General features: G+C 48.0%; 60 protein-coding genes and 3 tRNA genes. 19 read left to right on the top strand and 44 right to left on the bottom strand.

Annotation, left to right across the window (positions count from 1 at the left end):
* The first annotated feature begins 108 nt into the window (after window positions 1–108).
* Window positions 109–540, top strand: a complete 432-nt coding sequence (mscL, locus tag CIL02_RS05195; protein ID WP_094399644.1) for a large-conductance mechanosensitive channel protein MscL — start codon at window positions 109–111, stop codon at window positions 538–540.
* A 198-nt stretch (window positions 541–738) separates the two neighbouring features.
* Here the strand turns inward: mscL and CIL02_RS16280 are convergent, their stop codons facing one another.
* Window positions 739–891 (bottom strand): hypothetical protein, encoded by a 153-nt coding sequence (locus tag CIL02_RS16280; protein WP_170935020.1) that lies wholly within the window; start codon window positions 889–891, stop codon window positions 739–741.
* Between the two features lie 47 nt (window positions 892–938).
* A complete protein-coding gene (locus CIL02_RS05200; protein WP_240513532.1) occupies window positions 939–1,706 on the bottom strand; it encodes a TIGR02757 family protein in 768 nt (255 codons plus the stop codon).
* Window positions 1,707–1,924: 218 nt separating this feature from the next.
* Between CIL02_RS05200 and CIL02_RS05205 the strand changes: the two genes are divergently transcribed.
* Complete coding sequence (locus CIL02_RS05205) at window positions 1,925–2,869, top strand: nitronate monooxygenase family protein (RefSeq protein ID WP_094399646.1); 945 nt, start codon at window positions 1,925–1,927, stop codon at window positions 2,867–2,869.
* Window positions 2,866–3,498, top strand: a complete 633-nt coding sequence (locus tag CIL02_RS05210) for a flavodoxin family protein (protein WP_094399648.1) — start codon at window positions 2,866–2,868, stop codon at window positions 3,496–3,498. The genes CIL02_RS05205 and CIL02_RS05210 overlap by 4 nt, the downstream gene beginning before the upstream one ends.
* Window positions 3,499–3,567: 69 nt before the next feature.
* On the opposite strand, the gene tatC is transcribed toward CIL02_RS05210, so the two are convergent.
* The 7 genes from tatC to CIL02_RS05245 form a co-directional block, all read right to left on the bottom strand.
* Complete coding sequence (tatC, locus tag CIL02_RS05215) at window positions 3,568–4,356, bottom strand: twin-arginine translocase subunit TatC (protein WP_240513534.1); 789 nt, start codon at window positions 4,354–4,356, stop codon at window positions 3,568–3,570.
* Complete coding sequence (locus CIL02_RS05220; RefSeq protein WP_094399650.1) at window positions 4,337–4,567, bottom strand: twin-arginine translocase TatA/TatE family subunit; 231 nt, start codon at window positions 4,565–4,567, stop codon at window positions 4,337–4,339. Before CIL02_RS05220 ends, tatC begins: the two co-directional genes overlap by 20 nt.
* A 5-nt stretch (window positions 4,568–4,572) precedes the next feature.
* A complete protein-coding gene (locus tag CIL02_RS05225) occupies window positions 4,573–5,970 on the bottom strand; it encodes an aldo/keto reductase (protein ID WP_094399652.1) in 1,398 nt (465 codons plus the stop codon).
* A 48-nt stretch (window positions 5,971–6,018) separates the two neighbouring features.
* Window positions 6,019–7,506, bottom strand: a complete 1,488-nt coding sequence (locus CIL02_RS05230) for a 4Fe-4S binding protein (RefSeq protein WP_094399654.1) — start codon at window positions 7,504–7,506, stop codon at window positions 6,019–6,021.
* 297 nt (window positions 7,507–7,803) lie between these two features.
* Entirely contained in the window at window positions 7,804–9,420 is a 1,617-nt protein-coding gene (gene guaA / locus CIL02_RS05235; protein WP_094399656.1) for a glutamine-hydrolyzing GMP synthase, read from the bottom strand.
* 17 nt (window positions 9,421–9,437) lie between these two features.
* A complete protein-coding gene (locus CIL02_RS05240) occupies window positions 9,438–10,187 on the bottom strand; it encodes a nucleotidyltransferase family protein (RefSeq protein ID WP_094399658.1) in 750 nt (249 codons plus the stop codon).
* 123 nt (window positions 10,188–10,310) lie between these two features.
* Window positions 10,311–11,861, bottom strand: coding sequence for a phosphotransferase (locus CIL02_RS05245; RefSeq protein ID WP_094399660.1), 1,551 nt, complete (start codon window positions 11,859–11,861; stop codon window positions 10,311–10,313).
* A 148-nt stretch (window positions 11,862–12,009) separates the two neighbouring features.
* On the opposite strand from CIL02_RS05245, the gene CIL02_RS05250 reads away from it, so the two are divergent.
* Window positions 12,010–16,242 carry a hybrid sensor histidine kinase/response regulator transcription factor gene (locus tag CIL02_RS05250; protein WP_094399662.1) on the top strand — a complete coding sequence of 1,411 codons (4,233 nt, stop codon included), beginning with the start codon at window positions 12,010–12,012 and terminating at the stop codon, window positions 16,240–16,242.
* Window positions 16,243–16,332: 90 nt separating this feature from the next.
* Entirely contained in the window at window positions 16,333–20,883 is a 4,551-nt protein-coding gene (locus CIL02_RS05255) for an autotransporter-associated beta strand repeat-containing protein (RefSeq protein ID WP_094399664.1), read from the top strand.
* A 785-nt stretch (window positions 20,884–21,668) separates the two neighbouring features.
* Here the strand turns inward: CIL02_RS05255 and CIL02_RS05260 are convergent.
* Genes CIL02_RS05260 through CIL02_RS05270 form a run of 3 tightly spaced genes read right to left on the bottom strand, consistent with a single transcriptional unit; the run spans window position 21,669 to window position 22,510 of the window.
* The gene (locus CIL02_RS05260) at window positions 21,669–21,914 is read right to left on the bottom strand and encodes a hypothetical protein (protein WP_094399666.1); all 246 of its coding nucleotides are present in this window, start codon (window positions 21,912–21,914) and stop codon (window positions 21,669–21,671) included.
* Between the two features lie 20 nt (window positions 21,915–21,934).
* Window positions 21,935–22,285 carry a phage holin family protein gene (locus tag CIL02_RS05265; RefSeq protein ID WP_094399668.1) on the bottom strand — a complete coding sequence of 117 codons (351 nt, stop codon included), beginning with the start codon at window positions 22,283–22,285 and terminating at the stop codon, window positions 21,935–21,937.
* Between the two features lie 15 nt (window positions 22,286–22,300).
* Window positions 22,301–22,510, bottom strand: coding sequence for a YtxH domain-containing protein (locus CIL02_RS05270; protein ID WP_094399670.1), 210 nt, complete (start codon window positions 22,508–22,510; stop codon window positions 22,301–22,303).
* Window positions 22,511–22,738: 228 nt separating this feature from the next.
* On the opposite strand from CIL02_RS05270, the gene CIL02_RS05275 reads away from it, so the two are divergent.
* Genes CIL02_RS05275 through CIL02_RS05295 form a run of 5 tightly spaced genes read left to right on the top strand, consistent with a single transcriptional unit; the run spans window position 22,739 to window position 26,990 of the window.
* On the top strand, window positions 22,739–23,242 hold the full coding sequence (locus CIL02_RS05275) for an SPOR domain-containing protein (RefSeq protein WP_094399673.1): 504 nt from the start codon (window positions 22,739–22,741) through the stop codon (window positions 23,240–23,242).
* The gene (gene ruvX, locus CIL02_RS05280; RefSeq protein WP_094399675.1) at window positions 23,243–23,662 is read left to right on the top strand and encodes a Holliday junction resolvase RuvX; all 420 of its coding nucleotides are present in this window, start codon (window positions 23,243–23,245) and stop codon (window positions 23,660–23,662) included.
* Between the two features lie 52 nt (window positions 23,663–23,714).
* Window positions 23,715–24,275, top strand: a complete 561-nt coding sequence (gene def / locus CIL02_RS05285) for a peptide deformylase (RefSeq protein ID WP_094399677.1) — start codon at window positions 23,715–23,717, stop codon at window positions 24,273–24,275.
* Between the two features lie 11 nt (window positions 24,276–24,286).
* Complete coding sequence (locus tag CIL02_RS05290; RefSeq protein WP_094399679.1) at window positions 24,287–26,263, top strand: tetratricopeptide repeat protein; 1,977 nt, start codon at window positions 24,287–24,289, stop codon at window positions 26,261–26,263.
* A gap of 34 nt (window positions 26,264–26,297) precedes the next feature.
* Window positions 26,298–26,990, top strand: coding sequence for a tRNA1(Val) (adenine(37)-N6)-methyltransferase (locus tag CIL02_RS05295; protein ID WP_094399681.1), 693 nt, complete (start codon window positions 26,298–26,300; stop codon window positions 26,988–26,990).
* A 23-nt stretch (window positions 26,991–27,013) separates the two neighbouring features.
* On the opposite strand, the gene CIL02_RS05300 is transcribed toward CIL02_RS05295, so the two are convergent.
* Window positions 27,014–28,042 (bottom strand): diacylglycerol kinase family protein, encoded by a 1,029-nt coding sequence (locus tag CIL02_RS05300; protein WP_094399683.1) that lies wholly within the window; start codon window positions 28,040–28,042, stop codon window positions 27,014–27,016.
* A gap of 156 nt (window positions 28,043–28,198) precedes the next feature.
* Here CIL02_RS05300 and CIL02_RS05305 point away from each other — a divergent pair, with 156 nt between their 5' ends.
* Together CIL02_RS05305 and CIL02_RS05310 are read left to right on the top strand one after the other, a co-directional pair.
* Complete coding sequence (locus CIL02_RS05305) at window positions 28,199–29,386, top strand: aminotransferase class I/II-fold pyridoxal phosphate-dependent enzyme (RefSeq protein WP_094399685.1); 1,188 nt, start codon at window positions 28,199–28,201, stop codon at window positions 29,384–29,386.
* A 194-nt stretch (window positions 29,387–29,580) separates the two neighbouring features.
* A tRNA-Pro gene (locus CIL02_RS05310) sits at window positions 29,581–29,654 on the top strand.
* Between the two features lie 290 nt (window positions 29,655–29,944).
* Here the strand turns inward: CIL02_RS05310 and CIL02_RS05315 are convergent.
* The 20 genes from CIL02_RS05315 to CIL02_RS05410 form a co-directional block, all read right to left on the bottom strand.
* Complete coding sequence (locus tag CIL02_RS05315; RefSeq protein WP_094399687.1) at window positions 29,945–31,774, bottom strand: RagB/SusD family nutrient uptake outer membrane protein; 1,830 nt, start codon at window positions 31,772–31,774, stop codon at window positions 29,945–29,947.
* Between the two features lie 18 nt (window positions 31,775–31,792).
* The gene (locus tag CIL02_RS05320; protein WP_094399689.1) at window positions 31,793–35,095 is read right to left on the bottom strand and encodes a SusC/RagA family TonB-linked outer membrane protein; all 3,303 of its coding nucleotides are present in this window, start codon (window positions 35,093–35,095) and stop codon (window positions 31,793–31,795) included.
* Window positions 35,096–35,100: 5 nt separating this feature from the next.
* Window positions 35,101–36,789 carry a fasciclin domain-containing protein gene (locus CIL02_RS05325; RefSeq protein ID WP_094399691.1) on the bottom strand — a complete coding sequence of 563 codons (1,689 nt, stop codon included), beginning with the start codon at window positions 36,787–36,789 and terminating at the stop codon, window positions 35,101–35,103.
* Between the two features lie 108 nt (window positions 36,790–36,897).
* Entirely contained in the window at window positions 36,898–38,985 is a 2,088-nt protein-coding gene (locus CIL02_RS05330; protein WP_094399693.1) for a fasciclin domain-containing protein, read from the bottom strand.
* A gap of 19 nt (window positions 38,986–39,004) precedes the next feature.
* Window positions 39,005–40,732, bottom strand: a complete 1,728-nt coding sequence (locus tag CIL02_RS05335; protein ID WP_094399695.1) for a RagB/SusD family nutrient uptake outer membrane protein — start codon at window positions 40,730–40,732, stop codon at window positions 39,005–39,007.
* A gap of 34 nt (window positions 40,733–40,766) precedes the next feature.
* Window positions 40,767–44,168 carry a SusC/RagA family TonB-linked outer membrane protein gene (locus tag CIL02_RS05340; protein WP_094399746.1) on the bottom strand — a complete coding sequence of 1,134 codons (3,402 nt, stop codon included), beginning with the start codon at window positions 44,166–44,168 and terminating at the stop codon, window positions 40,767–40,769.
* 27 nt (window positions 44,169–44,195) lie between these two features.
* Window positions 44,196–47,015 carry a fasciclin domain-containing protein gene (locus CIL02_RS05345; protein ID WP_094399697.1) on the bottom strand — a complete coding sequence of 940 codons (2,820 nt, stop codon included), beginning with the start codon at window positions 47,013–47,015 and terminating at the stop codon, window positions 44,196–44,198.
* A 572-nt stretch (window positions 47,016–47,587) separates the two neighbouring features.
* Entirely contained in the window at window positions 47,588–50,377 is a 2,790-nt protein-coding gene (locus tag CIL02_RS16285; RefSeq protein ID WP_094399699.1) for a carbohydrate binding domain-containing protein, read from the bottom strand.
* Window positions 50,378–50,567: 190 nt separating this feature from the next.
* On the bottom strand, window positions 50,568–52,019 hold the full coding sequence (gene axeA1 / locus CIL02_RS05355; protein WP_094399701.1) for an acetylxylan esterase AxeA1: 1,452 nt from the start codon (window positions 52,017–52,019) through the stop codon (window positions 50,568–50,570).
* Between the two features lie 347 nt (window positions 52,020–52,366).
* Window positions 52,367–55,417 carry a DUF4982 domain-containing protein gene (locus CIL02_RS05360; RefSeq protein ID WP_094399703.1) on the bottom strand — a complete coding sequence of 1,017 codons (3,051 nt, stop codon included), beginning with the start codon at window positions 55,415–55,417 and terminating at the stop codon, window positions 52,367–52,369.
* Window positions 55,418–55,520: 103 nt separating this feature from the next.
* Window positions 55,521–60,020, bottom strand: a complete 4,500-nt coding sequence (locus tag CIL02_RS05365; protein ID WP_094399705.1) for an autotransporter-associated beta strand repeat-containing protein — start codon at window positions 60,018–60,020, stop codon at window positions 55,521–55,523.
* Between the two features lie 128 nt (window positions 60,021–60,148).
* On the bottom strand, window positions 60,149–61,393 hold the full coding sequence (locus CIL02_RS05370; RefSeq protein WP_094399707.1) for a rhamnogalacturonan acetylesterase: 1,245 nt from the start codon (window positions 61,391–61,393) through the stop codon (window positions 60,149–60,151).
* A gap of 40 nt (window positions 61,394–61,433) precedes the next feature.
* Window positions 61,434–62,735 (bottom strand): glycoside hydrolase family 28 protein, encoded by a 1,302-nt coding sequence (locus tag CIL02_RS05375; RefSeq protein WP_371589021.1) that lies wholly within the window; start codon window positions 62,733–62,735, stop codon window positions 61,434–61,436.
* A 167-nt stretch (window positions 62,736–62,902) separates the two neighbouring features.
* A complete protein-coding gene (locus tag CIL02_RS05380) occupies window positions 62,903–64,555 on the bottom strand; it encodes a DUF6377 domain-containing protein (protein WP_141210136.1) in 1,653 nt (550 codons plus the stop codon).
* A 6-nt stretch (window positions 64,556–64,561) separates the two neighbouring features.
* Window positions 64,562–66,856 carry a beta-glucosidase BglX gene (bglX, locus tag CIL02_RS05385; RefSeq protein WP_094399713.1) on the bottom strand — a complete coding sequence of 765 codons (2,295 nt, stop codon included), beginning with the start codon at window positions 66,854–66,856 and terminating at the stop codon, window positions 64,562–64,564.
* Between the two features lie 94 nt (window positions 66,857–66,950).
* A complete protein-coding gene (locus tag CIL02_RS05390) occupies window positions 66,951–69,230 on the bottom strand; it encodes a glycoside hydrolase family 3 C-terminal domain-containing protein (RefSeq protein ID WP_094399715.1) in 2,280 nt (759 codons plus the stop codon).
* A gap of 19 nt (window positions 69,231–69,249) precedes the next feature.
* Window positions 69,250–70,374: a family 16 glycosylhydrolase gene (locus CIL02_RS05395; protein ID WP_094399717.1), complete on the bottom strand. Its 1,125-nt coding sequence runs from the start codon at window positions 70,372–70,374 to the stop codon at window positions 69,250–69,252.
* A gap of 5 nt (window positions 70,375–70,379) precedes the next feature.
* Window positions 70,380–72,281: a hypothetical protein gene (locus CIL02_RS05400; RefSeq protein WP_094399719.1), complete on the bottom strand. Its 1,902-nt coding sequence runs from the start codon at window positions 72,279–72,281 to the stop codon at window positions 70,380–70,382.
* A gap of 22 nt (window positions 72,282–72,303) precedes the next feature.
* A complete protein-coding gene (locus CIL02_RS05405; RefSeq protein WP_094399721.1) occupies window positions 72,304–73,812 on the bottom strand; it encodes a RagB/SusD family nutrient uptake outer membrane protein in 1,509 nt (502 codons plus the stop codon).
* 32 nt (window positions 73,813–73,844) lie between these two features.
* Window positions 73,845–77,081, bottom strand: a complete 3,237-nt coding sequence (locus CIL02_RS05410) for a TonB-dependent receptor (protein WP_094399723.1) — start codon at window positions 77,079–77,081, stop codon at window positions 73,845–73,847.
* 480 nt (window positions 77,082–77,561) lie between these two features.
* Between CIL02_RS05410 and CIL02_RS05415 the strand changes: the two genes are divergently transcribed.
* Window positions 77,562–77,634, top strand: a tRNA-Phe gene (locus tag CIL02_RS05415).
* A 286-nt stretch (window positions 77,635–77,920) separates the two neighbouring features.
* On the opposite strand, the gene tsaA is transcribed toward CIL02_RS05415, so the two are convergent.
* The 3 genes from tsaA to CIL02_RS05430 all read right to left on the bottom strand — a co-directional run bounded on the left by tsaA (window position 77,921) and on the right by CIL02_RS05430 (window position 81,164).
* On the bottom strand, window positions 77,921–78,589 hold the full coding sequence (gene tsaA / locus CIL02_RS05420) for a tRNA (N6-threonylcarbamoyladenosine(37)-N6)-methyltransferase TrmO (protein WP_094399725.1): 669 nt from the start codon (window positions 78,587–78,589) through the stop codon (window positions 77,921–77,923).
* A 55-nt stretch (window positions 78,590–78,644) separates the two neighbouring features.
* Window positions 78,645–80,396 carry an LTA synthase family protein gene (locus tag CIL02_RS05425; RefSeq protein WP_371589010.1) on the bottom strand — a complete coding sequence of 584 codons (1,752 nt, stop codon included), beginning with the start codon at window positions 80,394–80,396 and terminating at the stop codon, window positions 78,645–78,647.
* A gap of 117 nt (window positions 80,397–80,513) precedes the next feature.
* The gene (locus CIL02_RS05430) at window positions 80,514–81,164 is read right to left on the bottom strand and encodes a hypothetical protein (RefSeq protein ID WP_094399729.1); all 651 of its coding nucleotides are present in this window, start codon (window positions 81,162–81,164) and stop codon (window positions 80,514–80,516) included.
* 344 nt (window positions 81,165–81,508) lie between these two features.
* Between CIL02_RS05430 and CIL02_RS05435 the strand changes: the two genes are divergently transcribed.
* The 3 genes from CIL02_RS05435 to lnu(AN2) all read left to right on the top strand — a co-directional run bounded on the left by CIL02_RS05435 (window position 81,509) and on the right by lnu(AN2) (window position 83,663).
* A tRNA-Ser gene (locus CIL02_RS05435) sits at window positions 81,509–81,593 on the top strand.
* 327 nt (window positions 81,594–81,920) lie between these two features.
* Complete coding sequence (gene mef(En2), locus CIL02_RS05445; RefSeq protein ID WP_005786079.1) at window positions 81,921–83,126, top strand: macrolide efflux MFS transporter Mef(En2); 1,206 nt, start codon at window positions 81,921–81,923, stop codon at window positions 83,124–83,126.
* Between the two features lie 24 nt (window positions 83,127–83,150).
* Window positions 83,151–83,663, top strand: a complete 513-nt coding sequence (gene lnu(AN2) / locus CIL02_RS05450; protein WP_004308783.1) for a lincosamide nucleotidyltransferase Lnu(AN2) — start codon at window positions 83,151–83,153, stop codon at window positions 83,661–83,663.
* A gap of 446 nt (window positions 83,664–84,109) precedes the next feature.
* Here lnu(AN2) and CIL02_RS05460 read toward each other — a convergent pair whose 3' ends face one another.
* From CIL02_RS05460 to CIL02_RS05495, 8 genes are all read right to left on the bottom strand, one after another.
* Window positions 84,110–84,463 (bottom strand): nuclear transport factor 2 family protein, encoded by a 354-nt coding sequence (locus CIL02_RS05460; RefSeq protein WP_004308780.1) that lies wholly within the window; start codon window positions 84,461–84,463, stop codon window positions 84,110–84,112.
* Window positions 84,464–84,551: 88 nt separating this feature from the next.
* Window positions 84,552–85,955, bottom strand: a complete 1,404-nt coding sequence (locus tag CIL02_RS05465) for a hypothetical protein (protein ID WP_004308779.1) — start codon at window positions 85,953–85,955, stop codon at window positions 84,552–84,554.
* Between the two features lie 211 nt (window positions 85,956–86,166).
* Window positions 86,167–87,126: a toprim domain-containing protein gene (locus tag CIL02_RS05470; RefSeq protein ID WP_005795604.1), complete on the bottom strand. Its 960-nt coding sequence runs from the start codon at window positions 87,124–87,126 to the stop codon at window positions 86,167–86,169.
* 216 nt (window positions 87,127–87,342) lie between these two features.
* Window positions 87,343–88,419: an AAA family ATPase gene (locus CIL02_RS05475; protein WP_094399733.1), complete on the bottom strand. Its 1,077-nt coding sequence runs from the start codon at window positions 88,417–88,419 to the stop codon at window positions 87,343–87,345.
* A 14-nt stretch (window positions 88,420–88,433) separates the two neighbouring features.
* Window positions 88,434–88,742: a DUF3853 family protein gene (locus CIL02_RS05480; RefSeq protein ID WP_004292949.1), complete on the bottom strand. Its 309-nt coding sequence runs from the start codon at window positions 88,740–88,742 to the stop codon at window positions 88,434–88,436.
* A gap of 223 nt (window positions 88,743–88,965) precedes the next feature.
* Complete coding sequence (locus CIL02_RS05485) at window positions 88,966–90,003, bottom strand: hypothetical protein (protein ID WP_004292950.1); 1,038 nt, start codon at window positions 90,001–90,003, stop codon at window positions 88,966–88,968.
* A 5-nt stretch (window positions 90,004–90,008) separates the two neighbouring features.
* On the bottom strand, window positions 90,009–91,307 hold the full coding sequence (locus tag CIL02_RS05490) for a YhcG family protein (RefSeq protein WP_004292951.1): 1,299 nt from the start codon (window positions 91,305–91,307) through the stop codon (window positions 90,009–90,011).
* A 67-nt stretch (window positions 91,308–91,374) separates the two neighbouring features.
* Window positions 91,375–92,658 carry a site-specific integrase gene (locus CIL02_RS05495; RefSeq protein ID WP_004292952.1) on the bottom strand — a complete coding sequence of 428 codons (1,284 nt, stop codon included), beginning with the start codon at window positions 92,656–92,658 and terminating at the stop codon, window positions 91,375–91,377.
* Between the two features lie 252 nt (window positions 92,659–92,910).
* Between CIL02_RS05495 and CIL02_RS05500 the strand changes: the two genes are divergently transcribed.
* From CIL02_RS05500 to CIL02_RS05515, 3 genes are all read left to right on the top strand, one after another.
* The gene (locus tag CIL02_RS05500; RefSeq protein WP_094399735.1) at window positions 92,911–93,297 is read left to right on the top strand and encodes a hypothetical protein; all 387 of its coding nucleotides are present in this window, start codon (window positions 92,911–92,913) and stop codon (window positions 93,295–93,297) included.
* A gap of 646 nt (window positions 93,298–93,943) precedes the next feature.
* The gene (locus tag CIL02_RS05505) at window positions 93,944–95,362 is read left to right on the top strand and encodes an ATP-binding protein (protein ID WP_094399737.1); all 1,419 of its coding nucleotides are present in this window, start codon (window positions 93,944–93,946) and stop codon (window positions 95,360–95,362) included.
* 600 nt (window positions 95,363–95,962) lie between these two features.
* Window positions 95,963–96,799, top strand: a complete 837-nt coding sequence (locus CIL02_RS05515) for an IS982 family transposase (protein ID WP_141210137.1) — start codon at window positions 95,963–95,965, stop codon at window positions 96,797–96,799.
* The last annotated feature ends 283 nt before the right edge of the window (window positions 96,800–97,082 follow it).

Genomic DNA, 97,082 nt, shown 5'->3' on the forward strand with positions numbered 1-97,082 from the left:
AAATTATATAAAATAGTTGAAGCAGGAGGAAGATATCATGCCCACCAAAAAGAAAATCGACCAATGTGACAACTCTATATTACAATAATAAACATAAAAACAAAGAACATGGGAAAATTAATCAAGGAATTCAAGGAATTTGCAGTTAAAGGTAATGCTGTCGACATGGCTGTCGGTGTAATCATCGGCGGTGCATTCGGAAAAATCGTTTCTTCTATAGTAGACGACATCATCATGCCTCCGATAGGCTGGCTGATTGGTGGTGTCAACTTCAGCGACCTTAAGGTCACCCTGCCATCGGTAGAGATACCGGGAGTAGAGACGATGCAAGCAGCCACCATCAACTACGGCAATTTCCTGCAGACGCTTATCGATTTCATCATCATTGCATTCTGTGTCTTCATGCTTGTTAAATTCATAAACAAACTGGCACGCAAGCAGAAGAAGGAGGAAGACAATAAGCCTGCCCCCGCACCACAGCCTTCGGCAGAAGAGAAACTCCTTACCGAAATTCGTGACTTGCTTAAGGACAAGCAGTAACTTTACTTCTGATGGGAGTTATAAGGGGGAGTTATGAGGGGGAGTTATGAGGGGGAGTTATGATGAGGAGTTATAAGGGGCCAAATGTCCATAGGCAACAAAGGTAATGGCTTATCATAACTCCTCCTTATAACTCCCCAAGAATAACTCCCCTTCATAACTCCCCTTCATAACTCCCCAAGAATAACTCCTTAAAGATCATTTTATATACCCTTTGGTAAGCATATCATAATACAGAGCTTCAAGTTCTGGAAGCGTGAGTTGTTCTGCCGAATGTGTGATTATCCTTATCAGCTCATCCTTGCGATTGTCGTCGGACTTTATTCCGAAATTCGTAAACACCTTATTCATAGTCTTTTATAATTGCAAGTTCTGTGAGACAACAAAACTATAAATCTCTAATCATTCTCACCCTTTCTGTCATCAGAGACATCATAGCCAAACAGGGCAAAGTCACCACGTGAGGGGTCGTCAGGAAACACCTCAAGCATCTGGTTCCTGAGCAGCTCCACCGATTTCCAGCTTGCAGAATTCTGCTGTAGAAGTCCGAGTCTTTGAGACATCTGAAAGACATGGGTATCCATTGGTATATACAGGTTTCGCTTGTCAACGAACTCAGTCCACAGTCCGAGGTCTACCGGCGACCCATCCCTTACCATCCATCTGAGAAACATCACCGGGCGTTTGCAGAGTGAAGTACGTGGTTTGGGTACTATTCCGGTAAGTCCGCGGCTCCAGAAATAATCGCTTACGGCATCAAGAATTGCGAGCACGTCGGAACTACCGTCGTGGCAATGTTCAACAGAGTGTGCTGCATAATCGCCCAATGAGTCATAATCGTTCAACAGCTGTCTGAGCATCCGTAGGAAGGCGTTCATCTTCTCGTACGAATACAGTCTATAGAAACATTGGCCTGTAGCAGGTATATCCCTCTCGAACTCGCCTTTGCTTACCCATTCATGGAAATCGCCTCCCGAGCAGTCGAGCAGTTGCTGTATCTTGGGCAAGAACTGCTTACGGGAGCCATAGCTCAGACACGAGGCCACAAAAGCCAAAGTTTCCCTATTGTATCGTCCTTGAACCTGATGCATGAACCACGAAGGGTCACCAGAGATAAAGCCGGCAGTCTCATATCTGTCGGCATATTGTCGTAAGAGTGTTTTCAAATCCTCATCCATATATGATACATTATATATATTAATAGGTGGCAGGGTATCACTTCCTGCTGTTTTGTCGCCTACAAATTTAAGGTATAATGTCGATATAGCCAAACAAAGGTAGGCCAAATGCTAATCTTTGTTGCAAATAGTTGCACGGAAAAGATTTTATTCATACATTTGCATTAAGAATACAAACAGTATTACCATCAACAGGAACTAAGGATATGGACAACAACAGAATATGCAGGCTCTTCGGCATAGAGCATCCAATAATAGCTGGAGGCATGGTATGGTGCAGCGGATGGCGATTGGCATCAGCTGTCAGCAACGCTGGCGGTCTCGGACTTCTCGGTGCAGGCTCGATGCACCCGGAGACACTACGTGAGCACATCCGAAAGACAAAGGGAGCCACAGACAAGCCCTGGGGTGTGAACATTCCATTGATGTACCCCGAGATGGACTCCGTTCTGGGTATAATAGAAGAGGAGCGGGTGCCCATAGTATTCACCTCAGCAGGCAGTCCGAAGAAATACACCCGATGGTTACACGACCGAGGCATAAAAGTAGCGCACGTAGTATCGAGCAGTAAGTTTGCCATTAAATGCGAGGAAGCAGGTGTCGATGCCATCGTAGCCGAAGGTTTTGAGGCAGGAGGACATAATGGGAGAGAGGAGTCTACCACTATGACTCTCATACCGCAAGTAAGGAAAGCAACTACCCTACCCCTTATCGCAGCAGGTGGAATAGCATCGGGACAGGCAATGCTCGCCTCAATGGCTCTTGGTGCAGAAGGCGTGCAGATGGGAACGGTGTTCGCTCTAAGCAAGGAGAGCAGTGCGTCGGACGCTTACAAACAGGCGTGTACGGCAATAGACGAAGGTGGCACCATGCTATGTCTTAAGAAGATTGCCCCTACACGACTGCTGCGCAACGGTCTTTTCAACCGTATCAGCGAGGCAGAGGCGAGGGGAGCCAATGCAGACGAACTGCGACAGCTGTTGGGGGCAAAGGCATCGAAGCGCGGTATTTTCGAGGGCGATACCGAGAATGGAGAAATGGAGATAGGCCAGATAGCTTCTGACATAAAGACTATTGACAGCGTCGAGGATATAATGAACAGAATAACAACAGAATACAAGGAAACAAAACAAAGAATTATCACATTATGAAAGTATTACTGGTAAACGGCAGCCAGCATCAGCACGGCTGCACACACACCGCCTTGCAGGAAATAGCAACCGAACTTCAGAAACAAGGCGTAGAGACGGAAGAGTTCTGGTGCGGCAACAAGGCCATAATGGGCTGTCAGGGTTGCGGCCATTGCGCAGAGAGCAAACGGTGCTGGAAAGGCGACGACACGGTAAATGCCTTTCTTGAGAAAGTTGCCGAGACCGACGGTTTCATCTTCGGCACACCCGTACACTTTGCCGGCACATCAGGGTTCATAAAACCGTTCATGGACCGCGCGTTCTGCTCTAAGCTTTCTATATTCTTCAACAAGCCGGCTGCGGCAATAGTTAGTTGCCGTCGTGGCGGGGCGCAAGGTGCGTTCGAGGACATGAACAGGTATTTCACCATAGCCTGCATGCCAGTGGTATCATCGCAATACTGGAACGAGGTACACGGCAACACACCCGACGAGGTAGTACAAGACCTGGAAGGCATGCAAACCATGCGCCAGCTTGGCAGGAACATGGCTTGGATGCTGAAGTGCATTGAGGCAGGCAAAGCAGCAGGAGTAGAGCTGCCCGAACACGAAAAGCAGATAAGGACAAATTTCATACAGGCTCGCCCATAGTCCCTAATAACCTTACCACTATCGCGCTCCCCTCTCCCTATGGAGAGGAGAGCATGTGGTGAGGCTTCTTTACCTTACTATCACAATGCTGAATTCATACAGCAGATACATAGGCAGCGCGACGACGAGCAGTGTGAAGATATCGGATGTGGGGGTTATTATTGCCGCAACAATAAGAATTGCCACCACAGCATGCTTCCTGTATTTTGCAAGAATAGCGGAATTAATGATACCGAGCTTTGCCAACAGCCATGACATAACAGGTATTTCGAATACTATGCCCATTGACAGCGACATAGTGAACAGAGTACTTATATAGGATTCGAGTGTAATCATGTTGGCAACATCGGTGCTTACCTGATAGGTCCCGAGAAAACGGAACGTCAACGGGAATATGAGGAAATAGCAGACAGCCATTCCCAGCAGAAACATCAGATACCCAGCCCCAAAGACCCTTGTAGCATAGTGTCGTTCCACATCATACAAGGCAGGGGCGATGAACAGAAAAAGCTGATATATAATATAAGGTGAAGCACAGATGGCACCAAAGCACAGAGCTGTCTTTACATGTATGACAAACTGCTGAGCCAGTCCTGTACTTATAAGCTCTACATTGAATCTGCTACCGGTAATATCTGCGCCAAGCAGTTCCGACAACTGGAACAGCCAACGGTAGGTGACAAAGTCATCGTACTTTGGAGCGAGCACCATGCGGAACAGGCTTTCCTTGAATACAAACGCCACTATGCCGCATATCAATGTAACGGCAACAATCTTGATGATTGCCGTCCGCAACACGTCAAGGTGTTCCCAGAACGACATCGAGCCATCGTTGCCATTATTGTTTTCCAGTGGCATCGTCTTTTTTTTCGTCTGTCTTTCCTATTGTGCTATTGCCGACATCGTCGTCATCTTTTCCGTTCATACCTTCCTTGAACGAGCGTACCCCCTTGCCCAATCCTTTCATAAGCTCGGGTATCTTCTTTCCTCCGAAGAAAAGCAGCACTACCAAGGCGATGAGTAGTATTTCCTGAAATCCTACACCTCCAATAAAAAGAATGTTCTCCATAATGGTTATTCTGTAATATTCTGTTTCAGTTCCTCTATATATTTATCTATCTTGTGCAGTTCCCTTGGTATCTTTATCCCCTGCGGGCAATGCGACACACACTTGTTGCATCCGATACAATGGCTTGCCTGTCTTACTTTCGGTACGGCCCTGTCGTAGCTGACAAGAAACGCCCGGCGCTGTTTCCTGTAGTCGGCATCCTGCTGGTCACGAGGAATATTTCCTTCATTGATACATTTATTATAATGCGTCAATATGGCAGGTATGTCTATTCCGTAAGGACACGGCATACAGTATTTGCAGTCATTGCATGGAATGGTATTCAGTCCGAACAGGTCATCGGCAATCTCCTTCAGGAAAGCAAGGTCATCGTTACTGAGGGGTTGCAGAGGGGTATACGACCTGAGGTTGTCTTGCAGATGCTCCATAAACGTCATGCCACTCAACACAGTCAGTACACCCTCGGGAGTGCCTGCGAAACGGAAAGCCCACGACGCCACGCTGCGTTCAGGCTCTCTTTGTTTTAGCTTCGCCACAAGGAAGTCGGGAACCTTGGCAAGCCTTCCACCGAGCAATGGTTCCATAATTACAGCTGGTATATTGCGTTTGCGCAGTTCCTCGTACAGGTATTTGGCATCAGCAGAGCCAGGATTCTCACCATGTTCCCAATCGAGGTAGTTGAGCTGTATCTGCACAAAGTCCCAACGGTACTTGTCGTGCTGCGACAATAGGTAGTCGTAGAGTTTCACGTCGCCATGGAAAGAGAATCCTAAATTCCTTATGCGCCCAGCCTCTCTTTCCTCTACAAGGAAGTCGAGAATGCCGTTGTTCATATATCTGTCATTGAACTCAGCCATTGAGTCGCCGCCTGTCCCCACGGCATGCAACAGCATGTAGTCGATAGTGTCGACCTGAAGCTCGGTGAAGGAATTACGGTACATCTCTATAGATGCCTTCCTGCTCCTTGTGGAGGGATCGAAATTGGATAGCTTGGTAGCAACAAAATATTTCTCTCTCGGATGGCGTTTCAAGGCTATGCCCGTAGAACGTTCGGACAATCCCTGACAATAGGCAGGTGATGTATCAAAATAGTTTACACCGTGTTCGATGGCATAATCTACAAGCTCGTTTACGGCATCCTGATCAATGATTTCCTCCTGCTCGCCTTTGTCGTTAGTCTGGTTCTTAGTCGGCAATCGCATCATTCCGTAGCCAAGGATGGATACCTTGTCTCCCGATGTAGGACATATTCTGTATGTCATTTTATCCTTTGGTATGGGCTGAGCACTGCCTGTAGATGCGTTCTTGCCACCATCATCCTTCCGACATGCAGACAGTCCGGCTGTTGCTGCCGTCGCAATGCCAAGGGTCTTTAGGAAATCTCTTCTTGTAATATTTTTCATTTTTAACAAAGTGACTGGTAAACCATTCTGCATTAAGAAAAAGGGCAATCAATACTGACTATGTCTCTCGTTGCCTTCCACATATATGGCACTATAGGGGCGTGAGGGGCATAAATTCTCACAGGCGCCACAGCCTATGCAGCGTTCCTCGTTTACAACGGGTATCTTGAGCGATTCCTCATCATTAGCATCCATAGGTACCATCATTATGGCTCCCGTAGGGCAATGGCGCGCACAGTTTCCGCAACTCACCCCATCGCTCACCGGCAGGCAGTTCTTCTTTATCCACACGGCACGGCCTATTCTTGTCGACGACTTCTCCTCGCGGGTTATGGGCTTTATGGCATCTGTGGGGCACACCTCTGCACAGCGGGTGCACTCAGGACGGCAATAGCCATGTTCATAAGACATCTCTGGCTGCATGAAATCCGACAACGAGGAAGAAGGACGCAACACCCCATTGGGACAAGCCGACACACAAAGCTGGCAAGCCGTGCAATGCTGTGCAAAATGACGTATGCTCCATGCGCCTGGCGGCACAATCCTTGTAGCACGTTCAGGAACCTTCTTGTCCTCTATCACAGCCAAGCCGCCATCCACTTTCTTTTTCTGTGCATCCATTACCGTGGAAACAGTTAGCATAGAGGCCGTAGCAAGGAACGCCCTTCGTGTGCTGTCTGTCCCAACAGCATTTTTACCGATGTTCTTGCCAAAGCTTCTTCTTCCGAGACTTATGGCACCATGGCGGCAGGTCTCAATGCAGTCCATGCACATCACGCATCGGCTGTCGTCCACGGTATGGTTATCACCATTGATGCAAGCCGACTTACAACGCCTTGAACACAGTCCGCAACGGTTGCATTTCGACGAGTCTATCCTTATGCAAAACAGGGAATAGCGGGACAGCATGCCCAACACCGTACCGACTGGACAAATAGTGTTGCAATAAGTCCGTCCTCCTCTCCATGCCAATATCGCTATCACAATGAATGTCACGACAGCAACCATGAATACGGGCGTAGACTTAATCCACGCCTCCGTCTCATAAAAAGCATAGCTGTCAACACGCTCAGCAAGATATGCCAGGACATTGTTGCCATATCGGTATACAGGTGCAAGGATGTTGCCGGCTATACGTCCATACGAGCTATATGGTGCTATCAGCGATGCCAAGGATGTAAAACCGGCAAGAATAGCAGCAAGAAAGACAACCAGCACACCATACCTCAGCCATCGCTTCTCACCAGAATAAGCATACTTGTTGCGCTTCTTCTTGCCTCTGCGTCCAAACCATGCAATGATGTCCTGCATTATTCCCAATGGGCAGATGACAGAACAATAGACCCTGCCCAACAGAAAGGTCACTACAACAAGCAATGCCACTACGGCAACATTCAAAGCCAGAACAGCCGGAAGAAACTGCAGGCTTGCCGCCCAAGAAAGATATCTATGGGCAAGCCCTGTGAAGTCAAGGAACAGCAGAGTAACAGCAATAAAGAGGAATGCTGCGATGCCAATTCTTAGTTTTCTGAGCATATCGAATTACTGATTTTTTTGCGGTTAAAAAATGGTCAGGCCATAATGGTTGGATTTAGTCTCATTTTTGCAAAGATACAAAAAACACATCATACAGCCAAACGATATGCCACATATTTTTTATTGACAAGTCGACGAGTAAAGTAAGTTTGGAAATCCTGTCTTATTATGATGACCTTCGTGGGCCAACGAAGGTATGTTCGTTTATAAGAGAAGATATAAACAAAGACCACCATCCGGATTCAATACAAGTACCCGAATGGTGGCCATCATGTATATGTGAAGTAAAGGAGTGACTTACTCCCACTCGATTGTCGAAGGTGGCTTTGACGAAATGTCGTAGCACACGCGGTTTACTCCACGTACCTTATTTATTATTTCATTCGACACCTTTGCCATAAAATCATATGGCAGATGTGCCCAGTCGGCTGTCATGGCATCGGTGGAGGTTACGGCACGCAGGGCTACGGGGTGCTCGTAGGTGCGCTCGTCGCCCATCACGCCTACGCTTCTAACTGTTGAGAGCAGCACCGTGCCGGCCTGCCATATCTGGTCGTAGAGGCTTACCTCTATCTCGCCGTCGGTCATCTCTGCTGGCACACCAGCGGCCAGCACCTTGCGTGCTTCCTCGCCTGAGAGGCGTACCTTGTAATCGCGTAATCCACGGATGTAGATATCGTCAGCGTCCTGAAGGATGCGTACTTTCTCGGGAGTGATGTCGCCAAGAATACGTACTGCCAGTCCTGGTCCGGGGAATGGATGGCGTGTAATAAGATGTTCAGGCATGCCAAGCTGACGTCCCACACGGCGCACCTCATCCTTGAACAGCCATTTCAGAGGCTCGCAGAGCGACAGGTGCATCTCCTTTGGCAGTCCGCCCACATTGTGGTGGCTCTTGATGACCTTTCCTGTAATGTTTAGGCTTTCGATGCGGTCGGGGTATATAGTGCCCTGTGCGAGCCACTTAGCACCTGTTATCTTCTTTGCCTCGGCGTTGAACACCTCAACGAAGTCGCGGCCGATTATCTTGCGCTTCTGCTCCGGGTCTGTGACTCCAGCCAGGTCTGCGAAGAATTTCTCGCTGGCATCTACTCCGACAACATTGAGTCCAAGGCACTCATAGTCGTGCATTACATCCCGGAACTCGTTCTTGCGCAGCATGCCATGGTCGACGAATATACAGGTGAGGTTCTTGCCTATGGCACGGTTGAGCAACACAGCTGCCACTGATGAGTCAACACCGCCTGAGAGTCCAAGAATTACACGGTCGTCGCCCAACTCAGCCTTAAGCTCAGCTACAGTGGTATCGACAAATGACGCTGCACTCCAGTCCTGTCTTGAGCCACAGATACCGACAATGAAATTCCTGAGCAGCAGAGTGCCCTGAACGGTATGGAACACCTCTGGATGGAACTGCACGGCCCATACTCCCCTGCCAAGTGCAGTATTGCTGTAGGCAGCATATTTCACATCGGTCGTAGATGCTATACACTCAAAGCCATCGGGAATAGCAGTGATTGTGTCGCCATGACTCATCCAAACCTGAGAGCCATTGTCGAAACCGCAGAAAAGAGGGTTTTCCGTATTGACCGTATCGAGATGCGCACGGCCATACTCACGCGAGTCAGCCTTCTCAACCTTACCTCCGAGGGCATGCGAGATAAACTGTGCACCATAGCAGATACCAAGCACAGGAAGACGTCCCATGAACCTGTCAAGGTTCACCTTGAAAGCCTCAGGGTCGTGAACGGAATAAGGAGAGCCGCTGAGAATGACTCCGATAACGTCACTGTCGTCCTCTGGGTACTTGTTGTAAGGTAGAATCTCGCAGAAAGTGTCAAGCTCGCGCACACGGCGGCCAATGAGCTGCGTGGTCTGTGAGCCGAAATCGAGGATGATAATTTTCTGTTGCATGTTCTATTATTATATGTTTAGTATTTTGTTTCTGATAAACTGTTCAAGAAAGCCTCCGCATCGCTTAATGTCTCTGCCTTGCCCACATCCATAAGCTTTAGTCCCTCCTTGGGATGCCCGACAATCCTTGCCTTATCACACTCTTGGATATAGAAGTCCATGATACCGAATTTCTCAGGATAAGCCTGCATAAGTGGGAACAATGCAGGAGAGAAGACGTGGATGCCGGCAAAGGCATATTTACGCAATGATGCGATATTGTCCACCCGGGCAATGTCTCCCTTTATCTCTCCCGTAGCGATATTTGTCCATCCTCTCATCCTCAAATCCTCGTCGAATAGCAGGTAACGCTTGGTCTGCCTCTCGCTCACAAGGAGTGTTGCATCGTTGTTGGCCGCAGATAAGTAGAAGTCGCGCAGGCATACATTGCTGAGAATATCTACATTATGGATAAGGATGGGAGAAGAAGAAGAGAACAATGACGCTGCCTTCCTTATGCCTCCTCCTGTATCGAGCAACATTCCTGTCTCGTCGCTAATCGCTATATCGAGACCGAAATTAGCATTTGCATTCAGGTAGTCTACTATCTGCGAGGCGAAATGATGGACGTTGACAACAATCCTTGTGAACCCCTCATTCCTAAGGTTCATTATCACGTGTTTCAGCAGAGGCTCTCCCCCCACCCTCACCAGTGCCTTTGGCATGGTGTCGGTCAAGGGTTTCAGTCGTGTGCCGAGTCCGGCTGCAAATATCATTGCTTGCATCATGTGTGCAAAGATAATAATAATTATTATGAAATACGTTGTTTTAGGTGAAAAACTTGTTTTTCATCCTTCATCAAAAGCACCACAGGGTAACCCCTTGGTACAGCGAGATACCGCTTCGGAGGGTTATTCCTTTCGCTCTGCCTCCATCAGTTGAGTTATGTTCTGTTCCCTATGACACACCCTTACCTCTATTCCGAACTTTTGGTGTATATGCTCTGCAAGGTGCTGTGCGCTGTATACGCTGCGGTGCTGTCCTCCAGTGCACCCAAACGAGAACATCAGCGACGTGAATCCTCGCTGCATATACCGGCGGACGTGCGCATCGGCAAGCTTGTACACACTGTCAAGGAATGTCAGTATCTCACCATCGTCCTCAAGGAAACGTATCACAGGCTCGTCAAGTCCCGTTAGTTTCTTATATGGCTCATATCGCCCGGGGTTGTGGGTGCTGCGGCAGTCAAAGACATATCCTCCGCCATTACCGCTCTCATCCTCTGGTATACCCTTTCTGAACGAGAAGCTGAACACCCTCACTACAAGCGGACCCTTTCCGTCGTATTTCGAGAATGTTGCCGGACCGTCCATGGGATTTGCACTATAAACGTTGCTGTCTGTAGTCTTGTAACCATCAGCCCTGTTCACGGCCGCCTGCTCTATATGGCGGAACTGCGGCAGTTCAGTAAGCCTCTTCAGCATGTCCATCATATAAGGATAAGGGAAAACTCTATCGCCCATAGCCAGCAGGTCACGGAGATTATCCATGGCAGCAGGGATGCTGTCGAGAAAATGCTTCTTACGCTCGAAATATCCGCGGAAACCGTATGCGCCCAGCACCTGCAAGGTGCGGAACAAGACAAACAGCGAGAGCCTGGTGACGAAATGTCTTACCGACGGCACTTCTGTGTAGTTCTTCAGCGAGTTGTAGTATTCCCACACCAGTTCCCTGCGCAGCTTGTAGGGATAGCGTGCTGATGCCTGCCAAAGGAAAGAGGCCAGGTCATAGTAGTATGGGCCACGGCGACCACCCTGGAAGTCAATGAAATAAGGGTGTCCCTTGTCATCGAGCATCACATTCCTTGCCTGGAAGTCACGATACAGAAAGCAGTCGTCGTCCTCGGCTGTGAGGTCTTTGGCAAAGAGCCGGAAATTGGCCTCAAGCTTCAACTCGTGGAAATCCAGTCCCGTAGCCTTGAGGAAGCAGTACTTGAAGTAATTGAGGTCGAAAAGTACGCTGTCCTGATTGAACTCCGCCTGCGGATAGCAGTTGCTCCATTCCAGTCCCCTCGCTCCCCTCATTTGTATATTTGGCAACTCACGGATGGTATTAACAAGGAGTTCCCTCTCATGGCGGTTGTACCGTCCGCCAGCCTCACGTCCTCCCCTGATGGCATCGAAGAGTGAGGTGTGCCCAAGGTCGGTCTGCAAATAGCGTAGTTCGTCATCGCTTACGGCAATGACAGCAGGCACGGGCAATTTACGTTGTGTGAAATGACGGCAAAGGTATACGAAGGCATGGTTCTCGTCACGGCTTGTCCCTACGACGCCTATGACGCTATGACCCTCGGCATCCGACATACGGTAATACTCACGGTTGCTGCCAGCACCTGGCAACCGGTCTACTTGTGCGGGATCTTTTCCTGCCCAGCCCCTATATAGTTCTATGAGTTTCTGCATTTCCCTGTTTTTCCTGCAAAGGTAGTGCAAAAGTGTGGAATGGCAAAACAAAACCCCATTTTGTTTTTTTCCGAACACAGCCCTCCTTAATCACTTTTTTTTATTACCTTTGTGCCATGACTGACACAACATATCAGAAACAACCACCATGAGACTTCTACTACTAATATTTGCACTTATATTAACCACTGCTCAGGCCACGATAGCCGCAAGCAAAAAAGAGAGCTATTACGCCAACAGGCTCTCTGTGGGTGACGGACTGCCCAGCAACACCATTAGGGCAATGGTGCAGGACAACGACGGATATATATGGTTTGGCGGCACAGGCGGATTGGCACGCTACGATGGCTATGACGTGGTACAGATAAACGACATACATGACGGGATGCCGGTTAACAACATCGGACTGCTTGAAATGGACCGGCATAACAGCCTTCTATGGGTAACGACAGCCACATACAACATAAAATGCCTGGAACTGCGCAAAGGCACCTTCGCCGACTATACCGGCAAGGGCGATGCCGACCGTGTCTATCGGAAACACCTGCTCACGGATAGGGGTATGTGGCTCTATACAGAGCAATACGGAATCCGTCACATAACTTACGAGGGCGGGAGTTTCAAGTGCCGTGACTATACTTCCGCTGACAAGAGCATGCCTGAAAACAGCATTACATACATGTCGGAAGACGGCCAAGGCAACGTATGGGCCATCACCCAGCACACCATAAACTATATAGACACGGCTGGCAACAGCCGAATGATACAGGGTGGCATCAGGACACTCGACCTTAGGGCAAGAGGACACGACATAGTGGTGCTTGACAAAACCAACAAAGCATGGATATACAGCTCCAATGGCCGCCTGCGCATGACATCACAGCTACCTGTTGCATTGGGAATAGTTGACAAGGTGACGACATCCGTTATATGGAAGGGGAAATACTATGTCTTCACCACTGCTGACACCTATGCCTGCGACATCACAACAGGCAGATGGGAGCGTGCCGCCATTCAGGTGCCAGGAGCACTTGACCAAGGAAAGGCCGACGGCTACCAATTCATTGCCAACACCACAGACGGGACCCTATGGCTGCTGCCAGATGAAGGCAAAGCGACACCACTGCACCTTATAGACCGCATGAGCGCAAACCCTGGGCGTGGCAGAATATTCAACATCGCAAAGCAAGACGACTCTACATTACTCATTGCCACCTATGGTGCAGGACTGATTATATACAACACGACAACAGGCCACACCACACGCTTCTCGTCACACGATGAGTCTCCACTGTTCCACTCCGACTACCTGTTCGACATTCTTGCAGACCGTAGCGGGGGCATATGGGTGGCCTCCGTAGCAACAGGCGTTACATGGCTCGGGCACAGACAGCCCAGCATAGCCAGATACGTGAAGCCGATACCAAATAAAAACAACGACCGCGACAACGGCATCAGCCGTATCTTCAAGCTGCGGGACGGAGATATTGCCGTTACGGCATTCGACTTCCGCACGCTGGTTCTTGACACCATCAACGGCACGCTCAGCCAGTTGCCTTCTCCTTACGGCGACATCATTGCCTATACTACCGACCAGCATGGACACGAATGGATGATTACAAAATCGGGAGGACTGATGTCTGACGGAAAGCAGATTAGTAAGACAACAACCATTGGAGGAGTGCTACCAACAGACATCAATGACATGGTAGCGGACAGCAGTGGAAGACTGTGGATGGCAACATGGAAGGGAGGACTGCTGTGGACACGACCTGACACCAAAGGCACGCAATTCCACAGTCTGCTCACAGACAACTTCAATCAAAGCCGCATATACGACATTGAGCTGACACCCGACGGATGGCTATGGGCTGCCACATGCGATGGACTATATGCCATCAATACCAGAAAGAAGCAGCCTGGCAAGGACGACATACTAACATTCAACACCAAGAACGGGAGCCTGCCTGCCAACGAGATTATTTGCATAATGGCTGGTAACGACAGTACGCTATGGATAGGGACACAGGGCTACGGCATTCTGCGCGCAACGCTACATGAAGGCCGTCACAAACTTTCCTATCTGTCCCTGACTAAGCAGAATGGTCTTGCCAACAACAATATCCGCTCCATCATGGCAGGCAAGGGCAACGATATATGGATAGGAACTGAGGAGGGACTGGCCGTGGTCAACAGCTCCACAATGCTCGTGCGCAACATTATGCCTGCAGCCTCCATCATGGGCAATGTCTTCAACTCCAACAGCGGCCTGTGCCTTGCCAATGGCACAATATTCTTTGGCACCGACGACGGTGTGGCAATAGTAGACGCAAGGCGGATGCAGACAACGGGGCAGCTGACACAGCAACCACACATCACGGATGTCCACATCGACGGCTCCTCTATATATGGTACACCTGCTCTGAGACACTACATATCGGACATAACGGCAGGACATCTAACTCTGGAGAGCGACAAGAACGACATCAAGATATATTTCTCATCGCTCGACTACCTAACAGCAGGAGAAACGCTATACCAGTACTACCTGGAGGGCTATGACGAGACATGGAGAGAGCCAACAAGCGCAAACACCGCAGAATACCTGCACCTGCAGCCTGGTACCTATACTTTCCACGTAAAAGCCTCGAATGGTGCTCAATGGAGCGACATGCGCACGCTGGTGGTGGTCATAAGGCAACCATGGTACAGCACCCCACTTGCATGGCTCTTCTACATAATGCTCATAACCGCATTCTCGGCCATAGTATACCGTCAGTGGCGACGTAACTTCGAGCTTAAACAAAGCATGGCTATCGACAGGCAACTCACGGACTTCCGCATAAGTTTCTTCACAAGCATTGCACATGAATTCAGGACACCTCTCGCCATCATCGATGGTGCTGTAAACAGGCTCACATCACCTACAGCAGCAGAGAGACCCACAAGTCAGCGGCCTGCTCTGCAGCAGATAAGACGTGGAACCAATAGACTGCTGCGCTTAGTGAACGAGCTTATGGAATTCCGTAAAATAAATACGGGAAACATCAGGCTGACACTCCAGAATTGCGACATTGTAAAGCTGGTGCGCGATGTATTCAACGACCTGAGGCCACTGGCACAGCAGAAGGAGCAGAACATCACGTTCATACCATTCGCAAAGTCGTTCGTCGCTCCAATAGACAGCAACAAGTTGGAGAGCATAGTCTACAACCTGCTGTCAAATGCGGTGAAATACACACCCGACAAGGGCAACATAACCCTACGCGTCACGCACCAGGACAACATGCTTGCCATTATCGTTGAGGACACCGGACCAGGCATCAGCCTTGACCAGCAAGCCTGTCTCTTTGAACCTTTCATGCACGGCAACGTTAGCAAGGGAGGCATGGGGATAGGACTATACACTGCCAAGCGCATGGCACAGGCACACCATGGCGACATCAGCTACGAGAAAGCCGGACTGGACAAGGGAGCGCAGTTCACGCTCACACTACCCGACAGAGCGGCAGCATACACGGCTGAGGAGTTGGAATCGCTTTCACATACAAATACCGACAAGCGGACTGACAGCACAAACTACACGGTGGTGAGGGAACCAATGGCTGAGCCACTCAACAACGAAACCATTGCCATCATAGAGGACGACCGAGACATGCTCGAACAGCTCACCGACGAACTGGGAATATATTTTAAGACCGTTACCTATACCAATGGTGCCGACGGATACCAGGGAGTTATTGCCAGCAAGCCCTCGCTCGTAATATGCGACGTCATGCTGCCCGACATGGACGGCTATTCCATCGTCGGCAACATTCGCAAGGACAAGTCGCTCGACAACATGCCTGTCATCATGCTTACGGCGCTTGACGACGTAGGCCACCAGATAAAGGGCTACAAGGCTGGGGCCGACGACTACATGGTGAAGCCATGCAACTACCAACTGCTTACTACACGTGCCGCTCAGCTAATAACCTGGGCAAAAAACAGGCAACAGGCACAATCGCTTTCAGACAACTCCAAAGAGTCACCAGTCGTAACATCTATGGCTGACAAGAATTTCCGGAAGGATATAGATCGCCACATAGCACAACATCTCAACGACCCGGACTTCAACATCGAACGGCTGGCAGCTCTCATGCAGATGGGACACACCAAGTTCTATGGCAAGATGAGGGATATCACAGGCATGTCGCCAAACAAGTATATCATGAGCGAGCGCATGAGAATTGCTGGGGAACTGGTGCTTGAGGGCAGGATGAATGTCAGCGAGATTGCATACAAAGTGGGCTTTCAGGACCCGTCTTATTTCAACAAATGTTTCAAAAGACATTTCGGCACAGTACCGACAAAATACGGCAAGGGGAACAAACAAACGTAGGAATTTCACATATTTCGGCTTTTTTTTACCATGCTGCAATACATGAAAAGAGCTATATTTGCAGCAAAATAAATTCTAAACTGATTTATAATGAAAACAAATCTATTATTAGCTCTATCACTAACAATGGCAGCTCCTGCCGTCGCCCAACGACTGCAACAGGACTTGGGACGAGGAGTGGTTGCCGTAGTGAGAAACACTGAACGGTCTGTCACGGCGGGAAACGAAGGGTGTCTCGTGTCCTGGCGAAGGCTGGCACAAGAGCCCGAGCAGACTGTCTACAACCTCTACGTCAACGGCTCGCTCGTCACTACTACAACTGGCACATGCCATGTCCTGACACAAATAAACAACGGTGACAGAATGAGGGTGGTACCCGTCATCAACGGAAAGGAGGATGACAGCACGGCTGGCGAGTTCACATTCGACAAGGCACGACAGCCATACTCCAACGCATTCATGAAAATTGAATTCGAGGGCACCATCTGTCACCCCGACAGTTTCAATGCCGTATACGCATGGCCTGCCGACCTTGACGGTGACGGAGAATACGACTATGTGGTGGCTCAGGTCTCACGCGACAGAAGCGTTACCAACGACAAGGTGCAGGCATACCGCAGCGACGGCACACATCTGTGGACAATCGACATGGGGCCGAACGTATGGATATGCACAGGCCAGAACGACATGGTTGTGGCATACGACATCGACTGTGACGGCAAGGCGGAGGTAATGATAAAATCTTCGGAAGGAACCCGTTTCTGGGATGCCTCGACAAAGGCGTTTGGCCACTATCCCTTTGGAAGCACCAATGCCGACATCGACGGTGACGGCATAGTAGACTACAAGCCAAGTACCACGCGCATCGCACCTTTTTATATTAGTGTTGTCGATGGAATGACGGGAGCAGAGAAGGCAAGTGCGGAAATTGACTATTCTACCGTCACCGACGGAGTGGACGCATGGGGACGTGACGCACGCGCAAAATACATGAACGACGACAGCGGTACGGAATATGCCTTCATGGGAGGCCATTTCGCCATAACATATACTGACGGCGTACATCCGTCGCTGATGATGGAATGTCTCGACCGCACAACAGACAAGACTCACCACAACTACGTCTTCGAGTTCCGTTACGACTGGCAGAACGGCAAGCCCACAAACTGGCATCACAGCTACACGTGGAGCCGCAACGACAAAAAGCCGTGGCCGGCGGAGTTCCATCAGCTAAGAGTGGCAGATGTCGATGGCGACGGCATCGACGAGATGCTTCAGGGAGGCTTCGGGGTGAACCCAGTCAAGGACATGGTGTTCTCGGCAGGTATCGGACATGGTGACAGGTTCCGTGTCAGCGACATCGACCCCACACGACCAGGCATGGAGACATACGCCATACAGCAGTCGGCTCTGCTCGGACAGCTCATCTACGACTCACAGACGGGAGAGCACCTGAAGGAATGGTATCTGCCCAGCATTAGCGACGTGGGAAGAGGCGAGTGTATGGACGTAGACCCAGACCATCTGGGATATGAGGTCTACAGTACCATGGCAAATCTCTATGACTGCAAAGGAGAGGTAATCAAGGAGGGTGCCACCTCATATCCCTACGAAGGTATTTGGTGGGACGGCGACCTTGGACGAGAGGTGGTAAACTCACCAGGCGGAAGCGGCTTCAGCTCAAACGTAATGATAACAAAGTACAACGGCAACAGACTTGCAGAGTTCTCGCAGGAAAGCAACTGGGACACACATGCCGGATGGGCAGTAAGACCAACATTCTGGGGCGATATCATCGGTGACTGGCGCGAGGAGGTAGTACTACTCTACAACCCTGGCGGACGCAACCTCGGACTTGTGGGGTACACCACCAACATACCAACAGACTATAGTTTCTACACCCTGCAGCACGACCCGCACTACCGCCAGGACTGTACTACACGCGGCTACTACCAGTCGCCCAACACTTCCTTCTATCTCGGCTATCAGATGCCTATGCCGCCACTGCCTCCAGTAATGAAGACCGACCTCAGATGGAGCAAGGGTACTGCATGGGCAGCAGGCTCTACTGCCTTTACCGACAATAGCCTGTCTGAGACAAAGGCATACACTGACGGACAGAGCGTGATGTTCGATATCGCAGGAGACAACTCCGCAACTATAGTCCTCAACGAGGCTGTTGCTCCAGCAGCTACTTACCTCATGGTGCCCGTAGGCCACGACTACACAATCAGTGGCAATGGCTCGATAGCTGGCAATGGCAACGTGTGGAAGAGCGAGAGAGGTACGGTAACCCTGAACACCAACATCACAACTACCGGCACTACCATCGTGAGCAACGGAACACTCATCGTCAACGGTACCGTCAATGGACCTCTGTCACTGCGCGCCAACGGCACATTCGGGGGAAAGGCTACCATCAACGGTGGTGTGACATTCGAAGGCTCTCTGCACAACAAGGGATGCAGGCTCATGCCTGACGGTGCATTAACCTTCGGTACACCTGTTACAATTGACAAGGTTGTATACGTGGAGACAACACTCAATGAGGGTAACGCCGACCGCATAGTAGTCAACGGCACACTGACCATAAGCGGACAGCTGACCTTCAACGTGAACACCACAACCAATGACAATTCACTGCTGCAAGGGAAATATATCCTCGCCGAGACAACCGGAGGCATAACCACCGACAACGGCGTCATCAACGTAGCAGGTCTCAACGGACAGCCCTTCCACATCACAGTAGAAGGCAACAACATCGTGCTGACCATCGACGGCTCACGCGAACCATCGGAAAACGTTGCATGGAAGGGCAGCGAGGACAGTACGTGGGACTATACAACGGCAAACTTCACCGCAGACGGCACACAGTCGACATTCGTCAAGGGTGACAAGGTGACATTCAATGACGAAGCATCCGCAAGGGTAGTAAACGTCAACTCTGTCATCATGCCAACAAGCGTGAACATCAATACGCAACTCGGCTACACCTTCAATGGCAATGGGGCAATCTCTGGTACGGCAACCGTTGTCAAGGAGGGTGACGGAGAGCTGATAATGAACCTCAACAATAACGACTACACCGGGCCAACAATTATTAATGGTGGTACCCTGACCGTGGCATCGCTGCTCGACGCAGGACAGCCCTGCCCTATCGGCGCATCATCAGCGGCGGCAAGCAACTTCCAGATAAACGGAGGTACTCTGAAGTTCACAGGTACCAACGCCTCTACCAACCACGGCATATCCATCAGCGATACCGCAACCATTAACATCACAAAGTCTGGCGGCTCACTCGCACTCGGAGGAATCATTTCAGGCAGTGGAGGAACGCTCGTAAAGGACGGTCTGGGACAGCTCAGCATATGCTACACTGCAACAAACCTTATTAAGGGAGTGGAACTACGCAAGGGTATTCTGGCACAGGGCGACTGGCGCGCAGGGTTCGGCACTGCCCCACTCCATGTCACTGGCACCGCCACATTCCGCTTTGTGGCCAACCAGAGCATGAGTACCATACCATATATGAAACAGGCCGTAACCGTAGACAGCCTTGCCAAGCTCACCATTGACGGCGCATACCGTGCAGGACTGCAGGGCAGTTTCGCAGGAAAAGGTTCGGTGATTGTAAACGCAGGCGGAGTGAGGTTTGACATCAGCTCCAACTTCAGCAAGTTTGAGGGCAACCTGCACATAAACGGTGCCTCAAGGCTAATGTCATCGCTGACCGACATGAAACAGCTCACGCTAACCCTTGGCGACGGTGCATCAATAAGGCACTATCAAGGCGGCTCAGGAAACACAGTGGCTGCCAACCTGCAAGTAGGAGCACTCGCTGATGCCTCTGGCTACAGCTCGTTTGCCACGAAGCCATCATTCGGTGCAGACAACGAGAGCTGGGAAGTGGGACACAACGGCAAGGACGCAGCCTTCAGCGGAAAGCTGGCAGCGGCAAAGGTGACAAAGGTTGGTAAAGGAAACTGGACACTGAAGGGAAATGAGAACACATCGCCCATCACCGTGCAGGGTGGCAAGCTGACAATATTCAACACTACCGGAACAGCCACCACAGGAATTATTACCATCAGCAAGGGCGCAACATTGGCAGGCACTGGCTCCACGACAAGCGTAACAGCACAGAATGGCGCCATCGTCAGCCCCGGCTATTCGGAAACATTACCAGGAACACTGAAAATAACAGGCAACTGCACCATGCAGAGCGGTGCCACATTGCTCATAAGGATAAAGAGCAGCTCCAACAGCAAGCTCAACGTGCAGGGAACTACATTCACCATGGCCGGCAACGACACAATAAAGATTCAGCCTATAGACGGACGTACATTCGAGGTAGGCGACAAGCTGACCATCTTCCCAGGCACAAGACCTACAAGCGGGTGGATTATTGCAAGCACAGATGGCTCTGAGTGGGATGACTCGATGCTGGCAACGGACGGAACTCTGACATGCACAGCCGCAACAAGTGGCATCTCAGCAATAACAACATCCGACACCGACATCGTAGACGTGACCACCATCGACGGACGAATTGTCCGGCAGAACATCACAAGGGGATGTGCCACCGAAGGACTGCCATCAGGCATATATATAATAGGTGGAAGGAAAACTGTGGTAAAATAGTTCTAATCCACCAGACAAAAACTCCTCCTATCCAACAAGAGGGTATATAAATGAAGTGAACCCCAGAAGTTTTCTTGACCAACTTCTGGGGTTCACTTCATTTACACACCCTCAATATATTACCTCAAACAATTATGGTGTACAGTTTGATGTACAAATATCGGTAGCAACGCCCTGAACCAAAGGTCGCCGGCTGCAAGGAAAGGCAAAGGGCAACCTGCGCATAGCCCAGGGTAGAGCGTAGCGACACCCTGGGTATAAGGGATTATAATCAATGCGCGCTGTAAGCGCAAAAGCGTTATATGTCCTACTGTTATCTACACTTTTGCGCTTACAGCGCGTGATTATCGAGAAGCCTTAAATCTAATCGCTAATAGCTTCGTGTAGAAAGCAATGTATTAAAAAATATTAAACCCGGGCAAAAACCATCCAAATTATTTGTTAGTCTTGCAAAAATGTCATAACTTTGCACTGTGTTTTTCATAGTATTAGATTTAAGGTTAACAAGGTTGGAGTACAGCGGTACTCCTTTTTTTGTGCCTTATAATCTCTGAAAAACAAAGTTTGTCCATCAAACGTACCTACAAATCAGCTTATACGTACTTGCCTTCCTGCATACATGCCTTACCCTTTCCACTCAGCAATGACTGAACGGCAGGGCAAAGTGTACTATTAGAAAAAATCGTATTTGCAATGGTAAATGGAATTAAAGAAAGAGTGGCAACAGAACGGACACGTTGCAAACAGAGCAAAATGAACATATCCTTTGCCTTGCAGGCTGTAAGTTATTTCTTCTTGAACTTCCTGTACAGCTTCCATGCCAACAGCAAGCCATCAAACACTCCCACACCTGCATTCATGAACCCAGTGATGCGTTTAGACGGAGTACTTGACGTGAGGTTGGGAGCATGGAACAGGCTACCCCAAAGTTTCTTGATCTTCTCGTCATCACGATGTATCTCAGCAAGGACATACTCCTTGCGCATGACAATCTCTTCCAGGGTGCGTATGTTGTTGTTGGGTTGCGTCATAATAATAATAATGTGGAAGTTTACTTGCTTAGCAGCAGACCAGCAAGAAACCTAACGAGCGGTCTCTCTATCCACTGCTTGCGGAAAATGATAAACAACAGCAGCAAAACCAAATAGCATCCTGCCACGATGCACATTGCAATCGGCATGCCAAAATGCGGAGCCAAGGCCCACGCCGCTGCGAACGACAGATAAATGAGCATCAACAGGAACAGTACACACAAGGCTACCGTCATGGCTGCAACGGTGAGCAGCCTGACAACCTTATCAATTACATCGAGCTTCACATATTCTTTCTGAAGCCCGATGTAATGTCTGATAATCTCGGCCAGCTGGCCTATTGTCTCAACGTTTTTGTCGCTTGAAAACATAGACTGTCTCTGTTTTTATTCCTCAGCTGCGTCCTTGATGTCGTCAACCAGGTCGTCAACCTCCCTGCGGCTGAGCTTCAGGTTGTGCTTCTTGCAGAACTCGTCAACAGCGTCAGTAATCTTTGAACGTGTCTCCTCACCCTTCTCAGGAGCCAGCAGCAGACCGAGGGCTGCTCCGGCGATGGCGCCACCAAGGAATGCGCCGATGTAACCTAATGCCTTCATCTTTTTATTCCTTTCTTTTTTTAGTTTGTAAATATCAAAACTGTTAATTCACTCGCAAATATAAGGATAATACCTCAAACAACAATGGCTGCGAGTGCCATTTTTTGTTAAAAAGCCTCCTTTGGCCTTATTTAACAAACTTTATGTGCGTCTTTCTGCGCTGTTTGCGATATATTTTGTAACTTCGCACATTGATAATTGATTTAATGTAAAAACAATTTTTTGATTATGAAGAAATATCTCGTATTGTGTGCAGGTTTCTGCGCAGTTCTGGCTATGACCAGTTGTGGTTCATCAAAGGAAAGTGCATACAAGAAGGCGTATGAGAAGGCTAAGGCTCAGGAGCAGACACAGACTGAGGAGCCTGCTCAGACTGAGACAGCAGTAGTGACTCCACTGACACCAGTTACGCCAGCCAACCAGACTACGGTTACCAACGTTGACAATGCCACCGTACGTTCGGAGAGCGTTACCGTTATCAATGGCGAGGGGCTTCAGGACTACAGCGTTGTTGTTGGTTCTTACTCTCTGAAGGCTAATGCCGAGGGTATGCAGAACACACTCAAGGCTGGCGGTTACAATGCCCAGATTGTCTACAACTCCGCAATCAACATGTACAGGGTTGTTGCCTCTACATTCTCAGACAAGGGACAGGCCGTGCAGAGCCGTGATGCCATCCGTGGCTCACAGTACAACCCCAAGGGTGATGCTTGGCTTCTTTTCAAGAAATAAATGAGAGTTGTCTCTATAGACTACGGGAAGAAACGAACCGGACTCGCAGTCACCGACCCATTGCAGATTATAGCCAATGGGTTGGTGACTGTCGATACCGGTCATCTTTTTGACTATCTCAGCCAATATGTTTCGCAAGAGCAGGTGGAGAGAATAGTCATAGGCAAGCCCATGCAGACCAATGGCAGACCAAGCGAGAACTTTACCCGTGTGGAACAGTTTGTAAACCGTTGGCGTAAAGCCATGCCCAACATTCCCATAGAGTATTACGATGAGCGTTTCACATCCGTGCTGGCACAAAGGGCTATCATAGACAGCGGAGTGGGCAAGAAAGTGCGGCGCGAGAACAAGGGACTCGTCGACGAGGTGTCGGCAACCATTATCTTGCAAGACTGGATGGAGGCCAACAGGAGAAAGTGACCTGCCATTGAATTCTTTCCGACATTATACACAAATATAAAACTATTCGATTTTGATACTACCTATTTATATATATGGGCAACCGGTTCTGAGAAAGGTGGCCCAGGACATCACGCCAGACTATGAGGGACTGCAGGAACTTATACAGAATATGTACGAGACTCTTGAGGCAAGCGAGGGCATTGGCCTTGCTGCTCCACAGATAGGGCGCGATATTAGGGTTGTGGTCATCGACCTTGACGTGCTCGGTGACGACATGCCTGAGTATAAGGGCTACCGCCATGTATTCATCAATCCGCATATTGTCGAGATTGACGAAGACTCCGACACCGAGACCATGGAAGAAGGATGTCTGTCCATACCCGGCATCCACGAGAAGGTGACACGCCACACACGCATTCATGTGACATATCTTGACGAGAATATGCAGGAGCACGATGAGTGGGTAGAAGGTTATCTGGCAAGAGTCATGCAGCATGAGTTCGACCATCTTGAGGGCACAATGTTCGTAGACAGGGTATCGCCATTGCGCAAGCAGATGATAAAGAACAAGCTCAAGGCTATCATGCAGGGGAAGTTCCGTTGCACTTACCGCACGAAGATAGTCCGCTAATAACATTTGTCATGAAGAAACATGTAGTCCTCCTGGCTTTGGTCCTCTCTTGTTTGACGGCCAAAGCCCAGTATAATGTCGAGCGTCTGATAACAAGTGGTCAAGTGGCTCTCCATTATGAGGATTACGTATTGTCCATTCAATATTTCAATCAGGTTATAGCCATGAAGCCGTTCCTCTACGTGCCATGGCAGGGGCGTGCGGCAGCAAAATTCTATCTTGACGATTTTGTCGGCGCAGAAGCAGATGCCACAGAGGCTATAACGCTCAATCCATACATTGACATACTCTATGACCTAAGAGCCATTGCGCGCATCAGGCAGAACAACTTTGCCGGAGCAATCCTCGACTACGACAAAGCTATAAAGCTAAGTCCAGACACCAGAAATTTCTGGTTCAACAGGGCCATCTGTCTCATGAACACCAAAGACTATGACAAGGCATTGGCACAGACCGATTCCGTCATCAGGAAATGGAACAAGTTTGCAAACGCATACCAGCTAAAGGCCGAGATATACCTTAACAAGAAAGACACCGTAGAGGCAGCCAAATGGCTCGACAAGAGTCTGGAGATAGATCCCTACGATGCCTCGGCATGGACTATCCGGGCGAACATGTCGCTTGCAAGGAAACAATGGCAGGACGCCGACAAGGAATTGTCAAAAGCCCTGCATCTGAGACCGAAGGATGTAAGCAACTATGTCAACAGAGCCTTGGCAAGACTAAACATCAACAACCTGCGTGGTGCCATGGACGATTACGACATGGCAATAGACCTCGACCCGAACAATTTCCTCGCACACTACAACCGCGGACTGCTTCGCGTGCAGCTTGGCGATGACAACAGGGCCATCGACGACTTCAACTATGTCATCAAGATGGAGCCACAGAATTTCATGGCCATATTCAACCGTGCGATACTTCATGAGAAAACAGGCAATCTCAGTGCTGCCATCAGAGACTATTCGGCTGTCATCGACCAGTTCCCCGACTTCTGGACCGGTCTGAGCTATCGTGCCCGTTGCTACAGACGGCTGGGCATGACGGCGAAAGCAGAGACCGACGAGTTCCGCATACTGAAAGCACAGATGGACAAGAGGTTCGGTGTGCAGAAACGTTGGAGCAAGAGCAAGCTTAAGGAAATGAGAAAACGCTCAGAGATAGACCTTGACAAGTACAACCAGATTGTAGTGGCCGACTCTACAGAGGTTGGACAAGAGTACAAGAGCGAGTATCGCGGCCGGGTTCAGAACAGGCACGTTGAGGGCGAGTCCATGCCGATGTACGGGCTGTCGTTCGCCGTCTACAACAATGGCGTAAGGAAATATCAAGCTTTCGACGCACTCGTAGAGTCGTTCAACGCCAAGGCGAAGCCGTCTCGTCACATATATATTAATTGTGGAAACGCACAGATTACTGCAGAGGAAAGCCGTTCTCTATTCTCACATATCGACATTCTGTCAGCCAACATAGCAGCAGCCTCAACCGTTAACGACGCCTCACCTCTCCTTATGGAGCGCGCTGTTGCCTACAGCATGGTACAGGATTTTGAGGCCGCACTCAACGACCTAACCGTATGCCTGCAGGCAGACTCAACTAACGTGCTGGCATACTGGCAACGTGCCGTCTGCCAGTCGATGCTCAACAACTATGACGCCTCGCGCGGCATAGACACAAGGCTCACTACCGCTAAGGCAGAGTCCGACTTCAATGATGCTCTGAAGCTGGCACCGACAAACGCATACATCTACTATGACCGCGGCAACCTATATGCCTCGCGCAAGGACTATGCCAAGGCCGTTGATGACTATACCAGAGCCATTGAGCTGGATCCGAACCTCGCCGAAGCATACTATAACAGGGGCCTGACAAGAATACGAGCCAACAACAGGACGCAGGGAATTGCCGACCTGAGCAAGGCCGGCGAGCTAGGGCTTTATGGAGCGTACAGCCTCATAAAACAATATTCGGCTGACAAGAACAAGTGATGTTTGACGAGAAGAGAAGATACGGTCAATAATTATGAACAAGAATGTATTCCAGTTCAAGCAATTTGCTGTCAGGCAAGATCGCTGCGCCATGAAAGTAGGCACCGACGGAGTGCTTATAGGAGCATGGGCTAAGGGTGGCAATAACATTCTGGACATTGGAACTGGTACAGGCATCATAGCCATGATGATGGCGCAACGCTACCCGCAGGCAATGATATGCGGTTTGGATATTGATGCAGATGCCTGCCTACAGGCAACAGAAAACATTGTCGCATCAGAATTTGCCAACCGCATAACCATTTGCAATACCGCCTTGCAGCAACACGATGGCACGTACGATGCCATCGTCTCCAACCCACCCTACTTTGAGAATTCACTGAAGGCTCCTGACGAGAAACGCGCCATTGCACGCCATACCTGCACCCTGTCTGTAACGGATCTGCTAACCGGTGTCAGCCGCATGCTTTCTGCCGATGGCACATTCTCCGTCATCATTCCATCCGAAATGCTCTGCCGATACGAGGAAGAGGCAGCAATATCAGGCCTGTTCCTATCTCGATTGTGTAACATACGCACCGTTGCACGCAAGCCTGTACGCAGGTGCATGGCTCAGTTCTGCAAGTTGAGACCTGAGACACTTGTTATTGAGGAACAGATACTGATGAACTCCGACAGCACGCGTTCACAATGGTATCAGCAACTGACAGCGGACTTCTATCTTTAGATGATTGTGAGTTAAGGTGGAGGTTACTTGTTAAGCTTTCGTTGCAACTTCTTGCTTATGGCCAGAGCCTTGTTGCCCTGTTTGGCTATGTCGTCCCTAAGCAGGTTAATCTCGTTGAACAGCTCGCAGGCAGCCGTCTGAAGGGCATTCGGCTTGCGAAGGCTCTTGTCGGCAAAGGGGTTTACGATAATCTTTATTCCCTTTGGCTTGATTTCCACCTCTATATCCTTGCCTTCCATTATTGGGTCTCCGTCATAATGGATAAGTCCGGGCTCATTGCGGTGTATGTGTAGTTTTTTTGTTTTGAAAGTCTTAATCTTGGAATTCTTGTCCAACGTCTTGTTGAACATATCGATACTAATCTGTGGAGCCTCTATGACATCGAAAGGCTCCATGATAATGACATCCATCAGCCCGTCGCTCATTGATGCCTGCGGAGCTATGTATGCGTTATTGCCATATTGCGAGGCATTGGCACAGGAAATAAGGAAAGCCTTGTAGCGCATAGTGCCGCTCTCATCCTCAATTTCGTATGTCTCGGGCTTGTATTTCAAGCCTTCCTTCAGTATGTTCTCTGCATACGTTATAGGGCCGCGCTTACCCGCCTCGGCAAACTTCATGCTCACGAACGCATCAAAGCCCATGCCGCAGGTACAGAAAAACGGGTGACCGTTGATAATACCATAATCGAGCTCGTGTATCTGGCAATGATTAATAAGCTCAATGGATTTTTTCAGCTGCATTGGAAGCAACAGATGCCTGGCCAAGCCATTGCCTGAGCCACAGGGGACAATACCCAATGCCGTTTCTGAATGCACAATGGCCCTTGCCACCTCGTTTACCGTTCCGTCACCACCTATGGCCGCAACAATGTCTGCACCATCATCCTTGGCCTCGGAGGCAAGCTCGAAGGCATGTCCGGCATGCTCGGTGTACTTAATCTCATAGTCGAAAAGACTTGTATCGAGCGTGTTTGCAATAAGTTCCGGGATTCCTGCCTTATTGGATGTTCCCGAAATGGGGTTCATTATGAAGACAATCCTTTTATTCATGTCTGCAAAGTTAGCAAATTCCCAATAAAAAACCTTTGGGAGAAAAACAAAAAAAGCACAAAAGATATATTTATTCCAAAAAATGTTGATATTCCGCAAATAATTTGTATCTTTGCAGCCTAATTAAAACACAAGAAGATTCTATACCAATTTAAAATGGGACAGTTACAAGAAAGATACAAGAATTATAGAGAACCCCAGAAGTACATGGCCGCAGGTGTATACCCTTATTTCAGAGCTATCACAAGCAAACAGGGCACCGAGGTAGAGATGGAAGGCCACAAGGTTCTCATGTTCGGTTCGAATGCCTACACAGGTTTGACAGGTGACCAGCGCGTCATCGATGCAGCCAAGGCCGCACTCGACAAGTATGGCTCAGGATGTGCGGGCAGTCGCTTTCTGAATGGTACATTGGACCTGCACGTCCAATTGGAGAAGGAACTGGCAGAATTTGTTGGCAAGGACGAGGCTTTGTGCTTCTCTACAGGTTTCTCCGTAAATCAAGGTGTACTGGCTATGGTCGTAGGACGCAATGATTATATAATATGTGACGACCGTGACCATGCAAGTATCGTTGACGGACGCAGGCTCTCCTTCGCTACCCAGCTGCACTACAAGCACAACGACATGGAGGACCTTGAGAGAGTAATCCAGAAACTACCACATGATGCTGTTAAACTAATCGTCGTTGACGGTGTGTTCTCCATGGAGGGCGACTTAGCCAAACTGCCTGAAATCGTGGAGCTTAAGCATAAGTACAACTGCTCCATCATGGTTGACGAAGCTCATGGTATAGGTGTATTTGGACGCAACGGACGTGGTGTTTGCGATTATTTCGGCCTTACCAACGAGGTTGATCTCATCATGGGAACATTCTCAAAGAGCCTTGCTTCCATTGGCGGCTTTATAGCATCAGACAGTGATACCATCAATTTCCTGAAACACAGCTGTCGTACATATATCTTCAGTGCATCCGACACACCCGCTGCCACAGCAGCTGCCATGGAGGCTCTTCACATTCTTCAGCAAGAGCCCGAGCGTCTTGAGGCTCTGTGGGATGTTACCCGCTATGCCTTGACACGCTTCCGCGAGGAAGGCTTTGAGATTGGTGACACAGAGAGTCCAATCATCCCTCTCTACGTTCGCGACATCGAGAAGACATTTGCTGTTACCAAGGCCGCATTCGAGGCAGGTGTATTCATCAACCCTGTAATTCCACCCGCATGCGCTCCTCAGGACACCCTCGTGCGCTTTGCCCTTATGGCCAACCACACAAAGGAGCAGGTAGAATATGGAGTGCAGGCTTTGAAGAAAGTTTTCGTCGAGCTTGGCATCATCAAGTAGATTCGTTAACAAGATATTATTCCAACAAAGAGTCTGCTCTTCAAGTAAGGGCAGACTCTTTTTCATGGCATTATTGCCATCGAATAAGGGAAAAGAACCATCAAGGATAAAAAAGTAGGCAAAACATTTGGCAGTTACAGAAAAAAGTTATACCTTTGCACCGCAATTAAGGAAAACACTTCCTATAAAGCATTCGGGGTGTAGCGCAGCCCGGTAGCGCTCCTGGTTTGGGACCAGGCGGCCGCAGGTTCGAATCCTGTCGCCCCGACAAAAGGTCAAGCAATGCTTGACCTTTTTTTGTGTTTGTCCCAATCCACATGATTCGTAAAATAAGCGCAAAAGCGTTATCTGTCCTGCCATTATCTACGCTTTTGCCATTTGCAGGGCGAGCCGTCACCTACATGAAATAACCCAGGGTGCCGCTACGCTCTACCCTGGGCTATGTGCTTCTGCGCTTTCAGCGCGTACCGCCTCCTGTATATTTGACAAAAAAAACAGGCTGCTCATTACTATGGATGAGCAGCCTGGATTATGTTCTTTGCGATATAGCGACTTGGACTATTTGAATGGCAAGTACCAGTTTTCAGGTATTGTAAGGTCCTTTACCGGGTTCTTGTACTGCAACTTGCGTGCGAGCCAACGGCCACCAAAGTCAGGATTATAGAGGGCGGCACGGTTCTTATGTCGTGCAAGACGCATAAGGTCGTACCAGCGTGTTCCCTCGAATGCAAACTCCAGAGCATACTCGTCACAGAGCAAGTCCTCCATGGCATTGATAGAGTCCGCCTTAGTTGTTCCGACATTCACCTGATAGGTCTGGGCAATGCTCCTCATCTTCTGTCCGACAATAGAATCAAGCTGATAGGGCGAACGGCCAGGATAGTTGCCGTCTCCTGTTACGCCAGAACCATGCTGGTGGATGCCAAAGTTGGTGCTGGCATAGTTGGAATTGGTCTGTGCCGGGAAGAGAGACCTATACTGGTCAGAAAGGAGCGGATAGGTGTTCTGCAGAAGTTCGCGTGTCTCATCAGTGATATAGGTACGTGTGGTGTCGAGGAGGGATTCCGTGATACCATCCTTGAGAATGGCAAATGCCGCATCGACATGTCCCAGTCGGTTGAGTGCCTCTGCAAGGTGCAGGTAAATGGTGGAAGTACGGTATAGATAAATGTTTCCACTGTTGTACTTGGTAATCCACTGCTTGGTTGAGTCTGCACCCGTACCTTTGGTAACAATGGCTTTTGAGCGCATATCGCCCCACTTCACACCGCCAACATACTGCTGTGGCAGACCTCCAGTGACGCTGCGATAATAGTAATAGTCACAACTGTCGGACAATGCCCAGTATTGATCTGAAGCCATAATCTGAACCTCGTCCATCCTAAGGCTGTCTATTCTGCTGGATGTGGAATAATAGTTGAAGCCGAAGGCCAACGGCAAGGACGTGGTAGTTCCACGCAGGCGATTTACAGACATTGGGATGTATGACAGATAGTCAATCGTTGAGTTGTTGTCAAAAATAGCACTCCAAAGCACCCCGGATAGACCTCCATCGTAGTCAGATGGTACGTAAGTGATGTCCGAGAATGATAGCCTTGAGCTAAATCCCAGAGCATAACGGTCGACTGGTTCAGCCACACGTGTGAGGTAGGTGGTGTAATGGGATGCCGCACGGGCAAAGTCACCAACCTCAAGATACATCTCGCCAAGAATTACGTCAACAGGAATGAAGCAGTACTTGGTGAACATACGCTTGGTGGAGCCCCAGTTGGTGGCACCGATATCCACATTGTCGTAGTTAGGAACGGTATATCCGCTATACTGCTCAAGGTCTGGCGCAAGCGCTGCTACAATACCGTCAATATCGAGCGACGGATAGTTGCTGCTGTTGATTTGCGAGATAGTGGTGAGAGGATCCGTGAAGAACGGCACCTTGCCATATGTGCGTGCAAGCTGCAGGTAAGCCCAGGCGCGGAAAGCCTTGATGGCCGCATACTCTCGCATAGCAACGAGCGTGCTACCCGTAAGCAGCGTGGTGTCACGGTGTGCAATATAGTAGTTGCAGTTGTTTATGACACGATAGTACACATAAGCCGAGTCATACTTGTTGGAGGTGTCGGCAGAGAAGTCGGCCAGACGACGAAGATTGTTGTCGGTATATTCAGTTGTCCTGACAAGGTCACCGCGCATCTCGCCTATGAATACATACTGGTCAGCAAGCTGCTGCATGGCCTGCATCACACCGAAGGCAAAGTGAACGGAGTCGGTCTTGCTGTCAAGCTCCTTGTCGAAGAGCTGGCGTGAGCTCTCGGTATCGAGCATGTCGGAGCAGCTGGGGAGCATGAGTGCTCCGATAGCTGCAAAGAGTGATATAATGATCTTTTTCATATCGTTTGTTGATAGTGGTTAGAGGTTTATCTTTACTCCGCATGAGAAGCTTCGTCCCTGTGCGAGGTTGCCGCAGTCGATGCCCTGGTAGAGCACACCGTTGCCGATGCTGAACTCTGGGTCGCTGCCGCAGTACTTGGTGAATGTCAGCAGGTTTTCGGCCTGAGCCCAGATGGTAAGACCCTGCAGCCAAGTCCAGCTGCCAGGAACAGGCACCTTATAGCTGAGGTTAAGGGTCTTGAGCCTAAGATAGCTTCCATCCTCAATCCAGCGGTCGCTGAAACGGTTGTTGCCGAGCGGGTCGCCATAGGCCAGGCGCGGGAATGCAGTCTGCTGGCCTTCGTAGCGCCAGTGCGACACTTCTGCCACCTGCTGGTTGTAGAAAGTGCTTCCGCTGTTGAGTATTGAGCGCTGGTAGTTATATACATCATTGCCAAGACTGTAGTTCCATCCCATGGTGAGGGTAAAGTCACGGAAGCTTACTGTGGCGAAGATATTACCATAGATATCAGGATTTGGGTCGCCGATGACAGTCTTATCAAGGTCATTTATAATGCCGTCATTGTTTCGGTCGATGAAATGCACGTCACCAGCAACGAAATTGTTGCGTTGTCCGGCATTGTCCTCCATATAAAGGTATCCGTCCTTGCCAGCAGAGCGTGCCTCGTTGTCGTCGGCAAAAACTCCAGCTGTCTGATAGCCGTAGAAGAGTCCTACGGGTTTGCCGACAGCAGTGAGGATGTTGTTGTCGCCATAAATAGACGTGGTATAGTCACCGTCAGGCAGCTTCTTTACCTCGTTGCTGTAGTGTCCTACGGTAGCGCCAAGCTCGATATTCCAGAGGCGCGACACCACAGGCTTGCCAGTGAAGGTAAGCTCAAAACCACAGTTCTGAAGCTCTCCGCCATTGGTCCAGTAGTTGTTGATACCGCCTATAGGGTTATCGAAGGTCTTGAGTGTCAGCAGGTCTGAAGTCTTGTTGATGTAGAAGTTGAAGTCTACTCCAATTCTGTTGTTTACAAGGAAGCTCTGCAGACCAACGTTGAACTTGCGGCTGGTCTCCCACTTAATCTCGTCGTTACCGATGTTGGTGAGCTGTAGACCTATGGCATTATAGTTGAACCTTACAGCCGAAAGGCTTGTACGTGCGGCATAGTTTGATATGTCGTCATTACCGCTCATGTCAAAGCCTGCATTCAGGCGGAGATAGTTGATGGCACCTGTCTTGGGGAACCACTTCTCATTGGTCATAACCCATCCCAACTGCACGCTTGGGAACAATGCCCATGACACGCCACACAGGTCAAGGCCACCAGCCTTTTTGCCGAAGCGGCTGTTTGCTTCTGCCGACAACGACACTGTAGCGAAATAGCGGTTCATGTAGTTATAGTCGACATTTGCATACCAGTGGATATTCTTCCATACATCGTTGTTGCCGTTGATGTGCTGGAAACCAGTACCTGCGCTGAGTGACGGGTTCTTGTCATTGGTGGCAGAGGTGTACTCAGTCTTCAGGTCGTTGTCATCGAACGAGAAGTAGGTGTATTTGAAGCCGCCAAACGCTCCTATGGTATGGCGTCCATACTGGTGATGCCAGTCTATATGAGTATTGCTGACTACGCTAATCTCCTTGGAGAATAGCGAGGCGGCCATACTTGTAACAGTACCGAGGTCGGCAATCTCGAACGGCGGCACACCATTGTAGGGACGATGATACCTCTGCGAGTTACGGTCGAGCGTATAGCTGAACATCGATGTGAGGCTCAGGCTGGGATTGATTGTATAGGCAGGCTCGATGCGTACATTGAAGTACGTATTCTCAGACTTGTTCTTGTTGTCACCGTTGCTGTTCTGCAGGATAGCCACAGGGTTGGCAAGACCATAGTTTGGTCCGAGCTGGCTATAGATGTCATCGTAGTCGCTGAGCAGGCTGGTAAATCCGCCAATGATGGCGTTGTACTGGTATGGACTCACGATAGGAGCCTTGATGAGCGAGAGGAATGTTGGTGAGGTTATGGTACCTGCATCAAGGTCCTCTGGCGCTCCATCATCAAAGACGCTCGAATTTGTACGGCTGATGGAGATGTCGAACTTGGTCTTAAGGTTGTAGAGGATGTTGATGTCTGTATTGAAACGCACGTTCATCCTGTCGAAGTCGTTCTTCTTAGCCGTACTTTCTGCCTTGATGTAGCCCACGGAGAGGTTGTACATACCTATGTCGTCACCACCCTGCACGTTGATGCTGTAGTTCTGCGTGAGTGCTGTGCGGTAAACATAGTCGCTCCAGTCGGTATCGTTATGATATGTGTGGTAATAGTAACTGTTAGGATCATCGTTCAGGAACCGGAACGAGATAGGAGTGTCGAGGTTGACATTCTCAGGAACAGTTCCCAGCATCTCTGTAGCGTAGTTACGGTACTGCGAGGCATTCATCATCGTAGGCAACTGCGGCACGAGGCTCACTCCTGCGGAGATATTGGCATCAATGCGTGTAGCCATGGAATTGCCGCGCTTGGTATCGATGAGGATGACACCGTTGGCTCCACGAGCTCCGTAGAGTGCAGTGGCATTCTTGAGAACACGCACGGAGGCAATGTCGTCTGGCGAGATATTGGCAAGAATGTTGTTGACCTGATTGCTGTGCAGCGACAACCTGTTCTGCTGCATGTCCTGCTCCACCCCATCGATGACGATGAGCGGCTGGGCATTGGCATTGAGAGACGAGAGACCGCGCACGAACATAGACGCGCCAATGCCTGGAGCGGCAGAGCGAGTGATTGTCCTGACGTCTGCACCCAGTTTGTTCTCGATATCGTTCTCTATAGTTATGCTGTTGGAACTGGCCTCAAATCCGCTCTGAGCTGTATAGACAGTATGGTCAGTGTACATGGCGCGGTACTTGTCGGGCAGCATCTTTATGTCTACCTTCTGCTTGTCGTCGCCTGCATTGACAGCCACCTGTTGGGGCATGAAGCCTGGCGCATGTACATAGAGGCTCGTGGCAAATGTCGGAACCTTGATATTAAATGTACCATCAGCACCAGTCATGGCGGTGTAGCGTTCGTTGCCCAGCATACGTAGCTGGATACCAGCCAGTGGCTTGTTCGACACCTGGTCGACGATAGTTCCACTGATTGTCATCATCGTATATTTGTCATCTGCAACGGCACGCTGTCGCTTAGGTTGCTTGATGCTCATTTCTACCTCCTCGGTTTCGTCATCTGTCTGTGCGAAAGCGGAGGTACTGAGGCCGAGGGCCATTGCGCAGAGCGATAGTCTCAGACCATGTCTCTGCATGATGTTCATTATAGTGCTCTTCATAATCGTTACTCTTTAGTAGCTTCAAATTCGTCAAGCTCGGCCGGCTTCATAAGTATCGAGACTATGCGGAAGTCTCGGGTATATGCAGCCATCTTTGCCTTGTCGAAGACTCCGAAGTCGGTTGTGATCTTGAGGTTGGGATATACTGTGTTCCCCAAGCCTGCATATGCAACAGGAAATGTGAACGTTCCTACGGCAAGGGTATCGACACGCGTAGGGTCGTTGACAACCTTCTGGTTGAGCTTCTGTGTTGCGAGCTTACCCTTGGCATCGCAATAGCTCAGTGAGAAGTCGAGCATGTTTGGCTTCTGGAACTTGTTGCCATTGTCATCCTCACCATAGTCCTGGCTCGGCGCGAGAACTATATATATATTATAGGTGGTGGAGAGCACGTTCCTCAGCTTGACGTCGAGTTGCGGCTTACCATAGTTGCTCAGAGGAGCTACCCACAGATATCCCAACGAAGTAATACCTGGATATTCAGGTACATATTTAACAGAATCGAAATCAGCCTGATCGATATATAGGTAGCTGTTGGAACCAGTCCACGTGCGGCTGTTCATAGGCGACTGGGGCAAGGAGAAGCACCAAGACTCCCATGGGCGGAAGGCCAGCGAGTCGACAATGCAGAAAGTTCCATTGCTCATGGTCTCACGGTCGATAACCCTTGACATAACCTCCTGTGGATTGGTAATAAACCCATAAGTCGTGGACAACAAGGTATCGTAAGGCTCCACAGCATCGTCGACAAGCCAGTTGTTGTAATAGTTGTTGTTGTTGTATACCAAGTCACTAACCAAGTATAACCTTGTCAGAGAGTCCTTGGTGTATGCCGCGTCAACAGTCACGGACACTGTAGGAACTTTATCCGTAGCTGTAGCCTCGTCAATGTTCTGTGCCACGGTGGTGTTGATGAAGTTAAAGGACTTGCTGATTTTGTCATATTGCGCCTGCCAAGCCTCATTGGTAGGTACAAGCATGGTATACGTACTATCCTCCTTGTCAAGCTTGGCATCAAGCATTTTGAGCAGAGAGTTGGAGGTAATCATCACCGAGTCAATGTAGGTCTGCTTACCATTGATGGTTGGGCCAAGCACGCTGTTCTTGGTGTCGAGAACGCTTGTCTCATAACGCTTGAAATATGCCGATACAGAGTCGATACCTTCATAAGTGAGGAGATACTCGTAGATATTGGGATAGAAGCGTGCAGCACCATCGAGCAAGTGCATTATACCATTGGAGTTTGGAATATTGAGCTGTTTGAGTGCCTGCCCCGCATAAGTGTACTGTCCATCGCCCTCGAAGACAAACGACTTGCGGTTGAGGGCATGGATGCGCTCGTCTACCGGGCCGGAGATGCCATGGTTGTATTCAGCGATATGGCTCTTCACAAACTGGTAGAGCACCGTTGCCGAGTCGGCAGACATAAGCGAGGAAGCGTCATAGGTACCGTTTACCGGTGCCCATACAGTATAGAAGTGTGGCTGACTCAGCTCATCGTCAAAGCCTGCCTTCTTGACAAGGGTGGCAAAGTCGGACAGCTGGTCGTTCTGTGAGATATTGTCCCACAGCGTTCTCTCGGCTTGCTGAACGTCACTCACCGGAGTGTCGTTGTAGTCGGAGAAGTCGGAGCATGACGTTACTGCAAGCATTGTTGCGGCGGTCATAAGTCCTTTATATGATAATTTGTTCATAATATTGTCTGTTTCAGAGTTTTATTTCTATGTGTGCTGTTTGCGTGATGAGGGCAACAGCCATGGCCTGTTGTTTGGGTCAGGCCGCTCCCTCATATATGGCTGTCATCAGAACCAGTCCTCGGAGTACATGGTATTGTCGACAACGTTCATTGGAACAAACTCTACGAAGTCGAGCTGCCACTTCAGGTCAGAGTCATCGTTGATAACGTTCTTGAACCTGAACCAGAACTCATCGCTCTGCTTGACGTTGACAACGCCGAGCACCCTACGCAGGGTTACGACACCATCACCACGGCAGTTCTTGGTCGTCTTGGTATCACCATCATCGCCCGGGTGTCCGCAGAAGCTGTACGGGCCACGCATGTATCCACGGTTCTTCATGGCCTCATCGGAGGCTACGCCCATGTCGTCCTCCTCATAGAATGCTGTCCAGCCGATACGTGGGTCACTTTCCTGTATGCGGACATCAAGAGGAATACTCAAGGCCGTCATCTCCTGCACGTTCTTGCTGGTACCCCAGTAGAACTGCATCATACCGCCGTGACCCATAGGAGAGTAGAACAGGCGGAACTCGTAGAGTCCTGACGGAACAGGAGGCAACTTTATGGCCAGGTCGTACTGTCCCCATCCCTGGAAGGCATCAGCCTGGTAAGCGCGGTAGTCACCCTTGACGTTGTATCTCAGCTTTGTCTGCTCGCCATTGTAGCAGATGACGTTGTCGAAATAGTCTACGGGGAAAGCCAGACGCGCGCCACTGTTGCCACCGTTCATTGCCGACACCTCGCTCATGAGCATATACCGGAAGCCGTTGTTGATGAACTCCGGAAGGAATGTAGTGGCCTCGAAGCGCAGACGCTCATTGAGTACTCCGTCCGGCACCTGCTCATTATATACGAGCATACCCTTGATAGGATGGATGTAACCATTGTATGCCGTGATATCAAGACGTTCAATCTCGATACCTGGATTTACGAGCGTATGGTTGGTACCGCGGGTGCCCACCTCGTTGGTGAGGGTATTGAATGTCTGGTAGCGGTTGATGTAGAGAGTATTGCCAGGCTGAGGCTCCCATATCTTGAGCAATGTGTGGGGCAGCATGGTCTCATAGTAGTCGTATGGGTCAGCTCCGTTGACATAGTTCCACTTGCTGGTTCCCAATGGCACACCACTCTTTTTCTCGAATACCAGCTGGTCCTGAGCCATAGAGGCGTAGAGTATGTGGTAAGCCACGAACATGTTCAGGGCATTCCAGCGGTTTGTATAGTCGTTGCCCGTGCTCACGGTGTGTCCCTTCTCACGGATGTAGTCATACCATGCAGCGGCACCACCATAAACTTTATTTGCATAGTTCACGAGGTCCTCGAAACTGTTGATGCCGTTGGCACGCATCACCTCATCACTCTCGGCAAAGATGGTATATCCAATCTTGCACTCTGTTGGACAATAAAGCTCACTTCCGTTAGTGTCGGTGATGTCTGCAGGTTTGTCAAACTTCGTTGTTCGTGTACCGTCGGAGAGTGTGCGGTACTTCATCGACTCCTTAATAGAGTCAACGAGCCCAGTCTTCCTGAGCGCCTCGTTGAAGATGGTGTAGCCCTCAAGACGGTCGAAGGTGTCGCCCAACAGACGGGAAGAGCGTGGCACTACCCTATTGAGCTTGTGTACCAGACCGTTGGTCACCTCATTGTCCTCACTTATAATGGTTGAGACATTGTTGAGTACCGTACGACCAAGTGAGTCAACTTTCGAGGATATTGGTCTGCCGAGCATTGTGGTGATAGTGGCACCACTACCGCCCATCTCTATGATGCTGTAGAGACCATTGGTGAGATGGTAGCGCGCGATGTCATTGCACAAGCTGTCGTTAAGTCCCTCGAGCGAGTTGGCTGTCATACCGTTGTGTGGTATGGAGGCCTCCGGGTCATTGTAGAGACTGTCTATATACAGTGCCACACCCTCGTTTGAAGGCGCATAGCAGGTATACTGCCCGTAAGAGGCCATCATACGGTCGAGACCCACGCGTGTCAGAATATAGTTGAACGATGTCAAGTCGCTGTCTTTCTGAATGAACGTCTCTATGGTCTCGCCTGTAAAGGTGTACAGGTTGGACTCGTCCGGCTCCTTGTTGCAGGCACCCAGAGCAACCATGATGGCCAACATGCCTAAGCAGGCTTTGAAAAATTTCTTGTTCATATTTGGTTGTCCTCCTTTATTAATAGTTCTTCTCATATTCAGAATCACTCCTGTATGCGGGATTCTGATGCAGGTTATAGTTTACATCGATGTCGCTCTGGTTGACAGGCATATACAGATAAGGCTCCGTGCGCATCTTTGATGCTGCTGCGGCAGCACCTGAAGTGTATTTTCTCGTCACGAGGTTCAGGAATGTAGCATCGTTGCGTGTAAACTCCTTACCTTCTTCCTGCTGCTGGTAAAGGGTCTTGCCGTATTCTATACCCTCTACATGACGGAAATTGTAGCGCATGAGGTCGTACCAGCGCTTGCCCTCGAAGCACAGCTCGCGCAGACGCTCTGTCATGACGAGCGGCTCCAAGTCAACACGCGTCTTGTAGTAGTTGAACTTCAGTGAGTCGCTGGCAAGGTTGCCAGAATAGAGCGAGCGGTTATTGACAGCCTGCACAAGGTTGAAAGCCTGACGCAGACGTATGTCATCATCATCCACTGCAAGCTGTACCTGTGCCTCAGCCTTCATAAGCATCACGTCGGTAAGACGGTAGAAGATGTAGTTCTGGGCGAAGCGGTCGTACTGGCGAGATTCGTCGCGCCGCTTCATGCCTGCTGCACCAACAGGGTTGTTGACAGTCAGTGCTGTGAGTGACACCATCTTGCGTATGTCATATGCCTCAAGGTTGGTGTTTGGTTCGAAGACATTGTTGATAAAGCGGTAGTCACCCGTCTGAGTATACACAGGCTGTCCCGTTCCGACGGTACCGAAGATTGACGCAGCCCTGACATAGCCTGATGGCGAATTGTTCTTGGCGTACTTGAAATACATCTGGCAAAGGGCAGAATTGGAATTAGAGTTTCCATTGTACTGCAGCTCGAAGATGCTCTCCTCGGCGTTCTGGTCAATATAGAGTTCCTCGAAAGCCTCACGGCCATCGGCAAGGGGATATTCATTAACCTGTATCTCACCGCGGTCAGGAGTATGCTGAGCCTGCTTCGACGCAATCACCTTGTCGCAGTAGTCTACGCACTTCTGGTAATAGTTTGCATCGTGGTGAACAGAGCCAAGCCAGAGATATATGTCTGCCAGAATAGCGTTTACGGCATCGCGGTTAATCCATCCCACCCTGCGCCAGTCGGTGAAGGCAGACGGGTCGAGTGCGATAGTCTCAGCTTCTTCAAGGTCTTTGATACACAACTGAAGCACAGAGTCGGGGGCAAGCTGCGGAATGTTCATCTCCTGGCTGCTCGTCATATACGACTTGGCCGAATATGGTACATCGCGGAAGTTGCGCACAAGATAGAAGTAGCACAACGCTCTCAGTGCGAGCATCTGCGAGCGGTCGGTGAGGTAGTCGCCCTCGGTATATGACGGGTCAATCTCCATAACCTCCGGTGCCTTGTCGAGAACGATGTTGCAGTTGTTGATAACCTTATACAGACATCCCCATGTAGCAAAAGTGTTGGTGGTCTGTATGTTCACGGCATCAATCTCGGTGAGTGCGTTAACTGTAGCGTTGGCATCAATACTCACCATTTTCAGCTCGTCGGAGCGGAAGTCACCCCAAACGATAAGGCGGTTGATGACATCGGCAGAGAGCATGGACTGGTAAGCGCCGTTGACCATCTGTGCAACCTCGTCTTTAGTCTTCCAGAAGTCCTCGTCCACAGTCTTGTCATCGGGAAGCAGCACGGTGTCTACGCACGACACCATGGCGAGGCTTGCCAATATGATTGAAATATACTTTTTCATATCTTAGTATGTTTGCTATATATATAATAAGGTGTTAGAAGCCTACGTTCAGAGTAACGGTGAACGACTTGGCCCTTGGAGTCTGAGAGTCATCGACAGCAACGCCCCATCCCTGTACAGATACCTCAGGGTCGGTGCCGCTGTACTTGGTCCAGCAGTAGAGGTTGTTGACGCTCAGGTACATCTGAAGCTGGTTGAGTCCAAGGCTCTTTATCATCTTCTTGTCGAAGTTGTAGGCAAGCTGCAGGTTGTTGAAGCGTACAAACGAGCCGTTCTCCACGAAGCGGTCAGAAGCCTGATAGTTGTAGCCGGCATTGTACATGGCTCTTGGGATAGGAGTCACGTCACCATCCTTGCGCCAGCGGTAGTTAACGGTAGCGCACTGGTTGTATGGGGTGAACATGTTCTCAAGGTTCATGCGGGCAAGGTTTACGACCTTGTTGCCGAAGCGGTATGCGAAACGGGTCTTCAGGCTCCACTTGCCATACTTGAAGGTGAAGTTGAAACCTCCCTGCACCTTTGGCAATGAGTTGCCAAGGTATACGATGTCGAGCGCATTGATCTGTCCGTCGTTGTTGATGTCCTCATATATGGCATCACCACCACGGAAGACGTATGTCTGACTGCCGTTGCTGTAGTTGTAGACAAGATGCTGAGGGTGTCCCTGGCTGGTCATGAGCACCTTGCCGTCTGATCCGAGCACGACGGGGAATGTCTTGCCCTCGGCAAGCTGTGAGTTTATCCATGCCTCATATTCTGTTGCTGACAGTCCGTGCTCCTTCTGGTAGTTCTCCAGATAGTCGTAGCCATACTGGTATACGCCCTTATATCTGAAGCCATAGATGGAACCGAGTGCGTTACCCACCTGTATACGGTTGGTATATCCTGTCGAGCTCTTGCTGGCCGGACGTGTTGTTGCACTCCACTCAGTATTGATGGCATCAAGAACCCTCTGGTCCATCTCCTTGATCTCGTTGAAGTTCTGCGCCACGTTCAGGCTGGCGTCAAACGAGAACTTGCCAATCTGCAGAATCTTCTTGCCGGAGATGTTAAGCTCCCATCCCTGGTTGTTCATCTTGCCGACGTTAGCATAGGAGAGGGTGCCGTAACCGGTAGTTGAGGGTATCTTCACATTTGTCATAAGCAGGTCCTGGGTATCCTTGTTATACCAGTCGAAATCTACCTCTACGCGGTCGTTGAAGAAACCGAGGTTGAAACCAAGGTTTACGGATGTGGTCTTCTCCCAGCGCAGGTCGTCAAGTTTCAGACCATCAATGGTAGCAATGGTGAACAGGTTGTTGCCGTTACCGTATGAGCCGCCATTGGTATTGTAGGTAGAGTAGAACAGATAGTCGGCATTCGGAGCCTTACCGTTGATACCCCAGCTGGCTCGCAGGGCGAGCATAGAGAGGAACTTGTCACGCAAAGGCTTCATGAACGACTCGTCGATGACGTTGTAACGTGCAGCCACTCCAGGGAAATACGCCCACTTGTTCTTTGGGCCGAACTTAGAGTCACCATCAGCACGCAGCGAGAAGTCGAGAATATAACGCTCCTTGTAGGAGATATGGCCATTGTAGAGCCAGTACTGCGAGTTGGAACGGCTGTTGCCACTGCTCATGTCTTTCAACGCACCCGGTGTAGTCGGCGAATCGATACCGTCAGGCAGCGAGTATTCCTCAATATACTGATTGTTGCTCTTCGATGTTGTCATCTCGTAGCGGAAAAGCATCGTAGAGAACCAGTCTTTGTTGCGGAAAGCCGGAGTAAACGTCATCTCCGCACGCGCGCTCATCTGGAAACGGTTGTTCTCGGTGTTGGTCGCCTTGTTGTATGACGTGTCAGTCCACTTGTTTGTGGTGAGCGATGCCGGATAGTATGTAGGCAGAGAGTGGGCATAGATATCGAAGTCCACACGTCCCGTGAAAGTCAGGCGCGACTTGTCAGCGTCAATGCCCAACAGCTCATACTTGAGCGTGAAGTTAGGCGTGATACGGTAGGTCTGGTCTTTCTTCCAAGCCTGCTCCGCAATGGCGATAGGGTTGCCGAGGTCTCTGATTTTAGAAAGCTCTGACGATGAATAGTTGCCGGTATATGGCGACTGGCCCGAAGGAGCGACAGGGTTCATCAGATAGAACTCATTAGTATCGCTACCGTCAGCATTCTGTCTGTAGATGCTCATGTTTGGAGCCAGCTTCTGGGCGATACCCAACAGTCCGGAGTAGTTCTGGTTGTTGTTGGTATATGTAAGCGCGAAGTTGGTAGAGAACTTGATGCGGTCGCTCACATTGTAGTCAAGCACCAGACGGGTAGAGAAACGGTCAAGGGTCTGCTTGATGATAGAACCAGTCTGATGGTCGTAGCCAGCAGAGATACGGAACTGAGCCTTCTGTCCACCACCCGTGAGGTTGACGTTGTATGAGTGCATCTGTCCAAACTGCTTCACAGCCTTCACCCAGTCGGTGTTGTTGTTCCAGTTCTCATACTCGCTCCAGCTCTGGTCGTAGTTCAGCTCAGCAATATTGGTAGTGGCATTTGATGCCTGCTTGGGGTTGTAGAACTCCTCCTTCATAAGCATGGTATAGTCGTCACCATTGAGGAGTTTATAACCGTCTGGCTGCCATGTGCCTGTGAACTTGTACGAGAAGTTGACACGTGTCTTGCCCCTGGCACCACGCTTGGTGGTAATCTGGATAACACCATTCGAGCCCTTGGAGCCCCATACTGCTGTAGCGGCGGCATCCTTGAGCACCTGTATGCTGGCAATATCCTCGACGTTCACCGACAACAGCGAGGCATACTGCTCCTCGTTGGCATTGGAGAAGTCGAAGGTCTCGTCGGGATTGTCGAAGATACGGTCATCGACAACGATAAGTGGCTGTGCGTCGCCGTTGATGGTGGTGACACCACGCAGACGCATGGTGGTACCAGAGCCGAGGTTACCGGAATTAGACACGATGTCGAGACCGGCAATCTCACCCTGCAACGCCTCGTCGGCACTGGTGAAAGCCATACCCTCGACGCTGCTCATGTCGAAAGTCTGCTGGGCTACGGACACCTCTCTCTTAGGGATGAACAGACCGCCCGAGCCCATACGCGTACCTTTTACTACTACTTCCTGTATGGTGTGGCTGTCCGACTCAAGGACGATGTCGAATACTTCCTTGTCGCCGACGGTGATGGTCTTTGTCTTGTCACCGACAAACGATATTCGCAACTTGTTCTTGGGGCTTTTCACCTCCATGGAGAAGTTGCCGTTGAAATCGGTCTGTGCAGCAGAGACAATACGGTTGTTGGCATCAATCTCAGTGATATTTGCCATCATAACCGGACCCATGGCGTCGCTGACAGTACCTGATATACGCTTGCTCTGCGCCATCATCGTGAGAGAGGCGGCGCACAGACAGGCTGTAAGCAATAATTTCTTGTTAGACATAATCATTAGTCTTTAGTGTTTGTTTGATTATTTCCGCTTGCTCTGTGCCTTGGCCCCAGCCATGACAACGTTAGGATTCCATGATGGCTTGCCCTGGGCATCCTTGTACAGATAGAACGGAGTAGCTATCTCGTGGACAGCACAGAAAGAAGATGTGGTGATGGATGTCGCCGACGTCCTGGACGAATTGAACCAGTAGTCACGAGCCATGGCATTGGCAACACGGCCTGTAGCATTGGCATCGACGGTGTGGGTCATGCCAATAGCGTCGGTAACGTTGATCTTGCCGTTGCCTCCCGTCACCTCCAGCTCACGTGCCAGACCAAGCTCGTTGGTGGCAAGACTCTGGTAGGTACCATCCTCTACAGTATTGTCGGCATAGAGTGAGATGCTCTGGAAGTGGTATCTCACGAACTCGCGAAGAGTCTTGATGCGGTTGAGCACGTCGGCACGCACGCTTTCGGGAGCTTCCTCTCCTTCCTTGGTATACTGCTCGAAAAGGTTCTGTATGTCAATCCACCTTGGCAGGCCATTGGCATAAGCCTCTTCCATGGCTGCATTGTCGGGAGCGTAGAGAGTATAATTATATGTATTGAACATCTTCACGTTCTCATCGAGGCAGGCTGCCTTGACGGCATTGTTGCCCGTACCGTAGGTAGATGTAAAGATGATGTACTGGTCTTGCTCAGTGGTGTTGAACGAGTTCAGCTCGTCTGAGATGCCGGCCCACTTCAGAATGTCCGTTGCCGAGAAGCCCGAGCAAACCTCATAGAACTCAGAGAACTGGTCGCTGTTGCGGAGTGTCTTCGACACGCTGTTCTGCGGAGCCTGTATGATATGGTCGAGACGGAACGCCTTACCGTTCTTTTCATTGTAGACATCCTCTATGAGTGATGCGGGAACACCATTGTCAATCTGGGCACCACTGACGATGCTGCTGCCCTTGCTGCCGTCGCCGACCAGCATAATCTCACCGCCATGCTTGGTCTTGTAGAACTTGTTGTTGCCAAACTGCTCACCAGAGTTCAGCAGCACGGTGTGATAGTTCAGGATGTCCACCAGCTGGCTCGAGCGCTGCTTGATGTCCTGCACCTCACCAATGCGCTCGCCAACCTCACCTGTTGCCGGGTTATAATAGTATCTGTCGCAACGTATTACCGGGGTATGCTTGGCATCATAATAGAAGTGGAGCACCTCCGGACGCGTATGTCCGAGCGATGCGGGGTCGATATAGAAGCAGTTGAACGCCTCGTCATCAGGAATGAAGAAGGCATAGTTGGCACTCATGGCAAGGAGGTAGAACTTGAAGTCTACACCAAGATAACTGCGGTCCTGAATGGCCCAGTTCATAATCCTCATGTCGGGATATGACGATGCCGGCGCCAAGACAGCCTGGTACTCGTCAGGAGCTAACATCTGGTTGAGGACATAGATTACTCCGTTGTTTGCAATCTTGATATCGTACTTGCCGTCCTGCTTCTGCTTCAGATAGCCGAGGTTCATACCCATGTTCTCGCTGGCATCGTTGATGATGCTGGTAAACTTGCTGGGCACCGTCTCTACAAACGAGTTCTTCTGAAGGTTGCGGATAAAAGCCGAAATCACTTGCGGGTTCTTGACGTGCAGTGAGTCGAGGTTCTCCAGAAGGTTGTCCTCAGTATTGTCCTTCGTACCATAAATATCAATGAGGAACGCTCCGTTACCTCCAGGCAGGAAATAGTCCTTGATGGCCTGGTCACAAGGTACGAACATCGCACCCATATCGGTAATGCTGTAGTCGATTGTGGACTGGTTGGCATGTGCTGGATAGTATTGGTTCCATCCCGGGTCATACGTCAGGTAACGTCCCTGTCCCAGAGTGATGCCGTCTGGGTCTACAATAAGCGTATTGTTCTGCGAGCGTGAGCTGAGATAGCGTATCTGGAATATAGAGTCCTTCAGAGGACGTCCGTTGGCTATTGCCCAGTCGTTGTAAAGATTAGTTGTGGTAGCATCATAATATGGAGCGGAGAAATAGTCGAGCATCCTGCTAAAGATGCTTGTCTCCTCATCGTCCCTGAGCACCTGTGCCATATTGCCCGGCGGAACAAGCACATCCTGCAGCTGCTGTATGTAACCGTTCATACAGGTGACGTCACGGTTGATGATGCGGTCGTTGAAAATGTATGCCGGCTTCTCGGTATCATCATACGCCTCTCCGGTAAGGATAGAGAAGTCGCTGTTCTCCCCGATGGTGGTAATGTTGTTGTTCACCATCTGCTCACGGGTGAAGTGTACCATCATCGGACGTGTGTTGTCGCTGACAATGTCTATGCCACTACCGTAATACTTAGTCCACCAAGAGTTGTTCTTAGGCATCTCTGTCGGTCCATAGAGATGCGTAATGGAGTCAATGACACTGACAGAAGTCGGATGCTTGAGGCCGAGACCGCCTGTGATACCGTCGGTACCGCCACTAACATTTGACAACATGCTTACCAACAGCGCATTGTCAATCATGGATGAATAGAGCAAGATTTTCTTCTGTGCTTCCGAAAGGTCTTCGTAACGGCCTACTCCCCACTTGTTGTTCTGGAAGAAACGCTCGAAAGCCTCATCATTGGCTGGGAACACAGTCTTGCTGCCAGTACGCGACAGAGTAGAAGAGTAATTCAGGTCATCAACAAGACGAAGGTACGTGCTGAATGTACCGGTCAGATGCCCCGGATTAGGATTCTTCAACTCCTCGTAGATACTTCCGCCAAGCCACTCAGGCTTCGACTCAGAATCTACCGGCTCATCCTTGTCCACGCACGAGGTCATCAACCCAGCACAGACTAAAGAGATACTGATGAAGATTTTTTTCATAAAAGTTTTAGGTTTAATATTTGTTTTATTTGTTTTATACAAGTAGTTCTTTGGCTAAAAACGTTTTCAATGTGCAAAAATACCAAAAAAAATCGGTATCAACAAAGTATAAAGGTACGAAATTTTGCCCACACGTAGGTTTTTACCGAAATAAATCATAAATCAAAGTATTTTGCCAAAATACAGGGTTTCACCGATGGCACAATATCCAAGGAAAATATTTCGCCATTAGATGCGGACAAAAGTCTAACCTCGGGCTCTTCTATGACAAGAGAAGACAAGATAAGTAGCAGCGCCCTGATATTTGTACATCAAACTGTACACCCTATTAAATTAAATAAAATATATCTGCAATGGCCTAAGAATACGTATGCATCTCGGATAAGGTTAATAACCTTACGGCATTAAGGTTATTAACCTTACGGCCTTAAGGTTATTAACCTTATCGGCAATGCAAGCAATATACATAGGCTACGCAACCATTAATGGCTGTCAATTAATATGGCTGAGGAGTCAAAAGAAAAAGCTGACCCGCAGGCCAGCTTTTCCTTATATTGGTTACGTATCGCTAATTACTTCACGATAACCTTCTTGCCGTCAACGATGTACAGACCCTTAGGCAGAACATCCTTGCTGTCGGCAACCTTCACACCAGACAGTGTGAATACGCCCTTCTGTACATTTGCAGCAGGCTCGGCAACAATACCCTTGACACCAGAAACAAGGATTTCGGCATTCTTCAGTGCGTCTGCGAGCTTCAGGTAAGCAGTCATCTTCTCATTTAGAGTAGTAGCACCATTTGCATATTCTACAGCATAACCGAGGTTGATGTAAATACGGCTATAGGTCAGATGACAGTCGGCAGCTATTGTAGCATCCTCTGCAAGCTGTGCGAGGCTCTCGTATTCTGTAGTTGCCTTAGCCAGACTTGCTGCAAGAGCTGCATCAAGATCGGTCTTGAACTTGTCGGCCGGTCCCATATAGCGAACGTGGTTGCCACCGAAGTTGTATGTATTGCAGAGAAGGTTGTTCATACCATCGAAACCAAACTCAACAGTCTCCTCAGCATCGCCGGTCTTTTCGAAAACAACAGCGAACTGCTCTGGATAGTAGTTACCATACGAATAGACATTGTCGAGATAGTTTGCAAGGTCGGTATGTACCATGTGAGCACCTATAGAGTCGGCTGCATCGGCAAGCTTGGCATAATAGTACACACCACTGTTCACGGTACGGTCACCATCTGTTGAACCTTTCTCGTTGCAGGCAGATGCCTGGCATGAGAGAACATATACACCTGACCTAAGAAGGGCAACATTCTGAGAAGCCTTGTTCAAAGAGAATGCTGTATAACCACGCCACATGGTGAGGTGTGTGGCATTTTCATAAACAGACAGAGTACCCTTCTTCCAACGTCCGTTGTCTGTCTGGCCTGTCATTGTCCAGCCTTCTACATTGCTCTGGTTAGTGAACTGTGCAAAATATGGATTTACGATTTCTATTTCACTTGGGTTAGCCAATGACGCTGTAGAAGCCTCGAAGGCGAACTGTGCCTCAACGAGCTCTGCCTTGGCAGCAATCATGTTGTTGGCAACCTCCTCGCTGTATTCGGCGGTAACACCATCAACAAGAGCCTGAGCCTTATTGATAACGGCAAGGAAAGTAGCCTTGTCACCGGCAGCGTTCTGCGGGTTGTTGTAGCTCTCGTTAGCTATGACGAGCTGTGCCTTGAGGTCGGTATAAGGAGCATTGAGGGCATAGTAGTCCTGGATGGCTGTACGCACCAGACGCATGCTCTGCATAAGAGAGTCGGCTGCCTCAGCAAAGAGGTCCTGGCCCGGCTGCTTGGCAGAGAGGCTTGTGTAGGCACCCTCATAATAAGTGATACTCTCCTGGAGAGCGTCCTTGCCCCATGGGAACTCAGCCTTTGCCTTTACGGTTATTGCAGAGTCGAGCATTACCCTGAGAGAATTTGCCTGAGCAGCAATTTCCTTCAGTGTAGCATAGTTGACGATGTAAGCCTCCATCTGGCCATCGGAGTTGTCACCAATGATGCGGAGTACGGGAGCCTGCATATATACTGTACCGCCAAGCCCGTTGTCTACAGATGTGGCTGGATGCCAGAAACCGGCATTGAGAGTCTCGCCTTCAGCAACATCGGCTACAACGAAATGACGCTCGAAATTGCGCTGGTCGAGATTGAACTTTACAGAGTCGTTGCCAATGAATACGGCTGCACCCTCTACTACGTATGTATAATCAGGATTATAGCGTACGCTGGCTGCGGTACCTGCCATACGGTATCCCATTGACTCACATGAGAAGAAGTACTTTCCTGAAGGCAGCTCCTTGACAATCTTTGCAGTACCTGCACTAAGGTTATAAGTTCCCTGTATGTAATGACGAATAGAGGGACTGGAAGCTGGATCGTGGAACCAGCGTGCATCACCGTCAAGATACCAGTCGCCCAATGTCTCGCCGCCGCCCTTCTTCTGCAGCTTGGTTGTCCACAGAGCCTTGCCGTCTATTTGTGAGGTGAGGTCGTAGGAGTTGGCATTGAGGAACTCTGTTTCTGCTTCGATGAAGCTGTTGAGTGCGTCTTGAGCACCTGAGGGATCCTCAGCTTCAGTAGACTCAAAGAAGCCCTTGATGCTCTCGAGCGTTCCCTGAAGCTCTTCCTTGCCGTTTACCATACCTTCGATGTTAAGCAGAGCCTCGGCATAGGCAAGCTCTCTGTCAGATATACGTGTATCGAATACCTCTGTTACCTCCCTAACCTCAACATCAGAAACCTGTGTGCCTGCTGTGAGCTGTCCGAATGTAACGACGATATAACCTGTTGAGCCACCGGTAATGGTGTCGGTGAAAGAGTAGGAATAGCTTTTCCAATCAGCAGTAATGGCATCTGTTGTTGCCACCTGGCAGAAATTATCAGCTGTTTTGTTCAACGACCCATCGGCATTGGCATATACGTCGATGTAGTTTGTGGTCTGTGGAGTAATAGAAGAGGTCACAGGGTCAACACCCTTAACCTTGAATGTGATGATGTAGCTCCTACCAGACTCGTAGGGTACAGCCTGATACATGTAGTTGCCTGTCAGGTCAGCGGCGCCATTGGTACACTGTATGACTTTTCCGCCATCTTCTGATGCCTCTATTGACCAGTAGTCAGGACTGAGAGCCCCGTCTGCGTAGTCTTTCCAACCATCATAGTTGGCTGCAAAGTTACCATTGGTGAGAATGTTTTCACCAATAACCTTGAATTTTGCCGTATTGGTATAGACATAGTCACCCACATTGTAGGCAAACGATGTCATTGCACCAATGACGGCTGCGAATGAAAGGAGTAATCGCTTTTTCATAAAGTTTTGTTATTAAGTTATAAAAAAATTGGTATTTGTTTTAGATTTCTTTTGTGGATGACGGTTAGTTCCACATAGTTGTTCCGCTGCAAAAGTAAATAAAACAAACGACACCTGCAAGCAAAAATCCTCCGTTTTTCTGAAAAATCCTCCGTGCAGGTGTCGTAATATCAAAAAATATAGTAAAAAATCATTTTTTCAGCCTTCTTTGCCTTGCTTTTTTGCCTTTAGGTTGAGGTAAGGGCTTGGTTATCTCCGCTGCTACTATTGTAGCCATCTGGCGTGCACCTTCCTTTGTTGGATGTATCATGTCTCGCTGTATCTGCTTACCGTCATTGTTGTTGAAAGCCGTATGCAGGTCGATGACTTCAAGAGCATTATTCTTTGCCACCTTATATATAATAGGTATAACGCCATTCACTATGGTGCTGTCGTTGATGGTCCACTGTGTCTTGAAGGCAGGTATGGGAGTGGCCAGGAAGATGCGGGGCTTTGACGGGAGAGCCTTCAACGAGTCTACCATCTGCTGCATGTCGCCCTGGAACTCGGCGGAGTATTTCCAGTTGGCAGTCTTCGAGTCGTTGGTGCCGAGTTTTATCACCACTATATCAGGATTGAAGGCAAGCGCATCGCGCCACGCCAGTTCTTTCATATACGGATGGTCGCCCTTGTTGAGCATGGTCCTCGCCCCTACTCCAAAGTTCCTGACATGATAATCCTCACCGAGTATCTGCTGCATCTGTGCCGGATAGCCGTTGACCTCAGCCATGTCTATGCCAGAGCCGTCGGTTATGCTGTTGCCTATGCACGCTACTCTCTTTGCATCTGCCTTGTGTACGGGCAGGTTGTTGAGCCAGGTGGTAAGCTCCATAGTCATCTGGTCATGGTAGGCAAAGGTATTACGGAATCCCCAGCCGTGACCGCCTGTAGGGTAGACATACATGGCACAAGGATTGCCGGCCTTGCGCATGGCCTCGTAATAGCGCATGCCGTTGGTAAGAGGAGGCACCACGGCATCGTCGGCAGACATCAGGATGATGGCAGGAGGAGTAAGGTGTCGGCGCACGGCATTGTAGTTAGTCCAGTCCTTCACGAGACTCTTGTCACTGCGCCCGTCACCAAGGAAGCCAACACAAGAGCCCTTGTGCGTCTCCTTCTCATCCATGGAGACAACAGGATAGAAAAGGATAGAGAAATTAGGACGGGCGTCGAAAGGTGCATGGGTACTGACAGAGGAAGCTAAATGGCCGCCTGCAGAAAAGCCCATTATACCGACATCATAAGGATTGACATGCCACACGACGGCACTGTCACGGACAGTTCGAATGGCATTGTATGCATCGGCAAGAGGGATGTTTCTGTCACCGTTTGGCATGCGGTATGTAAGCACACAATAGGTGATGCCTTGAGAGTTGAAATAATCAGCCCAGTCGTAGCCCTCGTGGTTCATTGCCAAATGGGAATAGCCTCCACCAGGACATCCTACTATAGCTCTGCCTGAGGGCTTTTCAGGCAAGAACACTTCAAGCTGCGACTTTCCGTCGGGAGAATTTACAAGCTTAACCTTACGTGCCGTCTGAGCCTCAGATGGAGCAGCAAAGAACAATGGCAGCAGGAATGCCAAACAAAATAGTTTTTTCATTTTTGGGTAATTTGTTTTATTTCAGATTGTCTTATAGTATAAGTATGGCTATTTTAGAAACGAAAAGGATAAGACATTATTGCCCTGTCCTTTTCGTTTTTTTTAAGCTGACAAGCAGACGAGTAGAAGTTCACGTCGGTGATAATCGCGCTGAAAGCGCAAAAGCACATAGCCCAGGGTAAATGTAGCGTAGCGAAATGACACCCTGGGGATTGTCATGTGGGTGACGGTCGCGCTGAAAGCGCAAAAGCGCATAGCCCAGGGTAAAGCGTAGCGACACCCTGGGCTATGCGCAGGTTGCCCTTTCAGGGCGTTGTTACTGATATTTGTACATCAAACTGTACACACTATCTACTTGTCAACCTCAAAAAATCAATTTCCACAATCCTCAGCTCAACCTTCCCTTTCTTCGACACCAATCTGTCGAGCTCTCCTGCATTGCCGCCCGCGAGTTCCTTAGTGTCTCCAAAGGCGTTGCTGTCTGTCGATGGGCCGAGCATCCTAATGGTAAGCGACTTGGTCTCTACTGTCTTGCCTAAAGGTATATGAACATAACCCAATGTGGCATAGGTCATACCCTTCCATATCTCCTTCTTGCCGGCGAAGATGGCTATGGGGTAACATTTGTTGCGCCATCCCGTGAGCTTCATCACGACCTCGTCCACCTTCTGCTTCTTTCCGAAATTATATGTTGCCCAGGCATTCTCCAATGTTCCGTCACTCTTCCATTCCGACAGCTCGTTATCGTCATAGGATTGTGACAGACTCTCACCGTTGGAGCCCGCTGTAGCAGATACGATGTCTACAGAACGTGCCACATCGGTATAGGAAGGCGTCTGTGGTGTCTCACCCCTTGCAAGAACAGGCTTCAGAGTGAGCGAAGGGTTATAAGTGCCCATACCGCTATTGGTATCTACTGCATTGGTATGAAGGGTAATTGTCACAGGCTGCAATCCGTCAGCGGCTGCCGTAAGGTTTATGTCTCCTGCATTGACAGAACTCCGAACCAGCACCCTGTTCACACCGCAGTCTACAGGCAGAGAGGGCAGGCCTACATAGTTGCCGAAGTCGGTGACGGTCTGTGGGCCGTCGAGCATACCCTCCTTGCCATTATGACTGTTGGCTTTACCCTGCTCTTTTCTGTCTTCAGGCATGGGTGCGGCTATACCGCCAAGCAGTTGTCCCTCGCCCCACAGATGGAAGTTAACCATGCGGTTGTCCAACGGGCAACGACGTCCCTCCCTGTCAACGACCTCTACCTGCACTATAGCAAGGTCGGCACCGTCGGCCTTGAAGCCTTCGGGGTTCTGGACGGTTGTAATCTTGAGATGATGCGGCTCGCCGGCAGTCTCTACCGAATGTCTGCTTGTCTCCTGGCCATTACGATAGCCTACAGCCATAAGGGTACCTGGCTCAAAGGCCACATCGTTGAAAGTGAAGAGATACTGATGGCTACGGCTTCCCCACCCTATCGGCTTGCCGTTGAGCAACAGCTGTACACTGTCAGCATTAGAGGCTACATACACTAGCTTCCGCACACCGGCATCATAATTCCAATGGCCAACAATATAGGTATGGTCGCGCTCAGGCTCTACCCATCCGTCCCACATCACCTGATGCACATAGTAGGCATCCTTGGGTATGCGCATGGCATCGGTGACACCACTCGTACGATAGTTCACCTCTCCACGCCAGTGGGTATTGGTATCAGAGAAGATAATCTTAGTTCCTCCGGCATTGACCCTCTTGCCAGTACCTGGACGCTCGAGCCAATAGTCATACCATCGCTCAACCATAGTCTTGGCAAAGATGTCCATATTGTGGTTGTAGTCGTGAGCAGGCTTGCCACGGTACAGAGGGCCATCGCCTTCCTTGTGGAACGGATAGCTGTACTCATCCCAATACTTGCGCAGTCCCTCGTCACGATGGTATTCCATCTGCCACATAGGGTGCTTTGCGCTCTTGTTGACGTAGAGCATCTCGCCGCCATACTCAGCCTCATCTATATCGAGCATCTCACGGCTGCCGATGGCTCTGCCCCCATGTGGATCGTATTTGTCGCGTACGGCCTTTAGCTCAAGCATGTGCTCGCGGCTTATGCTCTCGTTGCCTCCCTCATAGAAGAGTATACTCGGGTTGTTGCGGTTGTAGATGATGGCATCGCGCATGAGCATGACACGTTGTTCCCAACGGCGGCCAGTGACATCCTTCTCCGCGTCGCCGGCTGGCATGGCCTGTATGAGTCCCACCCTGTCGCAGCTTTCTATATCCTGCTTCCAGGGAGTGACATGCATCCATCTGACCAGATTGCCTCCCGACTCTACGAGCAAGCCGTTGCTGTAGTCGCTCATCCATGCCGGCACGCTCATGCCAACGTATGGCCACTCGTTGCTTGTACGCTGGGCATAGCCATGCATCATGATAACACGGTCGTTGAGCCATATCTTACCTTCTGCAAACTGTGTCTTACGGAAGCCTGTGCGTGTGAGAACCTCGTCGGAGACTGCCCCATTGTCGTCTATTACTGATGTTGCAACAGTATACAGATAGCCATAGCCCCAGCTCCAGAAATGCGCATCCTCAAGCATGGCGGCCGACTTAGCAACAGTCTTTGAGCCTGCCCCAACAGTAAACCGCTGGCTGTCGAAAGAGAGGACTTCCTTTCCGTCGACATCCTTTACGACAGTATGTATTCGGAACGACCTGTCGGCGTTTCCCTCATTAGCAACTTCAGCCTCGACGTTCACCCTTACCTTGCGGCCTGCTATGTCATAGTCAGTACCATAGACATAGGTACCCACGGTACCGAGGTTGCTGTACAGCGGCAAGGTCTGGTAGAGAGTGCCGCAACGGTGCAGCCATACGTTCTTTGGTATGCCACCGTAGTTGGCGTTGAAGTTCTTGTCGTTCCACTGATAGCGGCTGCCAGTCGAGCGCTCTCGGTATGTCCAGCTGTTGTCCGTCCTTACGGCAATGACATTCTCTCCTTTTATGATATAAGGTGTAAGGTCGAAGCCGCAGGCCATCACACCATTCTCTGACAATCCGAGATGATGGCCGTTGAGATAGAAGTCGGCACCAAAGCGCACACCCTCAAACTCAACGAAGTACTTCATGCCGGCAACCTCGTCAACGGTGAAATGTTTCCTATACCATACTATAGTGTCGGAAAGGTCGTGGCAGGCAATCTTGAATGCCTCGCCATCGTTCCATGCCCTTGGCAATGTAACATTCAGCCATGCATGGTCGTCAAAAGACGCCTGCTGTGCGTTTTCCGTATCGCCGACATTCAACAGCCAGCCACCATTAAAATTCAGCTTTTGCCTCTCGACGGCTGTTGCCTGAATTACAGACAACAGCACGGCAAGAATACATACAGTTCGTTTAATCAGTTTCATAGAAGCTTGTTTTTTGATATTATTGTCTACAAAGGTAAGACAAATAGCTGAATATAAAATGCAAAATGCGTATGATTTTTGGTAAAACCATACGCATTTTATATTACTTGACTACAATCTTCTTGCCATTTTGCAGATATACGCCTCGCGGCAATCCGTCGGCAGAGGTTGCGTTCTTTCGAACAAGCTGTCCTCTGAGGTTGTATATGTCATTGGTTTGAGAGGCGGCGTCGCCCGCAACGACCTCTATTGCTGTCGGGTCAGAGACAACGGTCAACACACCTTCGGCAACCTTACTGGTGTCCCACTTCAGTCCAGGTGTAAGCTCAGGAAGCAGCAGCTGCGGTGTGCCGGTGAACGATGTGGCTGTCCAAAGGTTCACGGTATCGCCCTCCTTGGGAGTATAGGATGCCAACAGGTTGACCTCAACCGTACCGTTCATCGTAAGCTTGTTGATATCGTAGATAGTAGTGTTGTTGGAAGAAGCCTTCCATATCACATACCGTCCTGTTGACGAGAAGGTGACATTCTTGTTGCCAAATCCAATCTTTCCTGTAGTGGCCTTGGCATAAGCACCGGGACGCAACTCACCGTTTATGGTGAAAGAAGAGTTGTCGAGCGAGCCCGTGCCAGTGACACCACTCATGGTAGCTCCATCGTCAACGATGAGTGTTCCGGTACCGAGTTTCTTTCCTGTTGTTACAACAAGCTCACCTTCAGAGACACGCACCGTTCCGGTATTGTCCCATACGCCACTAACGGTCATCTTTCCGGTTCCGGTCTTTACAAACGATGTTCCGGTGCCTGTCACCTTACCCGACCAACTGAAGTTTGACGCGTTGCCAACTTTCCATGTGTTCGAGCCCGATACGCCATCGTTGCTGAAAGAACATACGCCACCAAGGTTACCAGAACCTGTCACCTTACCAATCTGGAATGTCTTGGCTGAGTTCTGAACCTCTATGCCTGCATCGATATCGAGTGTGCCCTCGGGCATGCCATAGCTGTTGTCGAGAGTGAAACGGTAGTCTTTTGACGGAACAGCAGGCTTCAGCGTACCTGTAAACCCTGAGAAGTTGCACTTTATCGGCGTACGTGGAGCCATCCATGAGCCACCATCCACCAAAGGACAGTATACGGTAAGAGTACCCTCACCGGTCACCTTGTTGGAATAAGTGCAGCGGTTCCCAAGATTCCAGCGTGCGGCCTTGCCCTTTGCCACGGTAATAGGATAGCTTGTAGACCCGGTCTCCTGAAGGGTACCACCCTGCAGCTCTACCAGTTTGGCAGGATATGTGCTTCCGGAGTTTGTCACGGTACCAGCAACAAGTACGAGCTTGTTGAGCAGCGTGTTGTTGGTCGTGAGGATAAGAGAGGCACTACCCTTCTTAGTGAGCATTGTACCTGATATAGACCTGTTGGCAGTGAAGTCGTAGAAGGCGTCTATCACACCACCCTCCTCGGTCTCCATCTTCATTGGCGAACCAAGTGTAACGGCAGCCATGTTGCGAAGCGATGCACCATTCTCTATAACCAGCTTGTCGGATGTAGTGGTCACACCTCCAAGATTGCCTGTGGCAGTGATGTCGTTTGCAAGAGCCTTTACCGAGAGCACACCGCCGGAGATACGGGTTCCACCAGTGTATGTATTTAGTGTCGATATGGTCGTTGTTCCTGTGCCGCGCTTTACGAGAACGGTGTTACCCGTAATGGCGCCCTCACCCTGAATGGTATATGAAGAGGTGTTGTCGAAGATGACGCTGTCTGCCTCTATCTCGGCATCAAGAGTAACCGTCTTCACAGCCGCGTCCTCACCGAAGAGCACCTTGTCGCCATTGACGAAGTTGATTGCAGCCTGGTCTTCCTCAGCTACGAAGTTCTCTGTTGTTGCCACATCCCATACACTGCCCTGCGAGCCTGTCCATACCACACTTGTAGCATCGCGCAAGCCGTAAACGACGAGGTAGAGACTGGTTCCCTCTAATTCAAGGGCACATTTCTTGGTGTTGTCAAGTCCAAGGAGATTGATATTGGCTATGTCGCCATCAATCTTCTCGAATGTTCCGAGCAGGTATTTGCCTTCTGTAAGTCCGTTGGCACCTGTAACGGCAAACTCAAACACAGGAGTAAGATATTCGGGGCCGTACTTCCAATCCTTTGTTTCTATAGAGAGATACTTCGACTTTATATTGTCTGACGTGGTGTTGTCGGTATTGATATCGAAGACCACCCTTGAACCAAAGCCAAGCTTGAGACTGTCTACGGTAATAGCAGATATACCGTTCTCGCCACCTGGGCGAAGCCTTGAGTCGTAGTCCATCCTGATGCTGCGGAATTCTCCGCCAACGGTGTTAAGCTCTGCAAAGCGGTTGAGCCATAGCGACGAGTTGCGCATAGTACCGTCGAAGTCTACCCTACCAGCCCATATATCCGTATTGCCGGTATGTGTAAAGTCAGCCTTTGGTAGTACGAGGATGCCGTCACCCTGCTTTACAAGACGAGCGTCTCCTGCAAGACCTCCACCACTGACAGCACAGGTAAAAGTATCGTATGTTATCTTGTAGCTCTTCGACGAACATTCGCTCGGAGCTGAACCCTGCACCCAAGTAGGAACATTGAAAGTCAGTACGTGTGGCTTTGCACCATCCTCAATGCTAACATTAATATTCGCATTCTCATATACAAGCACATGTTTGTCGTTGAGAGCGGAAGCAACAGTTCCTCCGTTTGCCACTTCCGTGCGGCCAGTTGTCGTAAGAGGAGGAGGAGCAATGGTGATGCCCTCGAGCTTGCCAAGGAAATAGCTTGCGTGAGGAGGCTGGTTGTAGCCGCACATCTGCCATACCATGGCGTTACGGTACTGATGGTCGTGCCATAGTGAATAGTTACGGTATTCGGTAGATGTCGGTGTTGAATATATACGTATATTGTTGTCGGCAGTACGCATGATTATCTCCTCACGCCAGTCACCAAGTATGTCGCCCTGATAGCATGGTGTGCCCTTGGTATCGTTGTTGGTCATCGAGCCTTCACATGTATATATAGGTGACCAGCTGCCATATTTAGCTATGCAGCCCGCCGTATTCTTTCCGCTTACATAGTTGAATGTCTCCTCGCAGAGATCGCCATCCCAGTAGATGCGGAAGTTGGTGTTAACGCCTGTTGTACCAAGCCCCGGGACAGCTCCGTTGGTAACAGTGCTGATAGCACCTTCACGTGCAGAACATCCGATAGCACCTGGGAAGTCATCACAGAAGTTTCCGCACATCGAACGCCCGTCATCGTTACCTGCATTATATCTGTGATATATCTTGCTTGTCGTGGCATCACGATAGTTGTTGCCCGGTTGGTCTTCGTTGCAGGCATATATCTCCTGCCCATGAATATAGGGGTTGAAGTCGCCGCAATGCTGTGCGTCACCGTGTCCGAAACCTGTGGTGGAAAGTCCCTTGCCGTTGTCGTCTATGACCATGGAGCCAAAGCATATCTCATCACGTCCGTCCCAGTCGACATCGGCAATGCCGAAGTTATGATATCCCTGTCCCTTCCACGGTCCATTGGTATTGTTGAACCATCTCCAGCGCTCCTTCAGCGTGTGTGTAGCAGGGTCGACATCGTATGCAATCATCTTGTGTCGTGTGTATATACCACGTGCAAGGAAGATGCTTGGTTTCTTGCCGTCGAGATAAGGAGCACCGAAGAAGTGCTTGCTTGAGCGGTGTCCGTAGCCGTCGCCCCAGGCAGCCTCAAGGTTTGTCTCGCCAGTCTCCAGACGTTTCAACGGGTATTCGATGCACTGATATGGCTTTCCTGTCTCGCCGTTCATATATACAAGATACTCAGCACCGTCGTGCATGAACCAGTTGGTGCCACCACCTGTTGCGGCGCGATAGTTCTTCGATGCATCACCAACAACGTAAGTAGTACCATCGGCACAATGGATAGTGGTACCGTCGGCAGCGCGCATCACAGCCTCAGCCTTGCCGTCACCGTCCCAGTCGTATGCCACTATGTTCTGCTCGTTGTTCTGGAAGTCACCCATGTTAGGTCCACAGTTAACCCACCACAGTCGAGTACCGTCAAGTTTGAACACTTCAAAGATACTATATTCTCCGTTATAGCCATCACGCGGATAACTTGCCCGTTTCTCGCTTTCGTTGTCGAACTTCATGAGTATCTCCAGCTCACCGTCGCCGTCAACGTCGGCACAGCAGGCATCGTTGGGCACAAGCGTGCTTGTGATGTCCTTATGTACGAGCTTTATCTCCTTATAGCTCGATGCCCATACCGACACGGGCGCGCACTGAGCCTGCTCCGTACCACGTACCACGGCAGAAACAGAATACTTGTTGACAAGTGTTCCTGAAGCATCCTTGAAGTTGGAGACGCTCAACGGAGCATCATTGAGCTTCACACCATCACGATAAACGTTATAGGTTACATCATAATACTCCTCGGCAGGTATACGCCAGTTGACATACACACCACCGGAGACTTTCATGGCGACAAGTCCTCTGTCGAGCTTGTCGGTTGCTCGCTGTGCATTCATGCCCATGGCTACTGTCATGAGCATGGCTGTAATAAGTATTTGTTTAATTCTCATATTTTTAGGTTATTGGTCTGTTAGTTAATAAGTACAATTAGTCCGATATCTATATTTATTTCTGCAAAGATATTAAAATTTATGGAAAGAAGGTTATCCTTTCCATGAATTTAACATTTTATATTCTATCAGTTACCATCCGGCTTAGTTGTCTCAAATATTGGTGCGAGATACCAATTCCATGCATTGAAATCGTCTGGCGACTCTGGCGCGAAGTCCTTCCAGTCGGAACGCAGATGACTGACGAAAGGCATGTTATGCTGCTTCATCCCCATGACCACCATCTTGGCAACCTCGTATGCACCCCATGTATTGAAATGAGTATTGTCGGCCAGTTCCTTGTCCTGTCCCTGGAATGTTCCGGCAGGATAATGTACGAGGGCACGCTTGCTGTTCTCTTCGCCAAGCGTCTCGAAGAAAGTGCGGGTCATATCGTGTAGCTCGATGACTGGAACGTTCTCACGCCGTGCGACAGCACGCATGGCATCGGGGTAGTCGCCATGGGTTTCCTGTATCTTGCCATTCTCAAACTTGCGACGTTGGGTGGGAGTAAGGAATACTATGTGCCCCTTCTTCTGACGGACGAGGTCAATGAACTTCTTCAGATTGTAGGAGAAGTTATACCATGCTCCAGAGCCTGCACCCTTCTCTTTCTGGTCATTATGACCAAACTCGCAGAACACATAGTCGCCCGGCTTCATCGAGGCAAGTATCTTATCAAGTCGGTTGCCTGCAAGGAACGAACCTGCCGTCAGGCCACTCTCAGCATGGTTGGATATGGCCACGCCATCATCAAACCACCGGGGTATCATCTGTCCCCAGCTGGCCCATGGCTCCCGACTCTGGTCTACTACAGTAGAGTTGCCACAGAGAAACAGCGTTATGGCGGTATTGTCAGGCTCTACGCTGACACTTGTCACGGTAGGCATCTGGCCATTGAACTCCAGTGTAAGCCGGTCGTCCCAGTTAAGGTAGTCACGCTCGCGCTCCTTGAGCTTCACGCTCATCTTGTCGCTGATATATGGTGAGCGCTTGTTTACGACAAAGGAGAAAGTGAGCTGTTGTCCCTTACGTGTAGCAGTCTCCTCCAACAGGAGACGTCTGTTCTCAGCCCTGACAACAGTGTTTCCCTTATGCTTCTTTGAGCCTATAGTGACAGTAACCTTGTAGTTGCCATCAGGAACTTTCACGGAGAAGAATACTGGCCGGGAAAGTCCGGCCTTCAGTTCCTTGGCAGTTGGAGCTTCAACAACATCCCATCCATAGCCTGTTGCATCAGAATAGGACGGCTGCGGGACAGTCATATCATACGTTTGAGCGTTGGCACATGAAAAACACGCCACAAGGGCGGTTGCCAAAAAGAATTTTCTCATTTCTGAAATATTTGTTTGCAGATTAGTATATGGGAGGCTTTTACCGCTTCTCTCCATTGATAACGACATTCTTCACTATAGTACCTTCAATGACTGTCTTGTCGAAGGCATTCTTCTGGTCTTTCACTTCAATATTCTCGAACGTAAAATCCTGAAGGTCATACTTGTCGGACGCTCCTACGTCAAAGAAGTTGCGGCAATCCATCTTGATATTTCTCATCACGATATTGTTGCATCTCGACTTTGGCATGTCATCCCGTTGCTCGGGCTTGAAGAACTGAGTCCACGGCCTGATGACAAGGAACGAGCCTGTCTTGCCTGTGAAGCCGTCGACGGTGACATACTCATAATGCTGCGGCGTGTCGGGACGCATCTTGAGCCAAAGAACCCTGTTTGCATCATCGGCATGACAGTTCCTGATGATGACGTTATGGTCGCTGACACTCTCCGAGCCAAGGGTCAGACAGCCATGCACCTTTCCGTAGTGGCAGTTCTGTATAAGGATATTGTTGTTTGGCCCGTTCTCCGGAGCCTTGTCTGCCCATGTTCCCTTTCCGCCTTTCAGCACTACGGCATCGTCGTTGACATTCATGTAGCAACCGTGAACCAGCACGTCTTGGCATACATCTATGTCAATGGCATCGGAACTCGGAGCCTTGACACCACTCGTGGGCGCGTAGATGTACAGATTAATGTATCTCGCGCGCGTACTATTATATATATGGTTGGTCCAGAAAGGACTGTTTATGAGACTTACGTCTTGTACGGTAACATTGGTGCAATTGGAAATATAGGTAAGGCGCGGACGTTGTGCATCCTTGTTGGTGCATTGCGGATTCCACTTGCGGCGTATCCAGAACTCATTCCAGTAATGGAAGCCATTGCCGTCGATGGTTCCCTTACCAGCAATGACGAAGCCGTCAATACTATCGGCATTTACCAAGGCTGTGAAATATTTACATGTCTGCCCCTCTATGCGTGTCTCGCGTATCTCGAAGTCGGCTATGCGCTCTGAACCTTTCAGCTTGCCGCCTTCATCTACATAAAGATGAGTGCCCTGACGGAAAAACAGCGAGCCGCTCATGTAAGTCCCCTTGGGGACAACCACTACTCCACCTCCCTGCTCTGCAGCCTTGTCTATAACGGCCTGAATAGCAGTTGTCTGAACGATGGTACTGTCTGCCTTCACCCCATAGTCGGTGATGACATACTTTCGGCCAAGTGTCTCAACGTCAACCCTGGTGGTGTCAGAGAACCACTCTGATATAGGTGTTCCGTCGGGCCAAAACTGTTGCGCCTGTTTCTTCTTGGCATCAGCACCAGTGATACTCATAGCCAGCATGGCAAGGGTCAGAAATAGATATTGTCTCATCAGAAAAAATAGGTTTAAAATAAAATTTGTGCAAATGTACCACTTTCCATACAACAGGAAAACCAATATTTGGCAAAAATACTATAATTTTTGATTAAAGCCTACTACGCAACATGAAACATCAGAATGATTTCCACCTACATTCCGATATTTTTTACCCGAGTCTCAAAATCATCACGACGGGTAATGGCTGCGCCTTTTACACGCGCGCGATAATTATAAATGGTGTTAACCGAATAATGCAGGAACTTAGCAATACGGGAACTGTCATCGATACCCAAACGAATTAGGGCGAAAATACGCAGAGTGGTATTTAGCTTATACTCTCCTGGCACTTCAATTTGCTCTTCTGGACGCAGAAGAGCATTGAAATCAGAGATAAAATTAGGGAAGAGGTGAAGAAAGGCATTGTCAAAATTGGCACAGAGATCCTCAATCTCCTGTGTCTTCATGTCGGTAGATTTTGTCAATCGGTACAGCTCCTCATATTCACGCCCCTTAACCATACGGTTGACACGCTTACGAAAATCATCAATCTTGTCAATATAGTCGGAACATAAACTCATGAAGCGTCCTACATACACCTCCTTGACCCTTGTCTGCTCGTTGAGCTGACTGATAAGGGTCTTCAATTGGCGATTGGTGTCGTCAAGTGCGAGATTGGCTTGAAGGAGTTCCTCGTTAAGACTCTTCGTCTGAGCATTCTTCTCGCTCAACTCATTATGCGCCTCCTTCAACTGTCTTCGGCGGCGATATTCATACAGAAGCAATACCGCAAGGATGAGCAATAGGATGCTTACCGCAATTGTCATGTTTGTCAGCATAGAGTTAGTATGCTCTATCTCATTCTGATATTGCCGGTCGATACTCGACAGTATAGGGGAAATCTGCCAACTACGCATGTGAGTGCTATAAGTATTGGCACATTCCCATGCAAAATTGATATATACACGGGCACGCTCAAGCTGTCCTTCCTGAGACAGCAGATTGGCAAGCTCCCATAACGAGCCTTGGTCCATCACTGCATTGTGGACGTCACAGATGGCAGACTTGGTAAGCCATGACAGCGCCTCCTTTGGCCTTCCCGCCATACGGAGATCCATAGTGCGATAGAATGCCACAATAGCAAACTCATGACTGTCGGGACTGACATTTTCCAGTCGCTTGTCGTTGTAGCGAAGGGCTCCTTCTATATCTCCTTTTTTATAGCACTCCTGCTCCTTTCGCTGTAGGTAGAAATCGTGGGACGGAGGGAGTATCTCATATATTTTTTCAGTATATTCATCCTGTTTTGCAAAGAATTCGTTCTTCAGCTTGGGGATATTGCTATAATATGCCATCTCGCCATATACATGTGCAAGCGACTTATAGAATTGTCCAAGTGCCTCTCTGTCAACACCTGAAATATCAGTAGAGTCAAGAATTTGCTTTGACTCGACATACTGTCCTGTTGACGAGCAAAGGAAAGCCAATAGAGAACGCGTATGACACAATTGCGACTTGTTGCCTCTTTTCTCGGCAAGAAGAATTGCTTCATAGATATACTTTGCGGCAGAATCGCTCTTGTATGGCATATATTCATTAAAGAGATTGCACGTCAGCTGATAACGTTCCTCATCGTTTGCAACGTTTTGAAGTCGCTGCTTGATAACATCAATCCGCTGTTCGCGTTTCTTCACAAAGTCCGGAGCCTGGACGATTGCTTCGTCCAGGCTTCGGTAAAGTTCTTCATTGTCAGCAAACACATAAAATGACACTACCGACATCAAAAGGGTTAACAAACATCGCATAGTTTATTATTGCAATGTGAATTTCAAGGTCTGTACGTCACGACTATTAGCACCGACCATCACCTCGAAGTCGCCAGGCTCTGCCACATACTGCAAGTCGCTGTTGTAGAACTTCAGCATGTCAACGTTAATATCAAAGGTTACATCACGACTCTCTCCTGCCTTGAGCGATATACGTTCGAAGCCCTTCAACTCCTTCACCGGACGACTAATGGTTGCAGCAACGTCACGTATGTACAACTGGACGACCTCGTCAGCATCATAGTTACCAGTGTTCTTCACGTTGACCGTAAGGGTAATCTTGCCATCGGCCTGCATCGTTGTGCCACTCAACTGGGGCTTTCCATACTCGAACGTTGTGTAGCTCAATCCATAGCCAAAGGGATAGAGTGGCTCATTGCGCTCGTCGATATAGTTGCTCTGATATTTACGGAATACCGGCGTTCCTGCTGGTACAGGCCGGCCTGTGTTGAGATGGTTATAATAGATAGGTATCTGTCCGAGCGTTTTTGGCATTGTCATGGTCAGACGGCCAGATGGTGACTTCTCACCGAAGAGCACATCACAGATGGCATCGCCTGTCTCAGAGCCACCAAACCACACGTTCATTATGGCCGTTACATTCTCGGCTTCCCACGACATAATGGTTGGACGACCAGAGAAGTTGAGCAGTACAACAGGCTTACCTGTAGCGACAAGGTCTTTCAGCAAAGCCATCTGCACGTCAGGAAGCGTAAGATCTGTACGTGACGAGCTTTCACCGCTCATCTCGGCCATCTCACCCATTGCGCAAACAATGACATCAGCATCAGCTGCCACACGCAAAGCCTCTGCCTTAGCCTGAGCATCGTCAACACGTGGTATGTGGCGACCGAAAGATGCTCCATTCTGTGTAGCCTCATCTGCATAGATATTGCATCCCTGGGCAAAGGCCACCTGAGCCTTGTCGCCAACGGCACGTTCCATAGCCTCCTTCAATGTTGAATACAGCTCTGGGGTATCGGCGGTAGACCAACAACCGACCATATTGGTACGGTTGTCAGCAAGAGGACCTATAAGGGCAATCTTTCCTTGCTTTTTCAGAGGAAGAACAGGCGAACATTGGCTTTCCCTTCGGCCGCCGAACGATGTTTCTTCATTTTTTAGAAGTACAAACGTCTTGGCTGCCATTTCCCTTGCTGCCATTCTATGTTCTTCGGTATAGAGGTCAGTCTTCAGGCGCTTTGGCTCACAGAAGCGGTATGGGTCTGCAAAGAGGCCAAGCTTGTATTTTGCCTCAAGCACCCTACGGCATGCACGGTCTATATCGTCCATACCTACACGCCCACTCTCAACAAGGCCGCGTAGCTTGTCTATGAACGCCTTCGAGCACATGTCCATATCTGTGCCAGCCTTTATTGCCAGCTCACTTGTCGTAGATAAATCACCAAGACCATGAATACAAGCCTCACCTATCGATCCGTAGTCAGTAACCACGAAACCATCATATGACCACCTGTCACGCAGAAGGTCGGTAAGCAGCCAACGGTTGCACGTAGCCGGAATGCCGTCAACAACATTGAACGACGACATGAACGAGCCTGCACCAGCATCGGCAGCAGCCTTATAGGGAGGGAGATACTGGTTGAACATCCTCACACGGCTCATGTCTACGGTATTATAGTCACGACCTGCCTCAGCAGCACCATAAAGAGCAAAATGCTTTACACAGGCCATGGCGTTCTCTTTGCCATAGTTACCCTGATAGCCACGCACCAGTGCCTCGGCAACACGGCTTCCAAGATAAGGATCCTCACCAGCGCCCTCGGCCACACGTCCCCAGCGTGGCTCCACGGAAATGTCTACCATGGGGCTGTACACCCAGTTGATGCCTTGCGCCGTAGCCTCCTTGGCAGCGATGCGGGCACCTTCCTCAATAGCAGCAAGATCCCATGAGCACGACTGTGCCAAAGGTATTGGGAAGACTGTTTGGTTGCCATGGATGACATCAAGACCTATAAGCAACGGAATGCCAAGCCGGCTTTTCTTTACAGCCACCGCCTGAAGCTCACGAACTTTGTCCTGTCCCTTGAAGTTCAACACAGCACCAAGCTTGCCTTCGGCAGCAAGCTGTGCCAAAGGACTGTTCATAACGGCACCCGTAGTAACGTCACCTCCCGGAAGAAGATTCAACTGCCCTATCTTCTCATCCAATGTCATTTTCGACATCAGGTTGTCAACATATTCTCTCATCGGTAATTTCTGGGCTGATACCGACAAAGCAGCAAGCAAGGCTGCCGTAATCACAGAAATTCTTTTCATAGGTCTTTAGTTATTCTTTTGCAAAAATATCAAATTATCTCGTCACACCAAAATAATATTGAATATTTTTACATAAACTTACATCATTAAATACTCATCTCAACACAAACGGCACCTTCGACTTTATATCCGAAGCAGAGGAGCCAATCCATGCCTCGAACTTTCCGGGCTCTGCTATCCACTCGCCTCTAACATCATCATAGAAACTCAGTTGCTGGCGGGTAATGCTGAATTCCACTTCACGAGTCTCGCCTGGTTCCAGAACCACCTTCCGGAAATCTTTCAGTTCTTTTACTGGACGGACTACCGATGATTTCACATCACGGATATACAGCTGCACAGTCTCCGCACCTGAGCGCGCGCCCGTGTTGCGAAGTGTAAGGCGGACTTTATAAAGAGGATTATCCGCAGACTGGTTTGCGGCATTGCTGACCGTAGACTGAAGCGATGCATCACAAGCCTCTATCTTTGCCTTGCCATACTCAAAGGTTGTATAGCTCAAGCCGTGTCCGAATGGAAAAAGAGGTGTCAGCTTATGCTGGTCAGCCCAGCGATAGCCTACGAAGATGTCTTCCTTATACTCCTCATCAATAATCTTTCCGTCGCTACGCCATGTTCCAGGATATGCTCCAAGAGCATGCGCACCATAATGGTCGAGGCTCTGCATCCATGAGAACGGCAGCTTGCCTGAGGGATTGGCATCTCCCACAAGGACAGAGGCGAGGGCATTGCCAGCCTCAGAACCAATAAACCATCCCTGAATGACAGCCGGCACCTTCTTTATCCAAGGCATGGCAACTGCATTACCCGATATATTAACAAACACCAGACGAGTATTCACTTGAGCCAACGCCTCAACCAACTTATTCTGTGCGTATGGCAAGGCATAGTCCTTACGGTCATGCCCCTCACAATCCTGATAGTCGCTCTTGTTAAGACCACCAAAGACAATCACATAGTCGGCCTTCTTTGCCTTCTCCACAGCCTCAGCAATCAATTCATCCTCACTTCTGGATTCCGACAGATCCTGACCTGTTGTCACTCCATTATATGCTCCAGTGACGTCACCCACATAACCACGGGCATAATCCACCTCGGCAATACCCCTCAGGCGCGCTCTTAGTCCATCGAGAGGCGACACCTCACGCTGCACCTTCAGAGAAGAAGAACCGCCACCCACTGTCATCATCTTCACGGCATTCTCACCAACTACGAGGATATTCTTTACCTTATTAATATTAATAGGCAAAACAGAACCTCCGTCATTCTTTAGCAGAACGATACCTTCCTCTGCTATTTTCCTTGCGGCTTCGTAATGGCTTTCCGAGCAAAGGAATCCGTGAGGACGCTGACGATTCATTGTTGTGCAATAGAACAGACGCAACACACGTCTTACCTTGTCGTCAAGTTCCTTCGTAGTATATTTTCCTTCCTTTATGAGTCGCTTGTATGCATTGGCAAGATAATAGTTGTCATAGGCATTGGTTGCTCCCATAGTAAGACCGTCAGTCCATGTTCCAAACTCAAGGTCAAGTCCATTCTTAACAGCCTCGTCGGTGTCGTGCGTTCCACCCCAGTCGCTCACCACCACTCCGTCAAACTGCCAATCCTGCTTCAATATCTTGTTGATCAGTATGGCGTTGTGGCAGTTGTGCTGGTTCTTATACAGATTGTATGCACCCATGATTCCCCACGCCTTTCCTTCAGTTATGGCAGCCTTGAAGGCAGGGAGATAGATCTCATGGAGAGCACGGTCGCTGACGATGACATTCACCTGATGGCGATATTCCTCGTCGTTGTTCAAGGCATAATGCTTTACACACGCTGCAACCCCCTTCGATTGCAAACCCTGTATATAAGGAACCACCATTCGTGAGGCGAGATAAGGGTCTTCACCCATATATTCAAAGTTGCGCCCGTTGAGCGGAGTCCTGTAGATATTCACACCAGGACCGAGAATCATGTTCTTGCCACGATAGAGGGCTTCCTCGCCAAGACTCTCTCCATATATCAGTGAGAGCTGAGGATTCCATGTAGCGGCAAGGCAAGTGAGTGCGGGGAAAGCCACACACGAGTCATTTGTCTGCCCGGCTTGTTCCCACTCGTCCCACAGCACATCGGGACGCACGCCATGAGGTCCGTCATCTGTCCAGAAATCAGGAAATCCCAAACGAGGGACACCGGCAGAAGAAAACTTGCTTTGGGCATGTATAACCCTGATTTTCTCGTCAAGTGTCATTCGTTTCAGCGCATCCTCCACCCTCACCTCGATGTCCTTCGTTTCATCAAGATAAGCAGGCAGGCTTTGCGCTTTTACTGTCTGAACGCACAAAAGAGTGATTGCAAGAAATGTATAAAACTTGGTTTTTATCATATTTACTACTTATTCTTAGTTATTTCTTCTGAAACACTCTCACATATTCCACTTCCATAGTACACGGCAGGGCGCTCTCGTCAACACCATTCATTCCGCCCCATGAACCACCCCATGCAAGGTTGAGTATCACATAAAATGGTTCGTTGTAAGGCCAGTTACGCTTGCCGCTTCCGTCATTCTCGTAGTAGAGAAGTTTTTCGCCATCCACGTATGTCTGAATATACTGTGATGTCCATTCAATGGCATATACATGAAAATCCTCCTCCGCTCCGGCAAGATAACGTTCCTTGGTCACCTGAGTATTGTTGGCATGGTAATGTCCAAGAGCATGAAGACTCGAAGATACATAATTAGGATTGGTACCCACCTCTTCCATAATGTCTATCTCACCGTCATCAGGCCATGCCGTAAATTTCACTGGCATCATCCAGAAAGCAGGCCATGTACCCTTGCCCTTCGGCAACTTTATCTTTGCCTCAATATATCCATAAGTCCAACCCGTTCGCACATTACCATAAAGACGTGCGGAATAGATCTTTCCATCCTCCTTGAAGCACTTTATGCGCAATTTGCCATCTTTCAAATCAGCCACACGTGTTCCGGCGGGTGTCTTTTCCTTTACATAAGTCTGCAACTCATTGTTCACCCATCCTGGATTTGCCTCCTGATATGACCACAGGTCGCCATCGGGATAAGCCCCAGAGTCGAACTCGTCGTTCCACACCAACTTATATCCATCAAGAGGACAGGTGATAGCCGACGGATCGGGGATTCCATCACCACCAGCCTGCGTCACCTTTATGTATTCACGTGCAGCACCAGCCATAATAGTCACCGTACCCTCACGACTGTCATAATTGCCGTTCTTCTGCACTTTGACAGTCAATGTGGCATTCTGCTGAGTTGAATTCTCCGGACTTACAGTAATCCATGAGTCACTTGTAGTTGCAGCCCACTCATGATTGGTAGTAAGAGCGACACTCTGCTCACCTGCCTCGCCTGTGAACTCCAGAGACGACTTACTTAGGCTAATGACAGCCTGGCTCGCGCCAGGACTGTCATTTTCATTGTCATCTCCCCCACAAGCAGTGAGGCAAGAGAATAGAAGCAGGATTGTAATTATTGAATACTTTCTTGTCATAAAGGTTATTCTTTGATAAGAATGATATCGCTAATCTTTACATGCGTTCCACCAGGAGTACCGCCAAAGTCGAAGAAGAGTGAGAGCGATGCAGCATCACCCACTGGCAACTTCACACCAGTCACCTTATATGTGAAAGGTTTGTCGGCTATTATTTGATGTCGGTCGGCTACAAAGAAGTTATTGTCGTCGGCACCATCGGTCAGTTTGATTGTCACTCCAGGCATATCATTGTCACCTTCAACAGTGCAACTGAAGGTATAGCTGTCAGCCATTGAGGCACTAAGACTGGTCTTTATCGGGAACTGACCCTGCCACTGTTGTGTACCAATCTCTGCCGGTATGTCAAGCTCCCATACATTACCGTCGTGACTCCATTTAGGATTGTCAATCTGACCCCAACCGTCGTTTGCAAACCATGGGGCCACTTCAATAAAGGACTCACCACTGTCAACCGACTTCCACATGTTGCGCTCATCATCATAAGATAGAGCCTCCTCAAAGTAAATCTTGCTCACCTTAACAACCGTACCAGCTGGAGTACCACCAAAGTCGAGGAAGAGCGATAGTGCAGCAGCATCCTTCAACGGCAGCGACACATTCTCAGCCTTATATACGAATGCCTTGTCAGCAGTAACCTCATGACGGTCGGCGAAGAAGAAGTTATTGTCATCGCCCGTCTCTGTCAGCTTGATGGTAAGGCCCGGCATGTCGTTGTCTGATTCAACTACACAATAGAAGTTATAGCGCTTGTTCATTGAGGCGGAGAGTTTGGTGTGTATCGGGAACTGCCCCTGCCACTGTGATGAGCCGATGCCTTCTGGCATGGTAATCTGCCATGTATCGCCTTCATGCTTCCACTCTGGATCAGCAATCTGTGCCCAGTCATTATTTGCAAACCATGGGGATACCTTGTCAAAGTTGTCACCGGTGTCAACACCCTTCCACAGGTTGGAAGCAGCATCATAGTTCCAGTCCATTGTCGCTCCTGCTTCATCGCCCGGCTCTGGCAAACCGGTATCCTCACGACTTGTGAAGACGAGACGCCAAGCTATTGAACCTTCATCACATACAAGAACCATACGGGTATTGGTGAGAGCCTCAATGCGATAATACGGATTGTTGTATGTAGCATCATTGGGGATATAGGGCAGAAGTGTCTGCGGAGCAAACTGGATATAGAGGCATGCCTCGTCATTGAATGTTCCGGGAACGAGGGTGTATGATGATGTCTGCGGAGCCACCGTCGCCATAAAATCGTTACCGTCATTGGTATTGAATTCTGCAAACACAGAGCTGCCGGTATTAACGTACACTGTGCCGCCCTCACCAGGATTATAGCTATATGTGCCGCCTGTTGCGGGGTCACTGTCTGAATGAGCAAAAGATATGCGGTCGTCATACACGCCCCAGTCAGCCTTGTCATTCACTGCAGCCTTCCACCATTCTGAACCGTCGGTGCCCGAAGGACCGCAACCCATGTGTCCAACCTCAGTATAGTCGACACGCCATTCCTTGTTGCACAACTTGCTGAAATAAGGAGTGAAATCAACCTTTGTCTCGTTGAATGTAAACGAGCCCTTGGCAGATGCCTGAGATATACCATTGCGGTTTATCACCTTCACCTCCAACTCATGTGTGCCCTGTTCCATACTGCTATAGCTACCCGTGGCAAGGAAAGAATAGATCTTGCCGTCGAGATACCATACAGGGTAACAACCCTTGAAATCACCACTTACCGTAAATACTGCGGTATTGGTCTCTTGGTCAGTGGTCACGCTCACTTGTCTTCCATCCACAGTGGGCAGTCCGTTCTGGTCGGCACCTGTAAACTCCTCCGGCGAACAAGCTGTGACAGCAAGTACGCAAGCAAGTACACTACCTATATATTTAAAAATCTTGTTCATAATAAATGTATTTAAATAAGGATTAATAGTTGTTCTGCTTCAATGTCGGGTCGGCATCAAGCTCCGACTGTGCCAATGGAATATGCTTTTTGCTCTCTGTCCAGGAGTTGGTGCGATAACCATACTTGTCGGGCACGAGGGTCGTGGCGGCATAGCCAGTGCGCACGAGATCGAAGTAGCGCTTGCCCTCGCCGCAGAATTCCAGATGGCGCTCATTGAGAATATTGTCGATGTTGCACTCTGAATATCCCTTCAGTCCGGCACGTGTGCGCACCTGGTTGAGATAGTTCAAACCGTCGGCAGAGTTGCCACCGGTGAGCACAATCAGTTCGGCTGCGTTGAGAAGAGTCTCGGCATAACGATATATGCGCTTGTTATTGTTATAGTTGAGGTTCTTAGATGTAGGGCAGTCCTTGTTGTTGTCAGAATATGGACGATATTTCTTCAACCACAGGTGGGTGTCCTGATAACGCTCGGTATAACTATACTCACGAACATCCCACACCGTTGCGTCGCGACGTACGTCACCCTCGGGGAACATCTCCATGGTCTCCACTCGCATTGGCAGGAAGCCCCATCCGTCCTCACCGGCATTCCATCCGTCACCACCGGGCCATGTGTTAGGAGAAATCAATGTAGGCAACACGCTACCGCCTGCAAACATGGCTGTACCCCAGTCGCGCTGTGCGGCATTGTCGTCATAGTTAACCTCGAAGATTGACTCCTGGCACCATTCGCCTGACTCCTCCCACAAAGCTGCATAGTCGGGGTTGAGTTCGTAATCCGGTGATTTGATAATCTCCTTCATGAAACTAAGTGCCTGGGCATAGCGCTGTGTATCCTTCTGATACATAACCATCTCGGCATAGAGCATATATGCCATAGCCTGAGAAACGCGACCCGACTCTGTTGCAGGCCATCTCATTGGCAGCACGTTGGAAGCGATGATATCCTCAAGCTCAGGCAACAGCTGGTTGTATATTTCGTCGGCTGTCATCTGAGGTGCAGTATATGGCAACTCAAGATTCTCGAGATAGAAAGGCACATTGCCATAATAATGCCACAATATATTATAATAGTACACGCGAAGGAGTCGGGCCTGAGCCTCACATTTTTTACGGTATTCTTCTGTTGCACCACCCCAAGAGCAATACTTGATGACGTCGTTGCAACGCTTGATACCAGAATAGAAGTCTGTCCAAAGTGTGGCAAGGGTGTTGTTGCCGTCGCCCTCGAAGTTGAAGAGCTTGTGCCAGTGCTGGTTGTCGGTGATACTTGAACCGCCCACCCAGAAGTCGTCGCCAAGGATTTCGGCATCCACAGTGAGGTCGTTGTATGCCGTACCGTCCCAGTCAGGCCAATGGAGAGGAGAATAAGCCGACATTAGTGCCTCTTCGAGAGTCTCCTCCGTAGTGTAGTATTCCTCAAGCGGCTCTCCCGTGGGGTTGTTCACCTCAAGGAAACTATCGCCACATGACGTTGTCAGCATCATGGCTGATACAGCCATTGCTAAGAATATATTCTTTTTCATATCGTTTATACTTATTATTAAATAATTCCTCATTAGAAATTAAGATTGAATCCTATGGTGTATGTGCGTGCCTGTGGATATACTCCATAGTCAACACCGAGCGATGTTCCGCTTGTACCGATTTCAGGGTCAAATCCCCAGTACTTTGTCCATGTGAACAGGTTCTCTGCCATGGCATACACACGCAGACGGCTGATGCCAATCTTCTGTGTCAGATTACGGGGCAGTGTATATCCGAGAGTAAGATTCTTCAGACGTAGATAAGAGCCATCCAGGATATAGAGGTCGCTCACTACCCAGTTCTTGCTGTCGCCCTGCTTGAGGATTGGCACACGGTTGGATGTTCCTTCTCCTGTCCAGCGTGAAAGCACCCATGTCGGGAAGTTACCCGAAGCGATGTCCTGACGATATGTTGCGTCGAATACATCCACACCGCTTACACCCTGCACGAATACACTGAGGTCGAAACCTTTCCACTCTGCATTGAATGTGGCACCAAACGACCAGTCGGGAGTTCCCTTACCTATCTTTGTACGGTCGTCGGATGTGATTGTTCCGTTGTTGTCGGTATCCTGGAAGATAAGGTCGCCTGGTTGTGCATCCGGTTGGATGAGCTTGCTCTCGCCTGTCTCAGGATTTGTCCAAGTGTATGCGTTCACCTGGTCCATGTTCTGGAATACTCCCAAGGTCTTGTAGCCATAGAAGAATGGGAATGGCTGACCGTTCTCTGCACGTGTTCCGCCGTCGCTAAACTGGTTGATACCCCAGTTGAGGAAACCGGTGTCATTACCCAGATTCTTCAATTCGTTGTGCAGATATGAGGCATTGGCCTTGATAGAGAAGTTGGCGTCAGCAACATGCCACTTATATCCTAATTCAAACTCAAATCCTGAGTTCTCCATATCTCCCACGTTGGCAAGAGGCTTAGCCTCACCTACATAACTCGGGATAGGCATCTCGATAATCATTCCGTTGGTCTTCTTGATGAAGTAGTCAACGGTGAATGTCAATGCATTGTTGAAGAAACCGAAGTCAAGACCAAAGTCAGTCTGCTCACTCTCCTCCCACTTGAGGTCGGGATTGGCAAGGCGGTTGGCCTTCGAACCATATACCATAGAGGCAGTCTGGCCGAGATAGTAGTTACTTGTACCGCCCACTGTCGAGAGTGTGGTGTAAGCGAAATCTCCGATGTTGTCGTTACCGTTCTTACCCCAAGAGAGGCGTACTTTGAAGTTGGTAAGCCATGAACTCGTCTTCTCCATGAATTTCTCGTTCATCACGTTCCAACCAAGAGAAACTGATGGGAATGTACCATATTTATTATTCGAACCAAAACGGCTCGAACCGTCACGACGGATTGTGAACTGAGCCATGTAGCGCTCATCGTAGTTATAGCTGAATCGTCCGAAGAGTGAAGACAGGCGATGCTCTACATACGGACCGCCACCTACACCTACGTAGCTCTTCACACCGATGATATTTCCATTGGCATCAACCTCTGTTCCGAAGTCGCCGCCTGTGGTATAGTTGAGATATGGTTTGTTGACATTCACAAGATTCCAGTGGGAGCCAGAGAGATCGTCGCCCTTGAATTTCAGTGCCGACTGACCAAGCACCACTCCGATAGAGTGCTTACCGAAGGTCTTGTCATAGGTAAGGGTATTCTCTACCTGCCATGTAGTATTATTGCCCTTATATACAGAGGCTGATGTATGGTCTGCATTGTTGTTTCCAGAGAAATAGTATTTCTCGGTGACTGCCGACTCATTACCCCAGAACGACTGCTCTGCACTCCAGGTGAAGTGATATTTCAGATTGTCCCAGATTTGGAGGTCGATAGCTATCTTCGGCATGAATTTATGTGCCCAGTTGCGTGTAGGATTGCGCTGCATAAGTGCAATCGGGTTGTTCTGCTCGTTATATGAACCAAGATAACCTGGGATTGTATAAGGATTGCCATTGGCATCACGATAAAGATCGAATGATGAATAGTGGTCAATCATGTCCTGTCCTACCTGTCCTGTCAATGTGATAGGCAGTGTCGGGGCGAGATAAAGAGCCGAACCAAGTGGCGAGCCCCATGTAGAGTTGGCATCGATTCCTGTGTTGTGCACACGCATATAAGAGAGATTGGTGTGCAGTTCCAACTTGTTAAGGAACGAGCGCTCCTTACTTGCGTCGACCAATGTGAATGAGTTGTTTGCACGAAGAGTAAGACGGTCGTAGTTTGACTGTCCGTAGTTACCTCCTACAATACCTTCCTGAGAGAAATAACCAGCAGAGAAATAGTAGTTCACCTTATCCGAGGCACCACTTACCGACACGTCGTGCTGCACTATAGGCGCATTGTCGTTGAAGAGAGCTTCCTGCCAGTCAGTACCGAAACCAGTAATCTTATTACCGTTAACATCGGTGATGTTGTATGGATCAGAAAGATTTGCCATATCAGCAGGCAATGTCTGCTTGCCGTTGATATACTTCTCGTTCATCAGCACAGCATAGTCGGTGGCACCGGTAACATCACGCTTCTTCCATGCGCTCTGCCATCCGTAAGAGAAGTTGTAGTTGATAGAAGCCTTGCCAACCTTTCCTTTCTTGGTAGTCACGAGGATAACACCATTGGCAGCTCTCGCACCATAGATAGCACCAGAGGCAGCATCCTTCAACACCTCCATAGACTCGATATCGGCAGGGTTAACAGATTCCATACCATCCTGGTTGGTAGGCATTCCGTCGATGATGTAAAGCGGTTCGGAATTGTTGATAGTACCGATACCACGCACGCGGATCATAGACTTAGAACCAGGCTGACCGGAAGCGGATGTAACGTTTACACCGGCAGCCATACCCTTCAGCGCATCATCGGCACGAAGACGTGTCTTTCCTTCGAGGTCGTCGGCACTAACCTTGGCAATAGAGGCTGTAACTACAGACTTCTTCTGCACACCATAACCGATTACAACCACATTATCGAGCATTTGTGCATCCTCATGAAGTACTACGGTCATATTATCCGATGCCTTTACTTCACTGGTCCTGTATCCGACATAGGATACAACAAGGGTGGTTCCGGGTGCTACCGAGATTCTGAACTTACCATCAAGGTCGGTAACAGAACCATTCGATGCATTCTTTTCAACTACAGACGCACCAATAATTGGGTCGCCATGGACATCTTTTACTATGCCCGTGAAAAGTTGTTTCTGAGCCATTGCGGACATTGCCATAAACAACATCAGCAAAAACAATAGATACTTTTGTCTTTTCATACGTTTGGTTTTTAGTAATTTTAGGTAAATTAATTAATCTGTTGGCAAAGATAATTTTTTTTTGCACACAAAGATTTAACTATAATTCAAAAAGTGGATGAATCGAAGACTAAGAAACATATATAAACATGATTATCAACTATTTACATTATTTATAAAGAGGAAAAAGAGTGGATGAAATATAGAGTTGTAAAAAGTACATTAATATGGTTGAAGGGCATAGGACATAGGGTGCATACTTACAATAGAGGACTGGAAATAGTCCCGATTGACCATCGCCATTTGACCTCATACCTTCACCCTTTGACTTTAGCCCTTTGGCCCTAGAACTGCCACCTTTGACCTTAGTCCATAGTCCTTAGTCCTTTGACCTTTGACCTTTGACGATTGTTAATAATTATTAATACCAGTAGATTTCTATTCTTATACTTCTTTGTTTAGAAATTATTGTATTACCTTTGCATCCGCAAAACACAAGAGGGTGCCATAGCTCAGTTGGTAGAGCAAAGGACTGAAAATCCTTGTGTCCCCGGTTCGATTCCTGGTGGCACCACTCCTCCTTTCATTAGCCCGGTTCTTCTTCGGAAGGCCGGGCTTTTTTATTTGAGGTCTAAGGACTAAGGTCTAAGGGCTGAGGGCTCTGTGGAAAAAAACATGGGGATGGGACTCCTAAATGAAGGCAATGCTTTGCGTAGGCAAATGCAAAGCTTTGCGTAGGCAAATGCAAAGCTTTGCGTGGACGGATGCAAAGCTTTGCGTGGGCAGATGCAAAGCTTTGCGTGGGCAGATGCAATGCTTTGCGTGGGCGGATGCAATGCTTTGACCTCAGACCTCAGACCTTAGTCCTCTATAACATATAACGTATCCCCATTTACACGGAAATGGATGTCCATATCACAGAAGGGCATACCGTATACTTTTGTAGCATCGTCGTGATAGTGTGGGCGTGGGTCGAGCTCCAGGGTCTTACGTAGTGCTGACAGTTGTTCGGGGGCAAGCCTGGTGGCAAGTTGTTCGGGAATTACCACCTTCAGTCTTCTTATTGGGGTGCTGTCGACAAATCCGTTACGAACATCAGGGTGGCTATCAGCGTAAACGATATATGGCTTGATGTCATATATTGGTGTGCCATCCATCAGGTCTGCCCCCAGGACATTGATTATTGGTCCGCGTGTGGTATCAAGGTCAATACTGTCGATGCGTACAGACGACAAGCCGAGATTGTTGGGTCTAAAGGGTGAGCGCGTGGCGAAGACTCCAATGCGGGTATTGCCTCCGAGTAGAGGCGGTCTGACAACAAGGCTGTTGGCCTTATGCTTATTTGCCGAGAATTCCCATATCAGCCATATATAGTCGAAGTTTTCCAGTCCGCGCAACGCGTCTCTGTTGCGGTATTCTCGTGTGAATACTATCCTTCCACGTAGCTCACTGACAAGCCCGCTCTGTTTGGGAATGCCAAACTTTGAGGGGAATGGCGACTCGAAATGTGCTATTGGGAGAATTTCCATATTTGCTTCTTCCTGTGTGGTTATACTGAAGGTGTATAAATCATTTTGTTGGCAATCACAAATCCCCGATTACATCATATAGCTTCTGCAGATATGCCTTCCCGGGTTCAATGTTCGCACCAGCAGACTTGCCATCGTCCATGACAGCCCGCTTGGATTTGTTGTCGAATATCAGGCTGTTGTCTTCTGTTATCATACCGAACAAGTCGTTCACGGTGAAGAAGGCAAAGTGTGGAACAGCCGGATTGAGCATATCCTTGCTGAACAGCATGTCGTCGTGATTGATGTTCAGCTGTCCCAGGAGTGTCGCCGCCAAGTCCTGCTGGCTTCCGATGATGTCTACTTCTCCGCCTTTTGCCAAGGCTCCGCCAGTCCATATCATCGGTATGTGATAGTGGCCGAGGTCCTCGTTGCTGATGCCGATGGGCCAGCATCCTTGATGGTCAGGAAGAAGTATGACAAGGCTGTTCTTCCACTGCGGGCTTGCCTTTAGCGCCGAGACGAAGTTGCCTACGCACGAATCAGCGAAGGCGAAGGCATTGAGCCGTTCGTCAGCAAGCCTGTTGTATGGAACGTCAAAGGGCTCGTGCGAGCTTGATGTCTGTATGATGCGAAGCATGGGGACACCTGCTCTGTCATCCTTCAGGTCGGCCTTCAGACGCTCAAACAATTTGTCGTCTGGCACTCCCCATTTACTCATTCTATCTTTCACAGGGAATGACATGTCAGAGACAATGTCGTTAATGCCCTGGCTGACAAGATAAGAGCGCATGTTGGTGAAGTCGGCGTCACCACCATAGTAGTATTTTGTTCCATATCCGGCCTCTTTCAAGTGGCGGGCTATAGAAGGCAGGTTAGCCGTCTTCTTGGGGTATTTCATCAGGCTCATGTTTGGTTGTGCAGGAAATCCGCTCAGTATGGCCACCAGCCCCCTGTCGGTACGGAATGAGTTGGCATAGAATCTCGTGAACATCAGTCCGTCCTTGGCAATTGATTGCAGCTGAGGCACGGCATCCGTCTCCCAAAGTTTCATGGAGAAACTCTCCATTATAATAATGTATATGTCGGGACGTTGTGTGCTGAGCAATGTGATTGTTGAGTCAGAACGCGTATCGGTCATGTGACAGAACAGACTTTCAGCCTCCTCCGCCGGCATGTATCGGTATTGCTCTTTGAAATTCTCCTGATGCCTCACGGACTCAATGAAGCTAAACATCGGGTTTACGGCGGAATGGTTCAGGAAAGCGCAGTCTGAGAAATAAACCTTGCCCGTATTGGCCGTAGAGACGGTGAGGCCACCCCTGATGGGAATAATCAGCAGCAAGGACAGAACGCTCAGCACAATGGTTGTGGCAAGGCGGTTGCCTCCACGGTGTGGATCGAGAAACCCACTGTGTCTAATGCCCAGGCTAACATACAGGAGCAGGGCGGAAATGGCTGCAGCCAAGAGCAGTATAGCGAGTGTGCCGCCCCAGATAATTTCGCCTGTCATGCTTGCCATGGCATCTCTTGGAGATGACAGCAAATAGAATACGGGTGTGGAGTCTAAAGGAAATCCCCAATGGCGGTAGAGTCCGGCATTGACAACAAACGCTGCCGATACAAATAGCGACGAAAGCACAAAGTATACGGCAAGTATGCGGCAGACAATCTGCTGGCGTACCCATACGCTGGCTATCAGGAGCAGGGCGGGGACAATCATAAGATAGCCCGACATGGAAATGTCGAGAGTCAGGCCATGGAACATCACGTCCAGCCAGTTGGACAGCGTAGTGTCCTCCGGAAGCTTGTCATGGTTTATAGCCATAAATAGCGGTTTCTGTAAAACGAAAACCGCTATCCATGATATCATTATCTCGATAAAAGATAGTATCCTTTTTATCATTGTCAATCTGTACGTTAGTTATTCAGATATGGTGCGCAGTCATAACAACGTGGTTTCTTCTCCACATGTAGCCTCGAAGTACGGAGGCTCATCACGCAGCGAGATGTTGTCGTAGATGAAGTCTGCCACAACGGTGTCCTTGCGGTCGGGAAGAACAAGCCCCATCTTGCCGTTCTTCTGCGCAATGATTGGCATGGTGCGCAGGTCGTCGACGTAGACGTATGGGGTGCGGAGGAAATCGTACTGGGCAGAAAGCAGTATGTTGCCATCGGCATCCTTGATGCCATATTTGCCGTTCTCCTCGTATACCTCGTGGAATCTTATGTACTTGCCTTTTATCCTATTCAGATAGTATACCCAGCGGCGCTTGTCGTTTACCATCTGAAGCATGTAGCTGAACGTGTCGCAATAGTTTGCCATCGCACGGGTCAGCACAATCTTCCAGTCCAAGCCGCTGAGCACCTTCCTGTTCAGGTCTATATATAGTGCTATCGCATGCTCTTTCTCTCGTTGTGACATGCTGCTCAGACGTTCCTCAAACTTGAGCATCGTGTTCTTCGACCCGGACATGGCCTTTATATATCTGTGAATCTGTCTCCCAACTTCGTCACAGACAAATTTGTCTATTTGTCTCTCCTCGATAGGGTCAGTCCATATCTCATCCTTCGGACTATCATCATTGTTCGCCATAACAATCAGTTTTTGGTTGGTAGCAAATATGAATTATCTCTTTTGCAAATTTACTACATTTTTTTTATTCAGCAAAAAAACATAAGGTTTTTTACAGCAGATAAGCATGCTTTGTGTGATAAATGTTACGTTGAAATTGCGAAGTGGCATAAAGGCTTCACCACGGCATAATTCCGCGCCCGCCCTTGCCAGGTCGTTAGTTCTTCACATGGCTCAGTTGTTACAACGAGCAAAATCATTAACGGATGTTAAATCCATGAATTTGTACATCATATTTTTGGCAGTTACGGAAAAAAGCCATACCTTTGCACCGCTTTTAGACCAAGAGCCTGTTTCTAACAGAAGGAGAGATGGTAGAGTGGTCGATTACAACGGTCTTGAAAACCGTCGTGCTGAGAGGCACCGGGGGTTCGAATCCCTCTCTCTCCGCAACAAACGCTGAAAATCAGCAGATTGCAAAACAAACACCCAGTTTTACACCCAAGAATGTAAAGTCGGGTGTTTTTGTTTTATTTAAGATAATACAACCACTACATAATAAAAGAGTAGCGATATTAAAAGAATCCGATGAGAAAAGACTAATATTTATCTATCCATTCAGTTTGATTTTTCAGGACTTTACATCGTCCTGAAAGTATTTGTTATTGTATTCCAACGTCAGGAGTGGATTATAATACAAGTTTTTTGTGTGGATAGAATTTCGTTTTGCTTAATGTACGAAAGTACTTATCTATAAACGCATGAAATATTAGCACAATGAATCATTGGAAATCAACTTTGGCAGTGATAGGAATAGGCCAACTCATATCTATTTTAACAAGTACGATTGTTGGCTTCTCCATTATTTTTTGGATTAGCAACGAATTTAAATCCCCGACAGCTTTATCTCTGGCTATTTTAGCTGGATTTTTACCACAATTTGTATTAGGCTTGTTTGCCGGGGTCTATGTTGACAGATGGAATCGAAAGAAAACGATGTTTTATTCGGACTTGTTCATCGCGTTCTGTACCCTATGTCTTTTTATTGTGATAACCAAGGGTTATAAAGACCTTTCTTTTTTTTATCTATTGACTGCTTGTCGTTCAATAGGCAGTACGTTTCATGCACCTGCTTTACAGGCAAGCATCCCTCTACTGGTTCCCAAGCACCATCTTGTCAGGGTATCAGGTTTGTACCATTCCATTCAATCCTTCAGTGAGGTGATAGCTCCCGTTGTAGGGGCAAGCCTCGTTGTTTGGCTTCCCATACAGTATATTCTGCTCATAGATGTGATCGGAGCTGTTGCTGCTTGTCTGACCTTACTTTGTGTCCAGATTCCTTCTCTTCAAAAAACGAAAGTTCTTCCAGATTTCAAAAAAGAACTGACGGAATGTTGGCATACCTTGCGGCGTACAATGGGCATTTTGCCTTTATTCGTATGCTTTACGCTGGTGACTTTTGTCCTTATGCCTGTTTTTACGTTATTTCCTTTTATGACGCTTCTGCATTTCAACGGAAACATTTTGCAAATGGGAGTTGTGGAAATGGGTTGGGGCTCAGGGGCATTGTTGGGCGGTTTAGTACTTGCCTGTAAGGCTTTGAAAAGCAAGCAAACATTAGTGATGCATACGGCTTATGTGATATTGGGATTGTATCTGATTAGCGCCAGTTATTTACCATCAAGCGCATTTATAGGTTTTGTTTGCCTAACATTTACAGGAGGCATAGCCTATTCCATTTACCATGCGCTTTTCATCGCTATTATTCAGCAGAACTTGGCTTCGGACATGCTTGGACGGACTTTTTCTCTCATCTTTAGTTTGAGTACCTTTCCATCAATGCTGGGTATCGTAGCTTCAGGATATTGGGTGGAAGCATGGGGTATCACATCCGTCTTTATGATCAGCGGATGGGTTATCTTTCTGATTGGAGTGGGTGCAAATTTTATTTCTTCAATCAAGCAGTTGGATAATTACGCATAGTATTATTTATTAAAGAATTATTATATGACAAAGAAAGAACACACTACGATTACAGAGTTATTTCAAGTTTTGGACTTGTTGGAAAGCCTGGACATGCAGTTTTGGTTGGATGGAGGCTGGGGAGTGGATGTCTTGTACGGACAGCAAACCCGCTTGCATAGAGATATTGACATTGATTTTGATGCCAATTATACAGACCAACTCCTTGATCTTTTGCAGGAGAGAGGATATCAAATTGAAACAAATTGGTTGCCCACCCGTGTGGAACTGTATAGCAAAGAATTAGGCTATATTGATATCCATCCTTTTGTCTTGAATGCGGACGGCACTTCCAAACAAGCCGACTTGGATGGAGGCTGGTATGAATTTCAACCGGACTATTTTGGAACAGCAGTCTTTGAAGGCAGAAGCATCCCTTGCATTTCTGCAAAAGGGCAACAAGTATTCCATTCGGGCTACGATTTAAGAGAGAAGGATATTCACGATTTATCTATAATTAAACAATGTATAACAACAATGAGCCTAACAATTAGATAAGAACAAGAAAATGACAGAAAAACAAATTGTCTGGTATATCTTACTTACAGAAGTAAAGATAGACAGTGACACCCAGTCTGTCACATCCCTGAGTGTAGCTCCATTGGCAGTCTTGCCGGAATTCCAGCGTAAGGGAATTGGGGGGGGATGTTGATTCAGTAAGCCCATCAGAGGGCAGCACTTTTGGGTTACGGCACAGCAGTCGTATTGGGGCATAAAGAGTATTATCCTCGATTTGGCTATCGCAAGGCTATCGATTTAGGAATTGAATTTCCTTTCGAAGTCTCTCATGAATATTGCATGGTGGCTGAATTAATACCTGGAGCTACTGAGAATGTGAAAGGTATGGTTTGTTATCCAACTGACTTTAAATAGTTTAACAAGTAAAATTCATTATATAACTCGGACTGGGTATTTCAATTTCCCAGTCCGTATTCTGATAGTACTTATTCAATTGGAAGATTGTGTTGCTTCAAGAATGAAAGTTTATCCCAATACCCTCTTTGAAAGACGATTTTGTTATCTTTTACATGAAAAAATCCGCATCCACGAAGTCCAAGAGAGTCTTTCCATTCCATGATAGCCCATTCGCCATCTTCAAAAATATTTTCCACCATACAAACCATTTTAGCAGTGGCAAATTCATTCACAAACATTTTGTAGATTGATTCTTTACCTATTATTGGTTCGTTTGCGACTTGATGATTTACTGCATTAGTAGCATACAGCTCTGCTATATGATAAGCATCTGCTTTGTTAAAGCAATCTATCCATTTTTCCAAAACTTCTTTAGGCTTCATTTTTTATAAATTCTTAGGATTTTGATTCTGTAATAAAAACAATCTGTTTGGATGCATAGATACTTGATTTTATTAATAATAGGCTATTCTATATTCTAAATCCTCTGGATTTTTGCTCTCTCTGCACCGAGTTACGTAGATTCTGCTGTAACTTTTCCCATTGTTCCTTAAACCATTGTACTATGGGTTGTCGGTTTATGGTCAGCATAAGCTTACCACTATCCATCGGATGTTTCTCAACCCTAAAAATATCATTCTTGATGTCAAATTTCCACCTGTGTTCTTCGGAATAAATTTTGCCACTACATTGTATGGATTCTTTCTTTGTCAAGAGGTTTTCTATCATGTCTTTGGTAAACCCGATAACAGCGCATAATTTTTCCATTCTCAACATCTCTTTGAACATGGGAAACCATTTGTGGGCTTTTTCAAGCAAGGTGCTCAATCGTGATATTTCCTTGTCTTTGGCTTCAAGTTCTTGATTATGTATTCTTTGAAGATTACGAATTTGTCTGCTATGCTGTTCCTGTATTTGTTGTATCTGAATTTTTAATTCATCAGTAGCTTTGTCCCGTTTGGTAATTTCCTGATGTAGCTGCTCGATGTGATGTTCCAGTTCTTTCAGCTTACCGCTTCCGAAAAGAGAACCTACACCGCTTGCTATGGCGGTAGCAGCATTGGTGGCTGTTTTCTTTAGTTTGTCCGTGCGTATCTCTGCTTTTACCTGTTTGAGTTCCTGTTCGGCAAGGCTTACTTGTTGTTCCTTGTGTCGCTTGGTTTCCTCTATACGTTGCAGTTCGGCTTTCTGCTTCTCAATGATGAAATCATTTCGTTCCAGATGCTCTTTACCTGTGACAGCTTTTGCCTGTCCACGTTCCATCAGGAGAATATCGGAAGCAAGGGTCTGCATGGTTGCCATATCCTCGTCATTGAGCTTTCGGCTCTTTCCAGTTTCATGGTTCATCCAGTCGAATACGACATGAGCATGATAATTTGGTTTGAACCATCTGTTACCGACTTGGAAGCTCTCCTTGTCTTCTGCTTCCGGCTGACCGTTCAGCCAATGCCCTTCGTCTTTATGCAGGAAAATCTGTAGCGGAGTGATGCCCCAGCGTCTTTGGCACTCTTCACCGAATTTGCGTACATCAGCCAGTGTGGTGTCCGGTCTGATAAGCAATACTCCTTCACGGATGGGTGAGCATCCCGCCACCTTGATAATCTTTCCATTCTTTCCCTTGCGTTCCCTTTCCTTTTCCTGCATGGCACGTCCGGTCTTTTCCTTGACCATTTGCTTGATATTGTCATAATGAGTTCGCAGTTCGGGAGTGCCGAAGTCGGGATTTATCCACTGTTCGTTATCGGTGGAAAGTTCGGGAACGACATAGATTCTGGACTCCCCGATATTACGCATATACTCGGCAGTCCTTCGGTTGTGTGCCTCGCTCGATGCGATGTTGCAAGGCTTGATATGTATGCTTGATTTTGTTGCCATAGCTTCTTTCCTTTGTTTACAATTGATTTACTTTGCTCGCTTTCGCAGAGGGGTTCTTAGGGGTAACCCATAAGCGGAGATTGCAAAGAGAGGGTCACTCTTTGCTCGGGGTTCTCAGGGGTGAAACGCCCTGAGTGGGTCATTAGGGCAAAGCCCTAATCCCCTCGGGAGAGCCCACAACTACGAAAGCGAAGCGTGTAGTTATAGTGGGCTATAACCGGAAGCCTTTCGGTTTCTTGGATAGTGTATCATTCCTCTTTTTGACAGATTGCGCTTGCTCTTTCCTATCGGCTATTCGTTTCTGTAAATATTCGTTCAGATCTTTACATCCACTGTAGATTTGCGAGGCGTCACGTATATACCGGGTAGCATCATACTCCTTTCTGATTTGCTGTATTGCTTCCATTCCTGCACGGTCATTGTCAAAGAAACAGTGGATGCGCTCATAGCTTCCCAACGGATAGAGTGCCTTGGGAACATTGGCTACGGAATTAAGAACTATGTAATCCTGTCTGTCGAAGTCGGGTGATTGCGGACAGCTTTCCAGTCTTAAGGTCAGAAAGGAAAGGTAATCCATAAATCCCTCAAAAACGTAACATGCACTCCTTGGCTTTCCTGACTGTCTGATATGGGATATTTCTTTTGGTGCGATACATCCCTTGAAATATCGGTTGCGGATTTCATATCCACCCGATATGTTCGGAAAAGCAATGGCGAAATAACGTTTGCCGTTGTGGGTGAAACGGGCTTCCTTACATTCTCTTTTCGCCAGTGCCGTGTTTATCCCTCTTTCCTGTAGATAGGCAAGCAGGGCAGGAGAAGTCAGCTGTACAATGTCCAACTCCTGAAAACTCGGTTCGGAAAATGACTGCTTGCCAAAAGAGAAAGATACGGGACGGATGTGCGGAGTCTGTTCCTCGATTTTCTGTAGAAGATAAGGTACATAGTCGGAATAGTAGAGTTCCTGTGCCAGTGCAATGATATTTCCACCTTTACCAATTGCAAAATCATACCATTGGTTGCGTTCGGTATTTATTTTGAACGAGGGCTCTGTCTCTTCCCGTAACGGGGATTTATACCACAGGTTGATACCTTGCTGCTTGACGGGAGAATGTCCCAAACTGTACAGAAAATCCGCTATCCTGATTTGTTTTGCTGTTTGTATATCCATAATAAGATGAGTGTTTGAATAATGGTTGGAATATTTATTTCTCTTTTCGCCCGTACCTTTTTATGAAGTACGGTCTGTATAATCACTTCACTTTATTTTCGTATATATAGGATACGGTAATAAAGTGAAGCGGTTTTACATTCTCTGCAATCGCTTCGCTTTATCCTTAATATATAGACCTGCCGAATAAAGTGAAGTGATTACAGGTTAGACGGTCTAATAGTGAAAGTCTGGCTTGAACGTGTATTTCCTGCCGTTCTCCTGTACTATCATCCGTTTGTTCCGAAGCATGGTGATGAGCGATACCGCCTTTTTGTGGTTCAACTTTACCCCCACAGACACATAAGTCTTAATTAAGGTGTCCTCCAGTTCCTTGTAGCCATATTCCTCTTTCAGCCCGAAAACTGCTTCCAATGCGATGCGGTGCTGCTGTTCGGTGATATGCCTGTAAGGGTCGAACTTTTCCTCTTTCGGTCTTCCCGGTTTCTTGGTTTCGGGCTTGTAACCCTCCAACAGTTCAGGTATGGCATTGTCATTGATGCGAAATGAAAAAGGCTCGAAGTCCATTGCCCGTATGTGCATGGCTGAAACATTGCTTATATCTCCATTGCTCTTGTCCTTTTCCACAAGAAGGACAGTTTCAGCCTTGTTGTTCAGTTCCGTACCGATATGCCCCCTTGCGTTCTCATCGCCCTTGTTTTGGTGGAGTATCGTGTGGATATGTATCTGCCTGTCGTCCGTCCACTGCATCAGCTTTGATATGATGCGTGTCGATTCACCGGGGCTGTTGATGTCATATACCATGTCACGGATGCCGTCTATGATTACAAGCCCTATGTCAGGCGTATTGTAAATAGCCTGCTCTACAATCCTGATACGCTGTTCGGGCGTGTATTTCCTCAAAGCAAGAAATTCCAGATGCTCATTGTCCCTGTCATCTGGAAGCCCAGCCATCCGTAAAATACGTTTCATGACTTTCAGACAATGATAAGGACTTTGTTCCGTGTCCACATACAGGATTTTCCGTTTCTCTTCGGGTAGTTCCGCCACATATCTTAGCACTGTACCATTCTTCAATGCTGCCGCCACGATAGCCGACACATTGAAAGTCTTTTTGCTTTTGGCTTTGCCGATTGATGCACTGAAATTACCCAGTGTACCAATGACCGAACCTTGCACTTTTAGAATCTCAGGTGCTTTCTCATAGATTTTCGACAGGCTCAGGCGTGAGGCTTGCCAAAGGATTACGGCTTCTTCCGCCGATATTTCTTTTATATCTTTCATATAATCCATAAGTACACCTCCCGTTATTTTCGTCCTCCGGTTTTCTTTCCAGCCAGTTCAAGGGCAAGTTCCGCATCCACGATAATCTTGCGCCCTATTTGCGTAATGGCTTTGTCTATCTTTCCGCTTTTCTTTATACGGTTGGCGGTAGGCAGACTGCACCCGAACAATTTGGCAATGCCAAGTATTCCGTACACATACTTTCTTTCTGTGTCCGTAACGGGCTGTGGCTGCGCTTCCGTTTGGTTGGAAGCGTACTTGCTTAGAAATATGAACTCTTCGCCTGTCATCTGCCAGACGGGTTTTAATAATAACTCTTGAAGATTTGTCATCGTCCAATCTATTTAGTCGTTAAACAATCAGCCCTGCGCACTGGCTGTTATTTCTGTTCTCGAACGATGCAAAATTAGGTATGGCTGTAAGTGGTAAGGATGTGGATAATACAAATGGGATACTGCGCTATCTCATTAAATATCAGACAATAAAAATACCACTCAAAAATTAATTTGAGTGGTAAAAGTGGTAATTTCGTAGAATGTCAGGTTATATCACGAATTATCCGAATATGCTTTCCATTTCCTTTGCGAATTTCTGGTTGCTGTCACTCGGAAAATCGGAAACAGGTTCTTTGTATTTCGACCTGTAATAGCTCTCGTCAATATCCAACAATTTTAATATTTGGCTTCTCCATTCATCCCTGTATTGCTTGGATAGTTTCTCGCTCATCAGGAATATCAGGTAACACACCCGTATCTTTTCCCTTGCCTTGATTTTTAGTTTATTCTTGCAGGGGTACAGGTTTATATTGGCATAGAAATCCGCTATGGTAATGGCTTCGAACTGTTCCCCGACACAGGTTTCATGAATGGGCGAAAGCTGCTTCATGTCAAAATATTCATGTTGTCCCTCCGGGCTATTCTGTACTTCTTCTTGTTCGTTTTGCTTGACTGGTTCATCCTGCTGTTTTTCTTCCCTATCATTAGGAAGGTACTTTTTTAGGACTTCCATAAAAAGAAGACTTAGGCGGTAAACATTGCCGGAAAGGTTTTCTATATATTGAAAAGCCTCTTTCCTGTCTTGCTTTTGCAGTTCATAAAGTTTATCCAATTCTTTCTTTTCCTTGTCGTATTCAGCCTTGCAGCGTTCATATTCCTTTTCTGCCTGTATTTCTTCTTCGTCCGTATGCTCCCGAAAACCAATGAAATCATATCTGTGGTATGCGTCATTCAAAGGCTCGTGCAACTTGGTGGTAATCTCCAACTGGTCTTTAATTGCAGAATTATGCCTGTCTGCGTAGTGAAAACACACACGCTTTATGACGTCATCATTCAGCGGTTTTGTTTCATAAGCCCGTATATTTTTTTCTATTTCGATTTTCAGACTATTGAGAATCAATGTGTATTGTTCTTTCTGCTTGTCAAGTACCAGTTCAAGGATAGCGGCTTCAAAAGCCTTTGTATCATTGTGCTGCCTGTAAAAGTCGGTGATGAATTTCTGCTTGTCAAAAGAAAAAGCATAATTGGTTACCCAATCATTATATATTCTATTGAGTTCTCCATATTGGGGAATCAGTTTGTTTATTTCTCCTGCCATAGACTTCAATTTTGGGGATTATTGTCCTTGTCAAGGAAAGATGCCAGTTCTTCTTCCACCTCTTCCACACTTGGCAAAGCTGATTTCAAGTTTTCGGGTATAGCCTTGCTCAGTTGATAATCGCTGATGCCTATCGGTTGGTCGTAGCCTGTCAATGCGTATTGTGCTACCACCTCATCTTTTCCTTTGCACAGCAACAGCCCGATAGTCTTGTTGTCATTTTTTCCCCTCAGTTTGTCATCCACCACATTGATGTAGAAATTCAGTTGCCCTGCATACTCCGGTTTGAATGGAGTAGCTTTCAGTTCTACAACAATGTATGCGTGTAGCGGAATAGAATATAGAATCAAGTCGGCAAAGAAATCACTGTTACCTATTTGAAAATGCTTCTGCCGGGCGACAAAGGCAAAACCATTGCCCATTTCCAACAAATAACGGGTAACGTGCTTTACCAGCTGCTCTTCTATGTCCCTTTCGTCTGCCTTTTCTTTCGCTCCAGCCAAATCGAAGATGTACGGGTCTTTCAATAGGTAATTGGCAAGGTCGCTTTGTGGTGCTGGAAGTGTGGCTGTGAAATTGTTTACCTTGTTGTTGTTGATTTGTCTGTTATATAGGTTGTTTTCAATTTGCATTTTCAGCACATTGCTACTCCAGCCCATTTCTACAGCCTGTTTCATATACCAATATCCTATGCCTAACGGTAACGAACCGTTAAGTATGACCATTTGGCTTGCCCAGTTTATTTTGGCAACAGGGGATTTCAGGAAAACTTTTTCTATTTCCCTAATCTCCATCCTGTAAATGGCAGAAACTGTTTTCTCCACATCCTGAATTTGCGCAGGAACTTCCTGCGTAATTTCTAAAGATTGACAATCAGCGGATTGTATTTGCGCAGTAAGTTCCTGCGTAAATTGTCCGTTGTTCAGTTTCAATACTTCATCTGTAACATTCTGTATGCTTGGAACAGACAGCCTTGTGTCTGTATCAATGAAACTTCGTAGCACGTTCAACGGATATGACCGTGCAAATTGGCACATATAAGTAAGGTTACGCTCCGAATAACCTTTCTTTTCGGGGTAATTGAACCGGATAGCCTTTGCCAGTTGCTTGATGATTTTGCTTCCCCAGCCTTGCAAGTTCTGATGATACAGGATATAGTTGCCCATTTTCCAGTAATGGAACAGCATTTGCGCATTGGCTGCGGCAATCAGCCGGACTTGCGCCTGTTCTATTTCCGAACCGACGGCATGAACAAATGCGTCAAAGTCCGTTCTTCCTATATGATATTCTCTGTTATTTTCCATTCTAATGTTTATTGTTGTCGCAAATATAATTCAAATAGCTGATAATCTATGAAACTGATTGATACTTTTATAGTTGGTTAAACTTGTTCATGGCATTTGCCTTAATATCATCCGCTATGTCAATATAGGGTTTCATGGCTTTATAGTCACTGTGCCCCGTCCATTTCATCACGACTTGTGCCGGAATACCGAGAGCCAGCGCATTACAGATGAATGTTCTTCTTCCTGCATGGGTGGTTAATAATGCGTATTTCGGGGTGACTTCATCTATACGTTCATTTCCTTTATAATATGTTTCCCGTACAGGCTCGTTGATTTCAGCCAGTTCCCCCAGTTCTTTCAGATAATCATTCATCTTCTGATTGCTGATAACAGGCAGTGCCATGTGGTTTTCAAAATGGACTTCCTTGTATTTTTCGAGTATGGTTTTACTGTGGTCGTTCAGTTCAATTATCAGGCTGTCTGCCGTTTTGACTGTGGTAACTTCGATGTGGTCGGGTTTCACATCGCTTCTTTTCAGATTACGAACATCTGAATATCGCAGGCTTGTGAAGCAACAGAACAGAAAAACATCCCTGACACGTTCCAGATATTGTTTGTCTTTCGGTATCCGATAATCTTTCAGCCTGTTCAATTCGTCCCAAGTCAGGAATATCACCTTTTTAGAGGTGGTTTTCAATTTGGGCTTGAAAGTGTCGTATGCAATATTCTGATGATGCCCTTTCTTGAAGCTCCAGCGCAGAAACCATTTGAGGAATCCCATCTGTTTGCCGATGGTGCTGTTCCTCATATCCTTTTTGTCACGCAGGAAATTTACATACTCGTTCAAGCCGAACTCGTTGAAGTATTCAAAGGTTACATCTTCCTTGAACTCTTTGAGGTGGTTTTTCACTGCTGAGAATTTCTCGTAGGTGGATGCCGTCCAGTTATTCTGATTGCCACACTCCTTTACAAACTCATCGAATACTTCCCAAAAACTTATTTGTGTTTCTTCCTGCTGCTCTTCGCTGGTGTCTTTCATCCGCAGGTTGAACGCATCCTTTAGCTGTTGGGTGGTCGGTATGGTTTCCTGTACCTCAAACTCCTTGAACACGTTTTGAATCTCGGCATAATATTTCAGCAAGTCCGCATTGATTTCGGATGCGCTTTGTTTTAGTTTGTTGGTGCATCCGTTCTTTACCCGTTGTTTGTCGGCATCCCATTTGGCTACGTCAATCCGGTAGCCTGTTGTAAACTCGATGCGTTGGCTTGCGTATATGACACGCATACGGATGGGTACGTTCTCTACGATTGGCACACCGTTCTTTTTCCGGCTTTCCAATGCAAAAATGATGTTACGTTTGATATTCATAATTGGGTGCGTTTGAAATTCTACACCCAAATATACACCCAATATTTGGAATAGCAAAAGATATTCAGAAAGATTTAGATTTACTCTGCGCTTTAGATAGTATATGATTATCAGTGATTTGCAATTTTATGATATTTCTTGAAAGCATAGGTTCGAGAGCCTCTCTCTCCGCTTTTAAAATCCGCAAGTAGCTGAATATCAGAAGCTTGCGGTTTTTTTATAAAACATTTCTGAACTAAAAACATTAATAACATGGAAGAACATGAATTATACCAAGACTTCGACTTGAAAGACTATTCTTCAATTCTTTATAGCCTCAAGTATTACTATCACAAATCAGGCAAAGATAAAGAGACTGGAAGACCGATAGAGGATTGGCTGTACAAGGCTAAAGAGCTATTCGGATATCAAGAAGATGGTCATATATGCCATTGGCATCTTGACACTATCGAGGACTATTTTGGAGTTCCTGCCTATGATTATTTACTTTCACATCAAGAGTGCTATATGGACGATGATTGCCCTATCCAACGTACTAAAGCCCAAATGAGAAATTATCTCCATACCTTCCATCTCAAAAATGGAAGAGTAAAATTCCATGTCTATGACTTCAGAAGAATGATAAGCGCGATGGCATAAAATAACTTTTATCCCGAAATCTTATTTTCGGGATAAAACATTTACCAAATTACCATGAAGCATAAAACAAGGAAAACAATGCTCCATAATACTTAAAACCTAATGGGGTAATAATAACTCTTTTATTTGAAATCTCAATATAACCACGTGACACACAAAAATCCAATGGGGCAGAATAATAAGTGGTAGCATCACATCCCAATAATTCACTAAGAGAGTCAAACCATTTACAATAAGATATTAGAGCTTGTCGGAACTGACGCTAAAGTTCTGGACAATATAAAAAAGAAGGCGGCGGAGTATGGAATTCAGAAGTAGTATTTGCAAGTCGTTTTGTATCAACGGATTGCACGTTAAACGGTAGAAAAGTGATGACGCAGGTCCTGACGATTTAGAAAAAGATGAAGATTTAATGTATTTAACTTTTATAAACCACAAAAATACAGGAAATGTGCAATGTATAGCTATATAGTTCGTTCTAAATGTAAATGGTCATTATTCAATTAGGGGGCGCTGGAATTAGACAAATAATGGTGTTACAACCATAATGCTCATCAAAAACGTCGAAATAGGCAAAATAATTACGAGTTTCGACACTTTATAAGAAATTATTTCGTACCTTTACACACAAAAATCAGCATAGATTATGATTATAGGCAGAGACAAAGAACAGAGAGAACTGCATGAGGCATACGAGTCGGAGTATTCGGAATTTGCCGTGGTGTATGGCCGTCGCAGGGTGGGCAAGACATTCCTTGTACGGGAGACTTTCAACTACACCTTCACATTTGAACATTCTGGAGTAGCAAAGGGCAATATGCGGATGCAGCTTCGCGCTTTCCGTGATTCACTGGCAGATGCCGGAATGGGTAAGGTGAAGGTTCCCGAAGATTGGATGGAGGCGTTTTCCTTACTGCGCCAACTCATCCGCCAAAGTAAAGAAAGGAAGAAAGTGGTTTTTATTGACGAGATTCCTTGGATGGACACACCGCGCTCCAATTTTGTATCTGCCATAGAGTACTTCTGGAACAACTTTGCTTCGGCGCGCAAGGATGTACTGCTAATCATCTGTGGATCGGCAACATCGTGGATTATCAACAAGGTACTGAAGAATCACGGAGGGTTGCACAATCGTGTGACATATCGATTGTCAGTCATGCCTTTCACGCTCTATGAATGCGAACAATATATGAAAAGCCGAAAGATTCAGGCCTCGCACTATGATCTGTTGGAATACTACATGGTGTTCGGAGGAGTACCTTTTTATTGGTCACTTTTGACACGGGGGCAGAGCGTAGCGCAAAATGTTGACAGACTTATTTTTGCGGAAGATGGCAAACTCCGTTATGAATTCAACGAGCTTTACGACTCGTTGTTCCATAACCCAGAGAAATATGTCAGAATTGTGATGGAACTTGGCGAAAACGGTTCTGGAATGACACGCGACGAGTTGGTGAAGCAATGCGGACTGGAAGAAAACGGACGGACTAGCCGTATGCTGGAAGACTTGGAGGAATGCGGCTTTATCCGCAAAATTCCCACGTATGGGCTAAAGAACCAGGCTACTTTTCGTTTGATTGATAATTATACGCTGTTCTATCTGAAATTCGTGAAGCACAACACTGCCAACGATGAGCAATTCTGGAGTCACAATTATCTGTCGAGCCTGCGGTCAGCCTGGGTCGGTTTGGCTTTTGAGCGTCTGTGTTTCTTGCACATCCGCCAAATCAAAATGGCTCTTGGCATCAGCGGAGTTGTGACCAACGTATTTGCATGGCGAGTAGGACCGAGTGCCGACGGAAAGAAAGGTGCACAGATAGACATGCTCATAGACAGGGCAGACAATCTGGTGAATATCTGTGAGATGAAATTCTCGCACAACGAATATACTGTGACTAAAGACGATGCAGATAGCTTGCACCATAAGGCGGAGCGTTTCGTCACCGAAACAGGATGCAGGAAATCTGTTAACCTTACCATGGTCACTGTGTCAGGAATTGCTCACGCTGGATATTGGAGCGAGATACACAACAGCATCACGTCAGAAGACCTGTTCAAGACATAGTCTCAGACATGTTTGTTTCATTAGATGAAGACAACAATCCTGATTATTATATTTTGTCTCGCAGTCAATTCATAAAGCTGCTCTATTCGCTTCATGATAGATACTGCAACCAAATTCAACGCGAGAAACCATTGAACCTGTCGCTACCAGCGGAACTCCATTTGGGGCTTTTGCAAGGACACGATGGCAGACCGAGTAAAGGATTGCTAGGATTTAAGAATCCTTTCCCAGGAAATATATTCCATAATGCTTGGGAAAACATATGGAAAGATTAGAATAGACACTATCCTATATTTTACCGCATACCATTGTAGACAATTAGTCTATAAGGGTATGCGGTTCTTTTTTTCATACTCAATATAACTCCCGAGATTTATTGAAATTAACGTGAGTTCGACGAAATATAAGTGCTTGAAAATTTGGTGATTAGCGAAATTTTTGGAGTTTCCTTGAACGAAGCGAAAAACTTTATAGTGTTGAAATACAAAGAATTACAAACAATAATCGCTATGATCACCGAGGACAAAGTTTTTCACTTCGTTCAAGGAAACTCCTGAATTATTTTGTATTGCAGATGATTTTTGCAAGTTTTTTGATGCCATGATGGAAAAATATACACTGAAAGCAGATAAGAAACGGCAATATCACCGCAAGTCAACCATGTCAAAGGCAGAAATTATGGTAATCATGATACTGTTTCATGATTCAGGCTATCGTTGCCTGAAACATTTCTATATAGAAAAGGTATGCAGACATATGCGTCACCTCTTCCCGAAAGTTGTCTCATACAACCGATTCGTGGAACTTGAAAAGGAAGTAGCCATCCCTTTGGCTCTATTCATCAAGAAGGTGCTGCTCGGAAAATGTACTGGCATAAGTTTCGTGGACAGCACTCCCCTTAGAGTATGCAGGAAGCAGAGGATACATATCCACAAGGTATTCAAGGGCATTGCGCAAAGAGGCAAGTGCTCCATGGGATGGTTCTTTGGCTTTAAGCTGCATCTGATATGTAATGAGAGGGGTGAGTTGCTGAACTTTATGATAACCCCGGGAGATTTGGATGACAGGAAACCATTGGAATACAAAGCCTTCGTAGAATTCATATATGGCAAGCTGGTCGGAGATAAAGGGTATATCAGCAAGAACCTTTTCCAACGCCTGTTCGTGGATGGCATACAGATTATCACCAAACTTAAAAACAACATGAAAGGTGCCTTGATGAGCGTGTCTGACAAGCTGCTGCTTAGGAAACGAGCAATAATAGAAACGGTAAATGACGAGTTGAAGAATATTGCACAAGTGGAACATTCAAGACACAGGTGCTTTGACAATTTCATCGTGAACCTGCTTGGAGCTATCGCTGCTTATTGTATGTTTCCTAAGAAGCCGTGTATCAATGTACAACGTACAGTTGATACACAGCTTTCATTGTTTTGAATTCATCGAACTCACGTTAAATAGGGTGTACAGTTTGATGGAAGAAAATCAGTAGCAACGCCCTGAGCCAAAGGTCGCCGACTGAACCAAAGGTCGCCGGCTGAAAGGAAAGGCAAAGGAAAGGCAAAGGAAAAGCAAAGGGCAAAAGCGTTATTTGGGCACAGTAGCAAAAAGGTGTGGGTATAAATAAAAAATGTTACCTTTGCAGTTATATGGAAACAAAGATATTAGAACAATTAGCGAGCCTTGTTCTTCCCAAAGAAATACTCGAACGCTTTGTGAT

The organism is Prevotella sp. P3-122, assembly GCF_002251365.1.
GTDB lineage: Bacteria > Bacteroidota > Bacteroidia > Bacteroidales > Bacteroidaceae > Prevotella.

Coding starts and splice junctions, on each gene's coding strand:
- CIL02_RS05515 (WP_141210137.1), top strand. CDS start 95,963: ATGATGGAAAAATATACACTGAAAGCAGATAAGAAACGGCAATATCAC.
- CIL02_RS05275 (WP_094399673.1), top strand. CDS start 22,739: ATGAAGAAATATCTCGTATTGTGTGCAGGTTTCTGCGCAGTTCTGGCT.
- CIL02_RS16285 (WP_094399699.1), bottom strand. CDS start 50,377: ATGAAAAAGCGATTACTCCTTTCATTCGCAGCCGTCATTGGTGCAATG.
- CIL02_RS05470 (WP_005795604.1), bottom strand. CDS start 87,126: ATGGATATACAAACAGCAAAACAAATCAGGATAGCGGATTTTCTGTAC.
- CIL02_RS05345 (WP_094399697.1), bottom strand. CDS start 47,015: ATGAAAAAAATCTTCATCAGTATCTCTTTAGTCTGTGCTGGGTTGATG.
- CIL02_RS05360 (WP_094399703.1), bottom strand. CDS start 55,417: ATGAAACTGATTAAACGAACTGTATGTATTCTTGCCGTGCTGTTGTCT.
- CIL02_RS05425 (WP_371589010.1), bottom strand. CDS start 80,396: ATGGCTATAAACCATGACAAGCTTCCGGAGGACACTACGCTGTCCAAC.
- CIL02_RS05485 (WP_004292950.1), bottom strand. CDS start 90,003: ATGGCAGGAGAAATAAACAAACTGATTCCCCAATATGGAGAACTCAAT.
- CIL02_RS05295 (WP_094399681.1), top strand. CDS start 26,298: ATGAACAAGAATGTATTCCAGTTCAAGCAATTTGCTGTCAGGCAAGAT.
- CIL02_RS05495 (WP_004292952.1), bottom strand. CDS start 92,658: ATGAATATCAAACGTAACATCATTTTTGCATTGGAAAGCCGGAAAAAG.
- CIL02_RS16280 (WP_170935020.1), bottom strand. CDS start 891: ATGAATAAGGTGTTTACGAATTTCGGAATAAAGTCCGACGACAATCGC.
- CIL02_RS05500 (WP_094399735.1), top strand. CDS start 92,911: ATGGAAGAACATGAATTATACCAAGACTTCGACTTGAAAGACTATTCT.
- mscL (WP_094399644.1), top strand. CDS start 109: ATGGGAAAATTAATCAAGGAATTCAAGGAATTTGCAGTTAAAGGTAAT.
- CIL02_RS05380 (WP_141210136.1), bottom strand. CDS start 64,555: ATGCGATGTTTGTTAACCCTTTTGATGTCGGTAGTGTCATTTTATGTG.
- CIL02_RS05340 (WP_094399746.1), bottom strand. CDS start 44,168: ATGTCTAACAAGAAATTATTGCTTACAGCCTGTCTGTGCGCCGCCTCT.
- axeA1 (WP_094399701.1), bottom strand. CDS start 52,019: ATGAAAAAACTATTTTGTTTGGCATTCCTGCTGCCATTGTTCTTTGCT.
- CIL02_RS05465 (WP_004308779.1), bottom strand. CDS start 85,955: ATGGCAACAAAATCAAGCATACATATCAAGCCTTGCAACATCGCATCG.
- CIL02_RS05230 (WP_094399654.1), bottom strand. CDS start 7,506: ATGCTCAGAAAACTAAGAATTGGCATCGCAGCATTCCTCTTTATTGCT.
- CIL02_RS05225 (WP_094399652.1), bottom strand. CDS start 5,970: ATGAAAAATATTACAAGAAGAGATTTCCTAAAGACCCTTGGCATTGCG.
- tatC (WP_240513534.1), bottom strand. CDS start 4,356: ATGCCACTGGAAAACAATAATGGCAACGATGGCTCGATGTCGTTCTGG.
- CIL02_RS05475 (WP_094399733.1), bottom strand. CDS start 88,419: ATGGATTATATGAAAGATATAAAAGAAATATCGGCGGAAGAAGCCGTA.
- CIL02_RS05480 (WP_004292949.1), bottom strand. CDS start 88,742: ATGACAAATCTTCAAGAGTTATTATTAAAACCCGTCTGGCAGATGACA.
- CIL02_RS05365 (WP_094399705.1), bottom strand. CDS start 60,020: ATGAGAATTAAACAAATACTTATTACAGCCATGCTCATGACAGTAGCC.
- CIL02_RS05330 (WP_094399693.1), bottom strand. CDS start 38,985: ATGAACAAGAAATTTTTCAAAGCCTGCTTAGGCATGTTGGCCATCATG.
- CIL02_RS05325 (WP_094399691.1), bottom strand. CDS start 36,789: ATGAACAAATTATCATATAAAGGACTTATGACCGCCGCAACAATGCTT.
- CIL02_RS05270 (WP_094399670.1), bottom strand. CDS start 22,510: ATGAAGGCATTAGGTTACATCGGCGCATTCCTTGGTGGCGCCATCGCC.
- CIL02_RS05265 (WP_094399668.1), bottom strand. CDS start 22,285: ATGTTTTCAAGCGACAAAAACGTTGAGACAATAGGCCAGCTGGCCGAG.
- CIL02_RS05410 (WP_094399723.1), bottom strand. CDS start 77,081: ATGAAAAGACAAAAGTATCTATTGTTTTTGCTGATGTTGTTTATGGCA.
- CIL02_RS05505 (WP_094399737.1), top strand. CDS start 93,944: ATGATTATAGGCAGAGACAAAGAACAGAGAGAACTGCATGAGGCATAC.
- CIL02_RS05260 (WP_094399666.1), bottom strand. CDS start 21,914: ATGACGCAACCCAACAACAACATACGCACCCTGGAAGAGATTGTCATG.
- CIL02_RS05305 (WP_094399685.1), top strand. CDS start 28,199: ATGGGACAGTTACAAGAAAGATACAAGAATTATAGAGAACCCCAGAAG.
- CIL02_RS05240 (WP_094399658.1), bottom strand. CDS start 10,187: ATGATGCAAGCAATGATATTTGCAGCCGGACTCGGCACACGACTGAAA.
- CIL02_RS05395 (WP_094399717.1), bottom strand. CDS start 70,374: ATGACAAGAAAGTATTCAATAATTACAATCCTGCTTCTATTCTCTTGC.
- CIL02_RS05255 (WP_094399664.1), top strand. CDS start 16,333: ATGAAAACAAATCTATTATTAGCTCTATCACTAACAATGGCAGCTCCT.
- CIL02_RS05400 (WP_094399719.1), bottom strand. CDS start 72,281: ATGAACAAGATTTTTAAATATATAGGTAGTGTACTTGCTTGCGTACTT.
- CIL02_RS05205 (WP_094399646.1), top strand. CDS start 1,925: ATGGACAACAACAGAATATGCAGGCTCTTCGGCATAGAGCATCCAATA.
- CIL02_RS05210 (WP_094399648.1), top strand. CDS start 2,866: ATGAAAGTATTACTGGTAAACGGCAGCCAGCATCAGCACGGCTGCACA.
- CIL02_RS05430 (WP_094399729.1), bottom strand. CDS start 81,164: ATGGCGAACAATGATGATAGTCCGAAGGATGAGATATGGACTGACCCT.
- tsaA (WP_094399725.1), bottom strand. CDS start 78,589: ATGGAAATTCTCCCAATAGCACATTTCGAGTCGCCATTCCCCTCAAAG.
- CIL02_RS05390 (WP_094399715.1), bottom strand. CDS start 69,230: ATGATAAAAACCAAGTTTTATACATTTCTTGCAATCACTCTTTTGTGC.
- CIL02_RS05375 (WP_371589021.1), bottom strand. CDS start 62,735: ATGCTGGCTATGAGTATCACTGGTGCTGATGCCAAGAAGAAACAGGCG.
- CIL02_RS05460 (WP_004308780.1), bottom strand. CDS start 84,463: ATGAAGCCTAAAGAAGTTTTGGAAAAATGGATAGATTGCTTTAACAAA.
- CIL02_RS05245 (WP_094399660.1), bottom strand. CDS start 11,861: ATGCAGAAACTCATAGAACTATATAGGGGCTGGGCAGGAAAAGATCCC.
- CIL02_RS05405 (WP_094399721.1), bottom strand. CDS start 73,812: ATGAAAAAGAATATATTCTTAGCAATGGCTGTATCAGCCATGATGCTG.
- CIL02_RS05220 (WP_094399650.1), bottom strand. CDS start 4,567: ATGGAGAACATTCTTTTTATTGGAGGTGTAGGATTTCAGGAAATACTA.
- CIL02_RS05250 (WP_094399662.1), top strand. CDS start 12,010: ATGAGACTTCTACTACTAATATTTGCACTTATATTAACCACTGCTCAG.
- CIL02_RS05290 (WP_094399679.1), top strand. CDS start 24,287: ATGAAGAAACATGTAGTCCTCCTGGCTTTGGTCCTCTCTTGTTTGACG.
- CIL02_RS05490 (WP_004292951.1), bottom strand. CDS start 91,307: ATGGAAAATAACAGAGAATATCATATAGGAAGAACGGACTTTGACGCA.
- CIL02_RS05300 (WP_094399683.1), bottom strand. CDS start 28,042: ATGAATAAAAGGATTGTCTTCATAATGAACCCCATTTCGGGAACATCC.
- guaA (WP_094399656.1), bottom strand. CDS start 9,420: ATGCAACAGAAAATTATCATCCTCGATTTCGGCTCACAGACCACGCAG.
- ruvX (WP_094399675.1), top strand. CDS start 23,243: ATGAGAGTTGTCTCTATAGACTACGGGAAGAAACGAACCGGACTCGCA.
- CIL02_RS05315 (WP_094399687.1), bottom strand. CDS start 31,774: ATGAAAAAGATCATTATATCACTCTTTGCAGCTATCGGAGCACTCATG.
- bglX (WP_094399713.1), bottom strand. CDS start 66,856: ATGAAAAGAATTTCTGTGATTACGGCAGCCTTGCTTGCTGCTTTGTCG.
- CIL02_RS05320 (WP_094399689.1), bottom strand. CDS start 35,095: ATGAAGAGCACTATAATGAACATCATGCAGAGACATGGTCTGAGACTA.
- CIL02_RS05370 (WP_094399707.1), bottom strand. CDS start 61,393: ATGAGAAAATTCTTTTTGGCAACCGCCCTTGTGGCGTGTTTTTCATGT.
- CIL02_RS05335 (WP_094399695.1), bottom strand. CDS start 40,732: ATGAAAAAGTATATTTCAATCATATTGGCAAGCCTCGCCATGGTGTCG.